105 protein-coding genes, 14 pseudogenes and 2 riboswitches (1 of these 121 only partly in view) are annotated in these 115,343 nt (G+C 37.6%); of the genes and pseudogenes, 94 read left to right on the top strand and 25 right to left on the bottom strand.

Annotated features, from left to right (window positions below):
- From JCM19034_RS10530 to JCM19034_RS10515, 4 genes are all read left to right on the top strand, one after another.
- Positions 1-741: the 3' portion of a glycosyltransferase family 2 protein gene (locus JCM19034_RS10530; protein ID WP_062049551.1), read on the top strand. Its footprint begins 276 nt before the window's first position; the window shows 741 of its 1,017 coding nt (coding positions 277-1,017); its start codon lies off the left edge, out of view; it ends in the stop codon at positions 739-741.
- A 290-nt stretch (positions 742-1,031) separates the two neighbouring features.
- Positions 1,032-3,449 (top strand): beta-glucosidase, encoded by a 2,418-nt coding sequence (locus JCM19034_RS10525; RefSeq protein WP_062049549.1) that lies wholly within the window; start codon positions 1,032-1,034, stop codon positions 3,447-3,449.
- A 143-nt stretch (positions 3,450-3,592) separates the two neighbouring features.
- Entirely contained in the window at positions 3,593-4,603 is a 1,011-nt protein-coding gene (locus JCM19034_RS10520) for a YndJ family protein (RefSeq protein ID WP_062049548.1), read from the top strand.
- Positions 4,590-5,279, top strand: a complete 690-nt coding sequence (locus tag JCM19034_RS10515) for a hypothetical protein (RefSeq protein ID WP_062049546.1) — start codon at positions 4,590-4,592, stop codon at positions 5,277-5,279. The genes JCM19034_RS10520 and JCM19034_RS10515 overlap by 14 nt, the downstream gene beginning before the upstream one ends.
- Before the next feature lie 227 nt (positions 5,280-5,506).
- Here the strand turns inward: JCM19034_RS10515 and JCM19034_RS10510 are convergent, their stop codons facing one another.
- On the bottom strand, positions 5,507-6,064 hold the full coding sequence (locus JCM19034_RS10510) for a cysteine hydrolase family protein (RefSeq protein WP_062049544.1): 558 nt from the start codon (positions 6,062-6,064) through the stop codon (positions 5,507-5,509).
- Positions 6,065-6,296: 232 nt separating this feature from the next.
- On the bottom strand, positions 6,297-7,028 hold the full coding sequence (locus JCM19034_RS10505) for a GntR family transcriptional regulator (RefSeq protein ID WP_082393971.1): 732 nt from the start codon (positions 7,026-7,028) through the stop codon (positions 6,297-6,299).
- A gap of 250 nt (positions 7,029-7,278) precedes the next feature.
- Here JCM19034_RS10505 and JCM19034_RS10500 point away from each other — a divergent pair, with 250 nt between their 5' ends.
- The 27 genes and pseudogenes from JCM19034_RS10500 to JCM19034_RS10395 all read left to right on the top strand — a co-directional run bounded on the left by JCM19034_RS10500 (position 7,279) and on the right by JCM19034_RS10395 (position 33,108).
- Entirely contained in the window at positions 7,279-8,238 is a 960-nt protein-coding gene (locus JCM19034_RS10500; protein WP_062049541.1) for a sugar ABC transporter permease, read from the top strand.
- Complete coding sequence (locus JCM19034_RS23140; RefSeq protein WP_231686912.1) at positions 8,238-8,612, top strand: hypothetical protein; 375 nt, start codon at positions 8,238-8,240, stop codon at positions 8,610-8,612. The genes JCM19034_RS10500 and JCM19034_RS23140 overlap by 1 nt, the downstream gene beginning before the upstream one ends.
- Entirely contained in the window at positions 8,591-9,103 is a 513-nt protein-coding gene (locus JCM19034_RS23135; protein WP_231686911.1) for a carbohydrate ABC transporter permease, read from the top strand. Before JCM19034_RS23140 ends, JCM19034_RS23135 begins: the two co-directional genes overlap by 22 nt.
- Before the next feature lie 104 nt (positions 9,104-9,207).
- Entirely contained in the window at positions 9,208-10,551 is a 1,344-nt protein-coding gene (locus JCM19034_RS10490; protein WP_062049539.1) for an extracellular solute-binding protein, read from the top strand.
- Between the two features lie 14 nt (positions 10,552-10,565).
- On the top strand, positions 10,566-10,763 hold the full coding sequence (locus tag JCM19034_RS10485; RefSeq protein WP_062049537.1) for a hypothetical protein: 198 nt from the start codon (positions 10,566-10,568) through the stop codon (positions 10,761-10,763).
- A 248-nt stretch (positions 10,764-11,011) separates the two neighbouring features.
- On the top strand, positions 11,012-11,536 hold the full coding sequence (locus tag JCM19034_RS10480; protein ID WP_231686910.1) for a PHP-associated domain-containing protein: 525 nt from the start codon (positions 11,012-11,014) through the stop codon (positions 11,534-11,536).
- A 152-nt stretch (positions 11,537-11,688) separates the two neighbouring features.
- Positions 11,689-12,915, top strand: a complete 1,227-nt coding sequence (locus JCM19034_RS10475) for a sulfatase (protein ID WP_062049535.1) — start codon at positions 11,689-11,691, stop codon at positions 12,913-12,915.
- Between the two features lie 177 nt (positions 12,916-13,092).
- A complete protein-coding gene (locus tag JCM19034_RS24895) occupies positions 13,093-13,395 on the top strand; it encodes a family 43 glycosylhydrolase (protein ID WP_370621890.1) in 303 nt (100 codons plus the stop codon).
- On the top strand, positions 13,392-14,216 hold the full coding sequence (locus JCM19034_RS24890; RefSeq protein WP_370621889.1) for a family 43 glycosylhydrolase: 825 nt from the start codon (positions 13,392-13,394) through the stop codon (positions 14,214-14,216). Before JCM19034_RS24895 ends, JCM19034_RS24890 begins: the two co-directional genes overlap by 4 nt.
- Before the next feature lie 28 nt (positions 14,217-14,244).
- Complete coding sequence (locus JCM19034_RS24885) at positions 14,245-14,604, top strand: hypothetical protein (RefSeq protein WP_370621888.1); 360 nt, start codon at positions 14,245-14,247, stop codon at positions 14,602-14,604.
- 172 nt (positions 14,605-14,776) lie between these two features.
- Positions 14,777-15,346 (top strand): RNA polymerase sigma factor, encoded by a 570-nt coding sequence (locus tag JCM19034_RS10465; protein ID WP_062049533.1) that lies wholly within the window; start codon positions 14,777-14,779, stop codon positions 15,344-15,346.
- Positions 15,321-16,121 carry a hypothetical protein gene (locus JCM19034_RS10460; RefSeq protein ID WP_062049531.1) on the top strand — a complete coding sequence of 267 codons (801 nt, stop codon included), beginning with the start codon at positions 15,321-15,323 and terminating at the stop codon, positions 16,119-16,121. The genes JCM19034_RS10465 and JCM19034_RS10460 overlap by 26 nt, the downstream gene beginning before the upstream one ends.
- Positions 16,105-16,983 (top strand): ABC transporter ATP-binding protein, encoded by an 879-nt coding sequence (locus JCM19034_RS10455; RefSeq protein WP_062049529.1) that lies wholly within the window; start codon positions 16,105-16,107, stop codon positions 16,981-16,983. Before JCM19034_RS10460 ends, JCM19034_RS10455 begins: the two co-directional genes overlap by 17 nt.
- Positions 16,976-18,115, top strand: coding sequence for a hypothetical protein (locus JCM19034_RS10450; RefSeq protein WP_062049528.1), 1,140 nt, complete (start codon positions 16,976-16,978; stop codon positions 18,113-18,115). Before JCM19034_RS10455 ends, JCM19034_RS10450 begins: the two co-directional genes overlap by 8 nt.
- Positions 18,116-18,644: 529 nt before the next feature.
- A complete protein-coding gene (locus tag JCM19034_RS10445; RefSeq protein ID WP_062049526.1) occupies positions 18,645-19,652 on the top strand; it encodes a substrate-binding domain-containing protein in 1,008 nt (335 codons plus the stop codon).
- Between the two features lie 522 nt (positions 19,653-20,174).
- Positions 20,175-21,536, top strand: a complete 1,362-nt coding sequence (locus tag JCM19034_RS10440) for an ABC transporter substrate-binding protein (protein WP_062049524.1) — start codon at positions 20,175-20,177, stop codon at positions 21,534-21,536.
- A 121-nt stretch (positions 21,537-21,657) separates the two neighbouring features.
- Entirely contained in the window at positions 21,658-24,585 is a 2,928-nt protein-coding gene (locus JCM19034_RS10435) for an extracellular solute-binding protein (RefSeq protein ID WP_231686909.1), read from the top strand.
- Positions 24,586-24,657: 72 nt separating this feature from the next.
- Positions 24,658-25,570 (top strand): annotated as a pseudogene (locus JCM19034_RS10430) (carbohydrate ABC transporter permease).
- A 3-nt stretch (positions 25,571-25,573) separates the two neighbouring features.
- Entirely contained in the window at positions 25,574-26,449 is an 876-nt protein-coding gene (locus tag JCM19034_RS10425; protein WP_062049522.1) for a carbohydrate ABC transporter permease, read from the top strand.
- Positions 26,450-26,460: 11 nt separating this feature from the next.
- Positions 26,461-27,558, top strand: coding sequence for an NHL repeat-containing protein (locus JCM19034_RS10420; protein ID WP_062049520.1), 1,098 nt, complete (start codon positions 26,461-26,463; stop codon positions 27,556-27,558).
- 47 nt (positions 27,559-27,605) lie between these two features.
- Entirely contained in the window at positions 27,606-27,929 is a 324-nt protein-coding gene (locus JCM19034_RS10415; RefSeq protein WP_062049518.1) for a M48 family metallopeptidase, read from the top strand.
- Positions 27,916-28,539 carry a Yip1 family protein gene (locus JCM19034_RS10410; RefSeq protein ID WP_370621887.1) on the top strand — a complete coding sequence of 208 codons (624 nt, stop codon included), beginning with the start codon at positions 27,916-27,918 and terminating at the stop codon, positions 28,537-28,539. Before JCM19034_RS10415 ends, JCM19034_RS10410 begins: the two co-directional genes overlap by 14 nt.
- A gap of 20 nt (positions 28,540-28,559) precedes the next feature.
- The gene (locus JCM19034_RS10405) at positions 28,560-31,190 is read left to right on the top strand and encodes a DUF5696 domain-containing protein (RefSeq protein ID WP_062049516.1); all 2,631 of its coding nucleotides are present in this window, start codon (positions 28,560-28,562) and stop codon (positions 31,188-31,190) included.
- 3 nt (positions 31,191-31,193) lie between these two features.
- Entirely contained in the window at positions 31,194-31,700 is a 507-nt protein-coding gene (locus JCM19034_RS24880; protein ID WP_370621886.1) for a carbohydrate ABC transporter permease, read from the top strand.
- Positions 31,697-32,092 (top strand): carbohydrate ABC transporter permease, encoded by a 396-nt coding sequence (locus tag JCM19034_RS24875; protein ID WP_370621885.1) that lies wholly within the window; start codon positions 31,697-31,699, stop codon positions 32,090-32,092. The genes JCM19034_RS24880 and JCM19034_RS24875 overlap by 4 nt, the downstream gene beginning before the upstream one ends.
- 24 nt (positions 32,093-32,116) lie before the next feature.
- Positions 32,117-32,341 carry a hypothetical protein gene (locus JCM19034_RS24870; protein WP_370621884.1) on the top strand — a complete coding sequence of 75 codons (225 nt, stop codon included), beginning with the start codon at positions 32,117-32,119 and terminating at the stop codon, positions 32,339-32,341.
- Between the two features lie 26 nt (positions 32,342-32,367).
- Complete coding sequence (locus tag JCM19034_RS10395; protein ID WP_370621883.1) at positions 32,368-33,108, top strand: carbohydrate ABC transporter permease; 741 nt, start codon at positions 32,368-32,370, stop codon at positions 33,106-33,108.
- 174 nt (positions 33,109-33,282) lie between these two features.
- On the opposite strand, the gene JCM19034_RS10390 is transcribed toward JCM19034_RS10395, so the two are convergent.
- Genes JCM19034_RS10390 through JCM19034_RS24860 form a run of 3 tightly spaced genes read right to left on the bottom strand, consistent with a single transcriptional unit; the run spans position 33,283 to position 34,696 of the window.
- On the bottom strand, positions 33,283-33,813 hold the full coding sequence (locus tag JCM19034_RS10390) for a YesL family protein (RefSeq protein ID WP_062049514.1): 531 nt from the start codon (positions 33,811-33,813) through the stop codon (positions 33,283-33,285).
- 59 nt (positions 33,814-33,872) lie between these two features.
- Positions 33,873-34,493: an AraC family transcriptional regulator gene (locus tag JCM19034_RS24865; RefSeq protein ID WP_370621895.1), complete on the bottom strand. Its 621-nt coding sequence runs from the start codon at positions 34,491-34,493 to the stop codon at positions 33,873-33,875.
- 20 nt (positions 34,494-34,513) lie between these two features.
- Positions 34,514-34,696 carry an AraC family ligand binding domain-containing protein gene (locus tag JCM19034_RS24860; RefSeq protein WP_062049509.1) on the bottom strand — a complete coding sequence of 61 codons (183 nt, stop codon included), beginning with the start codon at positions 34,694-34,696 and terminating at the stop codon, positions 34,514-34,516.
- 147 nt (positions 34,697-34,843) lie between these two features.
- On the opposite strand from JCM19034_RS24860, the gene JCM19034_RS10375 reads away from it, so the two are divergent.
- The 16 genes from JCM19034_RS10375 to JCM19034_RS10315 all read left to right on the top strand — a co-directional run bounded on the left by JCM19034_RS10375 (position 34,844) and on the right by JCM19034_RS10315 (position 49,553).
- Positions 34,844-36,301 carry a protein adenylyltransferase SelO gene (locus JCM19034_RS10375; protein ID WP_062049507.1) on the top strand — a complete coding sequence of 486 codons (1,458 nt, stop codon included), beginning with the start codon at positions 34,844-34,846 and terminating at the stop codon, positions 36,299-36,301.
- 647 nt (positions 36,302-36,948) lie between these two features.
- The gene (locus JCM19034_RS24070) at positions 36,949-37,074 is read left to right on the top strand and encodes a hypothetical protein (RefSeq protein WP_269431688.1); all 126 of its coding nucleotides are present in this window, start codon (positions 36,949-36,951) and stop codon (positions 37,072-37,074) included.
- A 2-nt stretch (positions 37,075-37,076) separates the two neighbouring features.
- A complete protein-coding gene (locus JCM19034_RS10370; RefSeq protein WP_062049505.1) occupies positions 37,077-38,228 on the top strand; it encodes an ABC transporter substrate-binding protein in 1,152 nt (383 codons plus the stop codon).
- 112 nt (positions 38,229-38,340) lie between these two features.
- A complete protein-coding gene (locus JCM19034_RS10365; RefSeq protein WP_082393989.1) occupies positions 38,341-39,261 on the top strand; it encodes a carbohydrate ABC transporter permease in 921 nt (306 codons plus the stop codon).
- 75 nt (positions 39,262-39,336) lie between these two features.
- Positions 39,337-40,116, top strand: a complete 780-nt coding sequence (locus JCM19034_RS10360) for a carbohydrate ABC transporter permease (RefSeq protein WP_082393987.1) — start codon at positions 39,337-39,339, stop codon at positions 40,114-40,116.
- Between the two features lie 301 nt (positions 40,117-40,417).
- Positions 40,418-40,630 (top strand): DUF624 domain-containing protein, encoded by a 213-nt coding sequence (locus tag JCM19034_RS10355; protein WP_062049501.1) that lies wholly within the window; start codon positions 40,418-40,420, stop codon positions 40,628-40,630.
- Positions 40,631-40,647: 17 nt separating this feature from the next.
- On the top strand, positions 40,648-41,019 hold the full coding sequence (locus JCM19034_RS10350; protein ID WP_156323950.1) for a hypothetical protein: 372 nt from the start codon (positions 40,648-40,650) through the stop codon (positions 41,017-41,019).
- Positions 41,020-41,356: 337 nt separating this feature from the next.
- Positions 41,357-42,697 (top strand): cytochrome ubiquinol oxidase subunit I, encoded by a 1,341-nt coding sequence (locus tag JCM19034_RS10345; protein ID WP_370621882.1) that lies wholly within the window; start codon positions 41,357-41,359, stop codon positions 42,695-42,697.
- Entirely contained in the window at positions 42,694-43,710 is a 1,017-nt protein-coding gene (locus JCM19034_RS10340) for a cytochrome d ubiquinol oxidase subunit II (RefSeq protein ID WP_062049493.1), read from the top strand. The genes JCM19034_RS10345 and JCM19034_RS10340 overlap by 4 nt, the downstream gene beginning before the upstream one ends.
- A gap of 119 nt (positions 43,711-43,829) precedes the next feature.
- Positions 43,830-45,554: a thiol reductant ABC exporter subunit CydD gene (cydD, locus tag JCM19034_RS10335; protein WP_062049490.1), complete on the top strand. Its 1,725-nt coding sequence runs from the start codon at positions 43,830-43,832 to the stop codon at positions 45,552-45,554.
- A complete protein-coding gene (locus JCM19034_RS24855) occupies positions 45,547-45,813 on the top strand; it encodes a hypothetical protein (protein ID WP_370621881.1) in 267 nt (88 codons plus the stop codon). Before cydD ends, JCM19034_RS24855 begins: the two co-directional genes overlap by 8 nt.
- A complete protein-coding gene (locus JCM19034_RS10330; RefSeq protein WP_370621880.1) occupies positions 45,803-47,230 on the top strand; it encodes an amino acid ABC transporter ATP-binding/permease protein in 1,428 nt (475 codons plus the stop codon). Before JCM19034_RS24855 ends, JCM19034_RS10330 begins: the two co-directional genes overlap by 11 nt.
- Before the next feature lie 250 nt (positions 47,231-47,480).
- A complete protein-coding gene (modA, locus tag JCM19034_RS10325; protein ID WP_062049488.1) occupies positions 47,481-48,230 on the top strand; it encodes a molybdate ABC transporter substrate-binding protein in 750 nt (249 codons plus the stop codon).
- A complete protein-coding gene (locus JCM19034_RS10320; RefSeq protein ID WP_231686906.1) occupies positions 48,227-48,721 on the top strand; it encodes a molybdenum ABC transporter permease in 495 nt (164 codons plus the stop codon). Before modA ends, JCM19034_RS10320 begins: the two co-directional genes overlap by 4 nt.
- Positions 48,721-48,891, top strand: coding sequence for a hypothetical protein (locus JCM19034_RS23120; RefSeq protein WP_231686905.1), 171 nt, complete (start codon positions 48,721-48,723; stop codon positions 48,889-48,891). Before JCM19034_RS10320 ends, JCM19034_RS23120 begins: the two co-directional genes overlap by 1 nt.
- Positions 48,888-49,553 carry an oxidoreductase gene (locus JCM19034_RS10315; RefSeq protein ID WP_062049486.1) on the top strand — a complete coding sequence of 222 codons (666 nt, stop codon included), beginning with the start codon at positions 48,888-48,890 and terminating at the stop codon, positions 49,551-49,553. Before JCM19034_RS23120 ends, JCM19034_RS10315 begins: the two co-directional genes overlap by 4 nt.
- 66 nt (positions 49,554-49,619) lie before the next feature.
- Here the strand turns inward: JCM19034_RS10315 and JCM19034_RS10310 are convergent.
- Both JCM19034_RS10310 and JCM19034_RS10305 read right to left on the bottom strand, forming a co-directional pair.
- Positions 49,620-51,279: pseudogene (locus tag JCM19034_RS10310) on the bottom strand (glutamine--tRNA ligase/YqeY domain fusion protein).
- 118 nt (positions 51,280-51,397) lie between these two features.
- On the bottom strand, positions 51,398-52,231 hold the full coding sequence (locus JCM19034_RS10305; protein ID WP_062049485.1) for an AraC family transcriptional regulator: 834 nt from the start codon (positions 52,229-52,231) through the stop codon (positions 51,398-51,400).
- Positions 52,232-52,655: 424 nt separating this feature from the next.
- Between JCM19034_RS10305 and JCM19034_RS10300 the strand changes: the two are divergent.
- Together JCM19034_RS10300 and JCM19034_RS10295 are read left to right on the top strand one after the other, a co-directional pair.
- Positions 52,656-53,653, top strand: a pseudogene (locus JCM19034_RS10300) (Gfo/Idh/MocA family protein).
- Positions 53,654-53,665: 12 nt separating this feature from the next.
- Positions 53,666-54,595: pseudogene (locus JCM19034_RS10295) on the top strand (aldo/keto reductase).
- A 62-nt stretch (positions 54,596-54,657) separates the two neighbouring features.
- Here the strand turns inward: JCM19034_RS10295 and JCM19034_RS10290 are convergent.
- From JCM19034_RS10290 to JCM19034_RS10275, 4 genes and pseudogenes are all read right to left on the bottom strand, one after another.
- Positions 54,658-55,769: pseudogene (locus JCM19034_RS10290) on the bottom strand (Gfo/Idh/MocA family protein).
- A gap of 18 nt (positions 55,770-55,787) precedes the next feature.
- Positions 55,788-56,515 (bottom strand): annotated as a pseudogene (locus JCM19034_RS10285) (ThuA domain-containing protein).
- Positions 56,516-56,530: 15 nt separating this feature from the next.
- Positions 56,531-57,690: pseudogene (locus tag JCM19034_RS10280) on the bottom strand (Gfo/Idh/MocA family protein).
- A 12-nt stretch (positions 57,691-57,702) separates the two neighbouring features.
- On the bottom strand, positions 57,703-58,767 hold the full coding sequence (locus JCM19034_RS10275) for a LacI family DNA-binding transcriptional regulator (protein ID WP_062049483.1): 1,065 nt from the start codon (positions 58,765-58,767) through the stop codon (positions 57,703-57,705).
- 115 nt (positions 58,768-58,882) lie between these two features.
- Between JCM19034_RS10275 and JCM19034_RS10270 the strand changes: the two genes are divergently transcribed.
- The 5 genes and pseudogenes from JCM19034_RS10270 (at position 58,883) to JCM19034_RS10255 (ending at position 63,704) form a co-directional block, all read left to right on the top strand.
- Entirely contained in the window at positions 58,883-59,326 is a 444-nt protein-coding gene (locus JCM19034_RS10270) for a DinB family protein (RefSeq protein WP_231686904.1), read from the top strand.
- Between the two features lie 256 nt (positions 59,327-59,582).
- Positions 59,583-60,589 (top strand): annotated as a pseudogene (locus JCM19034_RS10265) (substrate-binding domain-containing protein).
- Between the two features lie 10 nt (positions 60,590-60,599).
- Complete coding sequence (locus tag JCM19034_RS10260; RefSeq protein WP_062049479.1) at positions 60,600-62,411, top strand: sensor histidine kinase; 1,812 nt, start codon at positions 60,600-60,602, stop codon at positions 62,409-62,411.
- Positions 62,412-62,484: 73 nt separating this feature from the next.
- A complete protein-coding gene (locus JCM19034_RS24065) occupies positions 62,485-62,613 on the top strand; it encodes a hypothetical protein (RefSeq protein ID WP_269431687.1) in 129 nt (42 codons plus the stop codon).
- A 2-nt stretch (positions 62,614-62,615) separates the two neighbouring features.
- Entirely contained in the window at positions 62,616-63,704 is a 1,089-nt protein-coding gene (locus JCM19034_RS10255; protein ID WP_062049478.1) for a helix-turn-helix domain-containing protein, read from the top strand.
- A 106-nt stretch (positions 63,705-63,810) separates the two neighbouring features.
- Here the strand turns inward: JCM19034_RS10255 and JCM19034_RS10250 are convergent.
- A pseudogene (locus JCM19034_RS10250) lies at positions 63,811-64,868 on the bottom strand (flavin-containing monooxygenase).
- 672 nt (positions 64,869-65,540) lie between these two features.
- Here JCM19034_RS10250 and chvE point away from each other — a divergent pair.
- From chvE to JCM19034_RS10230, 4 genes and pseudogenes are all read left to right on the top strand, one after another.
- Positions 65,541-66,620: a multiple monosaccharide ABC transporter substrate-binding protein gene (gene chvE / locus JCM19034_RS10245; RefSeq protein WP_062049476.1), complete on the top strand. Its 1,080-nt coding sequence runs from the start codon at positions 65,541-65,543 to the stop codon at positions 66,618-66,620.
- A 106-nt stretch (positions 66,621-66,726) separates the two neighbouring features.
- Positions 66,727-68,272: pseudogene (mmsA, locus tag JCM19034_RS10240) on the top strand (multiple monosaccharide ABC transporter ATP-binding protein).
- Entirely contained in the window at positions 68,259-69,425 is a 1,167-nt protein-coding gene (gene mmsB / locus JCM19034_RS10235; RefSeq protein WP_156323949.1) for a multiple monosaccharide ABC transporter permease, read from the top strand. Before mmsA ends, mmsB begins: the two are co-directional and overlap by 14 nt.
- A gap of 56 nt (positions 69,426-69,481) precedes the next feature.
- On the top strand, positions 69,482-69,685 hold the full coding sequence (locus JCM19034_RS10230; RefSeq protein ID WP_062049472.1) for a hypothetical protein: 204 nt from the start codon (positions 69,482-69,484) through the stop codon (positions 69,683-69,685).
- Positions 69,686-69,838: 153 nt separating this feature from the next.
- Here JCM19034_RS10230 and JCM19034_RS10225 read toward each other — a convergent pair whose 3' ends face one another.
- The 4 genes from JCM19034_RS10225 to JCM19034_RS10210 all read right to left on the bottom strand — a co-directional run bounded on the left by JCM19034_RS10225 (position 69,839) and on the right by JCM19034_RS10210 (position 73,347).
- Complete coding sequence (locus JCM19034_RS10225; RefSeq protein WP_062049470.1) at positions 69,839-70,510, bottom strand: N-acetylmannosamine-6-phosphate 2-epimerase; 672 nt, start codon at positions 70,508-70,510, stop codon at positions 69,839-69,841.
- A gap of 117 nt (positions 70,511-70,627) precedes the next feature.
- On the bottom strand, positions 70,628-71,332 hold the full coding sequence (nagB, locus tag JCM19034_RS10220; protein ID WP_062049468.1) for a glucosamine-6-phosphate deaminase: 705 nt from the start codon (positions 71,330-71,332) through the stop codon (positions 70,628-70,630).
- Between the two features lie 2 nt (positions 71,333-71,334).
- Positions 71,335-72,495 carry an N-acetylglucosamine-6-phosphate deacetylase gene (gene nagA, locus JCM19034_RS10215; protein ID WP_062049466.1) on the bottom strand — a complete coding sequence of 387 codons (1,161 nt, stop codon included), beginning with the start codon at positions 72,493-72,495 and terminating at the stop codon, positions 71,335-71,337.
- A gap of 15 nt (positions 72,496-72,510) precedes the next feature.
- Positions 72,511-73,347 carry a MurR/RpiR family transcriptional regulator gene (locus JCM19034_RS10210; RefSeq protein WP_231686903.1) on the bottom strand — a complete coding sequence of 279 codons (837 nt, stop codon included), beginning with the start codon at positions 73,345-73,347 and terminating at the stop codon, positions 72,511-72,513.
- A gap of 255 nt (positions 73,348-73,602) precedes the next feature.
- Between JCM19034_RS10210 and JCM19034_RS10205 the strand changes: the two genes are divergently transcribed.
- The 3 genes from JCM19034_RS10205 to JCM19034_RS10195 all read left to right on the top strand — a co-directional run bounded on the left by JCM19034_RS10205 (position 73,603) and on the right by JCM19034_RS10195 (position 76,622).
- Entirely contained in the window at positions 73,603-74,388 is a 786-nt protein-coding gene (locus JCM19034_RS10205; RefSeq protein ID WP_062049680.1) for a Cof-type HAD-IIB family hydrolase, read from the top strand.
- 103 nt (positions 74,389-74,491) lie between these two features.
- Positions 74,492-75,361, top strand: coding sequence for an NAD(P)-dependent oxidoreductase (locus JCM19034_RS10200; protein ID WP_062049463.1), 870 nt, complete (start codon positions 74,492-74,494; stop codon positions 75,359-75,361).
- 244 nt (positions 75,362-75,605) lie between these two features.
- Positions 75,606-76,622 carry a Gfo/Idh/MocA family protein gene (locus JCM19034_RS10195; RefSeq protein ID WP_062049462.1) on the top strand — a complete coding sequence of 339 codons (1,017 nt, stop codon included), beginning with the start codon at positions 75,606-75,608 and terminating at the stop codon, positions 76,620-76,622.
- Between the two features lie 177 nt (positions 76,623-76,799).
- Here the strand turns inward: JCM19034_RS10195 and JCM19034_RS10190 are convergent, their stop codons facing one another.
- Complete coding sequence (locus JCM19034_RS10190) at positions 76,800-77,660, bottom strand: hypothetical protein (RefSeq protein WP_062049461.1); 861 nt, start codon at positions 77,658-77,660, stop codon at positions 76,800-76,802.
- A 212-nt stretch (positions 77,661-77,872) separates the two neighbouring features.
- Between JCM19034_RS10190 and JCM19034_RS10185 the strand changes: the two genes are divergently transcribed.
- The 6 genes from JCM19034_RS10185 to JCM19034_RS10160 all read left to right on the top strand — a co-directional run bounded on the left by JCM19034_RS10185 (position 77,873) and on the right by JCM19034_RS10160 (position 80,111).
- A complete protein-coding gene (locus JCM19034_RS10185; protein ID WP_062049455.1) occupies positions 77,873-78,331 on the top strand; it encodes a MarR family winged helix-turn-helix transcriptional regulator in 459 nt (152 codons plus the stop codon).
- An 18-nt stretch (positions 78,332-78,349) separates the two neighbouring features.
- Positions 78,350-78,595 carry a hypothetical protein gene (locus tag JCM19034_RS10180; protein ID WP_062049452.1) on the top strand — a complete coding sequence of 82 codons (246 nt, stop codon included), beginning with the start codon at positions 78,350-78,352 and terminating at the stop codon, positions 78,593-78,595.
- On the top strand, positions 78,592-78,921 hold the full coding sequence (locus JCM19034_RS10175; RefSeq protein ID WP_062049444.1) for an MFS transporter: 330 nt from the start codon (positions 78,592-78,594) through the stop codon (positions 78,919-78,921). Before JCM19034_RS10180 ends, JCM19034_RS10175 begins: the two co-directional genes overlap by 4 nt.
- Positions 78,918-79,220, top strand: a complete 303-nt coding sequence (locus JCM19034_RS10170) for a hypothetical protein (RefSeq protein ID WP_062049442.1) — start codon at positions 78,918-78,920, stop codon at positions 79,218-79,220. Before JCM19034_RS10175 ends, JCM19034_RS10170 begins: the two co-directional genes overlap by 4 nt.
- Positions 79,221-79,231: 11 nt before the next feature.
- Positions 79,232-79,513 (top strand): hypothetical protein, encoded by a 282-nt coding sequence (locus JCM19034_RS10165; protein WP_062049440.1) that lies wholly within the window; start codon positions 79,232-79,234, stop codon positions 79,511-79,513.
- Positions 79,514-79,700: 187 nt separating this feature from the next.
- Positions 79,701-80,111, top strand: a complete 411-nt coding sequence (locus JCM19034_RS10160) for an S-Ena type endospore appendage (protein ID WP_197276388.1) — start codon at positions 79,701-79,703, stop codon at positions 80,109-80,111.
- A gap of 72 nt (positions 80,112-80,183) precedes the next feature.
- On the opposite strand, the gene JCM19034_RS10155 is transcribed toward JCM19034_RS10160, so the two are convergent.
- Positions 80,184-80,516, bottom strand: coding sequence for a hypothetical protein (locus JCM19034_RS10155; RefSeq protein WP_062049436.1), 333 nt, complete (start codon positions 80,514-80,516; stop codon positions 80,184-80,186).
- A gap of 46 nt (positions 80,517-80,562) precedes the next feature.
- On the opposite strand from JCM19034_RS10155, the gene JCM19034_RS10150 reads away from it, so the two are divergent.
- Positions 80,563-80,898 (top strand): hypothetical protein, encoded by a 336-nt coding sequence (locus JCM19034_RS10150; RefSeq protein WP_082393959.1) that lies wholly within the window; start codon positions 80,563-80,565, stop codon positions 80,896-80,898.
- Between the two features lie 93 nt (positions 80,899-80,991).
- On the opposite strand, the gene JCM19034_RS10145 is transcribed toward JCM19034_RS10150, so the two are convergent.
- On the bottom strand, positions 80,992-81,903 hold the full coding sequence (locus tag JCM19034_RS10145; protein WP_062049433.1) for an S-Ena type endospore appendage: 912 nt from the start codon (positions 81,901-81,903) through the stop codon (positions 80,992-80,994).
- A 146-nt stretch (positions 81,904-82,049) separates the two neighbouring features.
- A complete protein-coding gene (locus tag JCM19034_RS10140; protein WP_062049431.1) occupies positions 82,050-82,904 on the bottom strand; it encodes a VOC family protein in 855 nt (284 codons plus the stop codon).
- Between the two features lie 179 nt (positions 82,905-83,083).
- Between JCM19034_RS10140 and truA the strand changes: the two genes are divergently transcribed.
- Entirely contained in the window at positions 83,084-83,824 is a 741-nt protein-coding gene (gene truA / locus JCM19034_RS10135) for a tRNA pseudouridine(38-40) synthase TruA (RefSeq protein WP_062049429.1), read from the top strand.
- 67 nt (positions 83,825-83,891) lie between these two features.
- On the top strand, positions 83,892-84,674 hold the full coding sequence (locus JCM19034_RS10130) for a class I SAM-dependent methyltransferase (RefSeq protein WP_062049427.1): 783 nt from the start codon (positions 83,892-83,894) through the stop codon (positions 84,672-84,674).
- A gap of 62 nt (positions 84,675-84,736) precedes the next feature.
- Here JCM19034_RS10130 and JCM19034_RS10125 read toward each other — a convergent pair whose 3' ends face one another.
- On the bottom strand, positions 84,737-85,819 hold the full coding sequence (locus JCM19034_RS10125; RefSeq protein ID WP_062049425.1) for a DNA alkylation repair protein: 1,083 nt from the start codon (positions 85,817-85,819) through the stop codon (positions 84,737-84,739).
- A 514-nt stretch (positions 85,820-86,333) separates the two neighbouring features.
- On the opposite strand from JCM19034_RS10125, the gene JCM19034_RS21765 reads away from it, so the two are divergent.
- The 4 genes from JCM19034_RS21765 to JCM19034_RS10110 all read left to right on the top strand — a co-directional run bounded on the left by JCM19034_RS21765 (position 86,334) and on the right by JCM19034_RS10110 (position 90,587).
- Positions 86,334-86,510, top strand: coding sequence for a TrkA C-terminal domain-containing protein (locus JCM19034_RS21765; RefSeq protein ID WP_156323948.1), 177 nt, complete (start codon positions 86,334-86,336; stop codon positions 86,508-86,510).
- 1 nt (position 86,511) lies between these two features.
- The gene (locus JCM19034_RS10120) at positions 86,512-87,675 is read left to right on the top strand and encodes a cation:proton antiporter (RefSeq protein WP_062049423.1); all 1,164 of its coding nucleotides are present in this window, start codon (positions 86,512-86,514) and stop codon (positions 87,673-87,675) included.
- A gap of 295 nt (positions 87,676-87,970) precedes the next feature.
- On the top strand, positions 87,971-89,755 hold the full coding sequence (locus tag JCM19034_RS10115; protein ID WP_062049421.1) for a methyl-accepting chemotaxis protein: 1,785 nt from the start codon (positions 87,971-87,973) through the stop codon (positions 89,753-89,755).
- 313 nt (positions 89,756-90,068) lie between these two features.
- Positions 90,069-90,587, top strand: a complete 519-nt coding sequence (locus tag JCM19034_RS10110; RefSeq protein WP_062049419.1) for a hypothetical protein — start codon at positions 90,069-90,071, stop codon at positions 90,585-90,587.
- A gap of 24 nt (positions 90,588-90,611) precedes the next feature.
- On the opposite strand, the pseudogene JCM19034_RS20985 reads toward JCM19034_RS10110, so the two are convergent.
- Together JCM19034_RS20985 and JCM19034_RS10095 are read right to left on the bottom strand one after the other, a co-directional pair.
- A pseudogene (locus JCM19034_RS20985) lies at positions 90,612-91,145 on the bottom strand (transposase); the annotation flags it as partial.
- 437 nt (positions 91,146-91,582) lie between these two features.
- Positions 91,583-92,080, bottom strand: a complete 498-nt coding sequence (locus JCM19034_RS10095; protein WP_062049411.1) for a hypothetical protein — start codon at positions 92,078-92,080, stop codon at positions 91,583-91,585.
- A gap of 203 nt (positions 92,081-92,283) precedes the next feature.
- Positions 92,284-92,469, top strand: a riboswitch (cobalamin riboswitch).
- 120 nt (positions 92,470-92,589) lie between these two features.
- On the opposite strand from JCM19034_RS10095, the gene JCM19034_RS10090 reads away from it, so the two are divergent.
- The 7 genes from JCM19034_RS10090 (at position 92,590) to JCM19034_RS10065 (ending at position 98,647) form a co-directional block, all read left to right on the top strand.
- Complete coding sequence (locus JCM19034_RS10090; protein ID WP_062049409.1) at positions 92,590-93,411, top strand: DUF4430 domain-containing protein; 822 nt, start codon at positions 92,590-92,592, stop codon at positions 93,409-93,411.
- Entirely contained in the window at positions 93,332-94,507 is a 1,176-nt protein-coding gene (locus JCM19034_RS10085) for a prenyltransferase/squalene oxidase repeat-containing protein (protein WP_062049407.1), read from the top strand. The genes JCM19034_RS10090 and JCM19034_RS10085 overlap by 80 nt, the downstream gene beginning before the upstream one ends.
- Positions 94,508-94,571: 64 nt before the next feature.
- Entirely contained in the window at positions 94,572-95,471 is a 900-nt protein-coding gene (locus tag JCM19034_RS10080; protein ID WP_062049405.1) for a DUF4430 domain-containing protein, read from the top strand.
- Positions 95,472-95,486: 15 nt separating this feature from the next.
- The gene (locus tag JCM19034_RS10075) at positions 95,487-96,365 is read left to right on the top strand and encodes an energy-coupling factor transporter transmembrane component T (protein WP_062049402.1); all 879 of its coding nucleotides are present in this window, start codon (positions 95,487-95,489) and stop codon (positions 96,363-96,365) included.
- Positions 96,347-97,438 (top strand): ABC transporter ATP-binding protein, encoded by a 1,092-nt coding sequence (locus JCM19034_RS10070; RefSeq protein ID WP_231686902.1) that lies wholly within the window; start codon positions 96,347-96,349, stop codon positions 97,436-97,438. Before JCM19034_RS10075 ends, JCM19034_RS10070 begins: the two co-directional genes overlap by 19 nt.
- Complete coding sequence (locus JCM19034_RS23115) at positions 97,431-97,976, top strand: energy-coupling factor ABC transporter ATP-binding protein (protein WP_231686901.1); 546 nt, start codon at positions 97,431-97,433, stop codon at positions 97,974-97,976. The genes JCM19034_RS10070 and JCM19034_RS23115 overlap by 8 nt, the downstream gene beginning before the upstream one ends.
- Positions 97,958-98,647, top strand: a complete 690-nt coding sequence (locus JCM19034_RS10065; protein ID WP_062049400.1) for an ECF transporter S component — start codon at positions 97,958-97,960, stop codon at positions 98,645-98,647. Before JCM19034_RS23115 ends, JCM19034_RS10065 begins: the two co-directional genes overlap by 19 nt.
- 141 nt (positions 98,648-98,788) lie before the next feature.
- On the opposite strand, the gene JCM19034_RS10060 is transcribed toward JCM19034_RS10065, so the two are convergent.
- On the bottom strand, positions 98,789-99,280 hold the full coding sequence (locus tag JCM19034_RS10060) for a hypothetical protein (RefSeq protein ID WP_062049398.1): 492 nt from the start codon (positions 99,278-99,280) through the stop codon (positions 98,789-98,791).
- Positions 99,281-99,496: 216 nt separating this feature from the next.
- On the opposite strand from JCM19034_RS10060, the gene JCM19034_RS23110 reads away from it, so the two are divergent.
- From JCM19034_RS23110 to JCM19034_RS10005, 13 genes and pseudogenes are all read left to right on the top strand, one after another.
- Complete coding sequence (locus JCM19034_RS23110) at positions 99,497-100,168, top strand: MFS transporter (RefSeq protein ID WP_231686900.1); 672 nt, start codon at positions 99,497-99,499, stop codon at positions 100,166-100,168.
- The gene (locus JCM19034_RS23105) at positions 100,156-101,016 is read left to right on the top strand and encodes an MFS transporter (protein ID WP_231686899.1); all 861 of its coding nucleotides are present in this window, start codon (positions 100,156-100,158) and stop codon (positions 101,014-101,016) included. Before JCM19034_RS23110 ends, JCM19034_RS23105 begins: the two co-directional genes overlap by 13 nt.
- A gap of 200 nt (positions 101,017-101,216) precedes the next feature.
- On the top strand, positions 101,217-101,516 hold the full coding sequence (locus JCM19034_RS10050) for a hypothetical protein (RefSeq protein ID WP_062049396.1): 300 nt from the start codon (positions 101,217-101,219) through the stop codon (positions 101,514-101,516).
- A 293-nt stretch (positions 101,517-101,809) separates the two neighbouring features.
- Entirely contained in the window at positions 101,810-102,595 is a 786-nt protein-coding gene (locus JCM19034_RS10045) for an ABC transporter ATP-binding protein (protein WP_062049394.1), read from the top strand.
- Positions 102,596-102,597: 2 nt separating this feature from the next.
- On the top strand, positions 102,598-102,780 hold the full coding sequence (locus tag JCM19034_RS20980; RefSeq protein WP_082393955.1) for a hypothetical protein: 183 nt from the start codon (positions 102,598-102,600) through the stop codon (positions 102,778-102,780).
- Positions 102,780-104,207, top strand: a complete 1,428-nt coding sequence (locus JCM19034_RS10040; RefSeq protein ID WP_082393953.1) for a hypothetical protein — start codon at positions 102,780-102,782, stop codon at positions 104,205-104,207. Before JCM19034_RS20980 ends, JCM19034_RS10040 begins: the two co-directional genes overlap by 1 nt.
- Before the next feature lie 110 nt (positions 104,208-104,317).
- A riboswitch (SAM riboswitch) is annotated at positions 104,318-104,428 on the top strand.
- A gap of 97 nt (positions 104,429-104,525) precedes the next feature.
- A pseudogene (locus JCM19034_RS10035) lies at positions 104,526-105,640 on the top strand (sugar ABC transporter substrate-binding protein).
- 95 nt (positions 105,641-105,735) lie between these two features.
- A pseudogene (locus JCM19034_RS10030) lies at positions 105,736-107,233 on the top strand (sugar ABC transporter ATP-binding protein).
- Between the two features lies 1 nt (position 107,234).
- The gene (locus JCM19034_RS10025) at positions 107,235-108,212 is read left to right on the top strand and encodes an ABC transporter permease (protein ID WP_370621879.1); all 978 of its coding nucleotides are present in this window, start codon (positions 107,235-107,237) and stop codon (positions 108,210-108,212) included.
- A 161-nt stretch (positions 108,213-108,373) separates the two neighbouring features.
- Complete coding sequence (locus tag JCM19034_RS10020; protein ID WP_062049390.1) at positions 108,374-109,294, top strand: aldo/keto reductase; 921 nt, start codon at positions 108,374-108,376, stop codon at positions 109,292-109,294.
- 11 nt (positions 109,295-109,305) lie between these two features.
- Positions 109,306-110,307, top strand: a complete 1,002-nt coding sequence (gene mgrA / locus JCM19034_RS10015; protein WP_062049388.1) for an L-glyceraldehyde 3-phosphate reductase — start codon at positions 109,306-109,308, stop codon at positions 110,305-110,307.
- Between the two features lie 211 nt (positions 110,308-110,518).
- The gene (locus JCM19034_RS10010; protein ID WP_062049386.1) at positions 110,519-112,243 is read left to right on the top strand and encodes an ABC transporter ATP-binding protein; all 1,725 of its coding nucleotides are present in this window, start codon (positions 110,519-110,521) and stop codon (positions 112,241-112,243) included.
- Positions 112,236-114,052 (top strand): annotated as a pseudogene (locus tag JCM19034_RS10005) (ABC transporter ATP-binding protein). The gene JCM19034_RS10010 and the pseudogene JCM19034_RS10005 overlap by 8 nt, the downstream one beginning before the upstream one ends.
- Before the next feature lie 939 nt (positions 114,053-114,991).
- Here the strand turns inward: JCM19034_RS10005 and JCM19034_RS09995 are convergent.
- On the bottom strand, positions 114,992-115,285 hold the full coding sequence (locus tag JCM19034_RS09995; protein ID WP_062049382.1) for a putative quinol monooxygenase: 294 nt from the start codon (positions 115,283-115,285) through the stop codon (positions 114,992-114,994).
- Positions 115,286-115,343: the final 58 nt, after the last annotated feature.

Below are 115,343 nucleotides of genomic sequence, written 5' to 3'. Positions count from 1 at the left end.
TGGGTAGACGTAAGAGCTTATTTGAAATTACTAGACACGTTAAAAGAGCTTGTGGATACGAAGAACCTAGTTGATATGGTTGTCAGTAATTTTGTCTACGAAAAAGAAGGAGCAACTTATCGTAAGGTTATCAAATATGATAAAATTTTCCCGGAGGGTCGCATCTTTAGTTGGGATGAGATGGAGAAGTTTCCAAGAGGAAAATATATGCTAATGCATTCGATTATCTATCGAACACAATTGCTTCACGATTGTGGTTTGAAATTACCGAAGCATACGTTTTATGTTGATAACTTGTATGTTTATACGCCTCTCCCTTACGTCAAATCAATTTATTATTTGAATGTTGATTTCTATCGCTATTATATCGGAAGAGAAGGACAATCAGTACAGGAGCAAACAATGATAAAACGCGTTGACCAGCATATTAAGGTCAATAAGTTACTGTTAGAATCTGTCGACATATATGCTATTGAAAATGAAAATCTCCGTCATTATATGTTGAAGCATTTGGAGATAGTAACGGTTATTTCAACATTTTTGTTAATTCGTTCGGGTACAAAAGAAAATATCCGAAAGAAAAAAGAGCTTTGGCGTTATATTAAAGCAAAGGATGCTCAATTATATCGTTATTTGAAGTACGGTTTGTTAGGGCCGATTGTCAACCTTCCTGGACGTCCAGGGAGAATGGTATCGGTTGGAGTTTATAAGGTTTCACAAAAATTAATTGGATTTAACTAATATACTAGATAAAGGTGAAAAGTGAGAACATCTTAGCGATGTTTTCACTTTTTCTATTCTTACACAGGATAATGACGTTTTTCATAAAGAAAGTATTCTCATGGTACATAAGTTAGAAGTTTTAAAATGATTTGATTTTCGACCTAAAACAGCTCTATACCATATGTAAAAAAGATGCAATCTTATTTTCTTAATAGAATGGTTAAAAATTTATAGATTATATAGTAGAATGGATACTACGTAAAAGAAATTATTGCGAAAAACTCTTAACATAAAAAAGAGGAATAATCATGAAACATAAAGAATTAATTGCAAAAATGACATTAGAGGAGAAGGCGTCCTTAATGTCTGGAAAAGATTTTTGGCAATCACAAAATATTGTGCATCTCGGAATTAATAGCATCTATTTTGCTGATGGGCCGCACGGTATCCGAAAGCAAGCTGCAGGTGCAGATAAATTAGGTTTAAATATTGGTCATCCGGCTACTTGTTTCCCAACAGCAGCAACGGTTGCAAATAGCTGGAATACTGAGTTAGGGGAGAAGGTTGGTGAATACCTTGGAGAGGAAGCGCTTGCACAAGGGGTCAATGTATTGCTTGGTCCTGGTGTGAATATGAAGCGTAATCCATTGTGTGGAAGGAACTTTGAGTATTTTAGTGAAGATCCTTATCTCGCTGGAAAAATGGCTGCTAGTTACATTAGAGGGATTCAGTCGTATGGCATATCTGCTTGTGTGAAGCACTTTGCTGTAAACAACCAAGAGGGAAGGCGGATGTCCATTGATGCGGTCGTCGACGAGCGGACGTTGCGGGAGATTTATTTAACAGCATTTGAAATAGCGGTAAAAGAAGGGAAGACAAAGGCGGTAATGTCTTCTTACAATAAATTAAACGGAACATACGCGAATGAAAATAAGCATTTAATGCTAGATATCCTCCGTGGAGAATGGGGCTATAATGGTACAGTGATTACTGATTGGGGTGGCAGTAATGACCGTATTGCTGGGTTGTTAGCAGGTAATGAATTAGAGATGCCGACAACAGCAGGTGAAACAGACCGGGAAATTGTCGAAGCAATTCGTGAAGGTAAGCTAGAAGAAACAGTATTAGATCAATGTGTTGATCGATTATTAGAGCTTGTGTTTACTACAGAAGCAGCCCATAAAAAGCCTCATGAGGAGTTCCATGTAGAGCGGCATCATCGTGTTTCGCAAAAGGTTGCAGAAGAATCAATTGTTCTGTTGAAAAATGAAGGTAACATTTTACCGTTGAAATATGGAAAAAAGGTTGCAGTTATAGGCGATTTTGCTAAGGATGCACGTTACCAAGGGGCAGGTTCGTCCCTTGTTAATCCAACGATTTTGGATCATACGATGGATTGTTTTGAAGAATCGGGAATTGACAGCATTGGCTTTGAACAAGGATTTGAACGTTACGGAAAAAGAAATAAGGATAAGGTTCAAAAAGCTTGTGATCTTGCGAAAAAAGCTGATGTTACCTTGCTGTATATTGGGTTAGATGAGGTAACGGAAGCAGAAGGTCTTGATCGAAACAACATGAAGATTCCTGACAATCAAATTGAGTTATTAGATGCACTTTATGAAGTAAATCCAAATATAATTGCTATTCTCTCTTGTGGATCGGCAGTTGAAATGCCATGGATCAATAAAGTAAGAGGGCTCGTGCATGGTTATTTAGGAGGACAAGCAGGGGCTAGAGCCATCCTAAGAGTGTTATCAGGAGATGTTAATCCTTCTGGAAAGCTAGCAGAAACATATCCATTACGTTATGAAGATACTCCCTCTTACCATTATTTCCCTGGTGATGAAGCGAGTGTTGAATATCGGGAAGGTCCTTTTATTGGCTATCGTTATTATGATACAGCTGATGTTAATGTGCTTTTTCCGTTTGGTTATGGTTTGAGCTATACGACATTTGTCTATTCCAATATACAGGTGACAGACAATCAAGTTTCGTTTGAATTAACGAATACCGGCAATGTTGCGGGGATGGAAGTGGCACAGCTGTACGTTAGTTGTCAATCAAAGGAGATCTTTCGACCTAATAAAGAGCTAAAAGGCTTTAAAAAGGTTTTTATTAACGCAGGAGAAACGAAAGTAGTCACGATTCCTTTTGACGATAAAACATTCCGATATTATAATCGTAAAACAAATCAATGGGAAATTGAAGGAGCGAACTACACGATTATGATTGGAGCCTCGAGCACTGATATACGTTTAGAGGATACGCTATATGTTAACGGTACAGATGCACCGCTTCCTTACGAGCAAAATGAGCTTCTATCTTATTATTCTGGCAATATTAAAAACGTTCAGGTTAATGAATTCGAGAGTTTACTAGGACGAAAAGTTCCACCATCAAAGTGGGATCGTAATAAACCGCTCGGTTATACAGATACGATAGAACAATGTCAGTATGCGAAAGGGATATTTGGAAGGTTATTATTCCATTCAGTTGTCTTTGCTTATTGGTATTTAAAGAAAATTGGGAAACGAAGCAAGGCTAATTTAATCATGATGTCCATCTTCCATTTACCATTGCGAGGGATTGCGAGAATGACAGGTGGGATCGTAAATATGCCAATGCTTGATGGCATTATTATGATGATTAATGGTCGATTTTTTAAAGGACTAGGACATTTTCTAAAAGAGAGAAGAAAAATTGAAAAAGCTAAGAAAACAAAATAAACTGCAAAAGGGAACGACTAGCTAAGTCGTTGCTCTAGCTTGTCAACAAAGTCTAATATAACGGAATGGTTGACAAGCTTTTTGTATTTAAGCGAGAAGACAAGATAATGTCATGCGATTTCGTTCTCTGGAAAGGAGAAAGTATGAGAAGAAAAACACTAATACAAGCAATTACTGGATTTGTCGTTTGGTTCGTTTCTTATAGTCTATTGAATATTGGTCAGATTGAACGATTATTGTTATTTGCCATTCTTGTCATCGTTCCGCTCGTTCTTACGATAGTAGAGACAAAAGATCGTCAAGGGAGAAGATTTAAGTCGTATGTTCTCGCAATCTCACTTTACCCAGTTGGAGCATTGATGGCATTTGCTTCATTCTTTTTTCCACCAGGAATAGTAGCTGGAATCTTGTCCTTAGGTTGGCTGCTTTGGACAGTTGTGGTGTTTGTTTATGGTTTGTCACGATTAATGGTAAGAGGACTATCCTACCTTGAGGAAACGAGTATTGACGTCGGATTAATGTATTTACTCCTTGGCGGTGGTTGGTTTAGTTTATCTCAATTTGGCATTGATGTGATGAATTTCGGAGCACTAATTATTCTCTTAACAGCGATTCACTTTCATTATTCAGCGTTTATTACGCCAATATTTCTCGGTTTGTTAGGTAGGGTGTTAAGAACGAATGGTCAATCTCAAAAGATGTATCAGTTCGCAGCAATTGGTGTTATGGTTAGCCCGATAGGTGTCGCTATTGGCATAACGTATTCACGCTTTATTGAGTTTGTATTTGTAGTCATATTTGTTGCTTGTTTGTGGGTTTATACTTATTTGGTGCTAGTACACCTTCGAAAAATAACTAATAAAGCAGCATTTTTATTGATTAGTGGCTCGGCTATTATTCTCATTTTTACGATGTTTCTTGCGTTTTTATACGGGCTTGGTCGTCTATTACGTGTCGATTTTATTCTTATACCAGATATGGTGACATTACATGGGATTGGAAATGCATTTGGTTTTGTATTTGTAGGTGTATTAGGCTGGCTTTTGCTATTTCCTAAAGCGTATGCGGATGTATATGGAATTCCATTTAGTAAAATCGTTGGCAAATGGAAAATTGGTGCACATTTTTTGCAAAAATCAGTTGGATGTAAGTAAAGAAATAGCTTATAAAGGATTGATCGATCATTTTAGTCTTTTTGACCAAGAAGACTTTCATTCTCAAAAAGTGCATCATCAAATCAAATCCTTCTATGAAAATACACTCGCTTTTCAATTGACATCTACAACGTATTGGCATAAAGGATTTCGTCTATTGTCCAAGCTCTATAAGAAGGTAAGTAGAAAAATTGAACAAATTAATCTGCCATTACATGAAGAAGATGAACTTAAGGTCGACAGTCAGGTCATTTCGATTGACTCTAATCAAGATGGCAGGGTAAACCCTCGAGCATGGGTGCGGATTGACTCACAATCACAGAAGGCGGTTTTTGTAGCGATTTATTCGTATCATAAACATCACGAGCATGTTTATCTAAATATTGCACTACCATTACCTTTTGGACATATGACAGGAATTTTACGTATGGAAAATATGGAGGAGGAACAAAGTGACGGACTTGTTTTAACGAGTCAGTCGAAGAAGGGAGAAAAGGGGGATGAGGGAATTTATTATGTGACAAAGTGGTTTACTATCCGTCTCCCTCTTAATGAGCGATTTGAGGTTTGGACTAAGGATTTTACATCAGCGAAATTAAAAGCAACGCACAAAATGTGGTTGTATGGAAAGCAGTTTTTAACAATAAATTATTGGATTAGAAGAAAATGCACATAGATGTTGTTAATGCAGAAGCTATAGGAAACTTACGTAATTGGACATTACTTTGAGGAAGGTAAAGATTGATGGAGTATGCTCTGTATTTAGTAGATCATGAGGTTGTAAATCTTTTTATTGAAAAAATTACAAGCCAAATTATATTCATTAATTTGTCATACCCAAATAATATTCCAATTTCTTTGAAGCATACAAAGAAATTGGAATATTGCTTATCTAGCTACTATTTACCTATATGAATTATGTGTTGGATAGAATAACTCTTCCTCTGTGCTTCTTACAATTGAAAAGTTTTCAACATTGTAGTGTCCGTGAAGAGTTTCGTTATGATGCTTTATAATTTGTTCCGCACTTAAAACATCGCCATCTTTTGTTGAATGTCCATCTCCAACTAAGGTGACATCCATTCCATTAATAGTTGCTGTTCGGACTGCACTATCTATGCAATGTTGTGTTGCACATCCCATTACAACTATATGACTAATCTCTTGAGATTTTAAGTAATTTAGAAGTCCTGTTCCATGAAACGAATTCGTTGCCGTTTTATCAAAGAATTTCGCATCCTTTGGTACACTAACTTTTTCATGAACTTGAAATCCTTTTCCCATGCCTTCTGCAACCTCCAAGTCCCTTACAAAGACAATAGGAACATTGGAATTATTCGCTTTTTCAATCACTGAATTGATATTTGTAATAAGTTGTTCTTTATTGTAAACAGCACATTCTTCTTGATTCCCTTCAATTAATTCCTGCTGGGCATCAATGATTAACAATAGTTGTTTCAAATAATTTTCCCCTCTCAAATTTGGGGAAACGGCGCTTAAATTAATGTGACGTATTCCCCTTAATGTTTTTAACGTTGATAGATTCTTTCATTTTCATAATACCTACCTCCTACACTGAATTGCCCTCAAATTATGTATTTAAATTATGAGACAGTTAAATATTAGCATATTAGAGTTGAAATAACACCTAAATATCGTCAATCTTTTCTACTATCCCGCTTCAATAGTTGAACTATCGTGTCCTTCTAATTCGAAATTTAAAAATGTCATTCCGTAAATAGTCATAGCTTAACATGACAGGCCTGTTCAACTCATCATAGTGTAGTTGAATCATTTGCATAACCGTTGTCTGAGGATGAATAAGCAGCTTTTGACAATAACGATCAATATGAAGTGGTACGGCAAGTTCAGCGTCGCTTCGAATCATTTTAATTTTGCAATGATTTTCAAGAAATTCTGTTAATGATCCTTTCAGTTCCTTTTGTTCAAATGCATTTCCAACAATCGATTTCGGCATAACATTTAAAGAACAGACAACGGGTTCCCCATTAGCGGTCCGAATACGTTCGTGCTGGACAACAGGGTCTCCTCCATTTACTTTTAAATAGTCGGCCCACTCACTTGTAGCCGGAACAACGTCAGAGTATTCCTTCCGTTCGCCTTCTATTAACCCAGCAGATTGAATAAGCTCTCCGATTTTAGTTAACTTCTCCAAGCTATTATCAATTTTAGGTAAGGGACTTGTGACAAACGTTCCAACCCCATGCTTAACATTTACTTTTCCTTCCTGCTCTAATAATTTTATTGCAGAACGAAACGTTTCCCTACTCACTTGAAATGATTTAGCCATTTGCATCTCAGACGGCATCCGTTGACCAACTGCTAATTTTCCTGTATGAATCATTTCTTCTATTTTTTCTTTAATAACTAAATAACTAGGTTTCTCTGTAGTTTTTTTATTCATTTTAAAGCACCTCTAGACTTCTATTATAAATTGATTATATCACTTTTTTTATTTGTTCCATAGTATACCAAATTTATAAAGAATTGAATCAACAGTGGGAATGGCTGATAGTATAGCGTTTATAGAGTTTTGTTAAAGCTTTGTTAAACATTATTAATAGAAAGTTTACATGTTATAAACATTTCCTTAATGAAACTCTAGTAACATCAATTCACAAAGACGTCTATACATCATACAAAAGGAGGTCTTTATGGCAAAGACGATCACAGAATTACAAAACAATAGGCAGATACGAGTAAATAAGAGGGGAGAAAGAATAAGGTTAGTCAAAAGGGGGATTCCTCTCTATTTAATGATGTTACCAGGTGTGCTTTTCTTTCTCATCTTTAAATATGGGCCAATGATAGGGTTAACGGTCGCTTTTATAGACTATGATCCATTTAAAGGATTTTTTCAAAGCGAGTGGGTCGGCTTAGATCACTTTATCCGGCTGTTTCAGGAGAGACTTTTCTTATCTTTATTATGGAATACGTTTGTTTTGAGTATTTATGATATTTTATTTTATTTTCCTGCACCGATTATTCTAGCTTTACTACTGAATGAAATACGCTTGCGTTTTTTTCGGACGACAATCCAAACGATTTTATACACACCTCATTTTGTTTCATGGGTTGTTATCGTTGGGATTACGGTCATGCTGTTTTCAACTCAAAATGGGAGCATCAACAATTTATTAGTTGACTTAGGATTTGATCGGGTTGAATTATTGACTGACCCAAGCTATTTTCGACCGTTGTGGGTCATTCAAAATATTTGGAATGGGATTGGTTGGGATGCGATTGTTTATTTGGCAGCAATGTCAGCGATTAATCCGCAATTGTACGAGGCAGCAAGAGTTGACGGAGCGAATAGATTGCAAATGATTTGGCACATAACAGTGCCATCGATCATGTATTTGGTCATCATTATGTTGATTTTACGCTTTGGAGGATTTATGGATTTAAGTTTTACCCATATCTACCTTTTGCAAAACCCATTGAATATGAGTGTTTCAGATGTATTTGATACATATGTGTATCGTGCAGGTGTCATTGGTGGACAGTTTAGCTATACGACAGCTGTGGGCTTATTTAAATCGGTTGTTGCTTTAATAATGGTCATGGCAGCAAATACGATTGCCAAGAAGCTTGGTAAGGAAGGGGTTTACTAATGAGAAAGCTGAAATTAACTGAGGATAAATTATTTGAAATCATTGTTTATACAATCGTTTCACTCATTACCCTGACTGTGCTCTTACCGTTGCTATATGTTTATGGAAGTTCCATTGCTGATCGCAGTGAGTTTGTGACAAGAGGATTTTTTATCATTCCACGTGAGATTACTTTTGATGCCTATTTATATTTAATGAATAATGTAGAATTTCTAAATGCATTTAAAAATGCTGTCATCATTACGGTAGTTGGGACGTTTATCAATGTATTATTAACGACGTTAATGGCCTATGGTCTATCAAAAAATGGTTGCCTGGTCGGACGACTATTAATTTTATGGTGCTATTTACGATGTTATTTAGCGGTGGAATGATTCCACTCTATTTAATTGTTAATAGTTTAGGGCTTTTGGATTCGTATTGGGCAATTTGGTTAACAGGTGCAATTTCACCATTTTACCTAATTGTTATGAGAGGTTTGTTCGGAAATATTCCAAGAGAGTTAGAGGATGCTGCAAGAATAGATGGATGTGGGGAATGGCGCTTGCTTTTAGCTGTTGCTTTACCTTTAGCCAAACCTGCAATTGCGACATTTACGATCTTTTACATGGTAGCTCATTGGAATTCTTATTTTGAAGCGATTTTATATTTGCACGATCAAAGCCTTATGCCACTACAAGTCATGCTAAGACGTTTAATTATTCAAGATGAAGACTTATTAGGAACGGAGACAGCAGACATCTTGTTTAGTCCGGCAGTTCCAATGGCAGCCATCGTTATTACGATTACACCTCTAATAATTGTTTTTCCTTTTTTCCAAAAATACTTTAACAAAGGATTTTTATTAGGATCTGTAAAGGAATAAATTTACTGTTCGATTTGAAAGGGGTTGGTTGATGGGGCGTTTGCTAGTGATAGTTGAGTATAGTGATGGTTTGTCTTCGGTTATAAAAGGAGGGAGAAATAATAATGGAAAAATATCGATTGTTACTGATTGTAATGCTGTTACTGTTTGTTGTAATAGGATGCTCTGAAAGTAGTGAGGGAGAGAAGCAAACAGATGAAAATGATGAATTGTTAGAAGCAGAATTGAGTGATGACTTTGAACCGTTTAATTTCGATGAACATTTAACGATTTCAATGTTAACGACAGGTTCCCCGATTCAATATGAAGATAACCCAATTTTCGAATATATTGAAGAGAAGTTTAACGTCACGTTTGATATTCAATACTATGATCGAGATGACTTTGATACGTATTTAAGTACACTTGCAGCTAGTGGTGATTTACCTGATATTTGGCGTTTTGGCTACAATGATCCACGAATGTACATTGATTGGGCTGAGCGTGGTGCCTATTATGATGTGAAGCCATTACTTCAATACCATCCTGAGCTTGAGGAAGGAATTCCAACCTGGGCATGGGAGGTCTTAAACCCACCAGAAAGCTATTATGGAGTACCTGAATACCGCTTGCAAACGAGAAATGTACTCGCGATACGACAAGACTGGTTAGATAATCTTGGATTAGACGTTCCTGATACAATCGATGAATTTTATGAAGTTGCCCATGCTTTCGCACACCAAGATCCAAATGGAACGGGGCGCCAAGATACTATTGGCTTTTCGTCACTCGGCTTGTTCTCTGAGGATGGAACGGCGTGGCGTGGCGGAGCGTTTGGTTTAGCTAGAGAATGGAAAGAAGTAGATGGGCAGCTAATACCATATCAAGCACAACTGGAAGAATTAACAGAATATATTTCTTTTATGAGAAAAGCGTATGAAGAAGATGTGTTAGATAAAGATTTTATGTTACATAGTGATTGGCGTGATGCAAATGAACGTTTGAGTGAAGGGATTGCGGGAATTGAATATGTGAATCCAAACAGTGTTCATCGTAAAGAAGCGGAAGATATTAAGGAGCATGATCCAAACGCTACGTTGACGTTCATGGCACCGCCTGCTGGTCCGGATGGCGAAAGAACAACTCCTACAAGACCAAGCTACTTTAAAAAGGTTATTAACGCTAATGTTAGTGCTGAAAAAGCACACCGTATTTTAGCTATTTATGAATGGAATATTACAGAAGGTTATGAAATTACGCGTCACGGAATAGAGGATATCCATTATACGGTTCATGAGGATGGAACAGTTGAACAGCTTGATGCTTGGGACGAACATGAACCAGCGTCAATAGGAACAGACATATTACGAGCATGGAATCCCATGCACCGGGCTTATTGGTGGTTAGGAGAAGAGTTTGAACAAGAGTTAGCAGCGCAATATGAAGAGAATGAAACATATTTTGGGTAGATGACAATCCGGGATTGGTATCTGATAAAAATGTGGAAATAGGTGCTCAGCTCGACTCAGAATTTGAACAAGTGTTAACGGAAATTGTTGTCGGAAGAAGAGGGCTGGAAGATGTTGAATTAGCTGTTGATCAATGGCTAGAAAATGGTGGACAAGACATCATTGATGAAATGAATGAACTGTATGAAGATTATCAAGCTATAAGGCAATAATGGGGAAAGAGGTGTACAGCAATGAAAATAGATTTTCATACACATGCGAAGTTAAGTAAAAAAGCGGAATTTACGTTAGATGGGTTTAAGGAGCATATTGAAAATGCTAAGGAAAATGGGTTAGATGCCTTGCATTAACAGAACATTTCAATACAACCAATTTCGAATTAATTTACGATACATTAGATAGACATTTTCCTTATGAGAATGATTATTACAATGTTGACGGGGTAAGAGTATTTCCTGGAATGGAAGTGGATATTAAAGAAGTTGGCCATATACTTCTCATTGGAAATCGACAAGATATTCGAGAGGTAAATGATTTCCTCGTACCATACCGTTCAAAGGAGGAATTTATTCCTTTTGAACGTTTATTATCCTTTACACGGCCATATAACCTATTAAAAATTGGAGCACATCCATTTAGAGAAGCTAAAGGGTTAGCCCATTTGGAGAAAGAAGTGCTAACCCAATTAGATGCGTTTGACTTGAATGCAACCGATTTATATCACCAAGGCTTGAAAATGAGAATGCAGTTAGCAATATTTGCTCATGAATTACAGCTTCCGGTTGTTGCCGGTAGTGATACGCATCATTACCTTCAATTTGGAAGTGTCTATAATGAATTGAGAGAAAAAGCTGCTACCATTGATGAGTTAAGAGCGGTTCTAATGAGAAATGCTTACGATATAACCATTTCACCGTGTTTGAAGGAAAAGGTGAAAGCTGCAAGATTAGTAAAAAAGACTTTAAAGAAAAGTTTGAGTGTTTAATGAAGCGGCAACCGAATATTTTACTAATTTTATTTGATCAATTACGGGCTGATTATCTTGGTATGCACAATCATCTGTGCATACCCCTAATATTAATCAGTTAGCCAAACAAGGCGTTACTTTTACAGAGGCGGTCTGCAACAGTCCATCATGTGTACCGAGTCGAGCAGCATGATGAGTGGACTTTACCCACATCGGGTAACGTCTTAACGAATGATCATCACTATCCATTGGAGCAACGCACGTATATGCAAGAGTTACGTAAAGCGGGGTACCAGGTTGCAGGAATCGGTAAGCTTGAGCTCCATAAATCAGAGCTTGATTATGGGGAAAAAGGGAATGCTCCGATTAACTATCATTTTGGTTATACAGACCCGTTTGAAACAGAGGGGAAAATGAGTTCGGCGAAATTCCGTACGAGCGATCATAATTCAGGAAAACCATTAACTGGACCATATCAACATTATTTGCAAGGGAAAGGTTTGTTACAGAAGTATGTAAATCATTATCAGCAGCGTGAACAGCAGCCACCTTGGAATGTTGCATGTTCAATTTTAGAAGAGGAAGACCGGATTGATGCATTCATTGGTAGAAAAGCGTGCTCGTTCATACAGGAGGCTACAAATGAGAAGCCTTGGTTTTGTAGTGTGAATTTTGTAAGTCCACACGACCCGTGGGATGCTTCAAAACGCTTTTATGACGCCTATCAAGATAATGATTTCCCCCCATCGATTAGAAAAAATGCAGAAGGGAAACCTTCTTGGATAGTGGATAGACAAAAGGCACATAGCTCTAACATGACTGCAATGGATCTGAAGGAAGTGAAACGACATTATGCTGCAATGATTACGCAGTTGGATGAGTGGGTAGGAAAAATCACCAATTGTATAAACGAGCAGGAATTAGAGCGAGATACGATCATTATTTTTGCGTCAGATCATGGTGAAATGCTAGGAGATCATGGTTTGTTTAGAAAAAATGTCATGTACGAAAGTGCAATTCGCGTCCCTCTCATTATTGTTGATCCGACAGCATCTTCAACAAAAGGGACGATTAATCAACAATTAGTCGAGCTTGTTGATTTATTTCCGACTATTCTTGAAATGGCAGGCATTCCGACAGACGATATGGATCTTGATGGAAAATCCATTACCTCATTGTTAAAAGGAAATGATGGAATGCAGCATAAACCGTTTCAATATGGGCAATGGGATGATATGAAAATGATTCGTAATCAGCAATTTAAATTAATTGATTATGGTCAACATGGATTGGAGCTATATGATATTTACAACGATCAAGAAGAACAAGTAAATTTAGTCGATGAACAGCAAGAGGTTGTTCGATCTTTAAAGCATGTATTAGACAAGCTATCATAATTGATCTCTCACTATGGAATTGCATGATCTATAGTGGGAGTTTTTAATTTTTTCTATGTTTTTTAATGGGTAATATAATTGTAAAATAATTAATTTTTATATTTATATTTCAGGGCAGATTTGCTATAGTAATACGTGAAAGTGTTTTCATATTGCGTTTAAAAGGAGTAAAAGAAGATGGATAAAACGATAGTGAAAAATCCTATTTATTGGGCGGATATTCCAGACGTTGATGTGATAAGAGTGGATTCAAGTTATTATATGGTTAGTACGAGTATGCACACAGTACCTGGTTGTCCAATTATGAAATCAACGAATTTAGCAGATTGGGAGCTTATTGGTTATGTATTTGATACGTTAGAGGATAATGATGCCCATCGATTAATAGATGGAAAAGGGATTTATGGCCAAGGTTCTTGGCTGCGAGCTTGCGATATCACAATGGAACATTTTATGTTTGTTTCTCTAGTAATGATATGAAGCAATTTTATATTTATCAGACTAATGATATTGAAAATGGCCCATGGGAACGTTCAGTGATCGAAGGGATTTATCATGATCCAGCTTTATTATTTGATGATGGCCATGTTTACGTGATTTATGGCTGTGGTGATATCCGAATTACTGAGCTTACCGACGATGTTACGGCTGTTAAGAGTGATGGAGTAAACCAGTTATTATTAGAAACAGAGAAGGAAGGGATCGGCTTACGTTGTGAAGGGTGCCACGCCTATAAATTGAATGGCTATTATTATTTGCTGTTTATTGAATGGCCAACTGGAGGCAATCAACGAAGACGACAAATTGCTTATCGTTCAAAGGAACTGTTCGGAGAATATGAACGTCACATTATTTTTGATGATGATATGGGCTACTTTAATAAAGGTATTGCTCAAGGAGCGATTTTTGATACACCGAATAATGAATGGTATGCGATGCTGTTCCAAGATCATGATGCAGTTGGGCGCATTCCATATGTTCTACCAGTGAATTGGGAAGAGGACTGGCCGATGATTGGAGTGAATGGAAAGGCACCAGAACAGTTCGAGGTTGATTTACCAGCGGTCTCTACAAAAAAATCACTAGTTATAAGCGATGATTTTGATTACGTGCAAAATAAACTTCCGCTAAATTGGCAATGGAATCATAATCCTGACAACGAAAAATGGTCTGTTACGAAACGCCCTGGCTATTTAAGGCTGGAAACTTGTCATCTTGCTGATCGTATATTACAAGCACGAAATACGTTAACCCAGCGAACAGAGGTCCTACTTGTGAAGCTTCAACTAAAATTGAGCTAAGAAATATGAAAGCTGGAGATCACGCGGGATGATCGCTTTGCAAAGTCATTTTGGTACAGTAGGAGTACAGCGACTAGAAGGCGGTGACTATCAAGTTGTTATGTGCGTCAATCAAGGTGACGGAAGTGACAAGCTACTAGGGAAAATACCATATGAAAAGGATACGGTTTATTTAAAAATTGCTTTTGATTTTACCGATAGCCGAGACATAGCAACATTCTTCTATTCAGAAGACGGTCAAGAGTGGTTGTCAATCGGAGAACCATTAAAAATGAAATATACGTTAGATCATTTTATGGGTTATCGTGTAGGAATTTTTAATTACCCAACGGAGCAGGTTGGTGGATTTGTAGATGTTGATTATTTTTGTTATGAAAAAGCGGAATAAAAAAAAAGAAAGCGTCTTTTCTTAGTACGTAAAGAAAAAAACATAATGAAACACTTGAATTTCCAATATTAGAGTATATCAAAAGGTTTTTTTGATATACTCTAATTTTTTTAGTGTTTTTTAAACCCTTTTTATCAGCAGTTTCGTTATGATCAGTAGAGGTGGTGAGAGAATGCCAACAGATTTAGAATTAATTGATGAAATTCATAATGGTAGTCAAGCAGCGATGGAAGTGTTAGTGAAAAGGTATTATAAGTTTATTTTTTCGTACATCTATCGAAAAATAGGTGACTACCATCTCGCGTATGATATGACGCAAGAAGTATTTATAAAAATGATGAAATCAATCAATCGCTTTCATGGAAGTGGAGAGTTCAAGCATTGGTTACTAAAAATTGCCGTTAACCATTGTCGTGACTATTACCGTAGCAGTGCTTATAAGAAAAAGGTAGGAGAAGAAGAGCTTGCAAATCAGTTACCGGATGAGAATGAATCGGTTAGTGATCTGATTAGTAAGAAAGCAGATAGTGAACGAGTAAAGGAAGCTATTTCTCAACTACCTACTTATCAACGCGAGGCGATCATTTTACGGTTTTATCACGAGTTAAAGATAAAGGAAATTTCTGATGTGACGAATAGTAACGAAGATACGGTGAAATCGAGAGTGAAGCAAGGAGTAGTGAAGTTAAAGAAATGGCTCAAAGGAGGCGATGAAGATGAAGAAAAACGAAACTATACATGAGTTTGAGACAATAGAAGACGAATTAGATTGTTATATCGTTAAATTTCCAGATGATGACCTGATAGAGTCAACTGTTGATTCATTGAGACAGTATGTTCCTAATCGGGAAAAAGAAATAATATCGACAAAAGAGCGGCTGAGAGAATTAGTAATACGAGTGAGCAAGGATTTTACTTTTATTCATAAAGGATTTTGGATAGTAAGTTGTTTATTACTCTTGACTGGTTATTATATAGCGAACGTGAGTGTAGCAAATCCACTCTTCATATTAGTTCTATTTGCCCCGTTGCCTTTTGCACTTGGATTATTGGAAGTGTTTCGTGGTAGAGATAAAGGGATGCTTGAGATGGAGATGGCTTGTAAGCATTCTGTCTATGAAGTGGTACTCTCAAAACTTTTGATTATCTCTATTTACAATATCGTATTAATTGGTGTATTGACAGTTTTATTGATGCCGAATCTTTCCCATTATTCTCTTTGGGAGGTTTCGTTAATTTGGATGACACCTTTCACATGGTTTGTAGCGAGTGCTTTATTCCTTAGCATTCATTTCCGTGGAGTTGTGTTTAGCTCCTTATTTACCGGTTTGTGGGTCTTATTTAGCACGTTTTTACTCTCTCAACATAGATGGGCAGAGGCTTTGGTTCATTTAAACGTCGCTCTTCATGTTGTCTTACTATTGGTAGGGTTAGCTCTTTGCTTATTACAGCTAAAGCGGATGGCAAGAAAGTTTTCATCTTTTGAGGAGGTAGGAACAAGTGGAATTAGTTATTGATAAAGTGGAGAAGAAGTATAAGGATACATGGGCCGTGGAGTCCTTTTCGGCAGAACTAACAGAAGGAGTGTATGCGTTGTTAGGTCCCAATGGATCCGGAAAGACAACGCTTATGAGAATGATTGCAGATGTTTTAAAGCCAACCTCTGGCCGAATTTTATTAAATGGAACGGATATTTCATTGTTGGATGAAAAATACCGTGATGTATTAGGCTATTTGCCGCAGGAATTTGGGTTGTATACACATTTTACGGCAGAAAGATTCTTAAACTATTTTGCTAGCTTAAAAGGACTCGATAATCAGCAGACAAAAGAGAAAGTATCAGAAGTATTAAAGCTCGTTCATTTAGAGGATAGTCGGAAAAAGAAGATAAAGACGTTTTCTGGTGGGATGAAACGACGTCTCGGGATTGCCCAAGCGATGCTAAATGATCCGCTAATTTTAGTCGTCGATGAGCCTACGGCAGGGCTTGATCCGAAAGAGCGTATTCGATTTCGAAATTTATTGTCAGACATTTCCGATGAACGAATCGTACTATTATCAACTCATATCGTTTCTGATATTGAGTCTATCGCAAAAGAAGTATTTATTATGGAGAAAGGAAAGCTAAAGGAGAAAAGTAATCTCGATCGTTTATTAGTCGGAATGGAAGGAAAGGTATGGAAAGTGCTCATAGACCAAGACGAACTAGACAACGTGCAAAGGCTCTATAAGGTCGGAAATATTCAACGAAAAGAGCATAAAATTGAAGTTCGGGTGATTAGTGATCAACAGCCGTATCCATATGCAGAGGAGATCCCTCCTACGTTAGAAGATGTTTATTTGTATCATTTCTATGAGGAGGGATTAGAGGATGTATAAGCATGAATGCTTTAAAATATTTACACGTAAAAGTATTTATATTGTGTTTATACTTGTACTTGCTCTTATCGTTTATGCAGAGAGAATGCCTATTGAATTTGTCATGACAGGTGACGTATATGAGGACTTATATGAAGAGCTTGGCGGACCGGTGACTGAAGAGAAGGAGTTGTTCGTTCGTGAGCAAATGAGAGCATCAGATGCAGGGGAATCAGTTGCTTATACAGAAGAGGACAGAATAGCTGGTCACGTTCATTTCTTAGTTTCACTTGCAGGAATGAATTTGCAAGAAAATCTTGAACGTCAGAATGAATTGAATGAACAATTGGATAAGTTAAGTATAGGTAGCTATGACTATAAGTTAGCTAAAAAGGAACTTGCGATGCTAGAAGAAGTGGAGAGCTCCTATGGCTTTTATATTGTGCAGGCGTGGCATGGTTTGTTTCATTTTATTGAGCCGTTCTTTACGGTTATATTATTATCTCTATTATTGCTGATTGGCTTGTCGCCAATCTTTGCAGATGAATTTACGCAAAAAACAACAGGTCTCATTTTTGCAACGAAAAACGGGAAACGAAAATTGGTAACGGCTAAGCTCATGGCAGCAATCACTTATATTGTTACTATATTTCTGACATTACATGCTTTTAATTTGATTATACAGCTTATGAAATACGGTGGGTTACAAGGGTGGAATGCACCGATGCAAAGCTTGAATAACTTATATTCGAATTATTCAAGTTCTCCGTTTGCATGGGAGGTTTGGCAATTTTATGCTGCGATGTTAAGTGTTCAATTTTTCGGAAGTATTGCTTTGGCAATCCTAGTTCTGCTAGTCTCGATATTAGCGAAAAATGCCTTTGTTACATTCTTTTTATCAGGGATGATTTTAGGAATTCCTTACGTGTTAAATCAATTTGGTTCGGAAATTCAGTGGGTACAATATATTTCGTCATTTAGTTATATGGAGACGATTCGAATAGAGAGGTTGTTTGCTACATTTAATGCTTATAACGTGTTTGGTCAACCGATTTTGTATCCTGTTCTACAAATAATCTTGTATACGATTCTTTCTGTTTGTTTTATTTGGCTCATTTATCGTGTGTTTCATAAACATCAAGTAAATAATTGATAGATTGGATGTACTGGTTAGTCGTTTTCAGCCAGTACTTTTTTATTTGTTAGAACGCAAAAGGGAGATAATCCGAAAAGTTGAATTTAACGTGACAATTAAAAACGTAATTAGGAATAGTACAGGGTGAGAAATAGTATCATAAATGGATAAAAGATAAAGTAGGCAAAGAAGTGAGAGGCCAATTAAGATAAAATCTAGTGCGAGTAATAACACGGTCTTCCGACTATTAGTAGTATAAGGATCTGGCATGGTTTTATCCCCTTTTTCCATATTAGGTATATATTAACATAAAATTGAATAGGAGGATAGTAATTAAATTCTTTAAATTTGTACTAAGGCTAGCAATTTCGCTCATAATTAATAATTGACAAAAGTGTGGTGCTTAGCTAATGTTAAGTCAACGATAAGTCTAGTATTGCAGCAAAGAAGAAATTTTAATGGAATGTAAAACGTATATACTATTTTGTAAGCGTTTTATAATGCTGTATCACAAGTTAAACGTAACAAAGGTGTTGGAGGTTTTGATTTGAAAAACAATGTGACGCTGAAAGATATTGCAGAAAAGATTGGTGTTAGCAGTGTGACTGTATCAAAAGCAATAAATAATAGAGGGGGTGTTAGTGAGGAATTAAAAAAGAAAATAAAAAAAATAGCTAATGATTTAGGATATCAAAATAATACTGTTGGTAAGTCAACGGAAGAAGGCTTATCATATAACATCGGTGTGATCATTCCTGAACGATTTATTGGCGATGATCAATCCCCTTTCTACTTAAAATTTCATCAATATATTACTAGGAAATTAGAAGAATACAATTATTATAGTATACTCCAAATTTTGAGTAACGAAGATGAACAATACTTAAACTTGCCACGAACATATGTGGAGAATAAAGTCGACGGTTTCATCATTTTGGGACAAATAAAGAAAAGTTATATTGAACTATTACATTCTGAAGGGATTCCGAAAGTATTCCTTGATTTTTATACAGACCTGTCGCAAGTGGATACAGTTGTAACCGATAACTTTTATGGAATGTATGAGATGACCAATTTTCTTATTCAGAATGGGCACAAAAAAATCGCATTTATTGGAAATATCCATACTACTAGTAGTATTCAAGACCGTTTTTTAGGCTATTATAAATCATTATTAGAACATAACATTCCTTTGGATAGAAAACTGATTATTCCTGATCGAGATGAAGAGGGCAAGTATATAGAGCTTGACGTTCCCAACCCGTTACCGACTGCTTTCGTTTGCAATTGTGATCAAATTGGCTTTAATTTCATTAATAAACTATCAATGATAGGTTATAAAGTACCTGAAGACTGCTCAGTCGTAGGATTTGATAATGATGTCTACTCAACTATATCGAAACCACCAATGACAACGACGAAAGTCAATATTGAAGACATGTCTAATGCGGCTGTTGAACTTATTATCGACAAGCTAATGAAAAATGGGAAAAGTTCTGTTAGAAAACTAATTAAGGGCACGATCATTCATCGGGAATCAGTAAAAAAGATATAAGTGTGAATCGTTCATCTGTTTGAAAGAGGGGCCATGAGGTAGGTCCCTCTTTATTATTCATAAAAATAGACTGATAGAGACAGTAGTCGTGTCTAAGATGAATGTTAGAATGAAGAAATAATCTAGTATTAATCCATGTTTATAACGCATTAATCTATATACTTAAAAGAAAACTAATTATAAGATAATGATTAAGTAATGTAAGCGTATTCTTTTTCTTAATTTAATTGGTGTTTTTATATAAAAAGCACTGAGGTTGGACAATTTTCGCTGTGTACAATATTTATCATGTACAAAGAAAAGGACCTATAGTGGCTTATAGGATGGAAATGAAAAATTAGATTAGACCAAGTTATCCATTAGTTTATATAATACGTCTCATCTACATAAAGTTGTCACTATCTTTATAATGATCGAAATAATGAAATGAGCGAGGGGGTGGTGAATAACTTAAGGGGATCTTTGATCTTAGTGAATGTAACAGGAAACATGATTTTAACACTAATACGAGGGGGTTGTTTTATGAAAAAGTTTAAATTATCAATGCTCTTATGTGTCCTTTTAATTATGTTTGTCGGATTAATTGCCTGCAGTAGTGATGGTGCACCGGCAACAACCGATGAAACAGATCCTGATGAAACAGAAGTTGATAATGAAGAAGATGGAAATAGTGAAGAAGAAGGTAACGAAGATGAAGCAGTGGAACAAAATGAAGCTGTTGATCTTGATGGTCGAGTAATTCGTATCGCCAATCACTGGGATATGACACCACCAGGTGGAACTGAGTTAAGAGATATGATCGTTGATCGGCACGCTGAGGTCGAAGAGAAGTACAATATTAAAATTGAATATGTTGAAGTAACATACGATGAGAAAGTAAGTACGTTAACAAATTCTATATTGGCGAATGATCCGTTTGCAGATTTAGTTAGCCTTTCTAGTGCTCAAGCTGCATCATTAGTCAAGGAAGATTATTTAATCCCAGTAAACGATTTTGCTGACTTAAATGATATTGCCGTTCCTGAAATACCTCAAGAGCTAGGAACGATTGATGATCAATTTTATATGATTGGAAGTACTGTAAACATCAGTGGTGGTTTATTCTACAACAAAACGATGTTCGAACAAGCCGGCTTACCTGATCCTCAAGAATTACAGGAAAGTGGTGAATGGACATGGGATGCAATGCTTGAAGCAGCACAAGAATTAACATCAGGTGAACAATATGGAATGAGTGCAGATCATAACGCATTACCTTTATTTTTAATCGCATCAAACGATGAAGATATTTTAGATATTCCGAATTTAGAGGTGCAAATTGATTCGCAGAAATCGATGGAAGCACTTGAATTTATGGCAGCTCTTTATAACGAACATCGTGTAATAAAGCCAAATGAAGGCGACAATTACGAAGATCCTAAGCGTTACTTTGCAGAAGGGCTTACAGGAATGGTAATAGGTTATAGTTGGGAAATGGAAGGGCGTGCGGATCTTCCTTTTGACTGGGGCTATGTTTATTTTCCAAAAGGTCCACAAGCTGACGATTATACAGTACCAGTTAATAGTTATGAAGGTTTAACGATTCCAATAGGTGTTGAAGATCCTGAAATTGTATATCAAATTTGGGAGGATTTACAAGTTTGGGAGATTTTAGAGGATGAACGTAATGAGTGGTTTGAACTGATTTCTCCAAATCTAGAAACGTATAACACATTAATTGACATGCAGGATAATGTTCGTCCGAATTACTGGCCAGCATATGGACTAGAGGACGCATTTTATGAAATGAATGAGAATATTGCAGAGGGGATTGAATCTCCTTCACAAGCTGTTGCTAAGGTAAAAGGTGAAGCTCAATCTTTAGTAGAGGAATTTATGAAATAAACTTTAGATTTGTAGCACTTTTGCAAGAGAATATATAAAACAATGAACCCTTGATACGAATGGTTGATACAGGGGGTTCAACTATTTAATAAGATTTGAAACGAGTAGGAGGGGGCTTGATTTGTTGCTTCAACATGTATTGAAATTATCGATCTATATCAGTTTAGCGCTTCTTTTGATCGTTTTTAATGTTCTACCATTGTTTGGCTATCAGAACGTATATGCAGAGTCCGGCTTAAATGGCGAAGAAACAGTGGTCGAGCTGGAGAGAAGCGATATAACTATACGTGATGATCTCTACTCCAATTATATTGAGCGCTACCAAGGTTTTCCTCGTCCTAACAAGGAGATTATTATACATGCTGAAGATTATACAAAGATAGATGGCATGGATATTGAGGTTGTAGAAATTGATCAAGGTGCTGCAGTGAAAACAGATGAGGTAGGCATGATTGAATGGGAAGTAGATGTTCCGGAAGAAGGATTATATAACATCGCTATCCGCTATTTCCCTATTGAAGGTAAAAGTTCATCTATTGAACGTGAATTATTTATTAATGGAAAGCTTCCATTTCAAGGGGCTGCAACATTAACTTTTCCACGTACATGGACGAACGAATTAGATGAAATTGAACAAGATAACCGTGGAAATGATCTCAGGCCAAGACAAGTGGAGCAGCCAATCTGGCAAGAAGCTGATTTAAGAGATTCAGAAGGCTACTATACAGAACCCTACCTATTTTATTTTTCTAAAGGTATCAATACATTGAGCTTCATTTCGTCTCGGGAGCCGATGTTAATTGATCAAATTAAACTTTATCAGATTGAAGAAATACCTGAATATAAGGAAGTTAAGCAACATTATGATGAGATGGGATATGTAGAGGCGAACGGACAAATGATTAAAGTACAAGGTGAACATGCAACTTTAAAATCAGATCCAACGCTTTATGCGATTAATGATCGGAGTAGTCCGGCAACAGAGCCTTATGATGTATCTAAAATACGAATGAATACAATAGGCGGGTATAATTGGCGTTGGCCGGGTCAATGGATTACGTGGGAGATTGATGTTCCAGAAGATGGTTTATATAAAATAGGTGTGAAAAATCGACAAAACATGCTACGGGGAATTTATTCAACAAGAACCATCATGATTAATGACGATATTCCGTTTCAAGAAATGGAACAAGTGTCTTTTTACTATGATAATAATTGGAAAATGGATGTGCTTGGAGATGAGGAGCCGTATTTGTTTTATTTAACTGAGGGAACTCATGAACTAAAAATGGAAGTGACACTTGGAAGTATGGCTCCATTGCTACGAACTGTTGAGGCGAGTGTTCTTGAATTGAATGAAATATATCGAAAAATAATCATGATCACAGGTACAGTTCCAGATCCATATCGGGACTATGAACTAGAAAAGAATATTCCCGAGATGACAGAGGTTTTCGCAAGACAAAGTCAAACTCTAACGGAAATTGCCGACGAATTAGCTGAATTAACAGGAGAAACGAGTGATCAAACAGCCATTTTAAATACAATGGCTTATCAGCTTAATGATTTTGTTCAAAGACCAGAAACGATTCAACGACGACTTGATTCATACAAAATAAATGTTGGTGGTCTTGGTACTTGGATATTAACTGTTCGTGAACAACCACTGGAAATTGACTATCTCATTATTGCTTCCCCTGAGCAGGAAATGCCTGAAGCAGATGCTCCTTTTTATAGGAAAATTGCACATGAAATAGGTGCTTTTACTCACTCTTTCTTTGAGGATTACAACAGTATTGGGAATGTGACGGAGGATGATGAGGATGATGCGATTACAGTTTGGATTGGAACGGGCCGTGACCAAGCACAGGTTTTAAAGGCATTGATTGATGAATCGTTCACTCCGGAAACAGGGATTCATGTCAATTTACAGCTAGTTCAGATGGCGAATTTACTACCAGCAACGCTTGCTAACCAAGGGCCTGATGTCGCAATGCAGGTTGGTAACGAGATTCCTGTTAATTATGCGATGAGAAATGCAGTAGTTGATTTAACCCAATTTTCAGATTTCGCGGAGGTAGAGCCTAGATTTCGAGAAAGTGCTGTTTTACCTTATCGATTTAATGATGGTGTCTTTGGCTTACCTGAACAACAAATGTTTAGCATGCTATTTTATCGAAAGGATATTTTGGAAGAACTAGAGATTGAGATTCCACAAACATGGCAGGATGTTTTAGAAATGATCCCAGTTTTGCAGAAAAATCATATGGATTTAGCACTGCCTTTACTACAAGACCCTGAGAATCCTGGTGATGTGCAGAACTTAATTCCAAATCAAACGTTTACAATGATGCTCTACCAGGAAGATGGGCAATTGTATCAAGACGGTGCGAAGAGAAGTGCTCTTGATTCTGATATTTCAATGAGTGTATTTAATCGCTGGAGTAGTCTCTATACGAATTATAAACTGCCTTTAAAGTTCGACTTTCCGAACCGATTCAGGACAGGGGAAATGCCAATCGGCATTGATGATTATACATTTTATAATCACCTCTCAGTGTCTGCACCGGAAATTAGGGGGTTATGGGAGTTCGCCCCGATTCCTGGAACGGAACAACCTGATGGTTCCATTCGCCGTGATGTTGGTAGTACTGGAACAGCGGCGATCATCATGGAAAAGGCCGAAAATAAAGATGCAAGTTGGGAATTTTTGAAATGGTGGACTAGTAAAGAAATCCAAGTTCGCTTCGGTAGAGAAATGGAAGGATTGATGGGTGCAGCAGCTCGTTACCCTACAGCTAATATTGAAGCATTACAAGAGTTGCCATGGCCTGTTAGAGATTACGAAAGATTAGAGGAGCAGTGGCAATGGGTTCAAGGTGTGCCTGAAGTTCCGGGCGGCTATTTTACAGGAAGACATTTAGATAATGCATTCAGGGAAGTAGTAAACAATGGAACGAATCCTCGTGAAGCTTTAAGTGACTATATTATTTATATTAACGATGAAATTAGAATAAAGCGTACAGAGTTTGACCTGCCGCTGGAATAGGAGGGGTTACATATTTTAAAGGGTGAAAAACATTCAGAGAATTTAGCGGTTGAGAAGTCAGGACAACTCGTTATTGAAAAACCAAAAAGGTTGGATCGATTAAAAAGAAATCTAAAGGTTCATAAGCATTCTTACATCTTAATGGCACCTTATTTTCTCTTATTCTTTCTATTTACCATTTTACCTGTACTGATTTCAATCGTTGTAAGCTTTACCTATTTTAATATGTTGGAATTTCCACGTTGGGTCGGTTGGCAAAATTACGCAAGACTCTTTTTAGAGGATGATGTCTTTTTAATTGCATTAAAAAATACAATGCTTTTTGCTGCTGTTACCGGTCCAATTAGTTATGTAGCTTGCTTTGTATTTGCATGGTTAATTAATGAATTTAATTCAAAGTTGAGGGCGTTTCTTACGTTTAATCTTTTTTGCTCCTTCTATATCAGGTAACATCTTCTTTATTTGGTTAATAATCTTCTCAGGGGACAGCTATGGTTATGCTAACGGCTTTCTCATGAAAATAGGAATGATCTATGAACCAATTCAATGGTTACAGGACCCAACTTACATTCTTGCGATTGTGATGCTCGTTCAATTATGGCTCAGCCTTGGAACTAGTTTTCTAGCGTTCATTGCTGGCTTGCAAAATGTTGATCGCACGATGTATGAGGCAGGTGCAATTGATGGGATACGGAATCGCTGGCAAGAGCTATGGTTTTTAACACTGCCAGCTATGCGGCCACAATTAATGTTTGGAGCTGTTATTCAAATTACAATGACGTTTGCGGTTGCGGATGTATCGATGGCTTTAGCTGGATTTCCAAGTGTTCAATATGCAGGTCATACGATTGTTACCCATTTAATTGATTACGGTACTATTCGCTTTGAAATGGGATATGCTTCAGCTATCGCAACTGTTTTATTCATCATTATGATGACGACAAATTTGATTACACAAAAGCTCCTGAGAAAGGTGGGGGAATAGTCAATGGCGTTGACCTTAAGATTGAAATACAAAAAAAAGAAAAAGTTGAATCGATCATGGTGGGGGACGCTTGGACTATTTGCTTTTATCGGGCTTTTTGGTGCATTTATGGCATTGCCACTTATTTATACGATTAACAATGCATTTAAACCGTTAGATGAGATCTTTCTATTCCCACCAAGATTTTTTGTGAGAAATCCAACCTTTAATAACTTTGTTGATCTTGTTCATTTAATGGCAGACTCTTGGGTGCCGTTCTCGAGATATGTCTTCAATACTTTTTTTATCACGATCGTTGGAACAGCTGGGCATATTATTTTTTCTGCTGCTGCTGCTTATCCATTAGCGAAGCATAAGTTTCCAGGAATAAATATTTTGTTCACGCTTGTTGTTTTATCGTTAATGTTCTCTCCACACGTTACGGCCATTCCAAACTACATGACGATGTCAGTACTTGGGTGGGTGGATAGCTATTGGGCAATAATCGTTCCGTCCTTTGCGTTTCCACTTGGATTGTATTTGATGAAACAGTTCATGGAACAACTTCCTGATAGCCTTTTAGAAGCTGCAAGGATTGATGGGGCAAGTGAATACAGAATCTTCTGGCAAATTGTGATGCCTCTAGTGAAGCCAGCATGGCTCACTTTAATGATTCTTTTATTCCAGCAATTATGGGGCACCGATGGAGGTAATTTTATTTATAGTGAAGAGTTGAAAACGATGAACTATGCAATGGGACAAATCATTCAAGGTGGGATTGCACGTGCGGGGGCTGCTGCTGCTGTGGCATTTATGCTGATGTCTGTTCCGATCGTTGTATTTCTATTTTCGCAGGCTAGTATTATTCAGACAATGTCATCCTCAGGGATGAAGGATTAGGAGGGAGACAATTGAAACGATTCAAAGTGAAATGTGGTTCGCTACTGTTGCTCCTCTTAATCTTGTCTACGATTCTAGCACCACAAGGAGCAGCTGCAAAAGCACCTTATCCTGGCTATAACTACTCTTACTGGGAAAATACAAATCCTTCGGCCATTCCATATTTACCAGGAGATATATTGGATGGGATAGGTGAGGAGTATGGACGTTTACGTTCACCAGAGGATGTTTTTGTTACGAAGGATCATGAAATATATTTGCTAGACTCAGGTAATAATCGAATTCTAGTGTTTGATGAAGAGTTTACATTCCTTCAATCGATTGAGGAGTTTAAAAATGGCTCAGAACTAGATCAGTTCAATCATCCACAAGGGATATTTGTCACCGACGAAGGGTTTATTTATGTCGCAGATACGAATAATCAACGTGTCGTTGAACTGACAAACGAAGGAGAATTTATTAGAGAAATTGGCAAACCTGAATCAGATGTGATACGTGAAGGTTTTGAATACTATCCGGTTAAAATTGCAGTAGATCAAGCACAGAGAATCTATGTAATTGGACGTGGCGTTTATGATGGAATAATCGAATTTGATTCAGATGGCCATTTTACAGGTTTCACGGGTGCAAATCGGGTGACCTTTAACCCAATCGAATATGTATGGAGATTGTTTGCCACGCGTGAACAACGTGCTCAAATGTCACTATTTATCCCAATTGAGTTTAATAATCTTGCGTTGGATGATGAAGGCTTTATTTATACAACCAATTCAGAACGTAATACGAATACTCCAATCCAACGATTAAATCCAACGGGAGAGGACGTGCTAAGAAAACAAGGGTATCACGATCCCATTGGGGATTTGGAAATCGCACATATTGGTAATTATGCTGGTAGTTCAACGTTTATTGACATTGATGTGAATGATTATGGGGTGTATAGTGCTTTAGATCTGAATAGAGGGCGTGTATTCACTTATGATGAGGATGGGAATTTATTATATGTTTTTGGTCAACTTGGTGAGCAGCGAGGGACGTTTCGTAATCCAGTAGCACTAGCACGAATAGGAGAGGATTTTCTTATTCTCGATAAAGGTTCAATCGATTAACACGTTTTGAACCTACAGAATTTGGCAGTCTAGTCAATCAGGCTGTTATGCATTATTACAACGGGAACGATCAGGAATCAGCTAACTATTGGCACGAGGTGTTAAAGTTAAACACCAATTACGAAGTCGCATATGTCGGAATTGGAAAAGCGTTGTTAATGGAAGGGAAAAATAGAGAAGCGATGGCTTATTTTGAAAATGGAAATAGCCGTCAATACTACTCCAAAGCTTTTAAACGATATCGCCAAGAAGTGTTGCGTGAGCATTTTGGAACGGTAATGACTGGGGTATTAGTACTTTCCTTATTGCTCATTGGATTCCGAGCATATCGGAGGTATAGGAGAGGAGGAGAACGTTTTGCTGCGAAATGAAATGATTCGATATCCATTTTACCTTTGCATTCATCCGTTTAAGGGATATTGGGATGTGAAGTATGAAGGTAAGGGTCGACTGAACATCGCTTTAGCTATTCTTCTCATGTTAACTGTTGTCATTATTATGAAACGTCAGTATGCAGGATTTATAGTTAACTTTAATAACCCAAATCAATTAAATAGTCTCGATGAGCTACTGTTCATCGTATTACCATTTTTCATTTGGTGTGTAGCCAATTGGTCGATATCGACGCTAATGGATGGAGAGGGGAAATTTAAAGAAATTATCATTGTTACAGCTTATGCACTAGTACCAATGATTCTTATCTATCTATTTACAACGATTATGAGCCAGTTTATTACGTTAGAGGAAGCTGTATTTTATTTCTTTTTAGATGGGGTAGCAACTCTTTGGTTTATTTATTTGCTGTTTGTAGGAATTATGACCGTACATCAATACACTGCAACAAAAACGATTATGACGATCTTTTTAACGGTGATGGTTATGGGAATTATGATTTTTCTAGGTTTACTTTCTTTTAGTTTATTTCAACAGATTTATGCTTTTGTTGAGACCATTTTTAAAGAGCTCGCATATCGAACCTAAAGGTGGAGAGGAGGACTGACATGATTAGCAGCTGTAAACGAGGTTTCTACTATTTACTTATCATTGCGATCATCCTTCCACTTGTTTTGGAGCAAAAAATTGTAGTTGCTGTGGAAAATGAAGAATCAGCTGAGTTCTTAGAGGAAGATACCGAAATAGATCTACCGGAAATCGATGAATCGACAGTTGAGACAGAATTGGAAGTAGAGGAAGTCGAGCTTAGTGAACGGGATGATTTCACTGAAAAGGATATAGAAGCTCACTTAGAAAAGATGCAATTGATATCAGAAAATGACACTTTAGAATTGTATTTTCACAGTACAACGGCGGAAGTAGCAGTTAAAGTTAAAAATAGTAGTCAGGTTTGGTTCTCTAACCCAGTTGATCGTCAAACAGATACGGTGGCATCTGGTGAAAACGAAACCATTCTTCATTCACAGTTATCATTAACGTATTATCATCCAACTGGGCAAACGAGTCGGATGCATAGTAATGAAAGTGTTAGAAATGGGCAATTTGAATTCGAAACAATCGAAAACGGTATCAAAGTAATCTATACATTGGGAGACACTTCTAAAGGAATCGAAATGATCCCTGAACGTATTAGTAGAGAACGATTTGAAACATTAATTTTAAATAAAATTGAAGATGAAGATACGAAAGTCGATCTACTAAGTCGTTTTCAATACATTGAGGAAGAGGATTATTATGAACGACGTGAGGTTTCATTCGATTCAAAAATTGTTTTAAATCGGACGATTGAGCTATTTGAGGAAATTGGTTATACGGAAGAAGATGTAGCGATTGATAATGCAGGTGGAAATGAGTTGACAGAAGAGGGATATGGAAAACCTAATTTTGTTATTCCGATTCAATACGCATTAGAGGGAGAACAATTAATCGTTACAGTGATAGGTGAAGAAATTGAACAAAATGAATCCTTTCCTATTAGTGAAGTAAAAGTACTAGAATTTTTTGGAGCTGCAAATGAATTTAGAGAAGGATATATCTTTGTTCCTGATGGTTCAGGTTCACTCATTCATTTAAATAATGAAAAAGTTAATTTTCAGCCTTACCTTGATAAAGTATATGGAGATGATAATGCTACATTAGTCAGACAACAAATGGAAGTTAGTGAAAAGATTCGTTTGCCGGTATTTGGTATGAAACAAGATGATCAAGCATTTATCGCCATCATTGAACAAGGAGATGCGGTCGCTTCAATTGGAGCAGATGTGGCTGGAAGAATAAATTCCTACAATACGGTGAACAGCCGCTTCAATTTGAGGGAAGGTGCACAAGTCACGCTAACAGGTGGCGAAAGAGCTAGCACAATTACAATGTTTCAACAAGATGGCTATCAAGATCATATGAGTATACGTTATCAGTTTTTAGAAGGTGAAAAGGCAAGCTATTCGGGGATGGCTGAGTTTTATCGAAATTATTTACTAGAAAATGCTCATTTGACTCCACTAGAACCAACAGAGGAGCTCCCATTTTATTTAGAGCTAGTTGGTTCGATTGTGAAAAGAAAAACATTTCTTGGTGTGCCTTACCAATCGGTTGAAAGTGTCACAACTTTTAAAGAAGCAGAAGAAATAGTAACTGAGCTGTATGATGCCGGAGTTCATAATATTAAACTAAGATATTCAGGCTGGTTTAATGGTGGCTTGAAGCATAAGGCACCAAAAAGCGTGAAGGTTGATTCACAAATAGGTGGAACAAAAGGGCTAGAGGAGTTTCATTCCTTTTTGCAGGGCAAACAAATTGAACTTTATCCAGATGTCACGTTCTTACATGTAGAGCGTAATTCGTTTACATTCAATCCTTCTCGAGAAGCAGCAAGATATGTTAATCGTCAACCAGCTATTAGATATCCATTTAATCCAGCTAGTTTTAGAAGGGATCGGAACAAATTACCTTATTATGTTCTATCACCTGCAAGGCTGCCCGATTATGTGGAAGGCTTTTCTAATGACTTTGCTAAATTTAATATTGAAGGTCTGTCATTACGAGATATGGGCGACGAATTGAATTCAGACTTCCGTGATAGGAACGTCATTAATCGTGAACAAGCGAAAAGAATTGTTCAGGAACAATTAAGTGTATTGGATAATCAATTTAACGATTTGCTAATAGAAGGAGGCAATTTTATTGCACTCCAACATGCCAATCACATCGTACACGCACCTATATATAGTAGTGGATTTAATATTACAGATGAAACTGTTCCTTTCTATCAAATGGTTATCCATGGTTCAATTGATTACGCTGGGATGCCTGTTAATTTAAGTGCGAACCAAGCGATTCATGATCAAATGTTGAAAGCACTTGAAACAGGTTCAAATGTATACTTCCAATGGTTTTATCAAGATTCATCCATTGTTAAAGAAACGGAATTCGATGATCTTTTCTCGATGAATTATCAAGTCTGGTTTGATGATGCTGTTGAAATGTATCAGGAAGTGAATCAAATATTAAATGAGGTTCGTACAGAAGTGATTACCACACATGAAAAAGTGGCTGAGGGTGTCTATCAAACGTCCTATAGTAATGATATAAGCATTCTTGTAAATTATAATGACGATACGGTTTCAGTAAATGGTGAAGTTATTGAAGCAGGAAGCTACGCAGTCATTCGAGGGGGATAGCAAATGTTTCAGAAAAGTAAGATGACCCTTGAGCAGAAAAAGGGGAACTGGGGTTGGCTATTTATTGCCCCTTGGCTCATAGGCTTTATCACCTTATTTGCTGTTCCTTTATTTCAGTCACTCAGATATAGCTTGAGTGAATTGAGCTTAACACCTTCAGGCATATCATTGGATTTTATTGGGGTATCAAACTATCAACAAGCATTAACTTACCATGTCGACTACAATCGTACCTTGATTGAGGCATTGTTAGATATGCTGGTGAATGTTCCGTTAATCGTTATTTTTAGTCTATTAGTCGCAACTTTACTTAATCAGAAGTTTAAAGGAAGAATGGTAGCTAGAGCTATATTCTTTTTGCCCGTTATATTAGCTTCTGGAGTGATAGCATCCATTGAAAGTGGGGATTTTCTGCAAAGTATGATGCAGCAAGGAGGACCAAGTAACCTTGAAGATACGGGTGGTATGAGGAGCTCACAGCTGGAAAGAATGCTGATAGGATCTGGATGAATGAGGTTATTATTAGCTACTTAACGGGAGCTGTTGATCGGATCTATGATATTATTAGTGCTTCAGGCGTACAAATTATTATTTTTCTAGCTGGTTTGCAGGCTATTCCTTCTCATTTATATGAGGTATCAAATATTGAAGGAGCGACACCTTATGAAGCTTTTTGGAAAATAACGTTTCCGATGATTAGTCCGCTCATTTTAACAAATGTGATCTATTCAGTCATCGATTCATTTACAGGTAATGATATGACGACGTTAATACAGCAGACAGCTTTTCAACAATTCAATTTTGGTTTAAGTGCTGCAATGTCTTGGATTTACTTTCTAATAATTGCAGTAACGTTAGCGATCGTAACGTATTTTATTTCCAAGAAAGTGTTTTATCAATGATGGCGTTAACAAGGAGGGGTAAATTTGCCTATTCCAACAAGTAAAGTAACTGTAATCAGCAAAGAGCGGATGAATGTAAGCTTTGAAAAGCTAAAGAATATGGCAATGATTTTATTTAGATCTATTCTTATCATTGGCTTATCGTTTGTTATTTTATATCCAATAATTATAAAAGTTTCTATTGCTTTTAAACATAAGTCGGATTTATATGATCCTACGGTTGTATTTATTCCAAAAACTTTACGTTAGAGAACTTCCAATATGTCATCGAGACGATGAATTATTTTCAAACGATGTTAAATTCATTTGTGTTATCTAGTGGAACAATGTTGTTAACAACCATTTCATGTGCATTAGCAGGGTATGGATTTGCTCGATTTAAATTTAGAGGCAGAAATGTTTTGTTTGCTCTTGTCATTTTAACGATTCTTGTACCACCGCAAACGATTATGGTACCAACGTATCTTCAATATCGAAACTTTGATATTTTAGGAATCATTGCATTGTTTAACGATGGGAATGGGGTCAATTTATTAGGTAGTTATTGGCCGTTTTTTATTTCTTCTATTACTGGGATGGGTTTGAAAGCAGGCTTGTTTATCTTTATTTTTCGTCAGTTTTTCAAAGGGTTTCCTAAAGAAATTGAAGAAGCAGCCCTTGTTGATGGGGCTGGAGTTATAAGGACGTTTTACAAAATTATGTTGCCGAATGCTGTACCAGCAATTATTACGGTCATGTTATTTGCGTTTGTTTGGCAATGGAACGACATTTTCTTCACAACGATGTTCCTTGATAACGCAAATGTCATGTCAGCTAAATTACAATCTGTTGGCTCCAATATCGCTCACCGGTTAACATCTTCAGGTGAAGCAGGAGCAGGTAGTGTAGATCCATCTTATTTATCAATGCTTGTTAATACAGGTGTATTACTTTCGATGCTGCCGTTAATTATATTGTACATTTTCGTTCAACGGCATTTTGTTGAAAGTGTTGAGCGGACAGGGGTAGTAGGATAAAGGTAGAAAAATGAATATGGTTGAAAGTGGACTCGATAACCGAGCCCACTTTTTTTGAAGTTTCTTCAAGTATTGATTTGTGTCGTTTTTTTACCTGATCAACAATAGATCTATACCTTTCCGACTTTTTCAAAGGTTCGGTAACAAAGACGAAAAATCACATAACTGCCAATACTAAAGATAACGAATAATAATGCTGGTAAGTATAGCACTGAAACAATCATCGCTACAATGATAAACAAGCAAAGCAACGTTGTTGGAAAATACATAAATAGAAAACAAAAAGGCATGTTTAATGTGTCCCCAAAACGATAATTTGAAATGCACCATCACTGGAATGATAAAAGCAGTATTAAAAGCAACAAGTAATCCGATAACGAACAATAAGGATGTCATGAGCAAATTGGTAGTTGACTCAAATTCAGCAATGATAGCTAGATCAATATAAAAGATCACGAAAATAATTAGCCACAATACGCCATATATGAAACTATGCTTAAAGTTCATTTTGAAATGTTGGAAAAATGGTTGAATAACTCCACTGTCTTTTCCTTGAACCCAGTCTCTTAGTACACCATACATTGCAGCAGTAGCAGGGAATAAAGTAATGATCGGAAAAGAAAACAGTAACCAAACTAGGTTCAATAAAAAGAAATTCGTGATTTTTTCAAGAAAGTGGTAAAATTTACTGTTTACAATATTCACAAGGACACCTCTTGTCATCTCTTATTGTAAGCGGTACCATAAAATATCAAAATAAAGATTTATAACGATACTCTTTTGGTGCTACTTTTTTTAATTTTTTTAAAAGTTCTTGAAAATAAAAATGGGTCTTGATAACCGACTGCTTTCGCAATATTACCGATTGAAAGGTCACTTTGCTTTAACAAAGTGCATGACTTATTGATACGAAGCTGGATCAAATATTCTTGAATGCTACAATGAATGTTTTTCTTGAAGATGGAGCATAGATAGCTACGATCAAGTCCAATGAAATCAGCAATTTCTGATATCGTAATTTTGTTCATATAGTTGTGTTCAATAAAATCAACCACTTTTCTAACATAATCTGCTTGATTACTCGTTTTTTTATGGTGATTTTTTTTCTGAGTATGTGTATTCGTTTGAATTAGGATAGATAATAATGTATAGAGTTGGCCAATTCGTTTTAACTCAGTAGCCTCATTATTTTCATTTTCACTAATTAGTTCAATAAATTGTTGAAGCAGCAGATGGTCTTTTTCGTAAGTGAAGATTGGATTACTCACACTTAAATTGGCAAGACGGAGAAATAATTCTGCATGTGCTCCGTGGAAGCCGACCCAATAATAATGCCAAGGGTCATGACTGTCTGCTTTATAGTATGAAACAACTTTCGGACAAATTAGAAAACCATTACCTTGTTCTACGTGATACGTTTTACCATCAACAATGAATATACCTTCCCGGAAAAAACATAGTGGATTAAGTAATCCTCTCTAACGTTAGGACCTTGAAAATGATCAGGATAGCATAGCTCTGAGCCATATTGATTCAAATATAAATCATTGTATGGAATGCTATTAGAAACATACTTGAGAATTTGCATCGCATCCCCCCCTTAAAGCTAATAATCATTTGTAAGCATTATATCATAGTAAAGTTGGAAAGATGACGTATAATTTTAACTGGGAATGTTCAATGACGGGCAATCTATTATTGCAGACAAAATAAAATGAAGTTGAAAGGAGTCGTTATGACTAACGAACATGGATGGAACCTAGATAACAGCTATACAAACTTACCAAGTCCATTTTATTCAAAACAAAAGCCAACACCAGTCAAATCCCCTGAATTAGTCATCGTAAATGAACGCCTAGCTGAAGCATTAGGATTAGAGGCTGGCGAATTAAGAGGGGAAGATGCTGTACAAATATTTGCAGGGAATCAGCTACCGCCGGGGTCTAACCCCATTGCACAGGCGTATGCGGGGCATCAATTTGGACATTTTACAATGCTAGGAGATGGCCGAGCCGTTTTATTAGGAGAACAAATTCCCCCAAACGGTGAAAAAGTAGATGTTCAATTAAAAGGAGCGGGGCGGACACCCTATTCACGTGGTGGGGACGGGCGTGCTGCTCTCGGTCCGATGTTGCGTGAATATATTATAAGTGAAGCGATGTATGCTTTAGGGATTCCGACAAGTCGCAGTTTAGCGGTTGTGAAGACAGGTGAAGTGGTATACCGCGAAACGGAACTAGATGGAGCGATTTTAACAAGAATTGCCGCGAGTCATATTCGTGTAGGGACATTTCAATATATAGCTGAATTCGGGGAGAGAAATGAGCTTCAAGCTTTAGCCGATTATACAATTAATCGACACTATGCTTATATTGCTGACGATCAACGCTATTTGCACTTTTTGGAAGAGGTGATAAAACGGCAAGCTAGTTTAGTCGCAAAATGGCAGTTAGTTGGCTTTATACACGGAGTTATGAATACCGACAATATGACAATAAGCGGTGAGACAATCGATTATGGGCCATGTGCATTCATGGATCAGTATGATCCTGCCACTGTATTTAGTTCAATTGATCGTCAAGGACGTTATGCGTACGGCAATCAACCATATATTGTAGCGTGGGATTTAGCGAGGCTTGCAGAAGCGTTGTTACCATTGCTTCATGAAGAACAAGAGCAGGCCGTTAAGATAGCTGAAGACGCCATAGCTACATTTTCAGAAAGGTTCCAAGAGGAATGGCTAACAGGGATGAGATTAAAGCTTGGGTTAGCAGATGAAGAGGATCGTGATAAAGAGCTCATTGAAAGCCTTTTGAAAATGATGGACACTCATGATGCTGATTATACGAATACGTTTAGGTCATTAACTTTGAATCAGGTAGAAGGGGAGGCTTTGTTTGAAGCGAAAACGTTTCAGGCATGGTATAAGCTATGGCAAGAACGATTAGATAGACAAGGTCATTCAAGGGAAGATGTCCAAGAGCGAATGATGAAGTCAAATCCAGCGATTATTCCTAGAAATCACCTTGTAGAAGAAGCTTTATCAGCGGCTGTTGAGAATGGCGATTATGATGTGATGAAACAGCTTCTTGACGTATTAGCAAAACCATATGATTATACATTTCAATCCCCAAAATATTGTCAACCACAATCACCATCAGAGATTCCATATCAAACGTTTTGTGGAACGTAATTAAAGACAAAAATAAAATATCTTCTTAGGCTGCCATCTTACCAAATTCAATTGGTGTGAGGTAGCCTTATTTTTTTGGATACGTTACTATTTGAATTTATCTCTGAGTAGAAGAAGTATTTTATCAAAAAAATGATTTATGGACAAATAGATCATTTCCTTCGCATATGAATTAATTGAATTATTGATAGGTTACGTATTGTAAGCTTTCTAATCCTTTTCTTAGAAACTTAATCGGAAATGTAAGTAGTTTTCGCTCATGACATATTCGTGTAAGGAATATTCATTAACTTTAATCCTGTACGAACGACTATGAGCTTTTTAGTATAAAAATCGGGGGAAACATTTAATAAATACGTTTCTCTAAAACATAGTAATGGTGAAAAAAATATGGAAATAGAGGATTTAAGTTTATCGTTTAACTACGATGAACTAAACAATTATATCTTTAAAAAAATTAAGATTAAACAATATATACAATCATTAACAAAGTTATAATAACTTAATAATAATGTTTACATTACTTAATTATAACCGTATTTTTATAATTATTATTAGTTTAAAAATAATAAAAAAGCGTTTACATTTAACTAAGTCGGTGTTATCATCTTAAACAAATAAATAAAACAAAGATTAGGAGGCAAGTTATGAATAATATGGGGAAGCTTAAACAAATAAGTGTAACGATTACGAGTGCTCTTTTAATTGTAGTTTTAGCTGCTTGTGGTGGGGGGAATGAAGAAGGCTCAGAAATGGGGGAAATGTTGATTTAACTGTGTGGCTATGGCCAGGGTTTGGTTTACAAGAATTAGCAAGTGAGTATGAAGATAATAATCCTGGGGTAACAATTAATATACAAGAAGCAGATTATGGAGATGTACATCAGAATTTAATTACAGCACTTGCAGCTGGTTCTGGTGCTCCTGATATTACAGGTATTGATCAAGGTTATATAGATAGAATGCATGAGAATGCACAACATTTTCATAATCTCTATGATTTTGGAGCGGAAGAAATTAGGGATGACTATCTTGAATGGAAATGGGGTCAAGCAACTAATCCAGAAGATGATTTCTTGATTGGTGTTCCAACCGATGTAGGTCCAATGGTTATGGCTTATCGAATGGATCTATTTGAAGAAGCAGGTTTGCCAACAGATCCTGATGAAGTGGCCGAATTAATTAACACGTGGGAAGATTACCTTGAAGTAGGAAGACAGTTAAAAGAACAAACAGGTGTCAACATGTTTAATAGAATAGCAGATCTGTATTTAGCCATTATTGAACAAGGACAAGAGCAATATTTTGATACAGATGGTAATTATATTGGAGAAGTAAGTGAACAAAATATTTTAGCGTGGAATCTGGCGTCAAGTGCAACTGACATTTCGGCAAATGTCGAACGAGGTCAAACAGAATGGAGTGCAGCTTTGGCAGCGGGTGACTTTGCAACAGTGTTACTTCCACCTTGGATGATGCAAAATATTAAAAACGATGCACCGGATACAGCTGGTCTATGGAATGTTACATTTATGCCAGAAGGGTCAGGTAACTTTGGCGGGTCATTCTTAGCACTTCCTAAACAAGGAGATCATCCTGAGGAAGCGTATGACTTTATCACATGGGTTATGGCTCCTGAACAGCAATTACGGATTTTTGAAAATAGTGGTCCATTCCCATCAACTCCTGTTGTGTATGATGAGCCTTCTATTCAAGAGCTTACTGATGATTTCTTCACTCGTCCTGATTTAGGTGCTTTGTATGCTGAATCTGCTGAATTAATTGTTGCTGGATACAAAGGGGTAATGCATGATCCGGTAAGTCAATTATTCCAAGATGCATTAACAAACGTTGAAGATGGTAATACAACACCAGAACAAGCATGGGAATCGGCAAACAGTGAGGCGGAACGCCAAGTAAGCCGTTAACACATTTGAATTTTGAAAAAGAGGTTTTGGATGCTAGGTTTGCCTCAGCCTCTTTTTTTTGAAGGAACATATATTTAATAAGTTAGGGGGTTTTTAGGTGTCCAGTGATAAAATGCATGAAGTCAACTATACAAAGGAGAAGCTGGGAAAAGGGAAGTTTAGCCAAAAGGTTGCTGATAGAAGATCAGGTTACTTATTTATTTCACCATTCTTCATTTTATTCGGTATCTTTGGTGTGTTTCCGCTCTTTTTTACCGCATTTCTTTCATTTCACAGATGGGATGTACTTGGCGAAAGGGAATTTATTGGATTTGAAAACTACCTACTTTTGTTTACAAATGACCCCTTATTTTGGAAGTCAGTAGGCAATACATTTAGTATTTGGATCCTATCAACACTTCCGCAATTAATACTAGCTCTTATCATCGCTTTTCTTCTGAACCAAGCGTTTCTAAAAGGAAAGGCATTATTTCGGTTAGGTATTTTTATGCCTAATGTTACGTCAGTTGTTGCTGTAGCAATTGTATTTTCTGCGATATTCGGTACCAACTATGGAATAGTAAATTATGTTTTATCGCTTATTGGTATTGATCCGATCGCTTGGAAGGCCTCATATGTTGGAACTCATATTGCCATTGCTACAATGGTCATGTGGCGATGGGTTGGGTATAATGCAATTATTTACTTGGCGGGCTTACAAAGTATATCTAATGATATATATGAAGCGGCAACAATTGATGGAGCGAATAAAATGCAACAGCTGTTTTTTATTACGATCCCGCTATTAAGGCCGATCATCATTTTTACTGTAATCCAATCAACGATTGGAGGAATGCAAATCTTTGCAGAGCCTATGTTATTTGGAGTCGGAGGAAATTATCAAGGTTTAACGATGACTCTGTATTTATATGAAGAAGCATTTAATCGCTTTTCATTTGGCTATGCTTCAGCAATCGCATGGTTATTGTTCTTCTTTATTATTATTTTCTCATTGATAAACTTAATGGCGACTAGAAAAATAAATTCTGCTTAAAAGGAGGAAGCCTCATTGAAAAAAGAAGTAGGTGGAAATATTCTATCGAAAATCTTGCTTTATTTGTTTCTAGTTATGAGTACATTGATTTCTATATTTCCGTTTTATTGGATGTTTGTTATCGGATCAAATACTACGAATGCGGTTAATAAGTTTCCTCCTGCCGTTCTGCCAGGTGCTAACTTTAAAGAGAATGCTATGCAAGTGTTTGATCGAATTGACTTTTTCCGTGCCTTATTTAACTCCTTTACAATTTCAACGACTGTAACAATATCCGTTTTATTTTTCTGTGCACTTGCAGGATTTGCCTTTGCCAAATTGCAGTTTAAAGGAAGAGATGCGGCTTTTGTTTTACTTTTAGCGACAATGATGGTACCACCACAGCTTTCCCTCATTCCAAATTTTATGATCGTTAGTTCACTAGGATGGGTGGATACGTTACAAGCCGTTATTGTACCGGGAATGGTGACTGCGTTTGGTGTATTTTGGATGCGTCAATATATTTCAACATCAGTACCGTTTGATTTGGTTGAAGCAGCTCGAATTGATGGCTGCAGTAACTTTAGAACATTTTGGAGTATTATTTTACCGACCGTTAAGCCAGGGTTAGCTACTCTTGGTATCTTCACGTTCATGGGAACGTGGAATGACTTTTTATGGCCGTTAGTTGTGTTAAAAGACCGCAGTATGCATACAATCCAAATTGCTTTAAGAACGCTAAATGATGTGTATTATACGGATTATTCTATGATTTTGGCAGGGACATTCATGGCGACAATCCCCATTCTAATTGTATTTCTTATCTTTAATAAGCAATTTATTTCAGGGATTACAGAGGGGGCTGTAAAGAATTAATAGTAAAGAAATCCACTTGAAATAGCAGGTGGGGAAAAGAGCTAAAAGTAGATAGGTATATATGGTTGGAAAATGACATGTAAACATAATCACTTATTCATAAAAGTATCTGAATCTAGAAAGTAAGTGGTCCAATACAGGAGTATATTCCTCATTTACGTTAATGCTACAAATGCAAATGGAGATGACATCTGTCAATCTAGTAGAGGGAACGATTACTGCTTCTTAATCAAAATGCTGATAGTAGATTAATATATAAGGTCATGCTACTGTTGACATAAAGGAAATAGGGAGTATCGACATGAATCGAATTATTGTATTTACAGAATGGTTGTATGAGCTGTTAAAGCTACACTTTTTTTGGATCTTGTATGTGTTACGTGGGTTTATTGTAATTGGATTATTTCCTGCAACGGCAGCGGTATATGGGGTTATCCGCCAATGGCTAATAAAGGCTGAACCTGAAGATATAAAAAACTATACAAGCGCTTGTATAAGGAGAATTTTAGAATAGCCAATATACTTGGATGGTTGTTTACTGTTGTCTCGGTGATCATTTTCTTCAATTTCCTCTTTATACCTAATTATCCAGATGCGTTAAGAGTCGTTATGTATGCGATTGTGATCTTTTTAGCCATACTTATTCTATTAGCTTGGTTGTATTTATTTCCGGTCATTGTTCATTATCAACTTAATGTTAGAGACTATATACGAGTCATCTTAAGGGTTGCTGTTGAGTCTGTTCCCTCCATTCTCGTCCAACTAATGATACTAGCAATCTATGCGGGAATTGTGAATTATTTACCTGCATTACTAGTTTTATTGGGTGTTACTCCATTTGCGATTGCACAAATGGCGATAAGCTATAATATGTTAAACAGAATTGAGAGAAAGGAAAAGTAATGATAGTGAAAATCTTGTAAGATATTTAGTTCAAAAACTAGGCATGTTAACGGGCAATGAGTTAACATGTCTTTTTAGGTGAGAATTGAAATAAAACTAAGAGCAAAATTGGACCATTGTGAAGGAGATAAAAGTCTTTTTGTAAACCGGAGCCATACCCTTTAGATATATTCACTCTTCCTTTATATCCACTTTGTGTACAACGTCTGTCATAAATTCATCACTCCTTTGTAACAAAATTGTTTAATTTGTGATGTATTTCACATAGATTTTTATTATACAATGAATGTACCTTCTGCTTATGAAAATAAGAAAATGAGGGCAAGGAGGAGAGATGATGGAATCAGTTGAATTTAGCCGCTATTTAACGATGCTGACACTATCGGTCCATGTCATTTATGCGACTCTTGGTGTCGGTGTTCCGATTATGATATTGATTGCTCACTGGCTCGGTTTAAAAAGAGACGATGAGCATTATTTGCTTATGGCCAAAAGATGGGCTAGGGGTTATGTCATTACCGTTGCTGTCGGTGTTGTAACAGGGACAGCGATTGCCCTTCAGTTAGCACTATTATGGCCTCGTTTTATGGAGTTTGCTGGTCAGCTTGTGGCCTTACCGTTATTTATGGAAACATTTGCTTTCTTCTTTGAAGCTATTTTCTTAGGGATTTATTTATATACGTGGGATCGATTCAAAAACCCATTCAAACATTTCCTCCTTTTAATTCCTGTATTAATTGGGGGTGCTATGTCGGCGTTATTTATTACGTCAGTCAATGCATTTATGAATACACCGCAAGGGTTTGCCTTAGTGGATGGTCAGTTAACGAATATTCAACCACTTTTGGCCATGTTTAACCCAGCAATGCCGACAAAGGTTGCACACGTGTTAACATCTGCATATATGACAACAGCATTTGTGCTCGCATCAATTGCTGCTTACCATTTGTTAAAGGGAAATCGCCATGAGTATCATCGCAAAGGGCTTGCATTAACGATGAAAGTGGCATTAATTTTTGCAATTGCAACTGCTGTCGTTGGGGACTTATCTGGTAAATTCCTCGCAGAATATCAGCCCGAAAAATTAGCTGCTGCTGAATGGCATTTTGAAACAGAAGGAGAAGCCCCACTCGTGCTTTATGGTGTGCTGACAGAAACAAATGAAGTGAAGTATGCGATTCGAATTCCAAATGCATTAAGTTTTTTAGTTCATAGCAATTTCACTGGGGAAGTAATAGGACTTGATCAATTCCCTGAGGAATATCATCCGCCATATTTTATTCATTATTTCTTTGATGTAATGGTCACGCTTGGGATCTTCCTGCCAACTCTAGCTCTTTTCTATATGTTCGGTCTATATCGAAATTGGCGATTAATTAAAGGACGACTGTTCCGCTGCCTGCTAGTTGCATCAGGACCACTTGCGATAATCGCTATTCAAGCGGGCTGGTGGTTTGCTGAAATGGGACGTCAACCATGGATCATGCGTGGATATATGACAACTGCTGAGGGAGCGACAGATTCTCCTTACGTATGGGCGATATTTATCGCCTTTGCTATTCTGTACTTTATTTTAGTCGTCGGAACTGGTGTTGTATTGAGGAGAATGTTCAAAAACAATCCTGTTGAAAAGGAGCTAGAAAAACAGGGTATTGCTAAAGGGAGTGTTGCGAAATGACCGTTGAACTTATCGGGATTTCGGTGTTGTGGCTGTTCCTGTTTGGTTATGTCATTATTGCCTCCATTGATTTTGGAGCAGGATTTTTCAATGCGTTTACGATTCTAACTAAAAAGAATCATATCGTAAACACGGTTATTCAGCGTTATTTATCACCTGTCTGGGAAATTACGAATGTTTTTCTAGTGTTTTTCTTTGTCGGTATGATCGGGTTCTTTCCAAGCACTGCTTATTATTTTGGGACGGTTCTGCTCATTCCGATTAGCGTTTCAATTATTTTATTAGCGCTACGTGGGAGCTATTATGCATTTGGAACGTATGGAACAAAGAAAGGTCATGTTGGCTATACTCTCATGTACGGTGTAACAGGAGTTCTTATTCCCGCATCGTTGGCGACGGCATTGATTGTCTCACAAGGTGGTTTTATTCATACGACTGCAAGCGGTGGGATTGAGCTTGACTATATTGGCTTATTAACGAGTCCATTTGCTTGGTCGATTATTATCCTAAGTCTTGTCAGTGTATTATTTATCTCAGCCAGCTTTCTAGCTTATTATTCATCGGTCGCACAGGATAATGCTGCACTGCAATTATTTAGAAAATATACGTGGGTATGGAGCTTCCCAACGATCGTAACAGCATTAGGAATCATAATTGAAATGAGATGGCATAATCCGTCTCATTATGAAGGATTACTATCACTATGGTGGGTGTTTGCTCTATCGTTCGTCTGCTTTATGATTAGTTTGTGGCTATTAAAGAAAAGATCATATGGCAAATCCTTTATTTTCGTTGTCTTACAGTTTGCGTTAGCTTTCTACGCGTACGGAGTTTCACGGTACCCGTATTTACTATATCCGGATTTGACGATTCACGATGGTATAACAAATGAGACGATGGCCTATACGTTAATTGCTGTCTTTATTTTAGGCTTGTTATTGTTAATTCCATCGCTTTATTTAGTATTTAAATTGTTTATTATGAATAAACCTTACATTCAAAAAGGGAAATAAGGAGGAACATGAACATGCACGAATTCTTGTTGTTTTATGCACCACTCCTTGTTGCTGGATTTGCGATAATCATCTCCTTTTTTACGGCACATAAAAGTAGCAAATATGAGGATTAGCCGATGAAAACTTTGCAAAAATTAGCGGCTGCAAAAAAGAAGCAATATTACTTGTTATATGCAGTAGCTATTGGGTTTGGAGCAATTGTTATTACTCAGAGCTACTTAATTGTTTCAATTGTCAATGACGTGTTCTTGCGAAATGCAAATGTTGAACACGTCATTGTGTTATTAATCGTGCTATTAGGTGTGTTGCTCATTAGAGCAATGCTATCTTATTGGAGCAATTACTTAGGTTCTAGTATTGCTGCAGACGTAAAAGGAGATATACGTAACCGTTTATTAAAGACTTATGCAAACGAAACGTTACTAGCATCAAATCAAGGACAATCAGGTGCAAAAGTGAGTGTTATGCTTGATACGGTGGACGAATTGGACAGCTTTTTTAGTAAATATGTACCACAACGAATTGTAACGACTATTGCACCAGTAATGATTCTCGTTGCCATTTTTAGTCAGCATCTCTATTCGGGGCTAATTCTCCTAATTACGGCACCATTCATCCCGATATTTATGGCGATTATTGGTCACATGACACAACGGAAATCAGAAGAAAAGCTCGAGAGCATGAAGGCTTTTTCTGGTCGATTTCTTGATACGTTACAAGGTCTTGAAACGTTGAAGGTATATGGTAAATCAACGCAATATAAAGAATTGATACGGCAAAGCAGCATGCGGTTTCGTGATACGACGATGGAGATCTTAAAGGTTGCGTTTACGTCATCGTTAATGCTTGAATTTATTTCAATGCTAAGTATTGGACTTGTTGCATTAGAATTAGGTCTGCGTTTAGTTGTGTTTCAGCAAATAGATTTCTTTACAGCCTTCTTTATTTTGCTGCTTGTTCCAGAGTTTTATAATTTATTGAAAGAGTTAGGTAGTGCCTTTCATGCTGGTCGAAGCAGTACAGGAGCAGCTGAAAAAATAGAAGAAGAATTTCAAAAGGAAGAAAAGCGAGCCGAATGGGGAGATTACTCGTTAGCTGATTCAAATTGTTCCATTTCGCTAAGAAATATTCACTTCAAATATTGCTCAGAAGGATTTGAAGTCAAAGGGGTAAACGTTACTTTTCCAAAAGAAGGCCAGATCGCGATCGTCGGAAAAAGTGGTTCAGGTAAAACGACATTGCTTAATATTATCGCTGGGCTGCTTCAACCAACAGAAGGAGCGGTGTTTGTAAACAATCGGCCGTTACCAGCGTATAAGGAGAACGAGTGGTTTGGTCGAATTAGTTATGTGACGCAGCATCCTTATTTCTTTGCTGGTACGATAGCTGAAAATATAACGATGGGAAAAGAGACGACAACAGAAAGTTTATACAAGGCAGCTGAAAAGGCTGGAATTGTTGAGTTCATCCAATCGTTGCCAAATAGGTTTCAAACGGTGATCGGAGAAGGTGGCCGCGGGTTATCTGGTGGTGAAAAACAACGCCTTGCTCTCGCTCGAACTTTTATAAAGCAACCAGCGATTGTATTGTTTGATGAACCGACATCAGGGCTCGATTTAGCTACAGAGCGAGTCTTACATGCTTCAATTGAGCAACTTGCTAAGCAAGCCCTCGTTATTACAGTCGCCCATCGTTTACAGACAATTAAACGAGCTGATCAAATTTACTTTATTGACGATGGTGCACTTATTGGTGAGGGAAGTCATGCACAATTAATGACACAGTCACCACGTTATCAGCAAATGTTCTTTGCTGCTATAGGAGGTGAGGAGAATGAGTGAGCTTCTACCAATTATTCGTCTATTGCTGAAGGAAAAAAGGGATGTTCTATTATCTGTTATATGCGGTTTTCTAGCTGGAGTTACTGCAGTTGGACTATTTGCAGCGAATGGTTATTTAATTTCACAAGCAGCTTTGGAGCCGCCAATGTATGTGCTCATTGCAATGGTAGCCATCGTTAAGATCGGCAGTTTCATCAGGCTATCAGCGTTATGGCGAGCGGTACTATTCTCATCGGGCGACATTTACAATGTTAAGTGAGCTGCGGGTCTATTTTTATGACAAAGTTGAAAAGGTTGGTGCGTCATTATTTCAACGTTACCGAAGTGGTGATTTATTAGCCAGAATTGTAGGTGATGTGGAAAGCTTACAACATTTCTTTTTGCGAGTACTTTATCCTCCCATTATTATGCTGCTCGTCTTTTTAAGTACGATCTTTTTTGTTTCCTTTTCTTCTATTTATATTGCCATTTGCTTATTATGCGGATTGTTGTTAACAGGCTTTGTTATCCCTGCTTGGTTTGCTAAGAGACAACGTAAGATAAGCAGTCAGGTTCGAATGGAACGCTCACGATACTCAACTGAAGTAACAGAGTGGTTTTATGGCTTACGTGAGTTGAAAATTCATCAACAGCTTGAAGGGAAAAAAAGGAGATTAAGCAAACTTGCTAATGAATATATAACGGAACAAAAGAAAGAGGGCTTACAATCTGCCTATAATCAAGCTTGGAACATTGCGATCTCTCATTTGATTTCATGGCTAGTGCTTGTCGTTGGTGTATTGTTAGTAACGGGTGGACAGTTAGATGGTGTTTTACTAGCAATGCTTGTAATGGTAAGCTTTATCGTCTTTGAACAATCAGTACCGATGGCGATCTTTCCGATTCATTATGAAGAAAGTGAACAAGCTGCCAAGAGATTAGAGGATGTGTCAGTGAGTCAAGAAGGACAGCATAGTGATCAAGCTGATGAACCTGAAGGTGATTGGGGTGCTCCGTCATTGATGTTCCGTGATGTATCTTTCGGGTTTGCTGGCGAATTTCGAAAAACGTTAAAGAACGTGACAATTGAGTTTCCAGCTCAGTCAAAAACGGCGATTGTTGGTCCTAGTGGATCAGGGAAATCAACGCTTCTGCACTTACTATTAAAATCATATACGGCAGAGGATGTATTCATTAATGGTCTGCCGATAAACGAGATTAAGCAGGAAACCGTTTGGAAACAGGCAAATGTTGTGTTTCAAAACAGTCAATTTTTTTATGGAACAATAAAAGAAAATTTGCTTCTACAAGGTGATGACTGGTCGAATGAACAGTTGGAGCAGCTCTTAAAGGATGTTCATTTAACGTCTTTTTCTTTGGATGATCATGTTATGGAAAATGGGCGGAATTTATCAGGTGGGGAAAAACAACGGCTAGCACTTGCTCGTGCAAAGGCTAAAGGTGGCCGTTTATGGTTGCTTGATGAACCGACCTCCTCATTAGATCTTGAGACCGAGCAAAAGCTATATGATTGGCTATTCGAACAAGCGAAGCAAGATACGTTCATTCTAGTTAGTCATCGATTATCAGGGCTTGATAAAATGGACCAAATTGTCGTGATGGATCAAGGACAGGTTGTTGAGATTGGTACGTACGGAGAACTGATTAAAAAAAAAGGGGTACTTTTATCAGCTTAAAGAAATTGAACAAAGTGTGTTGAAAGAATAGAAGGTCTAACAGTTTGCAAGTGTGTAGTCTATCTTACTTCTTAGTTTGAAGTGAGATAGACTTTTTTATTTTATAGAAGTTAAGATGTCCTATAGTAGGAGAGTGAAACAGGGAGCAGCTTAGTTGGTTTTACCATTACAACAATTAATTTGACTTGCTCTTATAGAGTGACGGCTATGGTATAATAACGATGTATTTTGAGAAGAGAGGGTAAGGATTGTGAGACGATTTATAGTATTAGTAGGTTTGCTTTTCCTCAGTGGGTGTATGAACAATGCAAATGAGGAGGAGAAAACAATATACATTGCAGCAGCAGCGGATTTGTATCATGCTTTTACAGAGATTGGAGATGAATTTACTGAGCAAACGGGGACGAAGGTCGAATATACGTTTGGAGCGACTGGACTGTTAACCCAACAGATTCAACAAGGGGCTCCTTTTGATCTTTTTGCAGCTGCTCATGAATCATTTATTGATCGCTTAGTTGAAAGTGGCGATGTTCTAGCTGATACGAAAGTAAATTATGCCGTTGGTCGAATTGTTTTGATGGGGCGTTCAGGTTTAGATAGATTAGATGAATATGCTCTGCTTGGTGACGAAGTTCAATCAATCGTGATTGCAAATCCAGAGCATGCTCCTTACGGCAAAGCTGCCCAAGAAACATTACAGTCGTGGGAGCTTTGGGATCAAGTTAAGGAGAAAATTATTTACGCTGAAAATATTAGGCAAGCGTTTCAATATGTTGAGTCGGGAAATGTTGATGTCGGCTTTATAGCGTTGGCACATACGCTCGATACGGATTTGTCCTATCAGTTGATCGATCAAGCTGATTATGAACCGATCATACAAGCATTGGCAATCGTTTCTGATACAGAGAACTATGAAGCAAGTGAACAGTTTATCCAATTCTTAGTCAGTGATCGTGGCTTAGAATTATTAAGCAAATATGGGTTTGAACAGCCGTCATGAATACGATGATCACACCGTTATTGTTGTCTTTAAAAATCGCTACGATCGCAACGTTTATTGCCTTTTTATTAGGAATTCTTTTATCCTGGTGGTTTGCTTATCGGAAAAATAAATGGACTGAATTGCTTTCGATCGTCATCACGATCCCGCTAGTGATTCCGCCGACTGTACTAGGTTATTATTTATTAGTCATTTTAGGGAGAAATAGTGTAATTGGGCAAGTGTTTGAACAGCTATTTGGTCAACCGATTGTTTTTACATGGAAGGCTGCTGTCATTGCAGCGGCGATCTCAGCATTACCACTATTAATTAGACCGATTCAAGCTTCTTTTGAAGGGGTTAGTCGGGATATGCGTGGAGCTGCTCAATTGGATGGTGCGAATCGGCTACAGCTGTTTTGGTATCTAATATTGCCACTATCGTATCGGGGTGTATTAGCAGGAGTTGTATTAGCTTCGCCCGAGCAATGGGGGAATTTGGTGCGACACTAATGGTTGCAGGGAACATTCCAGGACAAACACAAACGTTATCAATAGCAATCTATGATGCGGTTCAAGCAGATCGAATGAGAGACGTACACCTTATGGTCCTTATACTTACATTAGTAACAATCATCATTTTATATGTGATTCATAAAGGCTTGAATGGGGGGAAGGGATGATGGCTAAAACAGCTTTACTTGTTGGGGCGACGGGTTTAGTCGGTCAGGAGCTGCTAAAGTTGTTATTAAAAAGGACTTACTACGATAAGGTTGTCGTAATTGTTCGTAGGACTTTGGGAATAACAGATGAGAAGCTGACAGAAATCGTTATTGATTTTGACAAGCTTGATGAATCTGTCATTGATTTTCACGTTGATGATGTGTTTAGTTGCTTAGGAACAACGATTAAGAAGGCACAATCAAAAGAGGTAATGTATCGAATTGATGTAACGTATCCTTTACAAATTGCTAAGCTGTCACGTAAGGCAGGTGCGAAGCGATTTCTCTTTGTTAGTGCAATGAGTGCAAATGCTAACTCTTCCATTTTCTATTCTAAAATAAAAGGTGAGCTTGAAGATGAGGTGAGTAAAATCAATTATGATTATATTGCCATCTTCAGGCCTTCTTTATTGCTTGGGAAACGGTCAGAATTTCGTTTAGGTGAAAAGACAGCTGAAGTCTTGTTTCGGGCATTATCGTTTCTTTTCATTGGTCCGCTTAGAAAGGTGAAAGGAATTGAGGCGAAAAGTGTTGCTTTTGCGATGGATCAAGCCGCACAAAAGGAAGATACGGGTTTAGTCATTTATCCTAATGATAAAATTGAACAGTTGGTAAATAAGTAGAAGTGCCTCTTTACTAATGAGAGGCACTTCATTTCGTTTTTAGAATGACGTAATTCCGAAAAAAGATTAAAGTTTAAATGAGCTTTTTAGCGAGACGATGAGATTGAACACAGGCTTCTCTTTTGTACTATCCTTTGGATCAACATTGAAGTAGCCATGTCTGAAAAATTGAAACTTTTCTTGTACTTGAACCTCTTTCATGTTCGGTTCAACGAAGCCTTGAAGTACTTGTATAGAGTTCGGATTGATTTGTTCAATGAAATCCTTATCCTCACCATGATCATCATCTGATTGATCCTTTACAAGTAGTGGCTCATAAAGGCGGAATTCTGCCGGGATTGCTTGTGAAGCTTCCACCCAATGAAGCGTACCTTTTACTTTTCGGCCTGTAAACCCACTACCACTTTTTCGTTTCAGGGTCGTACGTACAATGAATTTCAATAACATTTCCTTCATCGTCTTTAATAACGTCCTCACATTTTATGAAATAAGCATGCTTAAGCCGAACTTCATTTCCAGGAAAAAGACGAAAATACTTTTTCGGAGGATTTTCCATGAAATCCTCTTGTTCAATATAAATTTCACGTGAAAAAGGAATTTGGCGTATACCCATTTCTGGGTTTTCAGGATTAATTTCCGCATCAAGCATTTCTACCTGTCCCTCTGGGTAGTTCGTAATGACAATTTTCAGTGGACGAATAATGCCCATTGTCCGTGGTGCTTTTAATTTTAAATCTTCACGAACGAAATAGTCCAACATTTGGGAATCCACTTCACCTGAGCCTTTTGAAACGCCGGTTTCTTTTACAAATGCACGAATCGCTTCAGGTGTATAGCCTCGCCGTCTTAAACCAGATATTGTTGGCATTCGTGGATCATCCCAGCCGTCAACGATTTTCTCATCAACAAGTCGCTTTAGTTTTCGCTTACTCATTACGGTATTCGTAATATTCAAACGTCCGAATTCTGTTTGCTCTGGGACGTGTTCCATCTCACATTCAGCGACCACCCAATTGTATAGTGGGCGTTGATCCTCAAACTCTGTCGTACATAAAGAATGCGTAACCCCTTCAATCGCATCCTCTAATGGATGAGCGAATGCGTACATCGGGTAAATACACCATTTATCGCCAGTATTATGATGTGATGCGTGGGCGATACGATAAATGACCGGATCACGCATGTTAATGTTCGGTGAACTCATGTCAATTTTGGCACGAAGTACTTTCTCGCCGTTAGCAAATTCACCATTACGCATTCGTTCAAACAAGTCAAGATTTTCCTCAATTGAACGATTTCGATAGGGACTATCTTTACCTGGCTCTGTTAATGTCCCACGGTATTGACGAATCTCTTCTTGCGATAGATCGTCAACGTAAGCTTTTCCTTTTTTTATGAGAAGTACGGCACGCTCATACATTTCTTGAAAGTAATCAGATGCGAAAAATAAATCATCCCATTCATAACCGAGCCACTTCACATCTTCTTTAATCGCATTAACATATTCTGTATCCTCTTTGAGCGGGTTTGTATCATCAAAACGAAGGTGAGTTCTCCCGTTGAAATCATCTGCTAATCCAAAATTAATAACGATTGATTTCGCATGTCCAATATGTAAATAGCCGTTTGGTTCTGGAGGGAAACGCGTTACGACACGATCGCGCTTCTTTGTTTCTAAATCTTTTTGTATGATTTGTCGTATGAAATTGGAATTCGTATTCTCCATTTAGTATCCACCCTATCTTATAAGTTCTTTGTGTATCATTTTTCCATACTCTCGGCGTCTAGAGAATATTGTATCATAACTCATTGTGTGAGCAAATGCGGGTTTATTATTCATGATCCTATTGATATATTTGCCGATATTTTGTAGGGGTTATTCCTTCGTGCTCCATGAAACGTTTGTTAAAATAACTAACACTTGAATAACCTGAGAGCTCTGCAATTTCTTTTACGGTCATCTTTTTATTAGCTAGCAATAATTGTTTACTTCGCTGTAATCGGCATAATGTGATGAACGCCATAGGCGTCATTTGCGTCGTCCGTTTAAAGAGACGACAAAAATAATAGTTAGTAACATTTGCTTGTTTTGCCCAATAATCTAAGTCAAATGGTTCGCAAGCTTTTTCTTGCATTCGTGGTAAAAGTCTATCGATACGAATATCCAATTCTACTTTTTTACCTAGCTGTCTGGGTTGTACGTTTGTAATGAACTCCATTAAAAACGCATACGTTGCTGTTGAGATTTGTGATAGCTGTAGGAGACAGTGTCGTTCAGCTGTTTGAAGTAATGTTTCATGAATTGCTTCTAAATGGGCGATTTGTTGGACTTTCCATAGTACATGACGTTGAAATCCTTTTTCAGATAAAAAGCTCTGAAGATGGTCTCCGTAAAAATGTACCCATCGAATATCCCATGGGTCATCTTCACTACTATAGTAGCATTGCTGTTGCATAGGAAAATATAAAAAAGCATCTCCTCTTTTTACGAAGAAGCACTCGTTATCAATTTCAACATAACCGGAACCAGAGAGAATAAAGTGAATGCTAAAGTTATTTAATGTTGCTACGTCTCTTTTGACAACGTGGTCTGGCTCATCATAATAATGTCCAACTGATTCTGTCAAAATGAGATATTCATATTTTGTTAACGTGGGGAATAGTGCTTGTCGCTGCATTGGATGCCCTCCTATAGTGATAAGTTAAAACCAAGTAACTAGAGGTAATGAAGAGAGTAACTACAGGTTGAGTGATGCTACACAAATGACTGATTGTTCTTCTAAGGTTGGTGGTAGTTACAAGGTAAATCGAAAGAAGAGCACAGGCTTAAAGCACAGTGCTTATAAGAACGATACTATTTATAAGGTATTCTAAAAGATTATACGAAGGAAGAGAAAAGGCCCACTTGTTACGTCTTCATGAAAGAACCTCGCTTGCATGTAGAGCAAACATCGTGTGAAGGATCCGCTCAGTATTTATAAGATAAATGAAATGCGTCTTTCTTAAACAATATTGTTATATGGTAGGTCAATAAGATTATATTTTTATTCTATCTATTATTCTATATAATGACAATATAGTATTATTTTGAGGAGGGAACATATGGAAAAGGTTCGTTGGGGTATTTTAGGATGTGCAGATATTGCAAGGAAATCGGTCATTCCAGGTATTCAGCAATCTGAGACTGGAGAAGTTGTCGCAATTGCTAGTCGTACAAAAGAAAAAGCGGAGGCAATGGCAGACGAATTATCAATTCCTGTAGCGTATGGTAGCTATGAGCAATTATTACGTGACTCTAGTATTGATGCTGTTTACATCCCATTACCGAATCATCTCCATAAAGAGTGGACGATTCGAGCGGCAAGTTCGGGAAAGCATGTTTTATGTGAAAAGCCAGCAGCGTTGAACACAAATGAAATTCTCGAAATGGAAGAAGCTTGTAGAGTAGCACGTGTTGTCTTTGCTGAGGCGTTTATGTATCGTTATCATCCACGTTATGCGATGATACGTGAAGTAATTGATTCGGGGAAAATCGGTGAAGTAAGAGGAATCCATTGTACATTTACATTTAATAATTCAGAGGATTATAACAATGTTCGATATAAGAGAGAATGGGGTGGAGGCTCGCTTTATGATGTAGGTGTTTATCCGATTAGTGTGGCACGTATGGTGTTAGGGAAGGAACCAACAGCAGCAACGACTCATGCATTCTTTTCGGAAAAACATGATGGTGTTGATATGATGGCTTCAGGATTGTTGGAATTTGGTCAAGGAGTTGCCCTTACGTTTGATTGCGGAATGTGGGCAGCATTTCGAAATAGACTTGAAATAGTTGGAACAGACGGGCGAATCGAAGTTCCATCGGCGTTTGTCGTTCATCAAACGGAGGAGGACCACTTTTTGTTATAACAAATGAAGGAAAGTTAGAAGTTGAAGTGCCTAAGTTAAACCAATATATATTACAAGCAGATGCAATAGGAAGAAGGATTCTTGACGGTGAACCACTACCATATCCAGCGACAGATGCTGTTTTAAATATGAAAGTGTTAGATGCATGTTTACAATCAGCAACTGAACGTAAACGCATTGAAATACAATAGTGAGGTGTTCCTATGCAGATGATTCGTATTGAAGGGCTAGAAAAATTAGTTTCCGTTTTAATTCAGGGCTCAGACTATTTTCGACCAAGCAATTACGATCTAGTATGTCAAGTGTTAGATCGATATGTTTCGATCGGTGGAAATACGATTGATACAGCCCACGTTTATTGTGGCGGAGAAAGTGAAATAGCGATTGGACAATGGATGATGGAGCGAGGAAATCGTAATGATATCATTATATTAACGAAGGGGGCTCATCATGATCAGTATGGTCCCCGTGTAAATCGCGAGGCAATTACAAATGATTTGTTTAAAAGCTTAGAACGACTGAAAACGGACTACATTGATTTATATGCATTACACCGTGATGACCCAACTGTTCCTGTTAGTGAAATCGTTGATGTCCTTAATGAGCACATTAAAGCTGGCAGAATAAAAGCGATTGGCGGATCTAATTGGACGTCTGATCGTATTCAAGAGGCGAATGAATATGCCGCATCAAAAGCTGGTTGGCTTTACGTTTAGTAGCCCTAATCTAAGTTTAGCAAAGCCAAATGAACCATTTTGGACTGGGTGTGTTTCAGCAGATAAAGAGGATTGTAGATGGCATGAAAGGCATCAATTGCCACTTCTTTCATGGTCTTCGCAAGCAAGAGGCTTTTTTACAGGCGTTTTACTCCAGAAGATCGTAGCAATAAAGATCTTGTTCGTGTATTTTATAGTGAAGCTAATTGGGAGCGTTTACGTCGAGCTGAAGCGTTAGCGAAAGAAAAAGGGGTCACAGCGATACAAATTGCGTTAGCCTATGTTTTAAATCAACCTTTTCCAACTGCAGCGTTAATTGGTGCTCAAAATGAAACGGAACTGATTTCATGCTTAGAGGGCTCAAAGATTCAGTTAACTGAGGAAGAGATACGTAGGTTAGAGGATGTTCATATATAGCTAGCATAATGAAGGGGGAGTGCCCATGACAAGATGAGGCACTCCTTTTTTAAGCTATTATTCTATGATTTTGAAGTTTCTGCACTGAACAGGAAGCCAGCAGGTAATGATTCTGGTTTTACGCACGTACTTTTCATTAGATAATGTGTTTCGTTTTCAGAAGAAATGTGGAAGCCATGCATAGCTTCTAATACATGATAGCCTAATTCTCCACTTGCTCGATGTATTTTACCTGTTAGTATCGCATTTACCATTTCTACTACACCTACACCACGACTATTTCCATCGTAGTAGTGGCTATGTGGAATTGTTGTAAATTCTTTTTGATCACGCTTCCTTACTTTTACGCTCCGCCAAATTCATTAGGGTCTGGTACGAGCATTGTGCCCTCACTTCCGTATATTTCGATTGGGGGCAAAGTGGACCCGCCAAATGCATCAAAGCTTGTTGTTAACGTTGCAATAGCTCCGTTTGCAAAATCAATCACTCCAGAAAGATGAGTAGGGGTCGAAACCGTTATGTTTGTTCCCGCTTTTGGTTCACTCAAAATCGTTCGTTCTGGGTAACTAATCCGAGCAGACCCTGCTATTTTTTTCATCGGCCCTAAAAGAGCTGTGAGAGCCGTTAAATAATAAGGCCCCATATCAAACATTGGTCCACCGCCAACTTGATAATAAAAATCAGGATCAGGATGCCAATGTTCATGTCCGCGACCAATCATAAAGGCAGAGGCTCCAATTGGTGTGCCAATTTCACCAGATTCAATCACTTGGACAGCTGTTTGGATTCCTGCTCCTAAAAAAGTATCAGGTGCCGAGCCGACGAGAAGACCTTTTTCCTTCGCTTTTTGCATAATAGCAGTTGCTTCCTCAATTGTTACTGCCAATGGTTTTTCCGTGTAGACGTGTTTACCTGCGTTAAGTGCTTTTAAACATACCTCTGCATGTGCTTGTGGAATTGTTAAATTGATAATTAGCTCAATCGACGAATCATTTAAAATTTCATCAACAGAATATGCATTTTTGATCGCAAATTTATTTGCTTGTGCCTGTGCTCTCTCAACGTTTATGTCTGCACAAGCGACAAGCTCGATTTGGCTAAAGGTTCGCAAATTTTTGAAATAAATGGAGCTAATATTACCGCATCCGATAATTCCCACTTTCATCGTGTGCATGATTTCACCTACTGTCTATTATAATTGACTATCTCCCATACCAGTGTACGCTGAACTTTTTCCTTCATTTTTTCCGCTATATAAATTTTTTGCCTTCTGCGGCCCATAGAAAGCCTCTACGCATAATCAGTGATACTTCAGGCATTTCAACTATATTTGCAACATGACCTAATGAACTATAAAACACTCGACCAACACCCCAGCGTTTCGTCCATACGACAGGCATGTCAACGGACTTGTTATAAGAATGAGGTCCTGCTACGACCGGAAAACGAGTCGTTGCCAACACTTCAACAGCAGGGTCGACATGCAAATAGTATTGTTCACTGCATACATCAAAGTCTGAAAGTCCTTCAAGTATTGGCTCGAAGTATTTTTATATTCACAGTATAGTTGACGCCATCATTTCCTGGATGTGCAACCCAATTGCCGCCTGTCATGAATTGCCAATCAACATTTGTTCGAAAGGAATCACACATTCCTCCATGGCAGCCTGCTAAACCGACACCACTTTGAACCGCTTCAGAAATATGCGATACATACGTTCCTTCAATTTGTCCCATCGTCCAATGGGGCACAACTAAATCTAATATTTTTAGTTTCTCACGATCCGCATAGACATCTAATGTATTTGCTACTTCTACATCGAAATTCTCTTCTTCTAAAATTGTTTTAAAAATTCCTGCGACCTGCTCGGGCTCGTGTCCATCCCAGCCACCCCAAACAATTAATGCTTTCTTGTTCATCGTATCACTCCTATTTTAAAGTTCGGCTACTTCAACCCAGCGGCGTTGCGCAATTGAATAGTCAACTGCTTCTAATACTTGCTGGCATTTAACCCCATCCTCAAAGTTAGGAACGGGCTGGCGATCATCTGCGAACGCTTCCATTAATTCGGTTATTGCGTGAATAAACGTATGCTCATAACCAATTGTATGTCCAGCAGGCCACCATACATCCGAATAAGCATGTGCTTCATCCGTTGCAACAACACGGCGGAAACCTTGTACATCATCCGGGTCATCAGCAAAGTAAACTTGAAGCTCATTTAATCGTTCAAAATCAAAGATGACGCTTCCTTTACTTCCGTTAATTTCAAACGAATTTGTACTACGGTGCCCAGTAGCAAATCGTGAAGATTCAAAGCTGCCGAGAGCCCCGTTTGCAAAACGAGCTAAAAATAATGTTGCATCATCAACGGTTACTAGCCTTTAGGTCCATTTTCTTTTCCGCTCGCTGATAAACCTGTCATATCAGAGGGGAGAGGGCGTTCTTTAATAAACGTTTCACTCATCCCGATTACTTCTGTCATATCACCGATTAAGTAATGGGCCATATCGATTAAATGTGCCCCTAAATCACCATGTGCACCAGATCCAGCGATGTCCTTTTGCAGTCGCCAAACGAGCGGGAAATTAGGATCAATAATCCAATCTTGCAGGAACCAAGCACGAAAATGATGGATTTTTCCTAAGCGGCCTTCGTCTATCAACTTTTTTGCTAGCATGACAGCAGGAGTAAAACGGTAGTTAAAGTTCACCATATGTTTTACGTCGGCTTCTTTTACTGCTTGAAGCATGTCACGTGCATCTTCCAATGTAAGCGCTAACGGTTTTTCGCATAAAATATGCTTTCCTGCTTTTGCTGCTGCAATGGCAATTTCTTTATGAGCATCACTCGGTGCATTAATATCAATTAAGTCAATATCGTCACGATTGATTAAATCGCGCCAATCGGTCGTATACTCATCCCAGCCAAATTGTGAGGCCGCATCTGAAACGCTTTGGGGATTTCGACCACAAATGACTTTCATTTCAGGCCGAATATGTTTTGGGAAAAACATCGGAAGGTCACGATAAGCATGGCTATGTGCCTTCCCCATAAATTTGTATCCTACCATTCCGATATTGATAGATTTCATGCTTCTCTCTCCTTATACGTTTTTTATTTGAGTTGAAACACGTTCGATTACTTTAACTGGCAATCGTTTATGAATGGTGTTTGAATGATTGCTAGTAATCATTGTTAAAACAAGCTCAGCAGCTATTCTCCCCATTTCAAAAAACGGGACTTTGACAGAACTAAGCGTAGGTTGAACCATTGTTGTTAGATCAGAGTCATCATAGCCAATTAACGCATAATCGCGTCCAGCCTGATAGCCTAATTCACGTAAGCCTTGCATGAGACCAATTGCCATTCGATCATTTGCTGCAAAAATGGCATCAATATCAGCTAGAACCGGAGCTAGCTTTTTTGCTATGTTTAACCCGCTCGTTCTACTATAATTGCCTATAAAATTTAAATCTTTATTTAATGCAATGCCAGCCTTCTTCAAAGCTTGTTCATAACCAATGGCTCGTTCTTGACTATTAGAATAAATGTCTGGTCCGTTAAGAAAAGCAATGTTCTTATATCCTTTGTTCAATAAAAGCTCAACTGCTTCTTGACTACCTTTAACATGCTCTGCATCAATGGAGTGAAATGGCTCATCGTGAAATGTTTGATTAACAAGACAATAGGGGTATTTATTTTCATGGAGTTTGCTCAACTGTTCTCGTTCAGAAGGAATATCCTTAGAACCAAGTATGATACAGCCATCGACCTTTTGTGAATGGAAAAGCTCTGAATAGTTCCTTTGTTCATCTGGTGACTGAAACAGTAAAAGCAAACCATACTGTTGCTCAGCTAATTGCTTTCCGATCCCACTTAAAATTTCTGAAAAGTAGTATGTTGATAAAATACGAACGCGTGGTAAATATGGTACGATGACACCTATATTTCCGCTTTTTCCTTTTGCAAAGCTTTGTGCTATCGTATTCGGATGGTATTGTAATTCTCTTGCTGCTTGTAGTACTCTCTGTTTTGTTTCATCGCGTAATGGCGTGACGTTGTTAAAAACCCTTGATACAGTAGCTTCTGAAACACCGGCACGTAACGCAACATCTTTTCTTGTTGCTAACGGAATCACCACCTTTGTTAGTAATGTACACGCGTTCATTTTGCTTCTTTTTTATAATTTTGTCAATAGGATATGAGAAAATAGTTTTGATAAAAGGTTAAATCCTTACAGGTTATGCTATGATTTAGTTAATAAGGATGGGGAGTGGTAAATGATGAAACAATTGAAATCGTTTTTAGGAACGGTAAATGAGGTAGAGAAATTAAAAGATCAATCAAGTAATCTCTTAAATCAGCCGATTGCAAATGGAAAATGGTCAACAAAAGAAATCATTGCACATATGTATTATTGGGATTATTTTATCTTACATCAAATGGTTCCAAATATGGTCGATGGTGCGAAATTGACTGCTTTCCCTGATCATAATAAGCATAATGAAGAAGGTCTTGAATTGGTAGGGGACCAATCGATTGAAAGTATTATAAAGTTATTTATTGAAACAAGAGAAAAGCTTGTACGTGAGTTAGATGCATTAGAAGAAGACATACGTTTTACGATCGGAGCGGGGAAAAGGCAATTTTCTATTGAAAGCTTTGTCAAAATATTTGTAAGACATGATGCTCACCATTTAAAGCAAATTCACGAATTAGTAGAGTAACATATAATAAACAGTTTAAACGTGTAGAACTTACAATGACTCATAGAATTCATTCATACCCTAAACACTCTTAGCTATTACTAATCAGCTAAGGGTTTTTTATAAAAGTGAAAGACGCTTTAGCTTGATTTTATAGCAACATTTTTAACGAATCAGTTATAATAGACTGAAAATTATTTGTAAACATATAGTAGGAAAGGGGAAAAGTTTCTTGAAATGAAATAGGGAGTTCATTCTTATGAAAGGGGTTACAAAGGTGAAGAAATTACTGCTCGTCTATGTTGTCCTGATTGGGATTTTTATGATTTATGTTTACCAATTTCATTTTAAAGAACCGACAGCTAACCCATGGGATACACAAGGTTTACAAGGTGATATTCAAGAAACGTATATAATGGTTACGTTTCAATCGGGTATGGATTATTGGAAAAGAAGTTTAAAAGGTTTTGAGGATGCTGCCCAAGCATTGAACGTCTCCGTTGAGTATAGGGGAGCAGCTCAATATGATATACAGGAGCAAATTACCGTATTAGAACAAGCAATTGCTAAAACCCTGCTGGAATCGCACTTTCAGCCATTGACCCATATGAGCTAACAGAAACGATTAATAAAGCAGTTGATACTGGGATTCCGGTGGTCTTATTTGATTCGGGGGCAGCAAATAGTAAAGCACAATCTTTTTTAGGAACAAACAATTATAATGCTGGTGCTACTGCAGCTCATGAACTGGCTAAGCTGTTAGAAGGAAAAGGAGAAGTAGCGGTCATAACATTACCTAATCAATTAAATCACCAGGAGCGCACGAAAGGGTTTCAAGATACAATAAAGGCTGATTATCCAGAAATGGACATCGTTGCAATTAAGGACGGACAAGGTGATAGCCTCTTTTCACGAACAGTCACTCATCAATTAATTAACGATTATCCAACTATTGCTGGTGTTTTTGCAACTGAAGCGAATGGAGGTGTCGGTGTTGGCGATGCGATTCGTTTAGAGAAGAAAATTGGCGATATCGAGATTATTAGCTTTGATACTGACAAAGGGACGCTAGATTTAGTAGATGAAGGAATTATTTCGGCGACGCTCGCCCAAGGAACTTGGAATATGGGGTATTGGTCATTAGTATATTTATTTCACCTCCACCATGATCTTACGGAGCCGCAAATTTTGCAAACGAAAGAAATCGCACCATTGCCGCTCTATGTAGATACTGGGATTACGATTGTGACAGAAGAAAACGTTGACTACTATTATGCAGATTAGGTGAGAAATCATGTTACAAAGGCTGTCTGAACTCAATCACTTACCAATACGCTATAAGCTTGTCATTCATTTTTTGCTCATTAGTATTTTGCCATCCATACTGCTTGGTGTTTTAATTGGTTGGGCTGTAGACCGAATTATTGAACAGCAAGTAAATGATAACACGTTGCAATTAATTGACAAGGTAAATCGTACTGTTGAATCACATATAGAAAATGTGCAAAATATGACTTATTTTATTTCGTTTGACCCGCATATTCAAAGTTTTTTGGATGGAGAATTTCAAATTGAAGATATGAACCCTGATGAAGAATATGGAATATCACAATTTTTGCAAACCTTCACAACGATCCACCCTGAGATAGCAGGGATTTTAGTTGTAAACAGTGAAGGTGAATATTTGAGTAATGAGCTTTATACACGATCAGCTTTTCAGCTAACTCGTGAAAGTTGGTACCGTCAAGCAGTTGAACATAACGGCATTGCCAAAACGATTGGCAGACCAGAGGGGAGACGAATTACATCACATGCTCATTATCGTGAGGATGAAGTTGTAACAGTTGTTCGTGCCATAATGGACCAAGAAACTGGTGAGGAGAAAGGAGTCATCTTAATCGACCTGAAGCTTCGTGTTATTGAAGAAGCTGTTCGTAGTGTTCGTTTAGGTAAATCGGGTTATTTAATGGTCATTGATCTAGACGGTGAGACAATTTATTCGCCTACCCCATTAAGTTTTATTGAGTGTGATATTGAATCAAGCTTTAGTCAAAACTTCGGCATTTTCACTGATTATATACAAAATGAAGAGTATCAATTGATTTATCAAAAATCAACTTTCACGGAATGGATTACAGTTGGTGTCTTTTTGGCAGATCAAGCTGTATCAGAAGTACAACAAATATTATTTTACGTTATATCATTTGTATTTTTCGTATGCTTTGTCGGAATTACTGCATCATATTTTCTATCACATACGATTTCACGTCCTATTAATCAATTAATGCTGGCGATGCAAAAGGCTGAATCAGGCGATTTGACGATTCGTTATGATGGAGAAGGTAAGGATGAAGTTGGACGGTTAGGACGAAGCTTTAATACGATGATCAAACAAATACATAAGCTCCTTTCTTTAACGGAACGTCAAGAACGAAAGAAAAGAGAAGCTGAATTTCATAGTTTACAAGCAAACATCAAGCCCCATTTTCTTTATAATACACTAGATACTATTCAATGGATGGCCAGAAAGAAAAATGCACCAGATGTTGCAGAATTGGTTGGATCACTATCAAAGCTTTTTCGTATAGGCTTAAGTAAAGGTGATACGATTATTCAATTAGAGGATGAAATTGAACATGTAAAAAACTACTTACAAATACAGACAGTACGTTATAAAAATAAGCTTAATTATTCTTTAATGGTGTCGCCAAGCATAAAGAATTTATCTATTTTAAAAATAGTTTTACAGCCAATTGTTGAAAATGCGATTTACCATGGAATAAAAGAACGGAGAGGACCGGGTTTCATCTCGATTAATGCTCAAGTGAAAAATCATATGTTGATCATTGAAATTGCTGATAACGGAAAAGGGATGTGTCAGGAAACGTTAGCCCAATTAAGAGAGAGCCTCCATACCTTTTTAAAATACTCAGATGATGAGAATGAATCGCGATTAAAGAAGGGATATGGAATTGTCAATGTTCACGCTCGACTGCAATTAACGTTCGGTGATCAATATGGAATAGCAATTAACAGTGAATTGAATAAGGGAACCGTTGTAACTATTAATCATCCAGTTCTAGAAAATCACCAAGTTTTAGATTGATAAAAAATTAAATGCATCGAAACCGCTTTTATGTTCTGTGAATTCATATATTTGTATAAAGGGGGGAACCGTTATGAATCGTTGGAAAATGATAATAGCTGATGATGAAATGATTATCCGTGAAGGGATTAGAGATTCGATTGATTTAAATAGAATGGAGTTGGATATAGTGGCAGAGGCAGAAGATGGGAGGAAGCATTAGAATTGGCCCTCCGTTTCGAGGTTAACATATTATTAGCGGATTTAAATATGCCAATCATGGACGGTTTAACTTTAATCAAACAGCTTCGCGAATCGCTTCCAGATTGTAAAGTCATCATTGTTACAGGACATGACGAATTTTCGTATGCACAAGAAGCTCTCCGGCTTAATGTCGTTGATTATATTATTAAACCGGTTGATACAGATGAGTTAAATGACGTTATAGAAAAGGTTTGTCTGGAATTACAAAGTGAAATGGAGCAACAAAAGCTAAGAGAACAAAATTCAAAGCAATTAGAAAGAAATGTTCCGTTATTACGTGAGCATTTTTGTTTCGAGCTGTTACATGGACAATTAAGCAATGAGGAGTTAAAACAGCAACTGGTTTTTTTACAGCTTCCGAAGACGCCGCCAGCTTATGTAGGTGTTATCTTTCTCCTTGAAATGAAAGTGAAGCAGTCCCTACTGTCTAATCAAGAAAAACAAGCGATGATGACAGCACTAGAGAAGCTCATAAAACAACAATTAGTAGGAAAAGAGGTTATCGTCGCATGTCAGATGTTATCAGGGTATGTGTATTTAGTTGGGTGGGGAGATTCTAATTATGTCAATCTCATTACGATTGACCAATTCATACAGCGGGAATTAAAAGTTAGGGTGCTTGTATCGGTAGAACGTGTAAGTGGAGACTTTTTAGATATTACGAACGCTTTTAAAAGATGTCAAAAAAAGGTCAGTGAACAAAACGAGGTTTCACAAATTGTAAGGGGAGCAGAGCATTATATGACTCTTCATTTTCATGATTCTACATTGACGTTAGAAACGATAGCAAATGAATTAGATGTTACCCCGACTTATTTGAGTCGTTTATTTAAACAACAACTAGGTTATTCCTTTGTTCAAGCGTTAACGAAAATAAGAATGAAAAATGCAATGCAGCTACTACATTCAACAAATTTAACGATTAATGAGATTTCTTCCAAAGTAGGTTATGAAACACAGCATTATTTTAGTACCGCTTTTAAAAAAGCAGTCGGAGTTTCCCCGAATGCCTATCGAAAAGGACAAGTTGAATTGAATGAGAAGATGTAATAGGAATGGTCTATAAACTCCGCATGAAGGTAGAATTCGTTCATGTGGAGTTTTTGTATGATCGAACGGAAAACTAACAATATATGGAGTTTAAACCTTATTCTTTCTATTTTGTAGATACAACATTTGAAATAATTGTTGGAACAAGATACTTTGCATCTAAACTCACTCCACATATCAAGGCGGACCCCCTCTGATATTGCCAAGGTAAACCTATAAAATATAAACCTTTAATATCAGTTATTCCCCTGTTATGTATAGGATGTCCATCATCTGAAATAATACCCTCTACATTAATCCAATTATAATCAGGAACGAAACCAGTAGACCAGATAATACTTGAAAATTTTCTCCGAGTGTTATTCTTAAATTGAACCTCAGTATCAATGACATGGGTAACCTTAGGTTTTACATCGACTTTTTTATTCTGAATAAGGTTCTTTAGTTCTTTTCCGAAAATCGGGTCATATCGTCTCTGAACCCATTTCCCTTTTAGCGTATCTTTTCCTGCATACAACAGTCCGAATATTTCCAGCCAATTAAAAATACTTCTTCCAAGAAACATTAAAGGTAGGAATTTAAATTGGTGCCCGACTGCTATTGTTACGTTGTGATCCTTTGCTAATTCCACGGCAATTTGTGCCCCAGAATTACCACCACCTACAACTAGTATATCGGTCCCTTTCACTTCCCTTGGTGAATGATATTCGGAAGAGTGAAGCTGGAATATACTCGACTCCTTTTTTATTACATTTGGTATAAAAGGCTTTTGAAATGCCCCAGTTGCTACCACTACTTGTTTAGCTATAATTTGACCACTGCTAGTTTCTAAGAGGAATGATTCATCGGACTGTTTATTTAATGTAACTACGTTAGTGTTAAACATTATTGGGAGATCAAAACGCTTTACATAGTTATCTAAATAGTCAGCAATATCATTCTTAGTTGGAAATTCTTTTGATAAACCTTCCATCGCCAATCCAGGTAAACTACTATATCTACTAGGAGTAAATAAAACCAAAGAATCATATCTGCTTCTCCAGGAATGGCCTACACGTTCATTTTTATCTAGTATAACAAATGATATATTTTCTTTTTTAGATAATACCCCATTGCTAAACCTGCTTGACCTCCACCGATTATCACAACTTCATAATTTAGCATCTCTATCAATCACTCCTCTTAAATCATAATTATATTCAAGCGTTCATTTGAATATAATTATATATGATTAACAAACATAATAAAATTAGTTTCTAAGTATCCTGATCTTGCCAGTTTGTTTTAAGTATAATCCTTCACAAAATCGATTGAATTTATTGCATTTCTAATTAATGTCCTCCACAATATAGCCCGATTGTTGAATGAATGACGTTTTTACGTTAGTTCGATTGATCTTTTGGACATAGACAAACTCATGCTTCTTAAAATAACCTTGTGGTGTCAGTGGACGGTTATACGGAATGATAGCTCGTTTTTCTTCATCTTGGAGTTTCTTCGTAACACTTGGAATCTAGTATCCGGCAACTACGGCATCTACTCTGCAGGAGGAAAGGGTAGGTTGAAATCTACAGGCGTGCCGGTTAGTTCAACGCCCTCCTGCCAAAAGCGTGCCCCCCCATCCTTAGGAGCGGGTTTGAAGTGCTGTATCGTGACAAATTTCTATACAAAGAAGCCTGTCGAAACTTTGTCGACAGACTGGAAAAGCTGCTAAAGCTTTTTTTATGGTCAAAAAAATATAAAAATTCACAAGATATTGCAAAGAAAATAAAAACGCTTTCATTTACGATATCATTATAGGAAAGATTTACAACATCATTTAAAGGGGGAAGATGTATGCGTAAATGGTTTGTTGTCTTCATGATTTCATTTTCACTGCTTGTCATGGTAGCTTGCGGCAGTGACGGAGCTAGTGGGGGGGATGGCACTGGAACGGTTGGAATTTCTATGCCGACCCAGTCATCAGAAAGATGGATAGCAGATGGTAACAATATGGTGGAGCAATTTGAAGAGCTAGGCTATGAGACGAATTTACAATATGCCGAAGATGTCATCGAAAATCAAATTGATCAAATTGAAAATATGATTACAAGAGGAGTCGATGCACTCGTTATTGCAGCGATTGACGGGGAATCGTTAACGGAAGTCCTAGATTTAGCTTTTGATATGGACATTCCTGTTATCGCCTATGATCGATTAATCCGTAATTCAGAGCATGTTAGCTATTATGCAACATTTGATAACTTTCAAGTAGGTGTATTAAAGGGTAGTTACATTGAAGAATATTTAGGACTTAATGAAGGTGAGGGGCCGTTTAATATTGAGCTATTTGCCGGTTCACCAGATGATAATAATGCATACTTCTTCTTTGATGGTGCATTATCCGTTTTGCAACCTTATATTGATAACGGCCAGTTAGTTGTGCAGAGCGGTCAAACTGATTTCCAGCAAGTAGCAACTTTACGATGGGACGGTTCATTAGCACAAGAGAGGATGGATAATTTGTTAAGTGGCTATTACACAGATAAAACGTTAGATGCGGTGCTATCACCGTATGATGGGATAAGTATCGGAATTATTTCTTCATTAAAAGGTGTGGGCTATGGCTCTGCTGATCTAGCAATGCCGGTTGTAACTGGTCAAGATGCAGAACGACCGTCAATTGTCTCTATTATTGCAGGTGAGCAAACACAAACGGTGTTCAAGGATACGCGTGAACTAGCTGGTAAAGCAGTTGAAATGGTCGATGCTCTACTTCAAGGGGGAGAAGCTGAAGTAAACGATACACAAACGTATGACAATGGTGTAAAAGTAGTACCTTCTTATTTACTAGAGCCTATTTCTGTTGACATTGATAACTACGAAGAAGTTTTAGTTGGTAGCGGATATTATGATGAAGGTGACTTTGACGAGTAAGTAGCGATTCAATTATACTCTTAAAAATTTGCTTGTAAGCGATTTAGTGATAGTACCTTATCTATCACTAAATCGTTATTTACATCTAAGGAAGTGGTGATGAAATGTGGCCAATCCCATTTTAGAAATGAAGGATATAACGAAAACGTTTCCGGGTGTGAAGGCATAGATAGTGTGAATATAACGGTCGAAAAAGGTGAAATTCACGCATTAGTTGGTGAGAATGGTGCTGGTAAGTCGACGTTGATGAAAGTATTAAGCGGTGTTTATCCATATGGGTCATATAATGGTGATATTTTCTTTGAGGGGCAAGTTTGCCAATTTAAAAATATTAAACAAAGCGAAGAATTAGGCATAGTCATTATTCATCAGGAGTTAGCATTGATTCCAGAGCTATCGATTGCCGAAAATATTTTTTTAGGGAATGAACAAGCAAAAAATGGAGTTATAAATTGGAATCAAACGATTAGAGAGGCTTCAAAACTATTAGCAAAAGTAGGTCTAACGGATGAGCCTAGAAAATTAGCAATGGATATTGGTGTAGGCAAGCAACAGCTAGTTGAAATTGCAAAAGCATTATCTAAACGTGTTAAGCTACTCATTCTTGATGAGCCAACAGCAGCGTTAAATGAAGAGGATAGTGAGAATTTATTACATTTATTATTAGAATTTAAGCAGCAAGGAATGACGTCGATTATTATTTCTCATAAATTAAATGAAATTTCTTACGTTGCTGATAATATAACGATTATTCGTGACGGACAATCGATTGAAACGTTATCTATAGCCAGTGGAGAGGTAACAGAGGATCGGATTATTAAAGGGATGGTTGGACGTGATTTGGAGAATCGTTTTCCGCCTCGTGTACCGCAAATTGGTGAAACAATTTTTGAAGTGAAAAATTGGAACGTAGATGACCCGCTTCATGCTGGCAGAAAGTTGATCAAAAACGCAAATTTCCATTTGAAAAAAGGCGAAATTGTTGGAATCGCAGGTTTAATGGGCGCTGGTAGAACGGAACTCGCAATGAGCATTTTTGGTAAAGCTTATGGAAAGAACATTACTGGTCAGATTGTGAAAGACGGAAAAGAAATTAAGATCAATTCTATTAAGGATGCAATTAATCAAGGCTTAGCTATGTAACAGAGGATCGCAAGACGTACGGTGTGATTTTAATAGATGATATTAAACACAATATTTCATTAACTAGTCTTGAAAAACTATCAAACTATCTAGTAGTAGATAAAAATCATGAAAGGAAGGAAGCAGAACAGTTTAGAAGAAAAATGAATATCCGAACACCAAGTATCGATCAAAAAACAGGCAACTTGAGTGGAGGAAATCAACAAAAGGTCGTATTAAGTAAGTGGATATTATCACAGCCTGATCTTTTAATTTTAGATGAGCCGACCCGTGGAATTGATGTTGGAGCGAAATATGAAATTTATAGTGTCATAAACGAATTAGCAGCACAAGGAAAAGCGGTTCTAATAATTTCTTCTGAACTACCAGAGTTGCTAGGCTTAAGTGACCGAATTTATACGTTGAGTGAAGGAAGAATTACTGGGGAAGTTTCTAGAGAGGATGCTAATCAAGAAATATTAATGAAATTCATGACAAGAACAGGGGGCGATGGACATGAAGCTAGCTGATATATTAAAAAATAATATGCGATCATATGGGATGATCGTGGCGCTCATGTTTATTATTTTATTATTTAGTATATTATCAGATGGAATATTGTTAAGACCGCTGAATGTAACCAATCTAATCCTGCAAAATAGTTACATTCTTGTCTTAGCAATTGGAATGGTAATGGTGATTATTGCCGGTCATATTGATTTATCAGTTGGTTCTGTATGTGCATTTATTGGAGCTATTGCGGCAATTTTTATGATTGAAATGCAAATGCCAACAGCCATTGCAGTGTTCCTTTGCTTGTTATTAGGTGCTCTTATAGGTGCATGGCATGGTTTTTTTATCGCTTATTTAAAGATGCCTTCCTTTATTGTTACATTGGCAGGGATGCTGCTATTTAGAGGGTTAACAATGGTTGTTTTAGGGGGACAATCTATTTCACCGTATCCTGCTGAGTTTCGTTTAATTAGCTCAGGCTTTCTACCAGATATCCCCTTTCTCGGTTTATCGTCATATCATGTTTTGACGATAGTAGTTGGTTTTCTTCTTTCTCTTTTTGTGATTTTTAGTGAATGGAAGGAAAGACGTGTCCAATTAAAAAACCAATTTAATGTGTTACCTACTGGATTTTTTATTACAAAGCTAATAGGTATGGTTGCAGTTATTAATATTTTCACGTTTGTGTTAGCTTCTTATCGCGGCATTCCGAATATTTTAGTGATCTTATTCGTTTTAATTGTCGTCTTTTCCTTTATTATGAATAAAACCGTCATGGGACGTCATATTTACGCAACAGGAGGCAATCAAAAAGCAGCGGAATTATCTGGTGTTAAAACAAAACGAGTTACGTTTTGGGTGTTTGTGAACATGGGCTTTTTGTCTGCGATGGCCGGGTTAATTTATGCAGCACGTCTGAATGCAGCAACGCCACGAGCAGGTACGATGTTTGAATTAGATGCGATTGCCGCAGCGTTTATCGGGGGGGCATCAATGGCCGGTGGTGTAGGGACAATTGTCGGTGCGGTAGTTGGTGGTCTTGTGATGGGTGTTATGAATAACGGAATGTCACTTATTGGAATCAGTATTGACTGGCAGCAAGCGATTAAAGGTTTAGTCTTACTTGCCGCAGTTGGATTTGATATTTATAATCGAAATAAGGCAAAGTAACATAGAGAAGATACTCTTACTGACGATAAGAGTATCTTCTTTTTAGGGGGGGACTTATGAAATTTGGAATGAGAAAGCCAAGTTTGAAAAAAAGGGTACGAGCAAGAACGAGCTTAAAAAGACAAGTTGTCCACCGTACGGGTTTAAAAATGCCACGAGGATATGGCTGGGTAAGAAATCCGAAGAAATATGCTTACAATAAGGTGTACAGAAAGACAACCTTTGACATCTTTAAAGTATTGAAGAAATTGTTTAAATAATGTAGGTCATGAAGAGAACAATATGAAGATCGATTACAAGCGTTCTACTGTAAATTTGATCTATGAATGAATGTAAGGAAAAAAGGTGGACGTATGTACTAGCTTGGTTGCAGAAAGCACACACAACCAAGCTAACTAAAACACAATCTAAGATTAAGGTAAAGACTTCACAAATCGCCTCGTAATTTCCAATGGTCTCGTTATAGCAGATCCTACGACAGCTGCATGAATACCTATTGTAAATAGCTCTCTTAGCTGTTCAGGTGTTTGAATCCCGCCTTCTGCAATAATTGGAAGGGGGAGTTCATTGACAAGCTGTTTCATCAGATCCATGTCTGGTAAAGAGCGATCTTTCGTTTGACTCGTATAGCCGCTTAATGTTGTGGCAACGCAATCAAAGCCTAATTTGTATGCTTCGATTCCCTCTTCAAGTGTTGAGCAGTCAGCCATGAACAATTGATTAGGGTAACGGTTACGAATAGAAGGGAAGAACTCTTGAAGTGTCTGTCTATTCGGTCTAACTCGATCGGTTGCATCGATGGCAATCATCTCAACACCTTCTTCGGCAAGCAAGTCAACTTCTTTTTCAGTTGGTGTAATAAATACTTCCGAAGATCGGTAGTCTGCTTTAATAATGCCGATAATTGGTAATGAAACAGATTTCTTAATTTCACGTATGTCGTTAATACCGTTTGCTCTTATTGCTTTTGCACCCCCAAGCATGGCTGCATAAGCCATCCGCCCCATGAATTCTGAGCCGTGCAACGGTTCATCTGGGAGTGCTTGGCATGAAACAATTAGCTGTCCTTTAATTGCATCAAACATTTTTTGTCTCCTTTTTATAAAATGTTCAAAAAAGATCAAGGGAGGTGATTTGCAGGCACGTTGGTTGCTCGTTACACATTTCCTGAATAATGAATCTAACGGCTTCACACGCTTTTATTATCCAATTACGACCGTAACGTTTTGATGTTTATGCAAAACTGAGGCTGGGAAGTCTTCTGTGATCTCACCGTTGAGCAACCTTTCAATGGCGTCTTTTTTCTTTTCGCCTGAAGCGAGTAAGAGAATTTCTTTACTCTCCATTATCGTTTCAATTCCCATTGTAATCGCTTGAGTTGGTACGTCATCTTCATGCTTGAAAAAGCGCGAATTTGCTTTACGTGTAGATGGTTTTAGGTCGACAACATGTGTACGAGTTGTAAAAGCTGTACCTGGTTCATTGAAGCCGATATGTCCATTTTCTCCTAACCCTAATAGCTGCATATCAATTCCGTCGTTTTTCTGGATGAGCTGCTCGTAACGTTCACATTCCTTTTGCGGATTATTTGTATGACCATGAGGAATATGGAATTGATTTTCTGGAATATCAATATGCTTAAACAAATGCTCGTACATGTATTGATGATAGCTATTTTGATCATCCGGCGATAGACCGATATATTCATCTAAATTAAAGGTAGTAACGTTTGAAAAGGAAATTTCCCGTCTTTGATACGCCTCTTCTAATAGTTCATATAATCGTTTGGGTGTAGAGCCTGTTGCTAAACCGAGTACCGGCTGATCAAGCTCCAATAACTTTATTTTGATTAAGTCGTAAGCATAAAAGCTCATATCTTCATAATTATTTACACGTACAATTTTCATTTCTATAACCCCTCTCTTTTAAAGGCTATCGTACCGCGACAAATCGTATAGATAAGATTAAATTGATCATCTATTAATAGGAAGTCAGCGTCTTTACCAATTGCGATGCTCCCTTTTCGATCAAATACCCCGAGTTGTTTTGCTGGGTTTGTAGCTGTCATCTTGATGATAGCTGCAATTGATGCGTTCGTTATTTGTTTCATGTTGTGAGCTGCATCAATCATTTTCACTATACTGCCTGCTAACGTGCCATCCTCTAAAAGTGCTCGTTTACCGTCTGTCTTGACCGTTTGCCCGCCGAGTGAATACGTTCCTTTTGGCATAGCCTTTGCTTCCATCGAATCGGTTATAAGCATAATTCGTTCCGGACCAATATGCTCATAAATGATATGAATCATTTCCTCCGATACATGTAGGCCATCAACAATTAACTCACACATTAATTCTTTTAATAAGAAACCAGCTCCTACTGCACCTACATCACGATGATGGATTCCAGTCATAGCGTTGCAAAGGTGGGTGAGTTGTCTTAGGCCAGAGTGAACCCCTGCTTTTATTTCAGACATTGAAGCATTAGTATGTCCGGCTGAGACGATGACACCAGATTCGTTTAAATGGCGAATAAATTGACCAGTACGATCCATTTCAGGAGCGAGAGTAATCACTTTGATTCGATTATTTGATTGTTTTTGCCAATGGTCAAATGTATCAATAGAAGGGGCAATAACGTACTCCTTTGGTTGAGCTCCTGCTTTTTCTTTATTAATAAAAGGACCTTCTAAATGGACACCTAATAGCTCAGATTCGCCTTCGTTTGTATCATATTTCGCAACAGCTTTTAGTGCTTGTTCTATAGCTGGCTTTGCTTGCGTCATCGTTGCCGCTAAAAAGCTCGTGGTCCCTTCAAAGGGAAGGTTTGAAGCCATTGTTTGCAAAGAAGAGCTCGTTCCATCCATGACATCAGCTCCTGAAATGCCGTGAATATGAGTATCGATAAATCCAGGAATAATATGCTTCCCTTTCCCATTCACAGCATAATCATGTTCATTTAATTGTGGAGTACCTTCATTCACTTCGATAATTTTATGACCTTCCGTTTTTAGATAACCATTTATAATTCCGTTTTCACAATGAATATACGTGTTATAAAAGATTAGTCCCATGACATGCCCCCTGCTTTAATAAAGTTTTTTTGCAATGTTTTCCGATATTTGAAGTTTGACACGGTTTGCTTGCTCATAATTTTCTAAAATAATACCTGTACAAAGTAAGTCAATGGCATAAAGTTGAGCAACCTTTGTAACAAGTGACCCACTATCTAAAGGGTTTTCCTTAGCAGAAGTTAAGAGTGTATAATCGGCCAATTGTGTTAAAGGCGATTTCGAATAGTTCGTTAAGGCGATGATCGTCGCTCCTTGTTCCTTCGCTATTTGGACAGAATCGACAATATCCTTTGAACTTCCCGTTACACTAATGGCAATGACTAACGTTTGTGCTGTCATACTAGAGGAACGCATAACTTGCGTATGAGGATCGGTTATAGCCTGAATATGCTTTCCGATTCTAAGTAGACGATTCTCCATGTCTAGTGCAGCTATACCAGAAGAACCAATTCCAAAGATGACAACGTCTGTAGCACGTGCAATGATTTTTACAGCAGATTGTAATGACCTTTGATCCATTAGTTCGTAAGAGTCTTTAATAGCTTGAATCATATGATTTCGAACTTTTTCAATATATGTACCAGATTCATCAATGTCACTTTTGGACGATAGTTCTTGAGCTAAGGCAAACTTGAAGTCTTGAAATCCTTTAAAGTTTAATTTCCGAAAAAAACGTAGGACGGTTGCTTCACCGACATTACAAGCATCAGAGAGCTCTGTTAAGGAATGATATAAGACATTCTCTGCATAAGAGCTAATATATTGATAAATTTTCGTTTCGGATTTTGTGAAAAGCTGCTTCATTTGCTCCATTGTAATCATAGGTTTTATTTGATTTTTTTCGGTATTCAATTCCGTTCATCCGTCCTCTCAATAAGGATAATGCATTATAAAACTAACAATAGCAAAATGATTGTAAATTGTCAAAATTAAATTATTTATGATAGGTAATTGTCATTTTGTGGTGTTACGAGAAAAGCAAAGTCATGAATGTTTCTTATTGACATGAATCGAGGGAGGTACGATACAATAGAACTAGAAGGAGTATAGAAATAGGACATGATGTAACAATAATAATAAAACTAGACAGAGAAAGTTGGTATGGAAATGGGAGAGAAAAGCTTAGTTTTCTTTGATATTGATGGGACGCTATTAAGAGAAGATAAAACGTTACCTGAGTCAACAAAGGAAGCAATTTTTACATTAAAAAGGGATGGGCATGAAGTAGCGATTGCAACAGGAAGAGCACCGTTCATGTTTGAAGATATCCGCAAAGAACTAGAAATTGACACATATGTTAGCTACAATGGACAATTCGTTGTCTTGAACGGAGAGGTGCTTTATACAAATCCACTTCATACAGAAGCGTTAGTAGCTTTAACAGAGGATGCTGTTAATCATCAGCACCCAATCATCTATATGGATCATGAAGATATGAAGGCGAACGTACCGCCAGAGCATGCTTATATTACAGAAAGTATTGCATCATTGAAAATTTCGCATGTACTGACGCACGATCCTCTATATTATCAAGGTCGTGACCTGTATCAATCGTTATTGTTTTGTCTGGAAGGTGAAGAGAGCACATATGAGCAAAACTATCCCGATTTTGATTTCATTCGTTGGCACCCTCTCTCTGTTGATGTGTTACCAAAAGGTGGCTCAAAGGCGGTTGGTATTGAGAAAATTGTTGAAAAGTTAGGTTATCCAAAAGAAAAACAGTATGCATTTGGTGATGGATTAAATGACATTGAAATGCTTTCGCATATTCACAATAGTGTAGCAATGGGAAATGCTGTGAAAGAGGTACAAGACGCGGCAAAATATGTAACGAAGTCCGTAGAAGATGATGGGATCTACCACGGATTAAAAATGGTAGGGCTGTTGAAATAAGAGTACCGGAACCTAAAGGGGGAGAACCTCTTTAGGTTTTTTAGTGATCAAACAAGGAATAAAAGGTTTTGTATCGAATTCTACTAGAAAAAGGAGTGATTAAATGCAAGTTTCGTTTATCGGACTAGGTATCATGGGGTTACCTATGGCTAAGCATATTTATAATAAAGGCTATCTTTATAAAGTGTATAATCGTACGAGAGAAAAGGCGGATTACTTTTTTGAAAGGGGTATTGATGTCGCTCTGTCGCCAAAGGATGCCGCCATTGGAGCTGATTATATTATTACAATGGTTTCAAATTCGGATGATGTCCATGATGTAATTCTTGGGAAGGATGGGGTTATTCATCATGCGAAGAAAGGGGCAGTCGTCATCGATATGTCCTCCATAAATCCTGAAGTGTCAAAACAAATTGGAGAGAGGTTACAAGAGAAGGGGATTCGATTCCTAGACGCACCGGTAAGTGGTGGTGAACGTGGTGCTATTGAAGGAAAGCTCGCGATTATGGTAGGGGGAGAGGAAGAGGTTGTCGACGATGCAAGAAAAGTTCTGCAATTAATGGGTACACCTGTTCACGTTGGTTCACTAGGTTCAGGAGGGTATGCGAAGTTAGCGAATCAAATTATGGTAGCCCTCCATATTCAAGCAATGTCAGAGGCCTTTACACTAGCCAAAAAAGCGAATCTCCAAGCTGATCAATTATTCGAGGCGATCAAAAATGGACTAGCAGGCAGTAATGTTTTAGAGCAGAAAGTCAGTAATATACAACACGGAGTATTCGAACCAGGATTTAAAGTTTCATTGCACTTAAAAGATTTAAATAATGTGTTAGAAGCGGCTGATCAATTAGATGTACAGCTACCTTTTACAAACGAAATACAACAGGTAATGCAGGAAATGAATAAACAAGGAATGGGAGAGCTCGACCATTCAAGCTTATATGCTTATTTACAAAAGAAGCAGGAGAAATAGCGTTCTACAATAATGAATTAGATTACTCAAAATGTTCAATGTTTAAATGGACAAGTCAGGTGGTAATCCCGTCGAAATTACTCCAATACGGTTATCAAGGAGTATTAATGTAAGGGCTTTCGTGATCCGGTGTGTCGTGACAAATGGGAAATGACTGACCGAATTCACAGCTTACATTATTTTGAAAATTGACTGGGTAGAAATTATGTGCCAATCGAAAATAATAAAAGAAGGAGGGATTTTTTTGACTTCGCATAAAATTGTTGTAGCTGGGTGTGGAAGTATGTCCAATACTTGGCTTGATTATGCAGAACAACGCGACAACGTAGAAATTGTAGGGTTAATTGATGTATCAATAGATGCAGCGAAAGCTATGGCAGAACGAAGGGATTTACAGGTGCCATTATTTACAGAGTTATCACAAGCTATTTCTGAAACGAATGCAAACCTCGTATTTGATGTTACGATACCTGCTGCACATAAACAAATTGTCACAACTGCGTTAAAAGCGGGTTGCAATGTCTTCGGCGAGAAACCAATGGCTGAATCCCTAGAAGATGCCAGAGAAGTTCTAAAAGTCGCTCAGGAAACGGGGAAAAAATACTCAGTTATGCAAAATCGCAGATATAACAAACAGATTCGTGCATTACGAGCCCTTTTAGAAAGCGAAGCAATCGGTACAATTGGTTCACTACATGCTGACTTTTTTCTTGGGCCGCATTTTGGAGGTTTTCGTGATAAGATGGATAGCCCACTTATTGTAGATATGGCCATTCATACATTTGATCAGGCACGTTTCTTATCAGGCAGTGACGCTGTATCAGTATATTGCCACGAGTTTAATCCCTCAGGATCATGGTACAAAGGAAATGCATCAGCCATTATCATATATGAAATGAATGATGGATCTGTATTCTCCTATCGTGGATCTTGGTGTGCAGAGGGGTTGAATACTTCATGGGAATCAGATTGGCGAATAATTGGAAGCAATGGAACCGCTTGCTGGAATGGTTCAAATACGCCAATCTATGAAGTGGTTAATCATACACAACCGATTCAATTTATGAGCAAAACAAAATCTGAAACCGTACCAATGAATTGGGAAGGCAAAGAAGGGCATTGGGGAGGCCTCGATGAAATGTTTGCCTCTATTGAGGAAAACCGTCCGGCAGAAACCGACTGTACTGATAACATTAAAAGCATGGAGATGGTTTTTGGTGCGTTGGAAAGTGCAAAAACTGGAAAGAAAATAATATTATAGTTAGTTTCAATAGTTTTGCATAAGCGGTGTCGCACTTTTCAGCTTCATAGTTGAGACAACCCGATTCTATATCAACGACTATAAAAGACTAAATGAATGCACGGCTGGTCATAAAAGGTAGAAAAAAAAGTCTTCAATTAGGTGTTGAAGACTTTTTCTAATTCGTGTCATTCTCCATTACTCTAGTTCTAATATAGCTCGTTCAAGGAAGCTAAGAACATTTGATTTATTATCGGCATTAAAACGAACAGTAACAATTTTCTCCTCAGCAATCATGTCGATTGAATCAAAAACTGCACTTCCTGAAATATCTATACCATATAAGTACTCGTCGTCGTCGAGTTCTCCTTGATAATAATAAAGGCGACTTTCATCTATTTCAGCTATAAGCTCATCAGACAACCCGATGATCGGCTGAAATGCATCCATACCTATCATTAAATCAAAATGATTTTGATCAATGATGTACATATCTGGTTTCTCTGTGGCGAATACAATTTGTCTTCGCTGTAAGGCAGCCATATCAAGTTCATTACGAGTTTCAGTAGGAGCATATTCAAACTTTACAACCGTTCTTTCCCAATCGGGGAAGTCATATAGGAGTGAATCCTCAAGAGGAGAAACATCTTCCGAATGATATTCTCCTAAAAATAATATTTCAAGATCAGGTTCAGGGAGATTGGCTAATCGTCTTTCCTCGATTTGATGTTCGACGATGCTGTAGAGCAATGATCCAACTATGATGGTGATGATAATTCCGAAAATGGTGTGAAATTTATAGTGATAAAAGAAATGCTCAAGTTTTTCACGAAATGTTTGTGGAGTAGAAGCAGATGGATCATAGCCAATCAAATCATTTTTAATCGTATTGTAAGCTAACGTAATTTGATCCATGTCAACATATTGGTCAGGATCTTCAATTTGTAGATTTTCTTGTGATTTTGAAATACGGATCCAGTACATAAACTTATCTTCTAATTCTTCTAATAAAACGTTTTCACTAACATCCATAATTTGATAAGCTTCTTGAAGTTTCATAGTATCTTCGCATCCTTTGTATTATAAATCAAATGAACTTGTATATTGCTTAAAGTAACATTGCTATACAAAAGCGTCAAGCGGTTACACACAAATGTGCATAGTTTGTAAAAAATACAAAATTATTTTAAGTAAGGGTTAGATTATGTAGTAAGCAAAATACTTGCATAAACAAGTAATTAGCTTGTATGCTAGTTTTGAGGTGAGTTTAGATGAATAAATATCGCTTAGAAGATGCACTCGGCTTTATAGTTGCGATGGCTGGGCGTTCATTGGCTAATAGCGTACAACGAATATTTTCAGAAAATGGCTTTGATGCAACGACGGAGCATTGGACAGTTTTAGTGCAGCTGTGGAATCAGAATGGATTAACACAGCTTGAGTTAGCAGAAAGAACGGGTAGAGATCAAGCAAGTATGTCGCGTTTAATACAAAATATGCTAAATCGTGATTTAATATATCGACAAAAGGATCAAAGGGATGGCAGGTATAAGCGAATTTATTTAACGTCTAAAGGAGTAGAGCAACAGGAGCTGTTAATGAATTTAGTTCAGCAAACGTTGGAAGAAGCTACAAAGGGTATCCCTGAAGAAGATGTCATGACGACAAAACGAGTACTAAAAGAAATTGCTTCTAAAAATGAGATTACAAAAAAGTATTTCAACAGTTAGATGGAAAGAAGGGTATGGATGAATAAACGATTAATAAAAACGGCTATTTTGTCAGTATCATTGTTAACCGTAATGGCAGGTGCGGCGATCTCGCCAGCATTGGGAGATATTGCACTAGCCTTTCCTGAAGCAAATGATACGATGATTAAATTAATTTTAACACTACCTTCTGTCATGATTATTCCTTTTATTTATGTTTCAAGTCATCTATCTAAACGTTTCTCTAAGAAATCAATCCTGTTTTTTGGGATGTTTTTTATTTGATAGGTGGTGTTGGTGGAGGATTTGTTCCAACGATTGAACTGTTATTATTTTTTCGAGCTATTTTAGGCATTGGTGTTGGCTTAATGATGCCCCTATCAACATCTTTAGTAGCTGATTTTTTTGATGGGCAAGAACGGACAGCAACGATGGGCCAGGTAAGTGCAGTAAATAATCTCGGTGGAGTTGTATTATTTTTATTATCAGGGGTACTAGCAAGCGTTACTTGGAGAGCTGCATTTAGTGTTTATGTTCTAGTGATCGTTTCGATGGTGATTATTTATTTCTTCTTACCAAAGAATGTTCCGATTGCTCAAAAAACCATGTGAAAGCTGGTCAATTACCTAAAAAAGTATACTTAACTGGAGCCGCAATGTTTTTTATTTTATTAGTTTTCTTTGCACTCCCTTCAAATATGGCTTTATATATGCAGCAGGAGAACATCGGTAATTCACAGTATGCCGGGATGGTCATTTCGGTGGGGACAGCTGCAGGATTTGTAGCAGGATTAATGTTAGCCCAAACAAAAAGGTTATTATCAAAGTATTTCAATACAGTCTTGCTCTTTTTAATGGCTAGTGGTTATTTTATTATTTCGCTTGCACCTAACGCAGTATCATCGGTTTAGGCGTAGGAATGATGGGGATTGGTTTTGGATCATTAATGCCAACGGTAATGGATAATGTAACGCGACAAGTACCTCGAGTTCAAGTCGTTTCGGCAATGGCGGTTGTGACAAGTATGTTGTTTTTAGGACAGTTTTTATCACCAATCATATTAGATGGTATTGGTGTGTTAGTAGGGAATGAAACGATAAGGTTTACGTATTTACTATTATCTTGTAGTTTGTTATTCGTTTCAATTGGATTCTTCATTCATGCTGTTAGTAGGAAGAAGCAATATGTAAGTATGAAACAATGAAATGACTTGAACTGAAAATCGGTAATAATGCAAATAAATAACATCTTGAATTTTCACATCACTAATTAAGGTGAACGTACCTTTAGTGAATGGAAATTCAGGATGTTTTTTTGTTTCTTTAGGTATTTAAGGTTACATATTATTCCACTTATAAATAATTTATGATTATAAACCATTTAAGGGAAAAGTGGTGGTGGATATGGGGTGTTGCCGTTGTCGTAAACATCGAGGTAAATGTCGGAGGAGAGCGTGTCGGTTTGTAAAAGATAAAGTAACAACTGGATGGAGTATACCTCAAGGGAGTACACAGTCTGTATACCAAATAGTCGGTTTAGAGAATGTTCATGCCTCAGGATTTATAGCATATGACGAAGGAGAAATAGAAGCTGTCACAATAAGATTTTATGACGGGAGTTCTATAGTAGGAAATCCACTAATTGTATATGAAGGAAGTAGTGTAATATTTACAGCCACTAGATTTGACAGAATTGAAATAACAGTACCTTTAGGAAATGCGAATTATATTGCTTCTGGTTTATTATGTGTAACTCCTCGTTATCAACTAAACATTGAAAATGAACATAGTGAAATAGATTAGAAGATCGATATAGATGAGTTTAGTGAAAGGAGCTACTGATAATGGCATTTGATGATGAGTGTGATGGTTGTATTAGAGGCCTAGAGGGCCAAGAGGACGAAGGGGAAGGAGAGGCCCAGCAGGACCGGAGGGTCCAGTAGGCCCAGCAGGTCCGGTAGGAGAGACAGGTCCGGAGGGTCCAGCAGGTCCGGAGGGTCCGGAGGGTCCAGCAGGCCCAGCAGGTCCGGAGGGTCCAGCAGGTCCAGCAGGCCCAGCAGGCCCGGAGGGTCCAGCAGGTCCAGTAGGTCCAGCAGGTCCGGAGGGTCCAGCAGGTCCGGTAGGAGAGACAGGCCCGGAGGGTCCAGCAGGTCCAGCAGGTCCGCCTGGTCCTAATGTAACAGAAACAGCAGGATTTGCTACTAACACTCAAGGTACGGCTATTTCTGTTGTTGCTGGAGGAACGTTAATCCCTTTGCCAAATAACCAAAATTTGAGAAATATTACAGTGAATCCAGCCAATACTGTATTTACTATTGGACCAGCAGGACGATACTTTATCACTTATAATTTAAACGCCACTGCAGCCTTAGCTGCGAATTCAAGATTAATAGTAAATGGAACACCAGTGGGTGCCACTGTACGAAATGCCCTTTTAAATATAGCCACTTTTAGTGCGGATATTATTTTAAACTTAGCTGCGGGTTCTACAGTTTCTTTACAATTATTTGGTTTAATTACTGTAACAACTCTCCAAGCAGGGCAAGGAGCATCTTTGACTATTATTCGATTAGACGATGAGATAATTTAATAGAGGAAAAATAAAAGCAAACAGGTTCAATTATATTAGAACCTGTTTGCTTTAACAAAAATAAATATGAGAGAATTGGTACCTTTTGGTTTCTTATTTCTTTTCAACATCATAATACTTATTCGGATTGCACAAACGCCCCTCTATGTTTATAGTTGTTTCGTAAATTACTTTTAAATCTTGATATAGTTGAATATAATTGCAAATTTCTAGGTGTTTTTCTGTATTCATATTGATAGTGGAATCACAATAAAAGTCATAGATGACTGATTTAATTATTGTTTTATTAGGAGCACAAAGTAGTACGGTTTTCATTTGATCGATTGGATATGTGCAAGAATAACAGCAAATTCCAGTTGAGTCCAATAGCTCTACTGTAATAAAAAACTTGAAACGAATTCTTACTTCTTGTAGTTTAATCTTCTGACCAATATCGGTAGATACATTTATCGTCTTTCTTCCTAACTTGTTTTTTATTTCTTCGTAAACAATAGCGTTTTTGTCACGCAGATTGAAAGGTTTACCGTCTTTATTAGATAAAAAACAGTAGGTTGATTTAATATCTTTAAAAGCACCTATGTCAATCATATTATAATTGACAGTGATGGTGAGTTCACCACAGCAAATTACATTCTCTACATTTTTTCCTTCACATAGAATAGAAATTTGATTAATGTGACTAACAGTCGCGATATAGTTTTGTCCAGGTGCAAGTGTCGTTAATTTTTGCTGATCAATCAAGATAATTAAATCGCATTTGCAATCCGGTGAATAATGAATAGTAAAAGAAACAGTACTCACTATGTTTATAGCTTGCCAAATTACGGTTGGTAATTGTACGTTTCCTTTTACTTTAAATGGGATACATATGTCATCTTTCGCCTTCTTACCAAGCTCAGATGGGATATTGATGAATTTTTTCATTTCGATCATGGTTTGTGTCCAATCATATACTTTCTCAGCACGAATACAATGACTATGAGGTTTATTGGAATTTCGGGTCATTTTAGGTCCTGCTCCCTATTATCGATACATACAGCATTATCATATGGGAGTTCAACTAAAATAGTGATGATATTACTTGAATAATTCCCCAGAACTTTTAAATGTTACTTAAGCTAAGATTTTGGCTAAGGAAATGAGATTTGGTGTTAATTTATTGCTAATATAATGCTATTGCCCGAAGGATCAGTCGTGAACAGAAGACCATCGCTCTCCTCAACTGTAAAGTGCAGTTTACGTAATTCATTCACCGCTTCTTTTCTCTTATGTTCTGTCGGATAATTTATTGTGAAATGTTTGAGCCCTACTTGATTACTAGCTGGTCTGGCTGCACCGACACCTGCCCACGTATTAATAGCGATGTGGTGATGGTACTTACCTGTTGAAAGAAAGCTTGCTTGTCCACCAAAACGGCTAACAATATCAAACCCAAGAGCATCTCGATAAAATCGCTCTGCTTCTTCGATATGGGCGACATGTAGATGAATATGACCAATTAACGTTTTAGAAGGAAGCCCTCCCCAAGTTGATTCGCTGTTTGCCTCTGAAAGTAAGCTCTCAAAATTTAGTGGATCAACGGTCATCTGAATTTGCTGATCTTGCCATTGCCATTTGGAAGGGTCACGGTCGGCGTATAACTCAATACCGTTCCCATCGGGGTCAGACAGATAAATCGCTTCGCTTACAAGGTGATCAGATGAACCGATTGGCCATTGATGTTTACTTAAATGCAAAACAGCTTTAGCTAATTCAGAACGATTTGGTAAAAGAATTGCAAAATGATAAAGGCCAGTTGTACGTCCTTCTTTTGCTATAACGTCATCTGGCTGTTCAATGGTTAATAGCGGGTGATTGCCGTCGACGGATAACCGAATTTGATTTTCACTTTTATCTAAAAGCTTGAAACCGATTATTTCCGTGTAAAAATCATATGAGCGTTCAAGGTTTTCAACAAAAATATGGACTGAGCTAACATATGTATGTGGGGCGGTATGGAAATTCATTTATATTCTCCTTATATAAAATAACTTTTTGTATATAGTATAGACGATAAGATCAATGAAAATCTAATTTAGATAATTATTTATATCAAGGTTGGAACGAGTGCTTCTGCGTAGTAGCCACACAACACTTGAGAGCATGGTATGATAAATAGGAAATGGACGTAGAAGGGATGTACATAATGAAGAATTTTAAGCTAGTCATACAATATGATGGGGCACGTTATAAAGGTTGGCAACGACTTGGGAATCAATCTAATACGATTCAAGGCAAGATTGAGCAAGTATTGACGAAGCTTGAAGGGCATGACAGCGAAATAATTGGCAGTAGTAGAACCGATGCGGGGGTACATGCATACGGACAAGTGGCAAATGTCAAATTGCGTAATGCCATATCAGCAGAAGAACTCCAGAGTTATCTTAATACCTATCTACCACAAGATATTAGCGTCGTTGAAGTAGAGGAAGTAAATGACCGTTTTCATGCCCGCTATAATGCGAATGATAAGACATACCTTTATCAAATTTGGAATAAAAGCTATCACAATCCGTTTATAAGAAAGTTTAGTATGCATGTAACGGAGCCATTAAATGTCGCAAAAATGAAAGAGGCGAGTAAGTATTTTATCGGTAAGCATGATTTTACTGCCTTTTCAAACGCGAAATCGAAAAAGAAGTCGGCCGAACGTACGATAAGAACGATTGAAATGAAAGAGGTTGATGGGTTTATTACGATCCGGGTTGTCGGTGATGGATTTTTATATCATATGGTTCGAAAAATGGTTGGGACGTTGATTGAAGTCGGTTTAGGTGAGAAGAAGCCAGCAGATATAGCTGACATATTGCGATCAAAGGATCGCAGTCGAGCAGGTTTTGCTGAAGCACAAGGATTACATTTAGAAAAAATTGATTTTCAACAATGATAGACAAATAATGGTAGCAGTAGTATGATCCTAAGTATATCTTTTAATCGTACTAGGGGTGATTAAGGTGGGGACGGCTAAACATAGTGAAAATGAGTGGCATGCACAATTCTATGATGAAACTGCTGCTTATGTTACAAAGTACGGAGAATCATTGCTAGAGCTGTTAGCATCAAAGCAAGGAGAGACAATTCTTGATATCGGGTGTGGAACTGGGCACTTAACGAAGCAAATTGCTGATTTTGGAGCGGGAGTAGTTGGAATTGATTATTCACAGTCAATGGTAACTAAGGCGAAGCAACTCTATCCTCAATGTGAGTTTAATGTGGAGGATGCTGAGCGTCTACCTTATCGCTCACAATTTGATGCGGTTTTCTCCAATGCTGCTCTACATTGGATGAAAAATGCTCAGGCTGTATCGCAATCCGTTTACAGGGCATTAAAGCCAGGTGGAAGGTATATTGCAGAGCTAGGTGGCAAAGGAAATGTTCAAACAATTATCAACGCTTTGTATGAAGCATTAGCAGAACACGGTATTCAACGGGAGGATGTTTATTATCCTTGGATTTTTCCTAGCATCGGTGAATACGCAACGATATTAGAGAAAGCGGGATTTACTGTCTCCACAATGGTTTTGTATGAACGCCCAACTTTATTAGAGAATGGGGCTAAAGGTTTGCAAGATTGGATAATTAACTTCGCCGGTGATTTTTTGCAAGTTGTTCACAATGATCAGACGAAACATGCTGTCATAGAGAGAGCAACTAAAATCGCTACTCCTGCAATAGTACGAGATGGAAAGTGGTATGCTGATTACAAAAGGTTACGATTTATTGCTATAAAACCGTAAATAAATGATAAGAGAGTCCCAATCGTATATCGGGACTCTTCTTTTGTAGCTATATCATTTCACTATTCAGTTAAAATGAATGAGCGTTTGGCATATTCTGTACCATTAACAATAATAGAAATGTGATGTTCTCCCGGATAGTGAATCCTCGTTGATAAATCTTTAAAGGAATGCTTTCGAGAAAAGGAATATGTCCCCGTTTCATAAGTGTTTTCGGTAATTTTAAAAAGTTTACGGGATGAGTGTCCACGTGCTTTTACGAAATCAACTGCGTACTCAATTCTCAATTTAAAGCAATGGGCTGTTTCATTTGTTATTTGGAAGCTGAAAGCAATGTCTTCTCCCCGTTTTAATGTAGACGTCGATAAATGCATGTTAACAATCTCAATTTTTGGATGACAATCAAATCCGAATAATTCCAGTACCTCGGGATCCGCTTTTCTTAAAAGCGTCCGACAGCCATGCTTTACAATCCAATCGGTATATGGTGAATTCCCTTTCCACTTTCTGCATAACTCTTTGACGATTATTGGATGATCTTTGGCTATGTCATTTATATTATTGGCGACGCTTTTACGCACATATTCGCTTGGATCATCCTTTAATGTTTCTAATATAGGCAAAATCAGCGTTGGGTCTTTTTTAAACTGCTTTAATGGTCTGGCCCATGGAAGTCGCGGACGACAGCCTTCGCTAGCTAATCGACGAACATGCTCATTTTCATCAGATGCCCATTGCAATAATACTGTCATGGTTGCTTCTTTGTCTGCATCGATAAACGGGCGAATGGCGAATTCTGCAGACGAAGAGGAAGTAAATTGTTTTAACGCTTGCAGTGATTCTGTCCGTTCATTCAAGCCATATGCTTCAACAAAATCGGGGAAAAATAAGTATTCAAAGCCTTTGCAATGTGGCGACAGCTGTTTTAAAATCGCTAAAGATTCACGATACATAGGCGGAAGTGTTTGAGCTAAACATGTTGAGATATGACGGATCCGTTCTTTTAATTCTTTCCTGTCCCAAGAGGAATCAAAAATGAGATTTATAAATTGATTTGTAGGAAATGATGGATATACGTTTTTAACCTTATTACTAAATTCAGTAAAAAAGGCTTCGTTATACATATTCTTTAACGGTTCAGCCATTAGTAACGATTTCGCTCCTTTAAAATTTCAAATGTGTAATAAGAACTCTCATTAATAGGTATATAACAGATGTAGTTCTTCTAAAATAAGTTTACATTTACGAGAATGAAAAGGGAAGAAAATTGCGGAATTAAAATGTTTACCTGTATAATAGAAAGATAGGTGTATACAGTCTAAAAGGAAGAGTGATAATGATGGAGATGAATATTTCAAACTTACCTGGAGTAGGAAAAAAATAACGTTTATTAATCATGATGATCAAATGATGGCGATTATTGTCCATCATACTGGAAAGCGAGAGCTCTATTTTTTGAGCATCGTGATGATGATGAGGCCGTTTTTACTTTCAATCTATCATCAGAAGAAACGAAGCAAATTGGAGCCCAATTATTAGGGGCAACGTTTAATCCTCTTGAAAGTGATAAACTCGAAAAATTAAAGATGGCTCGAAAGCAAGTAATAGTAGAATGGGCAGATGTGCCAAATAAGTCTCCTGTTATCGGAAAGGCGTTTATTGACGTTAAACAGCTTGTACGATGGGGCAAGCATTATAGGCGTTTTTAAAGGAGATGATTTCATCGTCGATTTTGGTGATGGGGACATTATCGAAAAAGGTGATACGATTATGATTGTTGGTAAGAAGGATGCTGTTGTTGAATTTGAAGTAATGTGTGAAGGAAAGGATCAATAGAATGGACTTACCAGAATTATTATCAGCAGGTCTGCTATTACTATTATTGTTTGTAGGAGGATTCATTTCTTACAAAGTAAAAATTCCTAGTGTAGTCTTTTATATATTGGCGGGAATTGTTGTTGCTGGCTTTATAACCGATACGCATTTGCTCCATTTCGCAGGTGAAATTGGGATCGTTTTACTCTTTTTTATGCTAGGAATGGAGTTTCCTATTAAACAATTATTAAATGTTGCCAAGAAAGTGATGTCAGCAGGTATATTAGATGTCGTGTTAAGCTTTGGGGTGACCGTTGCCATTTGTGTCGTGATGGGTCTTGAATTGATTCCTTCACTTATTATAGGTGGTGTCGCCTATGCTACGAGTTCCTCGATCACGGCTAAAATGCTTGAAAGTTCAAAGAGAATGGCTAACCCAGAATCTGAATTTATGCTTGGACTACTAATTTTTGAAGATTTAGTAGCCCCAATCATGGTTGCGGTCCTTGTTGGTTTAACGGCTGGAACGGCGATTACGTTTTCCTCGATGTCGTTAATTTTATTAAAGGTCGTTGTGTTGATAGCTGGTGCTCTTTTGTTAGGTCGATTTTTATTTAGTAAGCTAGGTCCAGTATTTGATCGTTATATGAATAATGAGATTTTTCTCTTATTTGTCATTGGCCTAGCATTAGCTTACGGTGGACTAGCACTGTACTTAGACTTATCAGAAGTGTTAGGAGCTTTTCTAGCAGGGATTATGCTTGCAGAAGCGAAAAGAACGCATGAGCTAGAAGAATTAGTGTTCCGTGCGAGGGACTTGCTATTACCTCTATTTTTCTTATATTTTGGAACGACGATCAACTTTAGTGAAGGGGTACCAATGGTTACTCTCCTTATCATTTTACTTGTTTGGTCGATTATTGCTAAATTAGTAGTTGGTTTCTTTGGAGGTCAGTGGTACGGATTATCGAAAAAGGTTTCATTGAGAGCCGGGTTATCACTCACTCAGCGAGGGGAATTTTCAATTATTATCGCCGCGTTAGCGACAGGTGTCATACAAGCATTTAGTAGCATTTTCATATTAATTTCGGCAATGATAGGAATTATCCTCTTTCAATTAGCTCCTACTATTTCTAAGAAATTGGTGAATCAAAAGAGACATAAAAAAGTAGTGTCCAATACGTAAATGGTGCAATGATGCCTTTAAAGCAGAAGCTTTGAAGGCATTTTTGCATGATCACAATTAATACGAGAATCCTAAGGTCATGTATAAGTACACAACTTTTGCAAGGAATTAAGTAATTAGCTTATAGAAAATTGAAATAATAAAATTCAAAAAATAAAGAATATTCAGCTAAATGTTCGGCGAGAATTAGCCGATATAAATGAAAACCAACTGTTTTAATGATGAAGGGGGTAGAATGTTATCACACTTGAGTCATAAGAAATATTAAAAAAAGTCAACATTAGGAGGAGTCAGCATGGGGAACAAGAAGATAAAATGGATGAATCAATTAGCAAATCGTATTTTTATTTTTATGGTCATTATAATGGCTGTATCTGTTACGATTTTAGGTATTTCGAGCTATCAAATGGCTAAAACCCAGCTAACGGAAGCAGGTCAACAGGATTTAAAAAATATCGTTGATTCTGCTGGCGAGTTAATGAAAACGCTTCAAGATCAGGTTGATGCAGGATTATTAACTTTAGATGAAGCTCAAGAGCAAGCAAGAGTAAAAATATCGGGGGACATTATTAGTTCAAATGAATCCGGACATCCCATTAGAGATTATACGAGTGTGCCGTTTACATATGGTGAAGATGGGTATTTTTACGCATTTATGAAAGACGGCACAGCAATCATGCACCCTCATGGTAGTGAAGGAGTTAACCTTTATGATGCACAGGATGTAGATGGGAATTATATGATTCGTGGTCTGATCGAAGCTGCAAATCAAGCTAATCCCGAAGATCGTTATTACACGTATATGTGGATAAATGATGGTGACGAAGCACCAAGAGAAAAGCTTGCTTATGTCACAATCTTTGATGAGTGGGACTGGATGTACGGCGTTGCTGCATATAGTGATGAGTTTTATGAGGCTGTTCATTTATTCGCCTATGCAGCATTTATAATTGGTGTCATTGTTACATGCCTTGCCTCTTTCGTTTTGTATATCGCCATTAGGAAAGTGACAAATAGAATTGATTTAGTCAGAGTTGCAGCCGAAAAGATTGCAGAAGGTGATTTAAGAGCAGATCAGCTTGATGAGAAAGGGAATTCGGAAATATCGTTATTAGCTGCATCGATTAATCAAATGCAAACGAAGTTAAAAAATATGATCAGTCACATTGCCAAATCTTCTACACAGGTTACGTCCTCTTCTGAAGAGTTGACAGCAAGTGCAGAAGAAAACTCATCGACAAGTGAGCATACAGCATACGAAGTTCAAGAATTATCAGGTCTAGCAGAACAGGTTAAAGCAAGAGCAGATCAAAGTTTAGCTGCCGTTCAAGCACAGCAAGAAGGGATTACGGAGGTTGTTCGTGCATCAGAGGAATTAAAATCTCAATCGTTTGAATCTGTACACGTTTCAAAGGAAGGGAAAGAAAGAATGGGATCAACATCTGAACAAATTAAAGGAATGTCCGATTCGGTTGGGAAGTCGATGATCATTATTCGACGCTTGGAAGAACGATCAAAAGAAATTAATGAAATTATAAGTACAATGACAAATATTAGTGAGCAAACGAACTTATTAGCATTAAACGCTTCGATTGAAGCTGCACGAGCTGGTGAGCATGGGAAAGGCTTTGCTGTTGTTGCCAATGAAGTTCGCAAGCTAGCTGAGCAATCAGGGCAATCAGCGGAACGTGTTCGAGGGATGATCGGCGAAATTCAAGAAGATACGAATTCGACTGTATTATCAATGGAGCAAGTACAAGAAGATGTAAAAACAGGACTTGTTTCGATTGCGGAAATGGAACAGCTATTTGATCAAATCGAACAAATCAATGGCAAAGTAGATGGACGAATTTCCGAAGTAACGAAAATTACACAATTTATGAATGAAAAAGGTGAGGAGCTTACCGCAGCGGTTCAAGAATTTTCAACAATTTCTCAATCAATGACCGAAGGAACAGATACGGTAGCTGCAACGTCAGAACAGACTCTTGCATCAATGAACGTTGTAGCAAAAACGGCTGAGGAATTAAGCACGATGGCTGTTGATTTGCAAGAGCAGATAAGTGAATTTAAAATGTAAGTGGTATTGTTATCACAACCACCCGCTTAAAATGGTAGCGGGTGGTTGTGGAGCGTTAAGGCCATATACGTTTTAAAGGACTCCAGGCAAAGAAAGAGTGCCATAGTTTCCATTGGAAAAATGATGAATAAAGTGAGTAAGGATTCTGTTGATGATTCATTTGCTCTTCATGTAAGCTTATTTCTTGTAAAAAAGGATCCATGAGAAATCCCTCCATTTTGTAATGGGCTACTATCATTTTATTCGTATACGTTTTCATTGGAACTTGTTTAAATTGAAATAGGCATTAGTGGAATAATAGGAGGTGATGAGTGTGCATCCAACGCATTTTGAAAACTTAAAAGTTGCCTTTGAAAATCAATTGTATGATCTGGATAATATCGACCAAGTTATTAATATTGTTGGTCGCTCTGATCAAATCGAGCTAGCTGCAATGTCACGACAATTTCGAATTAGCTTTACATTAACGGATGCAAAGTCAGTGAAATCAGAAGTGGAATTGTCAGCTTCTCTAAAAGAGCTTGCCAATGAATTATTAGGACTAGACGGGGGGTTCGGCTGTGATTTGTTTGTTCACTTTTATAAAGAAATTGCACATATAGACAGACAATGTGAACAAATAAACAACGTATTGCAAGAAATATGGGAACCGTCACTACCAATTGAACAAGTACTGCGGTTCACATATGACATTAAAAAGGCTGAAAAACAAAGCTATTTAAATCAAACGACAATACGATTCAATCGTAAATTGAACGAACGACATATGAACGATATTCCACAATTACTTGCGTATGTGATGAAATCGTTACGAGAGCTGGACCAAATCTAAGAAAAAAAGCTATCCTTCTTCATGCTATGGAAGCACAGACCGTAGACAAAACTCCTTTGAGAAGTTGATTCTCAAAGGAGTTTTAACTTCTTCTATTTTCTGTTGGTGACACTGGAGGATGTGTGTTTCTCCAGTGCCAGTTAGCTAATTTTTTTAGGTTCATGTCAGCAAAAACAAGCATCGCGTGACTGAAATTTTTCCTAACCCTTTCTGGTTGGTCCAACGCAAACCATGCTTTTGTTTCAGATCGGCAAAGAAGTGTTCAATTGTTTCTAAACGCTTTGCATAAATCTCTTTATTTATATCTGTATGTCGTACAAACTCATATCCAGCATCTACCGCAACAACTTGCGGTTTCATTACGTTTTCTTTTAGTTGATCAAATAATTCGTGAAACACTTGACTATCGAGGACATTGGCAGGAGTTACAATCGTTCCTAAGATAAAGCCATTTCGGTCACAGGCTGTGTGATAACTATAGGCAAACATCTTTTCACGTTCGCTTTTGACATAGTAGCCACTCTCAGGATCTGTTGAGCTCTCTTTGACCTCCCTCGTTTTTCACTTATATTATAGAAAAAAATTGGACTTCTATCTCTAATTTGAGGAGAAGCCAATTTCCTTTTTGACATTAGACAAAGCGGACGGGATGGGAGGGCCGACTCCTGCAGGAGGAAAGGGCAGGTTGAAATCCACCGGCGTGCCGGTTAGTTCAACGCCCTCCTGCCCAAAGCGTGCCCCCCATCCCGGTAGCGTGGTCGGAGGACGATTTCCTGGCAATAATAAAGCCTGTCGCCTGTCTCGCTTTTGCGAGACTTTGTCGACAGGCTGAGCTTCCCTCTTCATGCGAGGGAGGCAATAGTGTTTAGTTAAATCATCTTTTGCATGAATTAATCAGAGAGGACCAGTAAATAATTCAACCTGCAATCGCTGAATAATTGTCGTTGAAAAAATAATAACCTACTAAATGGAAAATACAATTATGGCAATTATGATTATTGTTGTTTTACTAATTCCTTTTTTCTACTCTGTATGAATTTATTTATAAAATGAAAAGCAAAATAGATTAAAATGAAATTGAGAAATATTCCAGGAGTAACATTCCAATATATGGTTGGATTGGCGAGTAGATTAGGTAGTAAGTAGTTTGTACCATCCTCGATATAGATTGTTATAAACTCAAACGGGAAACCATACGAATAAGCATATTTTGTTGAGTGTAAGTGTGTAGGGGAATTATCTGGAATAATCAACGTTAAGAGAATGATAAAAATAATCGAAGATGTTAGAAACGTTCGGTTATACACTTTCGCCCAGCCTCGATTTTTGTAGAGAAGAAACATGAAAATCAACCCAGCGGCTATTACAGTCCAATCATATTTGTCAGTATCTACGCCTGCAAAAAGGTAGATCAATTGCAGGAGTATCCCTAATATCGTTAAGCTGATAAAAAATATAAAAACAAATCGAATTGTCTCTAGTATAACTCTCATTTTTAACCCCTAACGTCCATTTTATGTCAGATAAGTATGTATTATACCATAAATTAGGATGAATGACCTGTTTATCCATTAATCCATTAAAAAAACTTTTGTTTAGAAACTTTATACAATTGCACAATACAAATATTCGAGAAAACTACATACTTTTTCATATTGATTACGAGAACTAGTTCAAGTATAATTACTTCGACATGTACATAGTGAAGCAAACAGGTGCTAGTAGTTTTTTTACTAGCTTAAAAGGGAAGTTTGGTGAAAAGCCAACGCGGTCCCGCCACTGTAAGTGAGAGCAACCTATAATTTGTCACTGTCAAATGATGGGAAGACATAGGGAGCGATGATCACAAGCCAGGATACCTGCCTGTTGTGCCAACACCATGCTCTACGCGGATAGATGGGGTGTTAAGAAAAAGTAGTATATTTATGCTATAAAACTCTTAACATTAGTAGCCCCTTTTTGTAGGGGTTTTTTATGTTAAAAAATATGGGGAGGAACGAAAATGAAAAAGTGGTTTCATCAGTTGATGACCGTATTGCTAGTATTTTCTATGTTCTTTGGTAGTGTTAATACAGCAGCTTTTGCTGAGGATGCACCCGATGTACAATTAGCACAGAGCAATACAATTGTAGAAGTAGATGTCAGTCAATATGCGATAGAGGATGGCGACACGGCATTTGATTTGTTAGTGAAATATGTTGGGGAAGAGAATGTTGAATATGATCAGTACTCTTTTGGGAAGTTAGTTCATACCATTAATGGTATGAAAGCGGAGGGAAATGACTACTGGGCTTTTTATATTAATGGTATTTCCGCTCCTGTAGGTGCAGACAACTATGCAGTTGAAGTGAATGATGTTTTAACGTTTTTATATGTTGATGAGTTTACTGAAACCGAAAGTGTAATGCTTAAGGTTCTGAATTCAGATGAAGAAAATATATATCCTAATTCATGGGCAATTAATTATATAGGCGAGCCAACTGCTTTTGATTTAGTGAAAATATCAGTTGGAAGAGATAATTTAGAATATCTTGAATTTGATTTCGGAAACATGATTACGAGCATTTACGGTGAAGAGCCTGAAGAAAATCAATTTTGGTCACTAATCGTAAATGACATTTTTAGCGAGGTTGGTGCAAGTGACTATACTTTGCAGCCAAATGATGAAATAGTATTTCAGTTGGTAGAATTCATATTTGATGAGGAAGATGACGCTGATAATGATTCGGGTAATAGTGGAACGGATGAAAACGAAAAAAGAAAACTCAGAAAGTTCCCCAGAACCCGAAAAAGTAGACCCGGAAGTTATCCAAAGTGCGATTGATGCAGCAAGTGACTATTTATTAACGGACGCAATTGGTGATTGGGCTGCAGTTGCACTAAATCGTGCAGGTAAGGAAATTCCTGAACAGTACTTAGAGCAAGTGAAGGAAACGTTACGAGAAAGGAATGGTGAATTCCGTAACATTACCGATTATGAGCGGATAACATTAGGGATTTTAGCAGCTGGTGCTGATCCTACTGATATTGAAGGTTATAACCTTGTTGAACAGATTTATAATGGCAATCTGACACGTCAAGGCTTAAATGGTGTTGCGTTTGGCTTAATTGCGTTAGATAGTGGTAATTTCGAAATCCCTGAGGATGCAGAATGGGATCGTGAACGGATTATTTCGCATTTATTAGCTGAACAACATGAAAATGGAGGCTGGGGATGGAATGGTGTCGATGATGATATCGATACAACCGCAATGGTTATTGCTGCTTTAGCTCCTTATCAATCTCAGTCAGACGTAAAAGAAAGCATTGATGCAGCATTAAACTACATTGAGAACAATACAACATTAATTGATAATAGTTCAACTGCCGCTCAAGTAATCATTGCATTAGCTTCGATTGGAATTGAGGCGAATCAATATGAATTTGAGAAAAATGGTGAGAGCTTAAAGCTAGTCGAGTATTTAATAAGCTATCAAAATGAAGATGGTGGGTTTTACTGGAAGAATGGTTATGGTTCTGATAGTGATGTTTTCTCAACTGATCAAGCATTACGTGGTCTCGTTGCTTACCAGCTATATTTACAAGGGGAAGAAGGCTTGTATCATTTCTCTATAGCTGAGGAGGAAGTGCCTGAAGAAGAGCCAAAAAAGAAAGAGGAAGTTGATGAAGAGGAAGAACCAGAAATAGTAAACAGTGACACAACACAATCTACGAAAGAAGGTAATGGTGGAACGATTGATCCTTCAAAGAATAAAGAAACTACAACTCCTGTTGAAACTATTGAAAGAACAAGTGAAGGAGAACAGTTACCAAATACAGCAACAAACTCGTTAAATTTATTATTTGGTGGTTTTGTTTTATTGTTAGTTGGTGTAACAGTAATACTCATTTCAAGAAAACGTCGTATAGCGATGAAATAATCACATCTTCCTCTTGTATTTTGTATGCAGGAGGGAATTTTCATAAAAGGTGGGTGATGTATGAATGAATAAGCGTATGTTTCAGATTCTTTTGCTCATGTTTTTAACAGTTTGTATTTTAATTGGCTGTGGAACGAACGATCAAGAGCAAGTTCAAGATGATATTGATGATGTAAGTAAGTTAGAAGTAGAAGAAGTCTTAGACGAGGATTCGGAACTAGAAGAAGAGGAATTTTCTACTGAATCTTCTGAAGAGGAAACGAACAACAATGACGTTGAACATGTTGAACAGTTAGAAGATGTTGAAGTTGTTCTTTCTTCAAATAAGTCAGAGCAGGAGCAGACTAATGAATCGTCACCTGAGCAGAATGAACCTGTAACCGAAAAAGCAGAAGAGAATCAGCAGAGTAATAGCCATTCCGACTCAAGTAGTCGTTCAAGCTCAAGTAATAGTACAAGTTCAGAAAAGAAAACTGAATCTTCATCTTCGAAATCAACTAATGATTCTAGTAAGAAGAATGAGTCATCATCAGAAAAAAAATCTACATCTGAATCTAGTTCAAAGCAAAAAGATGACAAGAAAAAAGATAGCTCATCTTCAAAGAAAGAGAAGGAGACAAAGTCTCAGGAAGAGCAGGCACCTGCATCTGAGCCGACTGTCTCAATTGTGATTAATGGACCGAGTGATCAAGGGAAGCTCGGTGAAGGTGAAGTGAAATATTCTGATGGAGATACGGTTTTGGATATTCTTTTAAAGTTTGGACAAACGAATAGTATTCAAATTGACTATACTGGTCGTGGGGCAACTGCTTATGTACAAGGAATTTCTAACTTCTATGAATTCGATTATGGACCAAGAAGTGGCTGGGTCGTAATGGTTAACGGAACGAGCATTTCTCAAAGTGCTGGCATAACAGCAGTAAAGGCAGGAGATCGAGTTGTATGGGAATACACAGAAGGCTAATGGTAGGATTGTCCGATGATTCTTCGATTTGAACAACTTCATCCTTTTACTACGTTTCTTTATTATGCAGGAGCTATTGCGATAATCATGCTCATGCTCCATCCTTACTATTTATGTGTAATACTTTTCACCCTGTTACTACGTGAGTTCGTATATGATCGCTTTCGTGGGTTAAGAGGCTGGTTTATATTTATATTCTTAACGGCACTGATCATCGTGCTCGTTAATCCGTTTTTTAACCAAAGAGGACTACATGTTTTATGGGAATTTGGTGATCGACGCTTTACATTGGAGGCTTTTTTATATGGTGGGATAACCGCATTATCTCTTATTGGGATTGTAACGTTGTTCATTTCATTTAACCGGGTTATGACACCCAATAAACTGTTGTTTTTATTTGCCCGTATTTTGCCGCAATTTGCTTTGTTACTTATGTTAACGTTGCGGTTTATTCCGTTAATGAAACGCAGGCTAGATGATATTGCTTCAGTTCAACAAAGTAAAGGGATCTCTATTACAAGTGGTAAATGGAATGAAAAAGCGAAAAAAGGATTGCTTTATGTTCAAGTATTGCTGACTTATTCTTTAGAGGAAGCGATTCAGACAGCTGATTCAATGAAAGCAAGAGGGTATGGAACAGGAAAAAGAAGCTCTTATGATCACTTTAGCTGGTATCGCTCAGATTATTTTGTAGCTGCATTGATTATTGGCTGTTTACTTATTTTGTTTTATGGCAGATTTAACGGCTACGGTTATTTAACGATTTATCCAGTGATGGATTCTTTACAATTAGTAGGAGCGGATTGGTTTCTGCTCTCTTTTATTGTTGTCTATTTCTTATTTCCGTTATGGCTAGAATGGGGTGGAATGCTAAAATGGCGTATATTGAATTAAATCATGTGAGTTTTATGTATCCTGATGCCAAAATGCCAGCTTTAAACGACATTTCATTAACGGTACGGCGAGGGGAATTTGTCGTGTTATTGGGTCCATCAGGTTGTGGGAAAAGTACGCTGTTAAAGCTCTTGAAGCCTTCCATTGAACCCCACGGTAAGTTAGAAGGTGAGCGATTGTTGGAAGGGAAATCGATTGATTTGCTTGAGAATGAACATGAGATTGGATTTGTGTTTCAAGATCCAGATAATCAAGTTGTAGCAGATGATGTCATTCATGAGCTTGTCTTTGGTTTAGAAAATATCTGTTTGCCCACAGTTGAAATGAGAAATCGCGTCGCGGAAATGGTGCATTTTCTTGGGGTAGAGCATGTATTGTCACGGAAAATGCATGAGCTCTCAGGTGGTCAGAAACAGCAATTGAACGTTGCTTCCATTTTATTAATGCAGCCGCAAATATTATTACTTGATGAACCGACTTCACAGCTGGATCCAGTGAGTGCTCGTGACTTTTTAGATTTGCTTGTTCGCTTAAATGAAGAATTTGGGATGACGATTATTTTGGCGGAGCATCGACTAGAAGATGTGATTTCTTTAGCAGACCAAGTACTTGCTATGAAAGAAGGGCAAATTGTTGAAAGTGGTTCGCCAAAAGAAGTGATGAGGAGGCTATGGCAATCATCCTATCAACCATTTGTCCCGACATCTCCTGCATTAGCATTGTCGTTAAATGTGCAAACGTCGAATGTCCCATTAACAATTAAAGAAGGGCGAGCTTGGCTTCAGCAACATTTTAATAAGTTTGAACCAAGATTGGTGCCAACCGAACATGATCAAGGTGAGGAACTGGTAAAGTTACGTGATGTATTTTTTCAATATGATAATGAGCAACCGATTCTCCAACGTTTCTCACTGTCACTTCATAAAAGCGAGTTGTATGCACTCGTTGGTGGAAATGGCTCAGGAAAGACGACCGTTTTAAAAATAATGATGGGACTCCTAAAGCCTCAAAGAGGGAATATGTTTCTTCATAATCAAAAAATTAAAAACGAAACAATCAGAAGAAATGATTAAAAAAGTAGGCTACTTACCACAAAATCCAAAATTATTCTTTATACATGAAACGATTGGTGAAGAATTGGATGCTGTTATGAAACAATGGAATATAGTAAGTCAAGAAGAAGCGAACTCTTTATTAGAATTGTTTCAAATAGCTCATTTAAAGGATCGTCATCCGTATGACCTTAGTGGTGGAGAGCTACAAAAAGCGGCTTTAGCTTGCATACTCATTCGAAAACCAGAGCTATTGTTGCTTGATGAACCAACGAAAGGATTAGATCCGATTTCCAAAGAGAAATTTGCCACTTTATTATTGAATTTAAGAAAAAAGGGAATGACGATTTTAATGACGACTCATGATATTGAGTTTGCCGCTCTATATGCAACGAAATGTGGGATGATGTTTCAAGGACAGATTACAACTGAAGGGGCACCTCGTGAGTTTTTTAAAGGAAATTTCTTTTATACGACGATGGTGCAACGCTTGTTCCGTGGACAAGCAGACGATATTATGACGATAGAGAGGGCACTGCAATGCATCGATCAGGCGTAACGATTGTGTTCGTGTTGTTGATGATGAGTATCGTCGTCGCTTGCTCCTTTGTTTGGAGTGATCATTATTTATGGGTAAGTTTTGTACTAGTGTTAACAGCACTTCTTTTATTTATCTTTCGTTTTGAAAAACGGAAGCTTCAAGCACGAGAACTTGTTTTATTAGCTGTGTTAGCTGCAGTAGCAGCTGTCAGTCGGATTCCATTTGCTAGTATTCCAAGCGTACAGCCGACTTCTTTTGTCATAATGATGTCAGGGTTTGTTTTTGGTGCAGAAAGTGGCATGATCATTGGGATTGTTGCAGCACTTGCTTCCAACATGATTTTAGGGCAAGGCCCTTGGACACCGTGGCAAATGATGGCATGGGGATTAATTGGTTTAACGGCAGGATTATGGAGAAATCATTTCTGGCTAAAAACAAAAATCGGTAAAGTACTATTTGCGTTTGCCTGGGGATTTTTGTTTGGCTGGATTATGAACGCATGGGGTGTCCTTTCGTTCATTTATGTTGATGGGCAATGGAATTTCTCTGTCATTATTCCATATTTCATCGGTAGTGCTTTTTTTGATCTTATGCATGCGATTTCTAACGTTCTCTTTTTGTTATTGTTTGGTGGTATTTGGATGAAAATTTTAGGTCGTTTTAAAAAGAAATATGGTTTATTGGATTAACAGAATGAATTCGTCTGCCACTCGCATGAGAGGAGAAAAAGAAGCCAACTCCTCTCAATGCAAAGATGCTATGAAAGCCAATTTGTAAACAACTGAACGATTTGTTTAAATTGGGCTCGTCCAATTGTTGCAACATTTAATTTAGCTTGCTCTTTTCGGCCTTCTAACATTAGTTGAGTTATCACTTTTAAGAACTTGAAGTTGATCTATCGATTCATTCATCTTTGCCGTTCCAGCTTGAACAGTTTGTTGAATATGCTCACTTGACTTAGGAATTTCAGAATGCTTGAATACAATTGTTTCAGTTGTTGAATGAATGTTATCCATTTGCTCGCTTATTGATACGGCTTCATCGGAATGTTGCTGTATGCCTTTTGCTAACTCGTTCATAGTATTGGTAACGGTTTGAGTTTCAAGCTCTAATTTAGATGAAGCTTTTTCTAATCCTGTTATTTTGTTGTAGAGGTTTAGACTAGAACGACTCGTAATATGAATAAAAGGGATAAACATTTGAAGAGTTTTCTGAAATGATTTTAAATTCTTATTTTTACGAGCAGGTAAGTTTTTACTTAAGTCTCCTTCTAAGATGTTTCTTAGTATTTCATCCTGTTCTCTTTTCGTCACTTGTAACAATTGCTCTCACTCCTAAAAGACCATATCCTTGTAATCATTATCTCTTGAAGCTTTTCTCAATAACAACAAACTTGGCAAATGATATAACAAACAATTTTGATTACTATCATGCAAGTATAAAGAGTGAGAGGTTTTCTACCGTAAATCAAGACGGGGACTATCCAACCATGTATTAATGGAGTTAAGGAAAATACATGTGATTGGAGAGAAGTGGAGATGACCGTTTCAGATTTATTTACATTTAAAGATGAGAGAACAAAGGTGTTGCATTTTACTTGGTTTGCTTTTTTTGTTTCTTTCTTTACATGGTACAACATGGCACCGATGGCAACAACGATGTTATCTGAATTAAATTGGTTAACAACAGAGCATATTGCCGCTTTAGGGATTTTAAATGTAGCGTTAACGATTCCTGCTCGGATTGTAATAGGTTCATTATTAGATAAATTCGGACCGCGTGTTGTTTATTCAGGACTATTGATGATCATGTCGATTCCGGCTTTTGTCTTTGCATTTGGAGATACTTGGGCACAGATTGCCATTTCGAGACTTATACTCGGTAGTATTGGAGCGAGCTTTGTTATCGGGATTCGGATGGTTTCTGAATGGTATCCACCTAAAGATGTCGGATTTGCGGAAGGGATATACGGGGGTTGGGGCAACTTTGGTTCAGCAGCAGCAGCCATGATTTTGCCTTGGCTCGGCTTAACGTTGTTCGGAGGTGATAATGGCTGGAGGTACGCATTAGCCTTAACAGGTTTGTTCTGCTTAATTTACGGAATTATTTATTATTATGCTGTACGGGATACCCCTGATGGAAAAGTGTTATTGAAACCGAAAAGAACAGGTGCAATGGAAGTTAGTAGCTGGGGGATATGGTTCAGTTAATACTTTGGACGATTCCGTTAGGTGGTGCACTTGCAGTAAGTGCCTGGAGATTAGAAGGTATGGGCTTTATAAGTGAAACATTTTTACATGTCACTTGGATTGTGATTGCTCTAGTGTTTATTTATCAAATAGTCAAAATAGTGCAAGTGAACGTCCCTATATTAAAAGAGGGCGTCCCAGAAGATGACAAGTATAAGTTTAAAAATGTTGCAGCTTTAAATAGTACGTACTTTGCCAACTTTGGGGCAGAGCTGGCCATTATTTCGATGCTACCAATGTTCTTTCAGCTTACCTTTTCATTAACGCCAGCGACAGCAGGAATCATTGCTTCATCCTTTGCTTTTATTAACTTAATTGCCCGGCCATTAGGTGGGGTTTTATCAGATCGGATGGGTAGTCGACGTAATATTATGCTCATTTATATGATTGGTATATCATTAGGTCTTGTCGGAATGGGCTTTATTGATTCATCATGGCCACTCTTCTTAGCTGTTGCTGTTGTTGTCTTAACGTCAGTATTTATTCAAGGAGCTGAGGGAGCAACATTTGCTGTGATTCCGATGATTAAAAAGCGGATTACAGGGCAAATTGCTGGAATGTCAGGTGCTTACGGGAATGTAGGGGCGACGATTTATTTAACGTTATATACATTTGTTTCACCGCAACAATTCTTTTTCGTCTTAGCTGGTGGAGCGTTTATTAGCTTTCTTATTTGCTTCTTCATGCTAGAGGAACCGAAGAACTCTTTTGCAGATGAGTATTATGAGTCATCTACTGACCAAGTTCAAGCAACTGAAGAGCAACCTAAAGAGGTTACTGGACAGGAAAAAGTGAGGAAGGCTTTGTAATCAATTGATCATTCATTTTTTTGGATTTAACTAAGGGACTAAAGGAGGCATTCCTTCAACAAGGGATGCTTTTTTCTTTGTCAATAAAAGCGAAATTAATGTTAAACTAGAGGCAAGATTGGACTCACTTAACGAAATATCATTATAGCAGCTCTAGCTATTATTTGATGTCAAAAGGGGGAGGATAACATGGACTTTGTTTGGGTGATTGCACTTCTTATAATAGTGGGGGAATTGTAGTATTTGTAATAAGAAGATTGCATCATAAATATAACCAAGAAACCCTCGGTAAAAAGAAATCAGAAGATGCTCAGTCTATATTAGATAGTTCAATACCATTGGGAATGCTGTTCGGTAGTACTATCGGTACACTTTTGAGCGTGTTTTCCCCAATTTCACTATTAATGTCGATTAGTTTAGGAGCTGGATTCGGTTATTTAATTGGATATTTTATTTATGAGATTATAGAAAGAAGGAAATCAATTAATAACTGGGAGTAATAGTTGAGTAAACTCGCCTTTCTAAATCAGTTCGGTATATATATTGGTATTGTTAAAGGAAAGCTTCTAACAGTTCAAAGAAGGTAATGAGTCTTGTGCTAAAATTCTTAAAATGCAAACATAGCGGAGTATATTTCTGGAGCTGTGTCATTATATCATATTCGATTTGTTCGGATTTTCATATTGTTATAATACGATTGTCGTGTGTTTTATATGGGACTAAGCATACTAAATGAAAGCAAGTAAAAGTGATAGACTGGAAGAAATGAATTGAAATTAGTAGGTGTTTATAAATGGAAAACGTAGTACCTGTTATCTCATTAAGAGATGTAATGATGAAGTATGATGAGGAGTACGTATTAAGAGGGATTGATCTAGATGTTTATCCCGGACAAATTATAGGTTACATTGGACCGAATGGTGCAGGAAAAAGCACGACTGTAAAAATTATGCTCGGGCTAGTACAAGGATATACCGGTTCGGTTAAAGTGCTCGGGGGAGATGTTGCAAGTGGAAATGTTGAATATAAGCGGAAAATTGGGTATGTTCCAGAAGTAGCTGAACTGTATGATATGCTAAGTGCACAAGAATATTTAACATTTATCGGTGAACTGTATGGCTTAGACAAGGACCTTGCCGATCATAAGGCACGGCGGTTAATGCAACAGTTTGATTTAGAGGATGTCTATTATTCTCGTATCTCCTCTTTTTCCAAAGGGATGAGGCAAAAGGTTTTATTAATCTCAAGCTTATTACATAATCCGGAAGTTTTGTTTCTAGATGAACCGTTAAGCGGTTTAGATGCGAATAGTGTGATGGTCGTAAAAGAAATTATGGCTCAATTGGCTGCACAAGGTAAGACGATTTTTTATTCTTCACATATAATGGACGTTGTTGAGAAAATTAGTAATCGGATCGTCCTGATTTCTGAAGGGAAAATTATTGCTGATGGTACTTTTGATGAATTGAGAAACAAGAATATGGAAGGCTCCTTAGAAGAGATTTTCAATGAATTAACGGGATTTCATGAGCATCGGGAAATTGCCAATAAATTTGTCTCGATTGTTCACGAGGTGTAGAAATGAAAGAGTTTTTCATGCTACGTATATTGGATCGGTTTAAACATGTATTTAAGCTTTTTGGTATTGATTACGTTAATTTGAGAACGATATTGCAAGTGAAATTAGAAATGGATCAACGTCGTGTACCAACCGTGTTTGCTAATTCTAATAAAGAAGATGGTAAAGAAAAAATCCATTTTTAATGTCATTATTTTTGTATGGATTATATGGATTTATAATAATTCCATTTCTTTTTGGTGAGCAGTATTTATTCCAACTAAGCATTGTTTTTTCAATTTATATGTTTTTAGTAATGTCTTCGCTTATTTCAGATTTTTCGTCGGTTTTATTAGATGTCCGAGATCGGGCGATTTTAGCAACAAAACCAATTGAACAACGGACGTTAGCAGCAGTTAAAGTCATTCATGTTTCGCTTTATTTAGCTCAACTTTCATTTGCGATCATTAGTGTTCCGCTTATCGTCGCAATCCTTGTAAGGGGTATAGGCTTCTCCCTACTGCTTATAGCTAGTCTCGCATTATTAAATTTACTTATTGTTGTGTTGACAACGTTGCTTTATTTGTTTGTATTACGCTTCTTTAATGGTGAGTTCTTAAAGGATATGATTAATTACGTTCAAATTGGGCTGTCTATATCAATAGTTGTAGGTTATCAAGTGATAGCCCGTTCCTTTGAGTTCGTAGATTTACATATCCAATTTCAGGCTGCTTGGTGGCAGTTTTTCTTGCCGCCAATATGGTACGCTTCCTTATTTGAAGTAGTTTTACATGGGACGGTTGACTTTTATGTTTTGAGCTTTAGTATATTAGCACTGATATTTCCTATTATAGCGATGATATTATATAGGGGATTTTTGCCAACACTTGAGAAATACTTACAGAAGCTTGATAGTCATGAAACGAATAATAAGGAACGAAAAAACAAGATTTTAACATGGTTATCTAGTTGGATGACATCTAGTAAGGAAGAAAGAGTGTTCTTCCACTTTGCCAGCATAATGATTAAAAATGAACGACAATTTAAACTAAAGGTGTACCCATCTATCGGACTTTCACTTGTGCTTCCGTTTTTATTTTTATTCTCGGAGCTGAGAAATCAATCGTGGGCTGAGCTCGCTACGAGTCAAATGTATTTGACGATGTACTTCTCACTATTGCTCATACCGACAATCGTGATAATGGCTGAGTTTTCCGAATCATATAAAGGTGCATGGATTTACGAAGCAACACCTTTAAGAGGAATGCAAGCAGCGGTAAAAGGGACGTTAAAAGCACTAATCGTTAAGTTAGTGTTGCCACTGTATCTTGTCATAATGATAACTTTTCTAATCATCTTTTCAGTAAGGATTATCCCTGACTTGCTCGTATTATTTGTGACGATTTTTGTTTATACCGCACTTTGCCAGCTTACTGTTGTTCATATGAAGCACCCCTTTTCGAAATCATTTAAAGTAATTCAGGATAGTAAAGGCTGGCAAATGCTAGGATTAATAATAGTGAACGGTATTTTCTTTTGCAGCCATTTTGTAAGTTTGCAATTTTCATATGGTATATACGTATACTTCTTTCTCTTAATCGTAGCGGCCTTGTTTACTTGGCGACGAATTTAGGTGAATATTGCAAAAAAAATCATATTTTTCATGTCGGAATAGTATTGACTTCTTTTCGATAACGTATTAAAGTTAGATTATTCATTTTAACAGAAAATTTAATAAATAAACTCTTATCAAGAGTGGCAGAGGGACTGGCCCGATGACGCCCAGCAACCGTTCTAGTTGAGAATTGGTGCTAATTCCTGCAAAGTATGTTCTTATACTTTGAAAGATGAGAGGGGATTGTTATACATAATGAACCTCTCTTTTTTGATAAGAGAGGTTTTTTGTTAGAAATGATGAAAATAAGAGAGATACAATAAGGGGAGTAGAGAGATGAGAAAAGTTTTTAAACAGGCAATTTTGCCACTAGCACTAGGATTGTTGCTTGTTGGATGCGGAACTGCTGAGAATACAGGCCAAGGTGCAAATACGAATAATGATGATGTTAGCTTTGAAAATGTCCCGGAGCGTTTTGCTGACGGTGAAGGGGCTAAGATTAAAGTGATTCGTAAAATCGGTGGCGATGATCATACAGCACAATTTTTGGCTGGAGCCCAAGAAGAAGGAACAGCACTTGGATTTGAGGTAGAAACTTTTACGGCAAATGGAAGTGCAGAAAGCTTTCATGATGCAATCGCACAAGCAGTAAATGGTGACTATGATGGGGTAATCATTTCACATGGTGATGACCCGGCAACAATTGAAGGAGTACAAGAATTAGTAGACAGTGGCAAAAGTGTTGTAGCGTTTGATTCTGATGGAGGCCTACTTGATATAGAGGGTGTAACGTTAACGTCACAAGATGATGAGGAGCTAGCAACGTTGCGTTAAACCAATTAGTAGAAGATTCTGATGGGGAAGCAAATATTATTTACCTTTGGGTTGATGGTTTCCCGCCAATGGTTAGACGTAACAGTGTCTATCAAGAAGTGTTAGAAAATAACCCTGGTATTAATGAACTAGAGCGTTTTGGTGTTGCTGCGGAGGATACATCAGTTCAAACACAAAATGCTGTTTCGGCTATGCTAACGAAGTATCCTGAAGGTGAAATTGATGCTATTTTTGCAACGTGGGATGCATTTGCGATCGGTGCAGCAAGAGCATTAAAAGAAGCAGGTCGCGAGGAGATTACGATTTACGGTATAGATATTTCCAACGCAGATCTACAAGAAATCCAAGAGGAGGACAACCCTTGGAAATATACAGCTGCTGTAGATCCGAAATTAATTGGAGCTGTAAATGTCCGTATTTTGGCTAAGAAGCTTGCTAATGAAGAAACACCACAAACATATGACCTAGAAGCAGCGTTAGTATCACAAGAACAATTACTAGGTCAAGAAGAATCTGTTAATATGGTCAACCTTTCAGATGTAATTGAAGGCTGGGGACAGTCTGATGCATTTGAGGAAGATTGGATGAAAGAGTTGAAGGAATACTACCAAAAGTAGATGTATAGCAAATATTCCTGGTGTCCAAATGGAGTGGGATCACTCTTTGGGCACCTCCTTCTATTTTAGATTTAGAAGTAAGGCGGGGAGAACAAATGACCACATTACATATGAAGAATATTTCGATAGAGTTTCCTGGCGTGAAGGCACTTGATCAAGCCCAATTTCAACTTGATGCAGGGGAAGTACATGCATTATTAGGGGCTAATGGTGCGGGGAAATCGACATTAATGAAAGTATTATCAGGAGCTTACGATCATTATACAGGGTCCATTTTAATTGATGGGGTAGAAGCTACAATTCGAACACCGAAAGACGCTCAAAAATATGGCATTCAAATTGTCTATCAAGAAGTGGACACCGCGTTAATCTCCTATTTATCTGTTGCGGAGAACATCATGTTAAATGAAACGGTAAATGAGCTTGGAAATAAACAATTTATCAATTGGTCAACGATTCATAAGAAGACTACTAAGGTTCTAAAGGATATGAATATTCGTCTTTCTTCTAAAACACTCGTAAATGAATTGACATTAGCGGAGAAACAAATGGTTCTAATTGCCCGTGCAGTCCGTTCGAAATGCCGTTTTTTAGTTTTAGATGAACCAACTGCTCCCCTTAGTCAAACGGAAACAGACGAGCTATTTCGAATTGTAAGAGATTTGAAGAATAACGGTGTTGGCGTCATATTCATTTCACATCGTTTACCGGAAATATTTGAAATTTGTGACGGCATTACTGTGATGAGAAACGGTCAGTTTGTTGATCGAGTGAAAACAACGGAAGTGAATCAAAATCAAGTTGTTGAAAAAATGCTCGGTAAAAGTCTAGATGAGCAATATCCACAACGTCTAGAAACAAAAGGTGAGAAGATCCTAGAAGTAAGAGGTATTTCAGATAAGGAAAAGGTTCAAAATGTAAGTTTTCAAGTAAATGCAGGTGAAATCATTGGATTAGCAGGTTTAGTTGGTGCGGGGAAAACGGAATTATGCAAAGTATTGTTCGGTCATTCTAGTATTGTATCTGGGGATGTCTTACTTCGAGGAAAGAAACTACGTCTTGGGGCCTTATCAAGCTGTTCGGCAAGGATTAGCACTTGTTCCAGAAGAACGTAGAAAAGAAGGAGTCCTCGTAACGGAATCCGTTACGACGAACTTAACAGTTTCTAGCTTAGGAGCATTTACAAGGCCATTTAGCTTTTTAAACACGAAAGCAGAGCGGAATAAAGCGAAAGAAGTCATTGAACGTCTCGGGGTTAAAACGCCGTCAGAATTCGCACTTGTTGAGCATTTATCTGGTGGAAACCAACAGAAAATAGCGATTGGAAAATGGCTGATCGCTGATGCCCAAGTGTATATTTTTGATGAACCGACTAAAGGGGTCGATGTTGGAGCAAAAAAAGATATCTTTCTCTTAATTCAGGAGCTAGCAAAACGAGGAAAAGCGATTATATATGCTTCATCAGAGCTTGCTGAAATAATAGGTGTTACAAATCGCGTTTATGTGATGTATGACGGTCAAATTGTTAAAGAATTGAAAACGACCGATACAAATGAAGAAGAGCTATTATATTTTTCAACAGGAGGGAACTAGATTGGTAGAGAAAAAGAGGACGTTTGATGCGTTTCGTTTTCTATATAAATATGGAACATTAATAACGATCGTTGTTTTAATTTTGTTTTTTTCATTTGCTACGGATTCATTTATGCAAAGTTCTAATATGATCAATATTTTACGTTCTATTTCAATTGTAACGATTATAGCGATTGGGATTACCATATCGTTGTCAGTGAACGGATTTGATTTATCTGTTGGTTCGGTTGCATCATTGTCAAATGCAATTGTCATTTCAATGTTTGTCTGGTTTTCGCAAAATACGTTTATTGCGATATTCTCCGCACTTATTGCTGCTTTAGTTGTTGGAGCTTTTAATGCGTTAATGATTGTCAAGGTGAAAATACCAGATATGCTGTTGACACTTGCAACGATGTTCATCGTTCAAGGAATTGCCTTGACCTATACAAGAGGTGCGACCGTTTCAGAAAATATGGTTATGTCTGACGGTTCATTTGCGACAGGGACGTTGAGCTCCTTCTTTTTACAATTAGGGCGAATTCCGTGGATCATCATTATTATGATGGTGTCGGTCATCCTTGTTCATATCTTTTTGACATATACAAAGCATGGACGCTTTATGTATGTCATTGGTGGAAATGAAGAAGCTGCTAGACTATCAGGGATTCCCGTTAATAAGTATAAAGTGATTGCCTATTTATTGTCGGCTTTGTTTGCAGCTATCGGTGGAATCGTTTTAGCTTCGAGGGTGGCAACAGCAGAGATTAATGCGGGTTCACCATATTTAATGGATGCTGTTGCTGCAACCTTTATCGGATTTTCAGTCCTTGGTGCAGGGAAACCTAATGCAATTGGGACGTTTTTTGGGGCAGTTCTAATCGGTATTTTATCGAACGGTTTAGTGATGATGTCTGTTCCTTATTACGCGATGGACATCGTAAAAGGAACGGTACTCGCATTAGCACTTGGAATTACGTATTATAAATTAAAGAAATAGTTGGTTTTGGAGGCCGTAGTGATTACCTTTCAGCGGCCTTCTTTTGTTTCTATTGTTATTTGAAAGTAAAGAATGGTAAAATGATGTCGGGAGAGTTAGCAGGTCTTCATCTCTTAATATTGAACTAGTTTACTAGTCTATTTTTGGAAAGGGGAAGGTCTATGAAATATCGTACATTAGGTAAAACAGGCTTGAACGTTTCTGTTATTGGTGTTGGAACTTGGCAGTTTGGAGGGGAATGGGGAAAGGATTTTTCCCAGGAAGAAGTCAATGCTATCTTACGTCGTGCGAAAGAAGTTGGAATGAATGTAATTGATACAGCAGAATGCTATGGTGATCACCTTTCAGAAGCTTTTATTGGTGAATATTTGCAGCAGGATGTACGAGAAGATTGGATTGTAGCGACGAAGTTTGGCCATCAGTTTCATGGTCCATTTGACCGTTCAAATCATTGGAGTGCTGAAGAGGTAATTCAGCAATTGGATGCATCATTGAAAGCGCTTAAAACTGACTATATTGATCTCTATCAATTTCATTCAGGTGGTGATGAAGTATTTCGTAATGATGGACTGTGGACGGCACTAGATAAACAAGTTCAAGCAGGGAAAATTCGTCACCTTGGTATTTCTATCGGAGCGAATAATAATATATATCAAACTGATCTAGCATCTGAATTTAATGCCAGTGTCATACAAGTTGTCTACAATCGTTTAGAAAGACAGCCGGAGGAGGAAGTCTTTCCTTCTTGTAAACGACAACAGCTTGGTGTATTAGCAAGAGTCCCGTTAGCAAGCGGCTTTTTAAGTGGAAAATATAAGCCAGGTGCTTCATTTGTAGAAAATGATGTTCGTTCTCGTCAGGATCAGGAAGAATTACAGAAAAAACTTGAATTAGTTGAGAAAATTCGGCACGAAGAAGTGCCGGAAGGTATCGATATGGCTCAGTGGGCTCTAGCATGGTGCTTAAAGCATGAGGCGGTGACTAGTGTGATTCCTGGTTGTAAAAATGTTGAACAGGTAGAGCGTAATGCATTAGCAGCTTCATTAGAAATGGTTAGTGAAAATCATCCTCATTCGGTATAAGGAGAGATACTATGACATATATAGCTAGTGAAACAAGATATGATTCAATGGTTTATAATCGTACAGGCCGTTCGGGTTTGTTTTTGCCCGCTATTTCTTTAGGGTTGTGGCATAATTTTGGTGGTGTCGATGCGTTTGAAAATGGTCGAGCGATGCTTCATCGTGCGTTTGACTTAGGGATAACTCATTTTGATTTGGCGAATAATTATGGACCACCTCCAGGGTCAGCTGAAGAGATGTTTGGAAAAATACTTCAAACGGATTTTAAACCATATCGTGATGAATTAATTATCTCAACGAAAGCAGGATACCATATGTGGGATGGGCCATATGGAGAATGGGGCTCGAAAAAGTATTTAATTGCAAGTTTAGATCAAAGCTTAAAACGTATGGGACTTGATTACGTTGATATTTTTTATTCTCATAGACCAGACCCAGATACACCATTAGAGGAAACGATGGCGGCATTAGATTTAGTTGTTCGTCAAGGCAAGGCACTATATGTTGGAATTTCAAGCTATAGTGCAGAGCAGACAAAAGAAGCGATCCGGATATTAACCGATTTAGGTACACCATTACTTATCCATCAGCCGAGTTATTCTATGCTCAATCGCTGGATTGAAGAAGATGGACTTCAAGATGTTTTGGAAAAAGAACAAGTAGGGTCTATTGCCTTTTGTCCACTACAACAGGGTCTATTAACGAACAAATATATGAAAGGAATTCCACCACAATCAAGAGCAGCAAAAGAAACGGGTGCACTTGGAGCGAATCAAGTGACAGAGGATGTTATTCGTAAAGTCCAGAGTTTACATGAGGTGGCCGCATGCCGTGGACAAACCCTTGCTCAAATGGCGTTAGCATGGGTATTAAGAAATGGAAAAGTAACCTCTGCCTTAATCGGTGCGAGTAAAGTAAGTCAAATTGAGGACAACGTTCGAGCAGTAGCTAATTTGAAGTTTTCAAAAGATGAGCTTGAGGAAATTGAAAGCATATTGGCAGAGGAGACATAATAAAGGTTAGAATGAAGGCTGTCCTAAAGGGTTCACCCTTTATGGACAGTTTTTCTTAAAATATACATTTTAAAATTTTAGGAGTGATTTCGAGAAAAGAGAGTCGGCCCAGCTTTCATACGCATGAGCCTACTTTTAAAGGGATGATCAAAAGCGTATCGCTTCTAAGAAAAACCGCAAATTGGTGTTCTAATAACATTGGAGGAACAGGATGCTTAAGTTATTTCCATTTTTAAAGCCATATCGTATTCCGATTTGGATTGCGTTAAGTTTAATGTTTATTGAGTTAATTGTTGAACTCGTTCATCCATTGCTGCTAGCAAAGATTATTGACGAAGGAATTGTTGAACATGATATGGCACTTGTAATGAGATGGGGCACTATTATGATTGCAATGTCATTAGTAGCCTTTTTATCAGGGGTGATCAATTCATTTTATGCTGCCCATGTTAGTCAAAGTACAGGATATGATATAAGAGGAGAGATGTATGAGAAGATTCAACGTTTTTCATTTGAGACATTGCAACGATTTCAAACTTCCTCGCTTATTACTCGAATGACAAATGATGTCACGCTCATTCAAAATACGATTTTTATGTGCTTGCGGATTATGCTGCGAGCCCCCTTAGTGGTCTTTGGTGGAGTGATCATGGCTTTATTTGTCAACGCTCAAATTGCACTTATGTTAGTTGTCACAATTCCTATTATTATTTTGTTTTTAAGTTGGATGTTGAAACGTGGTTCTGTTATCTTTAAGGACGTCCAAGTTCGGTTGGATCGTCTTAATCACGTTTTTCGTGAAAACTTACAAGCAATACGAATGATTAAAGTGTTTGTTACAAGGAAATTTGAACAATCACGCTTTTCAAAGCAAAACGAAGAATTAAAAGAGAAAACAATCAAAGCAATGCGTTTGATGGAAATAGCGATGCCGCTCTTACTCTTATTGATGAATATTTCGATTGTTGCAATCATTTGGTTTGGCAATATTTCAGTTATTGGACAAAATGCACAAGTAGGGGAAGTTGTTGCGATATTAAATTATGCGATGCGGATTACGGGTGCATTATCAATGTTTTCGATGATCGTAATTATTTTTTCACGAACGAAAGCATCAGCTGAACGTATCGTAGACGTAATTGAGGAAGAGCAGGAAAACGATATCGATCAAAAACAAACAGCAACAGTAAAAAAGGGGAAAATTGTTTTCAACAATGTAAGTTTCCGTTATCCAAAAATGAATGATTATGTGCTAAAAGATATTTCATTAACGATTGAAGCAGGACAAACGGTTGCTTTTATGGGTGAAACCGGTTCAGGGAAGTCTTCGCTATTTCAATTAATCCCGCGATTTTATGAACCGGAAACAGGTTCTATTTATATTGATAATCAGGATATTCATTCATTTAATGGACAAAAGCTACGCAAAGCGATAGGCTATGTCCCGCAGGAAGTGCTTCTATTTACAGGTACAATTGAGGAAAATCTTAAGTGGGGAAAACAAGATGTGACTCTTGAAGAATTGGAACAAGCTACCGAAGAAGCACAAATAAAGGAGACGATTGACTCTTTACCATTACAAAATCAAACGATGATTGGGCAAAAAGGAGTTAACTTATCAGGCGGGCAAAAGCAGAGGATTTCAATTGCTCGGGCATTAGTTCGGAAACCGAAGATTTTATTATTGGATGATAGCACGAGTGCGTTAGATGTAAGGACAGAAGCAAAGCTATTAAAAGCAATCAAAGGCCATTCATGTACAACGTTGATGATTACTCAAAAAATTTCTACTGCAATGGAAGCCGATCAAATCGTTCTTTTAGAGGCAGGACAAATTATTGCAAAAGGATCACATGAAGAGCTACTTCAGCAATCGGTATTATACCAGCAACTTGTTCAGTCTCAAGAACGGAGAGGAGTGTTAGTGAATGAGTAATCCATTTATTAAACCTTTCCAATATGAACGAATTCCGATTAAGCAAGATAATAACGAGAAAAAGAGAAAACGAGTTGACAATTGGCTTGCAACAACAAGGCGTATTTGGAGCTATTTAAAAGTACATAAACGGTTGTTATTGCTTGTCGTTTTAATGATTGTTTTAAGCTCTGCATTAAGTTTACTTGGCCCGTTTTTAATTGGAGTAGCCATTGATGAATATTTAATGGTCTCACAAACAACAGGCTTAATGAGCTTACTTATTCTCTTAGTCGTAGTATATATAGGCCATGCCTTAACGATGTGGCTTCAGCATTTTTGGATGATTGGCATTGCCCAACGAACGATTTACACGATTAGAACAGAGCTATTTAATCATATTCAACGTTTACCAATTCCGTTTTTTGATAAGCGTCAGCACGGGGAATTAATGAGTCGTATGACAAATGATATCGAAAATGTTAGTAATACGTTAAACAGCTCGGTCATTCAAATCATTTCCAGTGTGTTAACGTTTTTCGGTATATTAGCTGTAATGCTTTGGCTTAGTCCGTTAATGACGCTTATAACGATTTCAGTTGTTCCTATTATGGTGTTTGGCATGAAATGGATTACGAAACGAACATCGATCTTTTTAAGCAACAGCAGAAAACATTAGGTGATGCGAACGGCTTTATCGAAGAAACGCTTTCTGGCCAACGAATTGTTAAAGCATTTTCTCAGGAAGAGAAGGTAATCGAGCACTTTAAAGCAAAGAATGAACAGGTTCGTACGACAAGCTTTTGGGCACAGACGTATTCAGGTTTTATTCCGAAACTAATGAACGTTCTCAATAATTTAAGCTTTGCAGTGATTGCTTTTATTGGTGGCATGCTAGCCTTACAAGAAAACAGTGCAATTACAGTTGGGATCATTGTCATTTTTGCAGAATATTCAAGACAATTTACTCGTCCATTGAATGATTTGGCCAATCAATTCAATACATTATTATCGGCCGTTGCCGGAGCTGAACGTGTCTTTGAAGTGCTTGATGAGAAGGAAGAAGTAGATCGGAAACAAACGAGCACATTACATGAAATTCGTGGAGATGTTACGTTTAAGGACGTTGATTTTTCCTATGGCGATGAAAGCAAGACAATTTCAAAGGTTTCTTTTGATGTTAAAGCAGGGGAGATGGTTGCTCTAGTTGGTCCAACAGGAGCTGGGAAGACGACGATTATCAATTTGCTTTCTCGTTTCTACGAGCCAAAGTCAGGTGAGATTTTACTGGATGGGACACCGATATCAAACTATAAAAGGGAAGAGCTTAGAAAAGAAATGGGCTTTGTGTTGCAAGATTCCTTTCTTTTTCAAGCGACGATTCGGGAAAACATTCGTTATGGACGGTTGAATGCAACAGATGATGAGGTAGAGGAAGCAGCGAGAAAGGCCAATGCCTACTCATTTATTAAACAGTTGCCTGATGGTTTTGACACGATGCTCGATCAGGAAGGGAGCGGAATCAGTCAAGGACAAAAGCAGCTTCTATCGATTTCTCGAGCGATTTTAGTCAATCCGTCGATCCTCATCTTGGATGAGGCGACTAGTAACATTGATACGATTACAGAAATGAAAATTCAAGAAGCTTTAAGGCGACTCATGAAAGGTCGAACGAGCTTTGTGATTGCACATCGCTTAAACACGATACAAGAGGCCGATCATATTTTAGTCCTACAAGAAGGGGAGATCGTAGAACAAGGTTCACATGAAGAGTTGATTCAAAAAGGTGGATTATATTCGTCGATGAATGAAAAAGGAAGCGATTCATGAAAAGAAGGGGCTGGGACAAAAGTATTTTAATAAATGAGAAACCGAACAAATACAGAGTGGAGCACATTCACCGCTCCTGAAATATACTTCGCTTTCCGCGGGAAGCTGGTGAGCCTCCTCGTGCTACGCACTGCGGGGTCTCACCTTTACTTTTCATCCCGCAGGAGTCTACGTATATTTCATCCGCTACGTTTTTAAATTGTTCTGATTCTTAGCTAAACACTTTTGTTATGTCCCAGCTCTTATTATGTTTATAGATTCAATGCCAGTAGTCCTATCAATAAAAATTAAAAGTTTGTGGCTGTGTCGGTAATGGAGAGTTTCTTATTAATAATTTTTCAATCCTTAGTCAAACGTAACCAACCTTTATGTAAGTAGTCTAAGAAAAGACGCTAATGCGTCTTTCCAGACCGTAGACAAAACGCCTTTGAGAAGTTGATTCTCAAAGTTTTAACGTTATTTTTTCTATTTTCTGTTGATGACACTGGAGGATGTGTGTTTCTCCAGTGCCAGATGGCTAAATTTATTAGGTTCATGGCAGCAAAAACAAGCATCGCTTGCACTGAATTTTTTTCCAACACTTTAATTGCCGTATCAGCTCAAGGGGGGTCTTTTTTATGGTTTTCGGGTTTCTCCTCCTGTCTCTTTTTTTCACTTATATAATAGAAAAAATTGGATGTAGTCTCTTATTGGAGGAGAAGCCAATTTCCTTTTTGGCACTAGACAAAGCGGACGGGGTGGGAGGGCCGACTCCTGCAGGAGGGAAGGGCAGGTTGAAATCCACCGGCGTGCCGGTTAGTTCAACGGCCTCCTGCCAAAGAGTGCCCCCCATCCGGTAGCGTGGTCGGAGGACGATTTACTGCCAATAAAAAAGCCTGTCGACTGTCTCGCTTTTGCGAGATTTTGTCGACAGGCTGAAAAGACGCTAATGCGTCTTTCTTAATCGACTGCTTGTGCAGAAAATTGGTTAATTTGTGGTGGGGCTACCATATAGTCTTTTGAAAGTTCACCAAATTCAATAAAGTGTTGAGTTTGAAAATGAAAGTCGATGGCTTCTTTTGATTCCCATTTTTCCACCATTATAAATTGGTTTTGAGTTGAACTTTGCTCGTACAATTCATAGCTAACATTGCCTTCTTCAGCTTGTGATTGCTCGATTAATGGTTGAACATCATGTAGAAAACGTTCTCGATATTCGGGTTTGATTGTTATGTATGCATGAATAATATACATGAAAAGCCTCCTAATATAATATCTCTCTCTTACTTTCGCAAATGTCCTGAAAAGTGTC

Origin of the sequence: Bacillus sp. JCM 19034, from assembly GCF_001310635.1 — a bacterium.
In the GTDB taxonomy this organism is placed as follows: Bacteria; Bacillota; Bacilli; order Bacillales; family Bacillaceae_D; genus Halalkalibacter.
The sequence above is the reverse complement of the archived record's forward strand: the minus strand, read 5'-3'. Positions and strand labels throughout refer to the sequence as shown.

Coding starts and splice junctions, on each gene's coding strand:
- JCM19034_RS10525 (WP_062049549.1), top strand. CDS start 1,032: ATGAAACATAAAGAATTAATTGCAAAAATGACATTAGAGGAGAAGGCG.
- JCM19034_RS10520 (WP_062049548.1), top strand. CDS start 3,593: ATGAGAAGAAAAACACTAATACAAGCAATTACTGGATTTGTCGTTTGG.
- JCM19034_RS10505 (WP_082393971.1), bottom strand. CDS start 7,028: ATGAATAAAAAAACTACAGAGAAACCTAGTTATTTAGTTATTAAAGAA.
- JCM19034_RS10500 (WP_062049541.1), top strand. CDS start 7,279: ATGGCAAAGACGATCACAGAATTACAAAACAATAGGCAGATACGAGTA.
- JCM19034_RS23140 (WP_231686912.1), top strand. CDS start 8,238: ATGAGAAAGCTGAAATTAACTGAGGATAAATTATTTGAAATCATTGTT.
- JCM19034_RS23135 (WP_231686911.1), top strand. CDS start 8,591: ATGTTATTTAGCGGTGGAATGATTCCACTCTATTTAATTGTTAATAGT.
- JCM19034_RS10490 (WP_062049539.1), top strand. CDS start 9,208: ATGGAAAAATATCGATTGTTACTGATTGTAATGCTGTTACTGTTTGTT.
- JCM19034_RS10480 (WP_231686910.1), top strand. CDS start 11,012: ATGGAAGTGGATATTAAAGAAGTTGGCCATATACTTCTCATTGGAAAT.
- JCM19034_RS24895 (WP_370621890.1), top strand. CDS start 13,093: ATGGATAAAACGATAGTGAAAAATCCTATTTATTGGGCGGATATTCCA.
- JCM19034_RS24890 (WP_370621889.1), top strand. CDS start 13,392: ATGAAGCAATTTTATATTTATCAGACTAATGATATTGAAAATGGCCCA.
- JCM19034_RS24885 (WP_370621888.1), top strand. CDS start 14,245: ATGATCGCTTTGCAAAGTCATTTTGGTACAGTAGGAGTACAGCGACTA.
- JCM19034_RS10465 (WP_062049533.1), top strand. CDS start 14,777: ATGCCAACAGATTTAGAATTAATTGATGAAATTCATAATGGTAGTCAA.
- JCM19034_RS10460 (WP_062049531.1), top strand. CDS start 15,321: ATGAAGAAAAACGAAACTATACATGAGTTTGAGACAATAGAAGACGAA.
- JCM19034_RS10450 (WP_062049528.1), top strand. CDS start 16,976: ATGTATAAGCATGAATGCTTTAAAATATTTACACGTAAAAGTATTTAT.
- JCM19034_RS10440 (WP_062049524.1), top strand. CDS start 20,175: ATGAAAAAGTTTAAATTATCAATGCTCTTATGTGTCCTTTTAATTATG.
- JCM19034_RS10425 (WP_062049522.1), top strand. CDS start 25,574: ATGGCGTTGACCTTAAGATTGAAATACAAAAAAAAGAAAAAGTTGAAT.
- JCM19034_RS10415 (WP_062049518.1), top strand. CDS start 27,606: ATGCATTATTACAACGGGAACGATCAGGAATCAGCTAACTATTGGCAC.
- JCM19034_RS10405 (WP_062049516.1), top strand. CDS start 28,560: ATGATTAGCAGCTGTAAACGAGGTTTCTACTATTTACTTATCATTGCG.
- JCM19034_RS24880 (WP_370621886.1), top strand. CDS start 31,194: ATGTTTCAGAAAAGTAAGATGACCCTTGAGCAGAAAAAGGGGAACTGG.
- JCM19034_RS24875 (WP_370621885.1), top strand. CDS start 31,697: ATGAATGAGGTTATTATTAGCTACTTAACGGGAGCTGTTGATCGGATC.
- JCM19034_RS10395 (WP_370621883.1), top strand. CDS start 32,368: ATGAATTATTTTCAAACGATGTTAAATTCATTTGTGTTATCTAGTGGA.
- JCM19034_RS24860 (WP_062049509.1), bottom strand. CDS start 34,696: ATGCAAATTCTCAAGTATGTTTCTAATAGCATTCCATACAATGATTTA.
- JCM19034_RS10375 (WP_062049507.1), top strand. CDS start 34,844: ATGACTAACGAACATGGATGGAACCTAGATAACAGCTATACAAACTTA.
- JCM19034_RS24070 (WP_269431688.1), top strand. CDS start 36,949: ATGAATAATATGGGGAAGCTTAAACAAATAAGTGTAACGATTACGAGT.
- JCM19034_RS10365 (WP_082393989.1), top strand. CDS start 38,341: ATGCATGAAGTCAACTATACAAAGGAGAAGCTGGGAAAAGGGAAGTTT.
- JCM19034_RS10360 (WP_082393987.1), top strand. CDS start 39,337: ATGAGTACATTGATTTCTATATTTCCGTTTTATTGGATGTTTGTTATC.
- JCM19034_RS10355 (WP_062049501.1), top strand. CDS start 40,418: ATGAATCGAATTATTGTATTTACAGAATGGTTGTATGAGCTGTTAAAG.
- JCM19034_RS10345 (WP_370621882.1), top strand. CDS start 41,357: ATGGAATCAGTTGAATTTAGCCGCTATTTAACGATGCTGACACTATCG.
- JCM19034_RS10340 (WP_062049493.1), top strand. CDS start 42,694: ATGACCGTTGAACTTATCGGGATTTCGGTGTTGTGGCTGTTCCTGTTT.
- cydD (WP_062049490.1), top strand. CDS start 43,830: ATGAAAACTTTGCAAAAATTAGCGGCTGCAAAAAAGAAGCAATATTAC.
- JCM19034_RS24855 (WP_370621881.1), top strand. CDS start 45,547: ATGAGTGAGCTTCTACCAATTATTCGTCTATTGCTGAAGGAAAAAAGG.
- JCM19034_RS10330 (WP_370621880.1), top strand. CDS start 45,803: ATGTTAAGTGAGCTGCGGGTCTATTTTTATGACAAAGTTGAAAAGGTT.
- JCM19034_RS10320 (WP_231686906.1), top strand. CDS start 48,227: ATGAATACGATGATCACACCGTTATTGTTGTCTTTAAAAATCGCTACG.
- JCM19034_RS23120 (WP_231686905.1), top strand. CDS start 48,721: ATGGTTGCAGGGAACATTCCAGGACAAACACAAACGTTATCAATAGCA.
- JCM19034_RS10315 (WP_062049486.1), top strand. CDS start 48,888: ATGATGGCTAAAACAGCTTTACTTGTTGGGGCGACGGGTTTAGTCGGT.
- JCM19034_RS10305 (WP_062049485.1), bottom strand. CDS start 52,231: ATGCAGCGACAAGCACTATTCCCCACGTTAACAAAATATGAATATCTC.
- JCM19034_RS10275 (WP_062049483.1), bottom strand. CDS start 58,767: ATGAACGCGTGTACATTACTAACAAAGGTGGTGATTCCGTTAGCAACA.
- JCM19034_RS10270 (WP_231686904.1), top strand. CDS start 58,883: ATGAAACAATTGAAATCGTTTTTAGGAACGGTAAATGAGGTAGAGAAA.
- JCM19034_RS10260 (WP_062049479.1), top strand. CDS start 60,600: ATGTTACAAAGGCTGTCTGAACTCAATCACTTACCAATACGCTATAAG.
- JCM19034_RS24065 (WP_269431687.1), top strand. CDS start 62,485: ATGAATCGTTGGAAAATGATAATAGCTGATGATGAAATGATTATCCGT.
- chvE (WP_062049476.1), top strand. CDS start 65,541: ATGCGTAAATGGTTTGTTGTCTTCATGATTTCATTTTCACTGCTTGTC.
- mmsB (WP_156323949.1), top strand. CDS start 68,259: ATGAAGCTAGCTGATATATTAAAAAATAATATGCGATCATATGGGATG.
- JCM19034_RS10230 (WP_062049472.1), top strand. CDS start 69,482: ATGAAATTTGGAATGAGAAAGCCAAGTTTGAAAAAAAGGGTACGAGCA.
- JCM19034_RS10225 (WP_062049470.1), bottom strand. CDS start 70,510: ATGTTTGATGCAATTAAAGGACAGCTAATTGTTTCATGCCAAGCACTC.
- nagB (WP_062049468.1), bottom strand. CDS start 71,332: ATGAAAATTGTACGTGTAAATAATTATGAAGATATGAGCTTTTATGCT.
- nagA (WP_062049466.1), bottom strand. CDS start 72,495: ATGGGACTAATCTTTTATAACACGTATATTCATTGTGAAAACGGAATT.
- JCM19034_RS10205 (WP_062049680.1), top strand. CDS start 73,603: ATGGGAGAGAAAAGCTTAGTTTTCTTTGATATTGATGGGACGCTATTA.
- JCM19034_RS10200 (WP_062049463.1), top strand. CDS start 74,492: ATGCAAGTTTCGTTTATCGGACTAGGTATCATGGGGTTACCTATGGCT.
- JCM19034_RS10190 (WP_062049461.1), bottom strand. CDS start 77,660: ATGAAACTTCAAGAAGCTTATCAAATTATGGATGTTAGTGAAAACGTT.
- JCM19034_RS10185 (WP_062049455.1), top strand. CDS start 77,873: ATGAATAAATATCGCTTAGAAGATGCACTCGGCTTTATAGTTGCGATG.
- JCM19034_RS10180 (WP_062049452.1), top strand. CDS start 78,350: ATGAATAAACGATTAATAAAAACGGCTATTTTGTCAGTATCATTGTTA.
- JCM19034_RS10165 (WP_062049440.1), top strand. CDS start 79,232: ATGGGGATTGGTTTTGGATCATTAATGCCAACGGTAATGGATAATGTA.
- JCM19034_RS10145 (WP_062049433.1), bottom strand. CDS start 81,903: ATGACCCGAAATTCCAATAAACCTCATAGTCATTGTATTCGTGCTGAG.
- JCM19034_RS10140 (WP_062049431.1), bottom strand. CDS start 82,904: ATGAATTTCCATACCGCCCCACATACATATGTTAGCTCAGTCCATATT.
- truA (WP_062049429.1), top strand. CDS start 83,084: ATGAAGAATTTTAAGCTAGTCATACAATATGATGGGGCACGTTATAAA.
- JCM19034_RS10125 (WP_062049425.1), bottom strand. CDS start 85,819: ATGGCTGAACCGTTAAAGAATATGTATAACGAAGCCTTTTTTACTGAA.
- JCM19034_RS10120 (WP_062049423.1), top strand. CDS start 86,512: ATGGACTTACCAGAATTATTATCAGCAGGTCTGCTATTACTATTATTG.
- JCM19034_RS10115 (WP_062049421.1), top strand. CDS start 87,971: ATGGGGAACAAGAAGATAAAATGGATGAATCAATTAGCAAATCGTATT.
- JCM19034_RS10095 (WP_062049411.1), bottom strand. CDS start 92,080: ATGAGAGTTATACTAGAGACAATTCGATTTGTTTTTATATTTTTTATC.
- JCM19034_RS10090 (WP_062049409.1), top strand. CDS start 92,590: ATGAAAAAGTGGTTTCATCAGTTGATGACCGTATTGCTAGTATTTTCT.
- JCM19034_RS10085 (WP_062049407.1), top strand. CDS start 93,332: ATGAAAACGAAAAAAGAAAACTCAGAAAGTTCCCCAGAACCCGAAAAA.
- JCM19034_RS10080 (WP_062049405.1), top strand. CDS start 94,572: ATGAATAAGCGTATGTTTCAGATTCTTTTGCTCATGTTTTTAACAGTT.
- JCM19034_RS10075 (WP_062049402.1), top strand. CDS start 95,487: ATGATTCTTCGATTTGAACAACTTCATCCTTTTACTACGTTTCTTTAT.
- JCM19034_RS10070 (WP_231686902.1), top strand. CDS start 96,347: ATGGCGTATATTGAATTAAATCATGTGAGTTTTATGTATCCTGATGCC.
- JCM19034_RS23115 (WP_231686901.1), top strand. CDS start 97,431: ATGATTAAAAAAGTAGGCTACTTACCACAAAATCCAAAATTATTCTTT.
- JCM19034_RS10065 (WP_062049400.1), top strand. CDS start 97,958: ATGCATCGATCAGGCGTAACGATTGTGTTCGTGTTGTTGATGATGAGT.
- JCM19034_RS23110 (WP_231686900.1), top strand. CDS start 99,497: ATGACCGTTTCAGATTTATTTACATTTAAAGATGAGAGAACAAAGGTG.
- JCM19034_RS23105 (WP_231686899.1), top strand. CDS start 100,156: ATGGTTCAGTTAATACTTTGGACGATTCCGTTAGGTGGTGCACTTGCA.
- JCM19034_RS10045 (WP_062049394.1), top strand. CDS start 101,810: ATGGAAAACGTAGTACCTGTTATCTCATTAAGAGATGTAATGATGAAG.
- JCM19034_RS20980 (WP_082393955.1), top strand. CDS start 102,598: ATGAAAGAGTTTTTCATGCTACGTATATTGGATCGGTTTAAACATGTA.
- JCM19034_RS10040 (WP_082393953.1), top strand. CDS start 102,780: ATGTCATTATTTTTGTATGGATTATATGGATTTATAATAATTCCATTT.
- JCM19034_RS10020 (WP_062049390.1), top strand. CDS start 108,374: ATGAAATATCGTACATTAGGTAAAACAGGCTTGAACGTTTCTGTTATT.
- mgrA (WP_062049388.1), top strand. CDS start 109,306: ATGACATATATAGCTAGTGAAACAAGATATGATTCAATGGTTTATAAT.
- JCM19034_RS10010 (WP_062049386.1), top strand. CDS start 110,519: ATGCTTAAGTTATTTCCATTTTTAAAGCCATATCGTATTCCGATTTGG.
- JCM19034_RS09995 (WP_062049382.1), bottom strand. CDS start 115,285: ATGTATATTATTCATGCATACATAACAATCAAACCCGAATATCGAGAA.